The following is a 115,007-nucleotide window of genomic DNA, read 5'->3' on the forward strand; positions in this document are numbered from 1 at the left end:
GAACAGGTGCAGACCCCCACGGGCGCCAGCGAGCACCTGCACTACAACGACGGCGGCCACGTGTTCCCGACGGCCAGCGGCCGTGCCGCGCTGCCGCGGGTGACCCGGCACCTGACCTACCCAGGCCTTGGCCAGCCCGTCATGGACGTACGCTACACCTACCCGGATGCCAGAAACTTCCTGGGCAATACGTTGCCGATCCAGTGGGACGATGACGGCCTGGACAACCTGTACAAGTACATTGGCGACTATCGCTACGGCTCGGTGGAAAGCCTGTGGGTCACCGAACGCATCGACGGTACGGACAAGGAACGTGAGGTGCGCCGCATCGAGCGAAGCTTCAACCAGTTCCACCTGCTGACCGAGGAAAAGACCACCCAGGGCAATAACGTCCAGACCATCACCACCGGCTATCACCTCACCCCGGCCGTGCCCTTCGAGCAGCAGGTCAGCTACTGCCAACTGCCCGCCACGGTCACCACCCGCTGGGCATTGCTCGACGATGCTACCCAGAGCCGGGTCGAAACCGTTGCCAGCACCTACGACACCCACGGCAACCTGCTGACCCAGACCCAGGCCAACGGTGTGGTCGAAACCAGCACCTGGTACCCGGCCAGCGGTGCCGACGGCTGCCCGCCCGACCCGGAAGGCTTTGTCCGCCACCTCAAGGACAAGACCGTCACGCCATCGCCGGCGGGCAAGGGCGCCGCGCCTGTCCTCGTCCAGCGCTATCGCTACGTCAGCCTGCCTGCGCTGAGCGGCAGCGGCGTGTATGACTGGCCTGCAGTTGAATCCGAGACCCTGCTCGACATCAGCAGTACCGGTCAGCCGGGCCAAAGCCAGGCCGGACAACCCTTGCAACTCACTGAATATCACTACACCAATGCCCCGGACATTCCATTCAGCCATGGACGTGTGGCCAGCCGCTGCGTCACGCTCAACGGTCATCTCACCCAGATCTGCTATGACTACGGCAAGGGGCAGGGCACCCATGCCGCAGAGAACGTACTGACCACGACTGAAGTCCTCACGGGTTTCGACGGCGAAGTAAAAACCCTGGAGCTGGAGCATTCGCTGCTCACGGGCGAGCCCCTGCTCAACCGAGACGAGAACGATGTCGTGATCCGCTACGAATACGACGTGCTGCGGCGGGTGGTCAGCGAGATCGTGGCGCCGGGTACCGAGTATATGGCCGCTCGTCGCTACGAATACGACCTCTGCGCGGGTGACAATGATCAGGCCGAGCAGCGCAGGTTCGACGTCAAGAGCGTCATGACAGTCAGCCGATTCGACGGCCTTAATCGGGTCATCCACGAAGATCGCGTGGACGTCGATACTGCCACCCCAACTCTGGCCGGTACGCTGCGCTCGATCTACAAGGCTCGCTACGATGCGTTGGGAAACCTGGTCGAGGAAACCGAGTACGACTGGCTTGACGATGATCTGCTCGAATTGACCAGCCGCTTCGAGTACGACGACTGGGGGCAGTGCGCCTGCACTGTGAGTCCTGACGGTGTGAGCACATACGAGGTATCGGACCCGATCGGCAATGCCAGTCACCGCGGCCCCATCCAGCGCAGCTGGCAGCAGGCACCCGCGCAGGAAGGTGACGATAGCGCTGCGCCGTTGGTCTCGGGAGTGACCGAAACCTGGCTCGACCTGTTCGACAAACCTGTACGCATCGAACGCTTCGACCGGGAAAACAAGGCCGTCAGCCTGCAGGTCAATGAATATGATGGGCTGGGGCGCACCAGCAAGGAAACCGTCAGCTTCGGTTTGGTGAGCCGGATCAATCGCTATGCATACGACGCCTTCGACCGGCTGCTGCAGCACACACTGCCATCGAATCATGTGGTCCACCGCACCTATGCCCAACATAGCTGCGAAGACTTGCCGGTCAGCATCAAGGTCGGCGAGAAGACACTCGGCGAGCAGAGTTTCGATGGCCTGGACCGGCTCAAGACCGCCACTACGGGTGGCCGAGTGCAGCACTACAGGTATGACCCGGGTATGCGCCAACCCAGCAGCGTCGTCGCGCCGAGTCTGGAGGTTATCACCTACACATACCAGCCCGCACTGGGCCAGGGGCCGGTGTACAGGGGGCTGGCGCGAACACCGGCCAACTACCACTACGATCCTGAGAACGCGAACCTGCTCAGTTGCGACGTACCTGACCAGTCCCTGAGACGTACGTATTTCAGCACCGGCCAGGTCAAGACAGAAACTCGCTCGCAAGGCGGCATCGACTACGACATGGCGTACGACTACAGCTACCGTGGCCGGTTGTTGTCCTATACCGACGTACTGGGGCAGATACAGACAAATACCTACGATGTGCATGGCAGGCTCGAACATACAGAGCTGGGCAGTCTGACCTCGGAGTTCACATACGACGCATTCGGCCGTACTGCCAGCTACACCACACGGGAAGGCGCTCGGTCTCTGAGAACCTGCCTCGAGTACGATGCATTTGATCGTGAGGTTCTGCGCACCTTTGACCTGAGTGGCGCGCTCCAGACATTGGCCCAGGTCTACAACGACGTCGACGCACTGACGAAGCGCACCTTATGCGAAGGCACTGACCTGCTGCGCGAGGAAAACTATCGCTACGATACCCGCGGCCGCCTGACCAACTACGATTGCACGGGACCGCAGTGCCCTGTCGATCCGTACGGCAAGACGATCGTGAGCCAGACGTTCCGCTTCGATGAGATCGATAACATCACCTTGGTACACACCACGTTCGCGGGCGGCTCTAACCGTGCCACCTACAAGTTCGACAACGACGACCCGGCCCAGTTGAGCAGCATCATCAATACGCACGCCGACTATCCTGCGCTCATTACCCTGGAATACGACGCCAATGGCAACCTGATCAAGGATGAATCGGGCCGTACGCTTGAGTACGATGCGTTGAACCGCCTGCTCGGTGTCTACGACGGCGAGGAGCTCGTAAGCACCTACGCCTACGATGCGCAAGATGTTCTGACCGGCCAGCGCAGCTGAATCATCTGTACCGAAGTGTGAAGCTCAGCGCCCCTTTCGCCACCCCCGGCCGTACCTCGCGGCTAGGTTCAGTCTGGTAGAAGCGGGCGGCGAACTTCAACATGGTTGTGCCGTTGGCCACGGGGACCAGCGGCACTTCCGCTTCCAGGGCGAGCGGCGAGCCATCCTCACGCAGCACCTGGATGCCCACGCCTTTGGCGGTCGAATCGCCGGTCAGGCTGAATACCCCTGACGTGGTCGGACCGATCGGCAGGGAACCATTTACCCCATTCAGTTCGATGCTTACCCGGGTCATGCCGCCCGGGTCGGTCAGACAGGTACTCAAGGTAATATGAAAGGGGACTGCCTTGGTGCCGAAGCCTGCGCCGGTGAAGTCAGCGACCTCCCAGTCGCCGAGCAGTACCGGATTGGCGCTCACCGGGTCGCCGATGATGCTGCATTGGGTCTGGATGACGGTGCCTTGCAGTACATATCGAAGCACCAACCCGATACGGTCATAGTCAAGGGTGCCCTGGAACAGCGGCAGGTCGATCGAGTGCATACCTGGGGCAATGTCTCCGATTTTTATCAGCGTCGCGTAGTTGTGCAAGCCCCCCACCTTGATGTCCAGTTGAGTCTTGTCCGGCTTGTGGGCCTTGAAGGGCACCAGCGGCCGGGTGGTGCCGTCGACTGGCTTGAATTCGTTTCTCGGTACGCCAGTGAAGGGGGACGCCACTCGCAGCATCACGCCGACGCCGGGCACGTTGGTGAGCAGCACATGTTCGTTGGGGTCATCCGGACCGATCATCGGCAATTTTCCCGGATAGAGTGCCGTAAGGCGGGACATCTCGAAATTCATCGTCACGTCGCCCTCGTTCCGGCACTCCACGGTGGCAAAGGTAGGCGAAGTGTTCCACGCGTAGGCGTCGGCGCTTCCGAGGATGGTGCCTACTGGCGCATTGGCGGGCACGTAGACGGTTGGAAGGATACGGGTCATGGTGAAGGGGCCGACGGGGCGCGTGGACTCCCAGCGGCAATACGAGGCGGCAGACGCCTCGGTGGCAGCCGCAGTGGTTGCCACGGCCAGCAGCAGTGCATTGATGATGCCTTTCATGGTGTACCTGCTCGATGGCGCCGCACGGGGAGGCCCTGCGCGGCGCATTGAAGGGAAAAACTGGGGTGCTGCGGTCAGCTGCAAGCCAGCGACTGCAGTCGATATCCCTCTGCCTGCGTCATGTGCTGTGGATCGATGTCCACCTTGCAGCTCGACTCGTGGTCATCGCCCCAGCGCACCTCCAGGGTCTGCGGCTGTTGCCCTGTCGCCAGCAGCACCTGGCCTGCCTGGCCGACGACCCCGAGCGCGGTGGCCTTGGCGTCTCGTACCTGAGCGCCGAAGGGCAGGGGATTGCCCTCGACCGTACGCAGTGTCAGCACCAGGCGCGTCACCTGACGCGCCCTGAAGCGGCTCTTGACCACCGCCCCACGGCGGGGTACCACTTGGGCGGTGCCATTGTCGATCTCGACCTCAGGGCCGAGTTGGTCAGTCTTCAGCACCAACTGGTTGGACCGGTAAGGGCGCAGGTGAGGCACCATGGCAAAGCCCCTCGCATTGCTCAGCACACCCGGGGCGTTCTGCACGCCTACACCCGCGATACCGGGTACCTCGATCAGCGCCGCGGTATCGCCCAGGTAAGGTCCCGCCTCCAGGCCATCGGCGTGCAAGAGCAGCGCGCCGCTGGCGTTGAGCGAGAGGTTGCGGTAGTCGCTTGACTGGGTCAGGCCTGCACCAAAGTTGGCGTACTGGCTCTGATAGCCTGCCGACAGCGCGACTGACTGGCGCCTGAGATCATCCTGCGCCACGCTGGCGCTGTAATTGACATGCTCCATGGTTGAGCCGCTCATGGCCGCGCGGTGGTTATAGCCGTTGGCGGAGCGTTGCACGTCGTAGCTCAAGGTTCCGGAGCGCGTCCAGGTCAGCGGCATCGACAGGCTGAGGCCAATCAGGCGGTCACTGCCGGGTGTGTCGGTCAGCGACTGCGAGGCGAACAGGTTGTAGGTGATGCCGCGCTGGTGCGTGCTGAAATTGAGTTGGAACTGTCGCTGCGTATCACTGCGCTGCCAGTAATCCTGCTGCGAGAGTGTCAGGCTCAGCGAACTCCTTTGCCCGAGGTTCTGGTACACCGAGGCTTCCAGGCGACTGCGGCGGCTGCCGCGAAAGTCCGACTCCCGGCTCCGCTGCTGCACGGCCTCATCGAAGTCGCGGTAGCCTTCGGTGGAGTAGCGGTAGCCAGCGAAACGCAAGGTCGTGTCTGTTTCGAAGGCCTTGCCGTACTTCAAGGCATAGCTGAGGCCCTGGACCTTGCGCTCCCGTGCAGTATTGAGCGCGCTGCTGGCGTGGGTCATGTCAAATGCCAACGCGCCAAGCATGCCCAGGTCACGTGCCAGGCCCAGGTTACCGGCGCGGTAATACTCCCCGGCCAGCAGGCCACCGTACACGGTGGCGTTCCAGCCGGTGCCCGCCGCCAGGGTGCCTTGCCAGAGCAGCGGCGAATCCAGCCCATCGACCGGGTTGTAGCGGCCCAGCGCTGTGCTATAGCGCCACACGCCTGCCCGAAGCAGATTGCCCAGCGTTGCATAGGGTTGGGTAAAGCGCCGGATCTGACCATCTGACTCGGTCAGCACGACCTCCAGCTCCCCGCTGCCGGCGGTGCTCAAGTCATCGATGGCATAAGGGCCTGGACTGACGTAGGTGGAATAGATGGGATAGCCGTTTTGCCAGACCTCGATCTTCGCCCTGCTCTGCGCCACGCCGCGAATGACCGGGGCATATCCCTGTTGTGAGTCGGGCAGCATATTCTGGTCCGATGCTACCCGCACACCTTGGATCGCCAGACTGCGAAACATGTCGCCGTCGGTGAAGGTCTCGCCAAGGGTAAGGTTGGCCCGTGTTCCAGGCAGGTCTCGCTGGACGTAGGTATGGGCCCGGGTCCAGGCCCGCTCGCCCTGGCTGTCCTGGCGCCATGACTGATTGCTGCGCAGCCGCCACTCCCCAAGGTTCACACCACTGTTGAGAAACAGATCATGGTTGGCGTAGCTACCTCGATAACGGCTGGAGCCTTGCATCGAGGACACCTGGTAGTTGATGAAGGCGGCGCTGATCCCGCTGTCCCACTGCTGCGGATCGACATAGCCAGCAATGTCGCGGCGCATCGCCACCTGCGGGATGGAAATAGAGAGCAGCAGCCGGGTGCTGTCGAAGTCGATCTGGCTGCCCGGCAAGGCATGCACCAGATCCACACACGCATGCTCCAGCGCCGTAGGATCGGCGAGCGCTTCGCGCCGCAGCCCGAAAGCCTCCAGTGAAGCGGCCGACAGGCACGGGCGCAGCAGCCCGTCTGGAGCGAGCGCGAACTCGACCTGGCGCTGGCCGGCAGGCTGCAGGTTGATCTGCAGGTCGACACTATAGCGACCGGGCGGCAGCGCAAGGGAGCCGCCCAGGCTCCTCAAAGCCAGAGTGCCCGCACTTGCCGGTTGGTTATCGTCCTGGCGCAGAAAGCCTGCTTGGAACTGCGCTCCGCCAGCGGCCAGGGCCGGCATCGACAACGGGCCGACTGCGATGAGGTAAAACGAAACGACACGCACGCAGCGGCACGCACGCCTGCGATGCAGGAATGGGGTCATTGTGGTGAATCCTTTCAGATGGCGCGATGCCGTCCCCTCAAGGGGTCAGCGCGATCGGTAGCGTCAGAGGTTCGCTGTAGCCGCCATAGTCATTGATGACCGAGAAATGCGCCTGCAGGCCGGAGGATCGCTCCACCTCGCTCAGCGGATACAGGTGCTCGCCGAAGGGCGAGAGCATGGCGCCGTCCTTGATCGTGTGATGCTGGCCGCCGCCCTTGATCTCAAGGCGAATGAATGTCACGTGATAGGGCGTAGGGTTATGTACTCGCAGCTGTGCCTGGCCACGTTCGCTGCCGAGGCTGAACTGCAGGTCCTTGAGCCGTGCCAAGGGATTGCCTCTGAGTCGAGCCGGACGGTAGAACAGTTTGATACGCGTGCGCATGGCGATGTTCAGCACATTGCCCGTTTCACTGTGCACTTGCGGAATTTCCTGCACGTTGAAGAAGAACAATGATTCGCGGTCTTCGGGCAGGTCGTTGGGAAGGCCATTGATTTGCACCAGTTGCTCCTTGCCAGGTTCCAGGCGGAACAACGGCGGGGAGGAGATCAAGGGGACTACGCTGGTGGTGTCATCGGCCAAAGTGTTGACCCACGTCTGCACCGCGTACGGTTTGCCGCTCGGATTGTTGACGACCACCGAGGTACTGCGCTTGTCGCTGTCGAACACCACGCGGGTATTGTTCAGTGACAAGGCCGCCGTGCCGGAAGAGGGCATCGCAAACATGAAAAGGCTGATGCAGGCCGCGAGTGTGACGCATGGACGGGGAGAAGGTTTTGTCTGTCCTGGCATGGCTTGGGTTACCTCCGACCCAGGCGCGCAGATGCGCCTGGGTCATTTGGACTTTCCCGGAGAAAGTAGCCTTGGGCTACGCGCTCGAACGGTGGGTCAGATGATGTCGACCGTGAATTGCACATCGGCTGACGCGGCACCTGCCGTTACGGCTGTGGCGGTAGAGCGGTAATATGCGTTGAAGGCCATGTCGGTAGCACCGGTGTCGTTGAGTGTGTACTCGCTGGACGCCGTGCCTGGTTTGATAACGGCGCCGCTGTGGTCGCGCAAGACGATGGCGATGCCTTTGGCACCGTCGGCGGTCGGAGTCACGGCGAAATAGTCACCGCTTGCGTCTGCCGTGCCGTTGAAGGTCACCGTGGCTTTGTTACTGGCCAGTGAGCAGGCTGCGCCATCGCTCACCCGCAAGACGAAAGACTTGCCGCTGAGTTCCTGGCCTGTGCCTTTGAACTGGCTGGCTGGAAGGGTCCCCATCTTGACCAGGTTGCCGAGACTGCCGTCACCTGGGTTTATCACTTCGATGGGGCAAGTGTTCGCGGTGATACGGCCCTCAAAGTTGATAGTTCCTGTGTGCGCGAACGCGGAAGTTGCGCAGATGCCGGAAATCAGGCCAAGCGAAAGTGCAAGAAATGACTTTTTCAAGTGTATGTCCTTATAAGAAAGTGCAGTGGACCTTTATAAACACGGCCGCGGCCGCTGCAAGATATTGACCCCGTATTCGGTTGTCATGCGGTCAGTGGGGATTTTAGATAAAAGAGGTTTTATTGTGCAACTGCTGGTGATCAATTAACCGGTAGTTGATTGAATGTTTTTTTGAGCTATCAGGTCTGGTTATTTTGAGTGTGGGGATAGTGCGACTGGGTTGTGGGAATTTTTTACTGGGTTGAAATGTCCAGTGGTTGCAATTTAATTTTAATAAAACTGTCTGTAGGGGTATTCTTCTTTTGCCTTGCGGCAAAGAAATTATTGTACGGCCCGTTATTACGATGACGCACGCCTCGGATTATGCTCCGAGGCGTGTGAAGAAAGTCAGTGCTTGCTGTCTTGTCCGGGCAGGCTCAGCAGCTGCTTTTCCTGATGCCAGTCGAACGGCTCGCCATTTTGCTCAGCTTCATGGCGGCGCTCTTCCAGGGCCTGGTAGAGATCGAGCTCGTCATCGGGCATGAAATGCAGCCAGTCCCCGCCGAAGAGCCACAAGAGGTCGCGCGGCACAAGGTGGGCGATCTGAGGGTAGCGCTGGATCACCTGGCAGAGCAGGTCCTGGCCCAGGTATTGGCTTTCGAGCGGGTCTTGCGGCAGCAGGGTCAGCAGTTCGTCGAAGCGCTCCAGGAACAGGAAGTGGCTTTCTTCGGGCACCTGCTCGGCCTCGCCCAAGGCCACCAGGATGGTGCGCAGGTGCTGCAGGAGTTGGAGGTGGTACTCCAGGTGTGGATTGGCCATGGGAAGGTCCTCGGTCAGCGGAAAAACGGGGGCGGAGTATACGCGGTTTTGGTGGTCCTACATTCGCTGGAGAATAATGCTACAGCCCTCACCGCACCTTCCCTTCGCTCGCCAACAACTCTTCCTTGCTGAACGCATCCACATCGATCACCTTGCGCCGCGCCTGTTCAGCCGCCCTCAGGCGCTCGGCTTCCTCGGGCTGCACCACGCCAGCCCGCAACGCCGCATCAATCGCCGATTCCCCCGGCACCGTACCCAGCTTGCCGGCCTTCAAGGCCTGGTGCAGGGTTTTCTGTAGCGGCGCGCTGTCGTCGAGCAGGTCGCTGGCTCGCTGCAGCGCACCCACCGGGTCATCCGCCGACTGCGGACGGTAGCAACCGGCGAGCAGCTCCTCGAGCGCCGGATCGCCCTTGCGCCGGCCAATCAGCTCGGCTACCTCGGCATCCAGCTCATCGCTGGGACCGGTGTGCCGGCGACCGAACGGGAACACGATCACCCGCAGCGCACAGCCCATGAAGCGGTTGGGGAAGTTGTCGAGCAGGCGGTCCAGGGCTTTCTCGGCCTGGCCCAGGCTTTCCTCCATGGCCCAGCGCAACAGCGGCCGCATATGCTCGGGCGAACCCAGGTCGTGATAGCGCTTGAGCGCGGCGGAAGACAGGTACAGGTAGCTCAGTACATCTCCCAGGCGCGCCGAGAGCCGCTCGCGGCGCTTCAGCGCTCCGCCGAGCAGCATCATGCTCAGGTCCGCCAGCAGCGCGAAGGCCGCGGCCTGGCGGTTCAGCGCGTGGAAATAGCCTTGGCTCAGCGCATCGCCGGGCACCTTCTCCAGGCGCCCCAGGCCCAGGCCGAGCACCAGGGTGCTGGCGGCGTTGCCGACCGCAAAGCCGATGTGCTTGAGCAGCAGCTGGTCGAATTCCACCAGTGCCTGGTCTCGGTCCTCACGCCCGGCCAGGGCCATTTCCCTGAGCACGAACGGGTGGCAGCGGATGGCGCCCTGGCCAAAGATCATCAGGTTGCGCGAGAGAATATTGGCGCCCTCGACCGTGATGAAGATCGGCGCGCCTTGCCAGTTGCGGCCAAGATAATTGTTGGGACCCATGATGATGCCCTTGCCGCCATGCACGTCCATGGCGTGCTGGATGCATTCGCGGCCACGTTCGGTGAGGTGGTACTTGAGGATCGCCGACAGCACCGAGGGCTTCTCGCCCAGGTCCACTGCCTTGGCAGTGAGCAGGCGCGCGCTGTCCATCAGCCAGGCGTTGCCACCAATTCGCGCCAGCGACTCCTGGATACCTTCGAATGCCGCCAGCGGCACGTTGAACTGTTCGCGGACGCGCGCGTACTGGCCGGTGACCAGGCTGGTGTACTTGGCAGCGCCGGTACCCACCGCAGGCAGCGATATCGAGCGGCCCACCGACAGGCAGTTCATCAGCATCATCCAGCCTTTGCCGAGCATGGCCTGGCCGCCGATGAGCATGTCCAGTGGCACGAACACGTCCGTTCCGCTGTTGGGGCCATTCATGAAGGCCGCGCCCAGGGGCAGGTGGCGCTTGCCGATTTCCACGCCAGGGGTATCGGTGGGGATGAGGGCCAGGCTGATGCCCAGTTCTTCCTGCTCGCCCAGCAGGTGGTCGGGGTCGTAGGCCTTGAAGGCAAGGCCCAGGAGCGTGGCCACGGGCCCCAGGGTGATGTAGCGCTTCTCCCAGTTCAGGCGCAGGCCGATGACCTCCTCGCCCTTCCACTGGCCTTTGCAGATGACACCGGTATCGGGCATGGCGCCGGCATCGGAGCCTGCCAGCGGACCGGTGAGGGCGAAGCAGGGGATCTCGTCGCCGCGGGCCAGGCGCGGCAGGTAGTGGTTGCGTTGCTCGTCCGTGCCGTAGTGCAGCAGCAGTTCGGCAGGGCCCAGGGAGTTGGGGACCATCACCGTCGAGGCCAGGTCGCCGCTGCGGGTCGCCAGCTTCATCGCCACCTGGGAGTGGGCGTAGGCGGAGAAGCCCTTGCCACCGTATTCCCTGGGGATGATCAGCGCGAAGAAGCCATGCTGCTTGATGTGTTCCCAGGCCGCTGGCGGCAGGTCCAGGTCCTGGCCGATCTGCCAGTCGCTGACCAGCGCGCACAGCTCTTCGGTCGGGCCATCGATGAAGGCCTGCTCTTCCTCGGTCAGCCTGGCCGCCGGGTAGCCGAGCAGGGTGTTCCAGTCCGGGCGGCCGCTGAACAGTTCGCCGTCCCACCACACGGTGCCCGCGTCGATCGCCTCGCGTTCGGTCTGCGACATGGGCGGCAGGGTGCGCTGGAACCAGCCGAACATCGGCGCGCTGAAACGCTTGATGCGCAGGTCGGGCAGCAGCACGAACGCGGCGCTGGCGGCCAGCAGCAGCCAGAACATGATCAGCAGCCAGCCTGGCGCGTGGCTGAAGACACCCATCAGCACCAGGTAGGCCGCCACCGCGGCTAGCGCGGGCAAGGGCGAAATGCGCCGGTGGGCGAGATACGCCACCCCCAGCACCAGGACCACCAACCACAACAGCAACATAATCCGTCCTCCGTGGAATCATCGTGTCAGCGTGCCAGCAGAGCTTAGACGGCATCCGCGCGGCAGCATCGTCTGTTCAGTGACAGGGTGTGGCGGCAGGAGTTCGTGGGGGATTGGCAGCGGATGTTTCCCACGGCGCGATCCGCTGTGTACACGGCCGAGCGCGGGGCGGGGAATAGAGTAGACTTGATCTTTCCGCATTCGATCAGGACATCACCATGCTGAAGATCTGGGGCCGCAAGAATTCGACCAACGTGCGCAAGGTATTGTGGTGCGCCCAGGAACTGGGCCTGGATTTCGAATCGGTCGACGCCGGCGGGGCCTTTGGCCTGGTCAACGAGCCCGACTACCGCAGCCGCAATCCCAACGGCCTGGTGCCGACCCTCGAAGATGGAAACCTGGTGCTGTGGGAGTCCAATGCCATCGTGCGCTACCTGTGCGCCGAGTACGGTGACGAGTCCGGCTGGTACATCGGCGGCCCGCGCGAGCGCGCCGAGGCAGACAAATGGATGGACTGGGCCACCTCGTCCCTGGCCACGCCTTTCCGCCCGCTGTTCTGGGGCCTGCTGCGCACGCCGCCAGACCAACAGGACTGGGTCGCGATCAACGCCGCGCACAAGACCTGCGCGCACCTGCTGTCCATCGCCGACCAGGCCCTGGCCCATCAGCCGTACCTCAGCGGCGATGAAATAGGCATGGGTGACATACCGCTGGGCTGCTTCGTCTACGCCTGGTTCGAGATGCCCATCGAGCGGCCGGACATGCATCACCTGCGAGCCTGGTACGAGCGCCTCAAGGCGCGCCCGGCCTATCAGGCGGCGGTCATGACCGCGCTGACCTGAGCCCGCCGGCCTGAACGACACGCCTCACTCGATAGTCACTATCAATATGCATGACTGTACTTGCGCGGCCTGGCCTTGCACCATGGCCGCACTCACTGCGCCAGTGACCTGATCTGGCGTGTCCTGAACCTTCTTTACCCGGTACGTGACCCGCTATGAGTTCTGCCCTGTCCATCCGACAGCTTACCAAGACCTACGGCAACGGCTTCCAGGCCCTCAACGGCATCGACCTGGACGTCGCCGAAGGCGATTTCTTCGCCTTGCTCGGCCCCAATGGCGCCGGCAAGTCCACCACCATCGGCATCCTCTCGACCCTGGTCAACAAGACCAGCGGCACGGTGAATGTGTTCGGCCATGACCTGGACCGCCAGCCCGCAGCGCTCAAGCGCAGCATTGGCGTAGTGCCCCAGGAGTTCAACTTCAACCAGTTCGAGAAGACCTTCGACATCGTCGTGACCCAGGCGGGCTACTACGGCATCCCGCCCAGGCTTGCCAAGGAGCGCGCCGAGCAGTACCTGACGCAACTGGGCCTGTGGGACAAGCGCGACGTGCCCTCGCGTTCGCTTTCCGGAGGCATGAAGCGGCGGCTGATGATTGCCCGCGCGCTCATCCACGAGCCGCGCCTGCTGATTCTCGACGAGCCCACCGCGGGCGTCGATATCGAACTGCGCCGCTCGATGTGGAGTTTTCTCACCGAGCTGAACCAGAAAGGCATCACCATCATCCTGACCACCCACTATCTCGAAGAGGCCGAGCAGTTGTGCCGCCACATCGGCATCATCGACCACGGCACCATCGTCGAGAACACCAGCATGCGCAAGCTGCTGGGCAAGCTGCACGTTGAAACCTTCGTGCTCGACATCAGGCAGGAGCTGGCCCAGGCGCCGGTGCTGGCCGGCTACCCGTGCAGGCTGATCAACCCGCACAGCCTGGAAGTGCAGGTGGACAAGGACGTGGGCATCACCGCGCTGTTCGGCCAGCTGGCGCTGCAGAACATCGAGGTGCAAAGCCTGCGCAACAAGACCAACCGTCTCGAGGAGCTGTTTGTGTCACTGGTGGAAAAGAACCTGGCGAAGGTGGCGGTATGAATGTCGAGCTGCAGACCAACTGGGTCGCCCTGAACACCATCGTCTACCGTGAAGTGAGACGCTTCCTGCGGATCTGGCCCCAGACCCTGCTGCCGCCGGCGATCACCATGGTCTTGTACTTCGTGATCTTCGGTAACCTGATCGGCCGGCAGATCGGCGACATGGGCGGCTTTACCTACATGGAGTACATCGTGCCGGGATTGATCATGATGTCGGTGATCACCAACTCCTACGGCAACGTGGTGTCGAGCTTCTTCGGCAGCAAGTTCCAGCGGTCCATCGAAGAGCTGATGGTCTCGCCGGTTTCTCCGCACATCATTCTGGTCGGCTATGCAATGGGAGGCATGCTGCGCGGACTGGCGGTAGGCGTGATCGTGACCCTGCTGTCGCTGTTCTTCACCGATCTGCAGGTGCATCACCTGGGCATCACTGTGCTGGTGGTGGTACTGACCGCAACCATCTTCTCGCTGCTGGGCTTCGTCAACGCGGTGTTTGCGCGCAACTTCGACGACATTTCGATCATACCGACCTTTGTACTGACGCCGCTGACGTACCTGGGCGGGGTGTTCTATTCGATCAGCCTGCTGCCGCCGTTCTGGCAGACCGTGTCGCTGGCCAACCCGGTGCTGCACATGGTCAACTCGTTCCGCTACGGCATCCTAGGGGTTTCGGATATTCGTATCGGTACGGCCATCACCTTCATGCTGGTCGCCACCGCGGTGCTCTACACCCTCTGCGTTCGCCTGCTGGTGAGCGGCCGCGGCATGCGCACCTGATCGAGCCGTCTTGCGCCGGCGCCACTGCCGGCCTACCCACCACCGCCAGTAGAACATGGTAAGGCAGTAGGCCAGGGCGCCGAGCAGCACGCCGCACACCACCGAGCCGAGCAGGAAGGGCTGCCACAGGGTGGAAAGCTGATCGGTGATCCACTCGAAGGTCAGTTCGTCGGGCAGGGTCCGTGGCGGTATCTGCATCAGCCAGGCGCCCATCATGTACGTGCAGAAGAACACCGGCGGCATGGTGATCGGATTGGTCAGCCAGACCAGGCTGACCGCGATGGGCATGTTGCCGCGCACGCCGATCGCCAGGCAGGCGGCCAGCAGCATCTGCATGGGTATCGGGATGAATGCTGCGAACAGGCCCACGCCCATGGCGCGCGCGACCGAGTGGCGGTTCAGGTGCCAGAGGTTGGGGTCGTGCAACAGCCGGCCCAGAAAGCGCAGGGATTTGTGCTCTCGGATAGTGGTCGGATCCGGCATGTAGCGTTTGAAAATTCTGCGCGGCATGTAGGGTCTCGGCTGAGTGAGTGGGCCAGTATGCACCCGATTGCCTGAATGCCTTGTTCAGACTTTGTGACAAATATTAAGCAGGCACGCCTTCACCCTTGGTCTATTCCTCTCCGGGCGTTTTTCGTTTTGGAGCAGTATTCATGCGCACAGGGATGTTTGCGCTTGCGGCGGGAATGTTGTGCCTGGGTTTGCTGCCGGTATTGCCATCTGTCGGATGGCTCTGCGCGCTGGTGGTACTGGGGTTGGGCTGCCTGTGCACGCGGGGCTGGCCACTGGGCGTAGGCGTGCTTGGCTTTTGCTGGGCCTGCTGGTCGGCGCAGGCAGCGCTGGATGGGCGGCTTGACCCGGCGCTGGATGGCCGCACCCTGTGGCTTGAAGGGCGGGTGGTGGGCCTGCCCGAGCGGGGCGAGCGTGTGGTGCGCTTCGAGCTTGGGGAGGCCAAGTCGCGCCGCGCCAAGCTGCCAAGCCGCCTGCAGTTGAACTGGTTCGATGGCCCGCCGGTGCGCAGCGGCGAGCACTGGCGCCTTGCCGTCTCGCTCAAGCGACCCTATGGCATGCTCAATCCCCATGGCCCTGACCGGGAAGCGCGACTGTTGGCCAGGCGCATCGGCGCTACAGGCACGGTCAAGGCCGGAACCCTGCTGCAGCCGGCCGCCGCCAGCTGGCGGGACGACCTGCGCCAGCGCTTGTTGAAAGTGGATGCGCAGGGCCAGGAGTCCACACTTGTGGCATTGGTGCTGGGCGATGGCACAGGTCTGGCACGCGAAGACTGGCAGATATTGCGCGATACCGGCACGGTCCACTTGATGGTGATTTCGGGTCAGCATATCGGCTTGCTGGCAGGGTTGGTCTATGCCCTGGTTGCCGGGTTGGCAAGGTTGGGCTGGTGGCCATCGCGTCTGCCCTGGCTGCCGTGGGCCTGCACCCTGTCCATGCTGGCCGCGCTGGGCTACGGCGGACTCGCCGGCTTTCAGGTGCCGGTGCAGCGCGCCTGTCTGATGCTGGCAGTGGTGCTGCTGTGGCGCTTGCGCTATCGGCAATCGGGGGTGTTCCTGCCGCTGCTGCTGGCGCTCGATGCGGTGCTGCTCTTCGAGCCGTTGGCGAGCCTGTTGCCGGGATTCTGGTTGTCGTTCAGCGCAGTGGGCGTGCTGATATTCACTTTTGCCGGGCGCCTTGGCAGCTGGCGTCCATGGCAGGCCTGGACGCGCGCCCAGTGCGTGATTGCCGTCGGTTTGTTGCCGGCCTTGTTGGCGCTGAACTTGCCGGTAAGCCTCAGTGGTCCGCTGGCCAACCTGGTGGCGGTCCCCTGGATCAGCCTGGCGGTGTTGCCGATGGCGTTGCTGGGTACCGTGCTGCTGCCCATTGCCGGCCTGGGTGAAGGGTTGTTGTGGGTAGCCGGCGGCTTGCTCGATGTGCTGTTCAAGCTCTTGGGGACGGTGGCGCAGTGGCGTCCAGCATGGCTGCCCGAGCCGTTGCCGTGGTGGGCGTGGGCGCTGGTCTGCACGGGTGCGGTGCTGGTGTTGCTGCCGCGCGGGATGCCCATGCGCGTTCCCGGGGTGGTGATGCTGCTGGCGCTCTGGGTGCCCCGGGAGCAGATACCCGAAGGGCAGGTTGAAGTCTGGCAGCTGGATGTGGGCCAGGGATTGGCGATTGTGCTGCGTACCCGCCATCACACGTTGCTCTATGACGCCGGCCCGGCCATGGGCGAGGCCGACCTCGGCGAACGGGTAGTGCTGCCGACCCTGCGCAAGCTGGGGGTGAGCCAGCTCGACCTGATGCTCATCAGTCATGCCCATGCCGACCACGCCGGGGGGGCGGGAGCCATCGCCCGTGGGGTGCCGGTCACCCGGGTGCTCAGCGGCGAGGCTGCGGAGTTGCCTGCGGCCCTGCAGGCCGGGCCATGCATCAGCGGCGAGCGCTGGGAATGGGATGGCGTGTGGTTTTCGCTCTGGCGCTGGGCGGAGGGGCCGGACAGCAACCAGCGCTCGTGCGTACTGCTGGTCGAGGCGCAGGGCGAGCGGCTGCTGCTGGCGGGCGACATAGAGGCAACGGCCGAGCGTGCCTGGCTGGCAGCCACGCCGGTCCCGCGAGTCGACTGGTTGCAGTCCCCGCATCACGGTAGCCGCAGCTCATCCACCGAAGCGTTCATCAAGGCTGCCGCGCCCCGTGGCGTATTGATCTCGCGGGGCCTTCACAACGGCTTTGGCCATCCCCATGCAGAGGTCATGGCGCGCTATCGGCGGCACGGCCTGCAGATCCATGACACCTCGCTGCACGGTGCCTTGCGCCTGCGCCTGGGCAGCCATGGCGAGGTGCAGGAACTGCGCAGCCAGCGGCGCTTCTGGCGCTAGCGCTGCAACGTCCGGCGACCTTCGGCAGATGAGCCCCTCTCGGTCCTATGGTAGAGTGGCGGACTTTTTCAGGGGGATGCTCAACGTGTGGGAATTGGTCAAGTCCGGTGGTTGGATGATGGTGCCGATCATTCTGAGTTCCATCGCTGCCATGGCTATTGTTGCTGAACGTCTGTGGACCCTGCGCGCCAGCCGCGTGACGCCGCCCCATCTGCTTGGCCAGGTATGGATCTGGATCAAGGACAAGCAGCTCACCGGCGAAAAGCTCAAGGCGCTGCGTGCCGATTCGCCACTGGGCGAGATCCTCGCCGCGGGGCTGGCCAACTCCCGGCACGGCCGCGAGATCATGAAGGAATGCATCGAGGAGGCCGCCTCCCGGGTCATCCACGACATGGAGCGCTACATCAGCGCTCTGGGCACCATCGCCGCGATGGCGCCGTTGCTCGGCCTGCTCGGTACGGTGCTGGGCATGATCGATATCTTCAGTGCCTTCATGGGCTCGCAGATGACGGCCAATGCCGCAGTACTGGCCGGGGGTATCTCCAAGGCCCTGGTCACGACTGCGGCCGGCCTGATGGTGGGCATCCCGGCGGTGTTCTTCCACCGTTTCCTGCTGCGCCGCATCGATGAGCTGGTGGTGGGCATGGAGCAAGAAGCGATCAAGCTGGTCGAGGTGATTCAAGGCGATCGTGAAGTCGAAGTGGCCGGAGGCAAGGCGTGAAGTTCCGGCGCAACCGACAGCGCGAGAATGTGGATATCAACCTGGCGTCGTTGATCGACGTGGTCTTCGTCCTGCTGCTGTTCTTCGTGGTCACCACCACCTTCACCCGCGAGACGCAGCTGCGCGTCGAACTGCCCGAGGCCGCCAGCGCCACGGCAGCGACGGACGAGCAGGGCAAGCAGGTCGAAATCACCATCAGCGCCGAGGGCGTCTACTCGGTGAACAACAACCTGCTGCCCAAGAGCGACCTGGCGACCCTGAGCGAGGCGATCGAGCAGGCGTCCGCTGGGGATCACCAGTTGCCGCTGTCGATCAGCGCTGACGGCAAGACGCCGCACCAGGCCGTGGTCACTGCTATGGATGCCGCCGGCAAGCTCGGCTTCAGCCAACTGCGCATGACCACCGTCGAGGCGGCCCAGGGGACGCCTTGATGGCCTTCGCCGACCGCCTGCTCGCCGCCTGGTACACCGGACACCCCGCGCTGGCGCTGCTGCGTCCTCTGGAATCGCTGTACCGCAAGGTCGTCCAGCGCAAGCGCGCACGTTTTCTCAACGGCGAGAGTCCAAGCTACCGCGCCCCGGTCCCGGTGGTGGTGGTGGGCAATATCACTGTCGGGGGGACCGGCAAGACGCCGATGATCCTCTGGCTGATCGAGCATTGCCGAGCCCGGGGGCTGCGCGTTGGCGTGGTCAGCCGGGGCTATGGCGCCAAGCCGCCGGAGCTGCCCTGGCGGGTCAGGGCCGAGCAGCCTGCCGAGCAGGCAGGCGATGAGCCATTGCTGATTGTCCAGCGCACCCAAGTGCCGCTGATGATCGATCCGGACCGCTCGCGGGCCGTGCAGGCGCTGCTGGAATGCGAGCCCCTCGACCTGATCCTGTGTGACGATGGCATGCAGCATTACCGCCTCGCCCGTGACCTTGAGCTGGTGCTGATCGACGCCGCCCGCGGGCTTGGCAATGGCCGCTGCCTGCCGGCCGGGCCGTTGCGCGAACCGGTGGAGCGCCTGGCCGAAGCCGACGCGGTACTATTCAACGGCGCATCGGCCGACCGCGACCAGGGCTTCGCATTCAGCCTCCGCCCCGTGGCCTTAGTCAATGTACGCACCGGCGAGCGCCGCGGCCTTGACCTCTTTCCCGCGGGCCAGGCGCTGCACGCCGTGGCCGGCATCGGCAATCCCCAGCGTTTCTTCGATACCCTGCAAGGGCTAGACTGGCAGCCGATACCGCATCCTTTCGCGGACCATGCGCAGTTCAGCGCGGAGAGCCTGGCGTTCAACCCGGCGCTGCCGCTGGTCATGACTGAAAAGGACGCGGTGAAATGCCGGGTCTTCGCGGCCGACGACTGGTGGTACCTGGCAGTGGACGCTGTGCCTTCCCCGGCCTTTGTCGGCTGGTTTGACGCGCAGCTCAAGCGCTTGCTTCCCTGACTTTTCATTTTCCGGCCGATGGCCTCAAGGACTTTCCATGGACACCAAACTGCTCGATATCCTTGCCTGCCCGATCACCAAGGGTCCGCTCAAGCTCAGCGCCGACAAGACCGAGCTGATCAGCAAGGGCGCAGGCCTTGCCTACCCGATCCGTGACGGCATCCCGGTGATGCTCGAAAGCGAAGCACGTACCCTGACCGACGACGAGCGCCTGGACAAATGAGCCTGGATTTCACCGTGGTGATTCCTGCCCGCCTGCGCTCGACGCGCCTGCCGGGCAAGCCGCTGCTGCTGATCGCCGGCAAGCCCATGATCCAGCATGTCTGGGAGCAGGCCTGCAAAAGCGCGGCCAGCCGCGTGGTCATCGCCACCGATGACGCCGGCATCCTCGAAGCCTGCAAGGCTTTCGGCGCCGAAGCGTTGATGACCCGCAGCGATCACGAGTCGGGCACTGACCGCCTGGCAGAGGTTGCCGCGCAGCTGGGTCTTGCAGCAGATGCCATCGTGGTCAACGTGCAGGGCGACGAGCCGCTCATTCCAGCCGTGATCATCGACCAGGTGGCGGCCAACCTGGCGGCGCACCCAGAAGCTGGAATCGCCACGCTGGCGGAGCCGATCGATGAGCCTGAGGTGGTCTTCAACCCCAATGCCGTCAAGGTGGTCAGCGACCGTAATGGCCTGGCCCTGACCTTCAGCCGTGCGCCCTTGCCGTGGGCCCGGGACGTCTTCGCCAAAGAACGTGACGTGCTGCCAGAGGGCGTGCCTTATCGTCGGCACATTGGCATGTACGCTTATCGCGCCGGTTTTCTGCATGACTTCGTCAGCTGGGGTCCATGCTGGCTCGAGCAGACCGAGTCGCTGGAGCAGCTCCGGGCCCTGTGGCATGGCGTGCGGATCCACGTCGCCGATGCCATCGAGGCCCCGCCAGTAGGCGTGGACACCCCCGAAGACCTGGAGCGCGTGCGGCGCTTGCTGGAGGCCTGAGGTGACTGCGCAGTGGCAGGAACAAGTGTCCCTCAAGCCTTACAACAGTTTCGGCATCGACGTGAAGGCGCGGTACTTCACCCAGGTGCGCGACGACGTAGAGGTCCGCCAGGCCCTGGCGGGCGCCGCTGCGGAGGATGTCCCCGTGCTGGTGATCGGCGGGGGCAGCAACCTGCTGCTCACCGGTGACGTTCAGGCATTGGTCATGCACATGGCCAGCCGCGGGCTTCGTGTGCTTGAAGACGATGGCGAGCGGGTAGTGGTGGAGGCCGAGGCCGGTGAGCCTTGGCATCCCTTCGTGCAGTGGGCTTTGCGCCAGGGCCTTGCCGGCCTGGAAAACCTCAGCCTGATCCCTGGCACCGTCGGCGCGGCGCCAATGCAGAACATCGGTGCCTACGGCGTGGAGATCAAGGATGTGTTCGCCGGGCTGACCGCGCTGGACCGCCATAGCGGCGAGATCCGTGAATTCACCCTGGAAGAATGTGCATTCGCCTACCGCGACAGTATGTTCAAGCGCAATCCAGGCCGCTGGCTGATCCTGCGCGTGCGCTTTGCCTTGCACCGCACTCTGCAGGCGCATCTGGAATACGGCCCGGTGCGCCAGCGCTTGCGCGAGCAGGGCATCAAGCAGCCGACGGCGCAGGCCATCAGCGACTCGATCTGTGCCATTCGCCGGGAAAAACTGCCTGATCCGGCCGAGCTGGGGAATGCGGGCAGCTTCTTCAAGAATCCAGTGGTATCGGTGGCGTTGGCGGAGCGGATTCGCGAGAAGCATCCGGGCGTGGTGGCTTATCCCCAGGGAGATGACCAGGTCAAGCTTGCGGCCGGCTGGCTGATCGAGCAGGCTGGATGGAAGGGTTACCGTGAGGGTGATGCCGGTGTGCACCGCTTGCAGGCGCTGGTGCTCGTCAATCATGGCCAGGCCACGGGTGAGCAGTTGCATGGGCTGGCGTGCAAGATCCAGGCGGATATCCACGAGCGCTTTGGCGTGGAGCTGGAGATGGAGCCGAATCTGTACTGAGCACCATCATTCCAGGAATGCGGTGACAGATATGAAAAAGCCCCGCCAGTGCGAACTGGCGGGGCTTTTTATTCAGCGTGGGGCATCAACCGTGTGGTTTGTGCTCTTCGGCCGAGGCCATTGCAGCAGCCTCGGCTTCACGCTTGCGGCGACGCACTTCACGCGGGTCGTTGGGTGCACGGCCATTCGGCAGGAAGCCGGTAGCAGCTTCCTGGGCCGCAGGCTCTTCAACAGGTGCAGGCTCGACAGCTACCGGCGCCTCTTCGACCGCTTCTGGTTGTACTTCGACAACCGGAGTTGGCGTTTCAACGGTTTCAACGACAGGGGCTTGGTCGACTGGCGCTTCAGCAGTCTCGGCCTGGAAAGCCTCAGCCTGGGCCACTGCTGGTTCGGCGGCAGGGGCTTCTTCGGCCGGGGCCTCGAACACCGGTGCTTCCACAACTGGCTCTGGCACCACTTCGACTACTGGCTCGGCGCTCGGCTCGATCACGACAACCGGCTCGCTGACAGGCTGCTCGACCACTGGGGTGGCGGCAACTTCATCTGCGGCAGTCACGGCTTCGGCCGGAACGATTTCGACAGCAGGTTCAGCGCGCTCGGTTTCAACAGCTTGGGCTTCAGCAGGTTCAGCCTGGCCGGTCGCCTCGGTGGCGCGCTCGGCTTGCTGGTGAGCTTGGGCTTCGGCATTGGCGCTGATGTTGCTGGTGGCAACGGCAGCGGTCACCGCCAGGCCTGCAGCCAGTTCGGCACCCAGGTCGGCAGGCTTGGGCTGCTCGTTCTGGCCTTCGTCGGTGCCTTCAGCATTGCCTTCTGCTTCACCGCCTTCGATCAGGTCACCGTTGGCATCGCGTTGACGCTCGCGGCGGTTGCTGCGGCGACGCTGGCCGCGGGAGCGACGGCGTGGGCGTTCGCCCTCGGCACCTTCCTGCTGGTCGTCCTGCAACAGCTCTTCGTTCGGCAGTTGCTCTTCGGCAGCCTCTTCAACCAGTTCGGCGGATTGTGGCTGCTGCTCTTCACGCGGTGGACGCGGCTGGCGCTCTTCGCGAGGAGCACGTTCTTCACGGGCAGGTCGCTCTTCACGGGCAGCACGTTCTTCGCGAGGTACACGTTCCTCACGCGGGGCACGCTCTTCACGAGGTGCGCGTTCTTCACGCGGGGCGCGCTCTTCGCGGGCTACACGCTCTTCACGCGGGGCACGCTCCTCACGAGGTTGACGCTCTTCGCGGGCAGCGGGGGTGGCGTCCAGCGGTTCGCGCAGTTCGCGCACACGTTCTTCACGGTTACCGCGACGCTCGTCACGCGCCTGGCGTGGCTGGCGTTCTTCGCGCGGAGCGCGCTCTTCACGAGGTGCACGTTCCTCTCGAGGGGCACGCTCTTCGCGGGCTGCGCGTTCTTCACGCGGGGCACGCTCCTCGCGCGGCTGACGCTCTTCACGCGGGGCACGCTCGGCACGCTCTTCGCGCGGCTTGCGCTCGTCGTCGCGGCGGCCACCGCGGTTGCGGCTCTGCTGGCGGCCGTTGCGGCGCTCTTCGTTGCGCTGCGGACGCTCGGCGGCAGGCTTCTCGGCGACGGCAGGGGCGGCGACAGGCTCTTCCTTGGCAGCGAACAGGCTGACCAGCGACTTCACCAGGCCTTTGAACAGGCTTGGCTCAGGGAGGGCTGCCGGGGCAGGCGCCACAGGAGCGGCAGGCTGCGGCTCGGGGGTGGCAGGCATCGGGGCGTTGGCGCGGGCCGGGGCGGTCTTGACCGCGGCTTCCTGGCGAACCAGGGTGCGGGTGGCGGCGGTCTGTGGAACCTCTTCGACCTCCGCTGCGGCAATCTCGTAGCTCGATTGGGCGTTCAGCGCTTCGGGATTGTCGTCGCGCAGGCGCTGGACTTCGAAGTGCGGGGTTTCGAGGTGGTCGTTCGGCAGGATGATGATCCGCGCACGGGTGCGCAGTTCGATCTTGGTGATCGAGTTGCGCTTTTCGTTGAGCAGGAAGGCGGCTACCGGGATCGGCACCAGGGCGCGAACCTCGGCGGTGCGGTCCTTCAGGGCTTCTTCTTCGATCAGGCGCAGGATCGCCAGCGACAGGGACTCGACGTCACGGATGATGCCGGTGCCGCTGCAGCGCGGGCAGACGATGCCGCTGCTTTCGCCGAGGGAAGGGCGCAGGCGCTGGCGAGACATTTCCAGCAGGCCGAAGCGCGAAATGCGGCCGACCTGGACGCGGGCGCGGTCGGCCTCGAGGCACTCGCGCACCTTTTCTTCGACGGCGCGCTGGTTCTTGGCCGGGGTCATGTCGATGAAGTCGATGACGATCAGGCCGCCGATGTCACGCAGGCGCAGCTGGCGGGCAATTTCTTCAGCCGCTTCCAGGTTGGTCTGCAGGGCGGTCTCCTCGATGTCGCTGCCTTTGGTGGCGCGCGCCGAGTTGATGTCGATCGAGACAAGGGCTTCGGTCGGGTCGATGACGATCGAGCCGCCCGACGGCAGGTCGACCACGCGCTGGAAGGCGGTCTCGATCTGGCTTTCGATCTGGAAGCGGTTGAACAGCGGGACGCTGTCTTCGTACAGCTTGACCTTGCTGGCGTACTGCGGCATCACCTGGCGGATGAAGGTCAGGGCTTCTTCCTGGGCGTCGATGCTGTCGATCAGCACTTCGCCGATGTCCTGGCGCAGGTAGTCGCGGATGGCGCGGATGATGACGTTGCTTTCCTGGTAGATCAGGAACGGCGCGGCGCGGTCGAGGGAGGCTTCCTTGATGGCGGTCCACAGTTGCAGCAGGTAGTCCAGGTCCCACTGCATCTCTTCGCTGCTGCGGCCCAGGCCTGCAGTGCGGACGATCAGGCCCATGTCGGCAGGGGCAACCAGGCCATTGAGGGCTTCGCGCAGTTCGTTGCGCTCTTCGCCTTCGATGCGGCGGGAGATGCCACCGGCGCGCGGGTTGTTCGGCATCAGCACCAGGTAACGGCCAGCCAGGCTGATGAAGGTGGTCAGGGCCGCGCCCTTGTTGCCACGCTCTTCTTTCTCGACCTGGACAATGACTTCCTGGCCTTCGCTCAGGACTTCCTTGATGTTGACGCGGCCCTCGGGGGCTTTCTTGAAGTACTCGCGGGAGATTTCCTTCAGCGGCAGGAAGCCGTGACGCTCGGAGCCGAAGTCGACGAAGGCGGCTTCGAGGCTGGGTTCGATGCGAGTGATCTTGCCCTTGTAGATGTTGGCTTTTTTCTGCTCACGCGCGCCAGACTCGATGTCCAGGTCGTACAGACGTTGACCGTCCACCAGAGCTACACGCAACTCTTCGGGTTGAGTTGCGTTAATCAGCATTCTTTTCATGTAGTACCGTCGGTTTCCGGGCTGCCGGAAACGGCGTTCGGCACACACGACTTCTCATGGTCGGTGTCAGGGTGCGCAAAGGGTGGCGAGCCACCCCCGTGTCCAGCAACGTTCAGTACCGACTGGTTGCCCAGTGCTGCCGAAGTCGCGACGACGCGTCCTGCTTGCTGTTGTGCCAGATGCACTCAGTCAGGAGGAGGAATCAGCCTTCGGCCGTGGACACCCTTGGGGCATCTTGATCAAGACCGGGTCCGCTCGCCGGGCCAAACAGTGGCCGGTGGCCGGACGCGGTACTACACGGTCCGATGGTTGTGCATCTCCACCCTACACGTATCCCTGATAATCGGGTGCTGCCGCGCGCTGAATCCGCAACGGGTTGCATTTATCGCCATCTCCTACAGGGAGCTGGCGCATTCATGTCCAAGGCAGGTATTTCCGAAGCATTCGCCTGGGCTGCGTGGAAACGACGGTGCTGGCTGAGTACAGCGAAAAAGAACAGGTAAGGGGGTGAAACACCGCTCTTGTCGTTTTTTTTCGGTCTTCCGAACTCGGCGCTGGTGGCGATTCCAGGCATTCCGTAAACTGGCAAAAACCCCGTCGGACGGCCTCGCGTCCTGGTGAATTGCGTTGGCCAGGGCCGGCGCTGTGCCATGTGCCGCTGACCTACCGCTTTTGGCGGCGTTCGCGACTATAGCAGCAATCATTAAGTGCTTCAAATCCATCAAAAATTGTTATGATTCCCAAATGACGACCAATACCCCTCCGACCTCCGGCGTGAAGCTGATCGAGGTCGCGCCGGAACTTGCCGGCCAGCGCATCGACAATTTTCTCATTACCGCGCTCAAGGGCGTGCCCAAGACCTTGATCTACCGCATATTGCGCAAGGGCGAGGTGCGGGTGAACAAAGGCCGCATCAAGCCTGAGTACAAGTTGCAGGCGGGTGACATCGTGCGCGTGCCGCCGGTGCGCCTGCCCGAGCGCGACGAGCCGGCGCCCGTGGCCCAGGGCCTGTTGCAGCGCCTGGAGGCCGCCATTGTCTATGAAGACAAGGCGCTCATCGTGCTCAACAAGCCAGCGGGTATCGCCGTGCATGGCGGCAGTGGCTTGAGCTTCGGCGTGATCGAGGCGTTGCGCCAGATGCGTCCGGACGCCAAGGAGCTGGAGCTGGTGCATCGCCTCGACCGCGACACGTCCGGCCTGCTCATGATCGCCAAGAAACGCAGCATGCTGCGCCACTTGCACGCTGCCCTGCGGGGTGATGGCGTCGACAAGCGCTACATGGCCCTGGTCCGTGGGCACTGGGCGAGCGCCAAGAAGCAGGTGAACGCGCCGCTGCAGAAGAGCAATCTTCGCTCGGGCGAGCGCATGGTCGAGATCAACGACGAGGGCAAGGAGGCCCTGACGCTGTTCCGCGTGCTCCGCCGTTTTGGTGAGTTCGCGACCCTGGTCGAGGCGCGCCCCATCACCGGCCGTACCCACCAGATTCGCGTGCATGCCTTGCATGCCGGGCACTGCATCGCCGGTGACAGCAAGTACGGCGACGAAGATTTCAGCCGTGAGATCCGCGAGCTCGGTGGCAAGCGCCTGTTCCTGCATGCCTATGCGCTGACCGTGCCGCTGCCTGACGGCGGGCAATTGAAGGTCGAGGCGCCGGTGGATGAAATGTGGGCCAAGACTGTGGAGCGGCTGAGTGCATCCTGATTACGACCTTCTGATTTTCGACTGGGACGGCACGCTCGCCGACTCCATCGGCCGTATTGTCCTGGCGATGAACACGGCGGCCGAGCGCGCTGGAGAGGCGCCGAGTGCCGAAGAAGCGGTGAAGGGCATCATCGGCCTGGCGCTGGCCGAAGCGATCAGCGTGCTTTATCCGCATCTTGATGCGGATCAGGTCGCGAGCTTCCGCCAGCACTATGCCGACATCTATATGGCCCTGGACGTGCAGCCTTCGCCACTGTTCGAGGGTGTGACCGAGGCGCTCGAAACGTTTCGCACCGAGGGTTACCGACTGGCGGTAGCCACCGGCAAGGCCCGTCGCGGACTTGACCGTGTGCTGCGCGCCAACGGCTGGGAAGGTTATTTCGATATCACCCGCGCCGCCGACGAAAGCCGCGGCAAGCCTCACCCGCAGATGCTCGAGGAGATCCTGGCCCACTGCCAGGTAGAACCGGGGCGGGCGCTGATGGTCGGAGATTCATCGTTCGACCTGTTGATGGCCCGCAACGCGGGCATGCATTGTGTCGCGGTCGGCTACGGTGCGATGTCGCTGCAGGCTCTGAGCGAGTTCGGCCCTCAGCTGTGCATCGATCATTTTTCGCAATTGCGCGACTGGCTGGGCCAGCATCGCGCACGCTAACGTCCAAGGTAGGTGAGCATGACCGACGAATGGAAGGCACCCGAATCCGAACCCGGGGAGCGGGAAGAGCGCAAGAGCTGGATACTGCTGGAGAAAACCCTGCTGGCTGGTGTGCAGGAGCAGCGCCGCGCTCGGCGCTGGGGCATCTTCTTCAAGCTGCTCACCTTCGTCTACCTGATCGGCGTCCTGGCGCTGTTCTCGCCCCTGATGAGCTTCGACAAGGCTGCATCGCGAAGCGCCAGTCATACCGCCTTGGTCGAAGTGCGCGGGATGATCGCCGATCAGGAGCCGGCCAGCGCCGACAACATCATTTCCGGCCTGCGTGATGCCTTCAAGGACGAGAAGACCAAGGCGGTGATCCTGCGGATCAACAGTCCGGGAGGCAGTCCGGTGCAGTCAGGCTATATCTATGACGAAATTCGCCGCCTGCGCGCCGAGTATCCTGGCATCAAGCTGTATGCGGTGATCAGCGACCTGGGTGCGTCCGGTGCCTATTACATTGCCAGTGCGGCCGATGAGATCTACGCCGACAAGGCCAGCCTGGTGGGCTCCATTGGTGTCACGGCGGCCGGCTACGGGTTCGTTGGTACCATGGAGAAGCTGGGCGTCGAGCGGCGCACCTACACCGCGGGTGAGCACAAGGCGTTCCTCGATCCCTTCCAGCCGCAGAAGCCGGAAGAGACTGCCTTCTGGCAGCAAGTGCTGGAAACCACCCATCGCCAGTTCATCGCCAGCGTCAAGCAGGGCCGTGGCGAGCGCTTGAAGGACAAGGAAAATCCCGAGCTGTTCAGTGGCCTGATCTGGTCGGGCGAGCAAGCCAAGGGCCTGGGCCTGGTAGACGGCCTGGGCAGCGCCAGTTACGTGGCCCGCGACGTGATCGGGGAGAAGACCATTGTCGACTTCACCGTTCAGGAGTCGCCGCTGGACCGCTTCTCCAAGCGCCTTGGCGCCAGCGTGGCCGAGCGCCTGGCCATGTGGATGGGCTTCCAGGGGCCGTCGCTGCGCTAGTTTTCCGCGAGAGGGAGGGGTGGGCTACGGTACCTGAACCCCCTCCTTGATCAACATGTCCACCAGCCTGATCAGCGGCAGCCCTACCAGGCTCGTTGCATCTGGCCCGTGGGTGCTCTGGAACAGGCTTACGCCCAATCCCTCCGCCTTGAAGCTGCCTGCGCAGTCATAGGGCTGCTCGGCCGCCAGGTAGCGTTCGATGCGCGGCAGGTCCAGCTCGCGCAGGTTGACGGTAAAAGGCACGCAGTCGACCTGGCATTGGCCGGTGGCACTGTTGAGCAGGGCAAGGCCGGTCAGGAAGGTGACGTGCTGCCCGCTGGCTGCCAGCAGCTGCTCGCACGCCCGGTCGTGATCATGTGGCTTGCCGAGGATCTGTTCGCCAAGGACCGCTACCTGGTCGGAGCCAATGATCAGGTGCCCGGGATGGCTCCCGGCCAGCGCCTCGGCCTTCTGCCGCGACAGGCGCCGGACCAGCTCGATGGCCGGTTCGTCGGGCAGCCGCTGTTCGTCTATGTCGGGGCTTGCCCAGCTGAAGGGCAGGCGCAGGCGCTGCAGCAGTTCGCGCCGGTAGGGAGAGCTGGACGCCAGTAACAAGGGAAGCATGATGGACTCCTGGTCAGTTATCCGATTCTAACATGGCTAATGTTGCCGAATTTCCTTTGACAGGGGCGGGGGGCATCCCTAGAATGCTGCGCCTATGTTGAATGACCCGATTCCACCTCACGTTGACCCGCGCAAATTGGCTGATCGCGGCGTAACCCTTCAGGGTTCGCTTCCGCTCGCCGATTTGAAAAGACTCTGCGACCCGCTTTCCGACACTGTCGGTACGGTGCAGGCGAAGTTCGATTTTGAACGAGATGAACAGAAGACTGTGGTGTTCCACAGTGAGCTGGACGTCGAGGTCAAAATGGTTTGCCAGCGTTGTCTTGAGCTGGTCACCCTGCCGATCCACAGCGAAAGTACTTACGCTGTGGTGAAGGAGGGTGCGAATACCCAGTCGTTGCCGAAAGGCTATGACGTGCTGGAACTGGGCGAAGATCCTTTGGATCTGCAGGCCCTGATCGAGGAAGAGCTGCTACTTGCCCTCCCGATCGTGCCTGCTCATCATCCGGAAGAATGCCAGCAGCCGGCGGGCGCCGATGAGCCCGAACCGAGCAAGGACGAGGTATCGCGGTCCAACCCGTTCAGTGTTTTGGCGCAGTTAAAGCGTGACCCAAACGTTTAGGAGTTAATCAATTATGGCTGTTCAGCAGAACAAAAAATCCCGCTCTGCCCGTGACATGCGCCGTTCGCACGACGCCCTGTCGGAAAACGCGCTGTCGGTAGAGAAAAGCACCGGTGAAGTTCACCTGCGTCACCACGTATCGCCAGAAGGCGTATACCGTGGCCGTAAAGTGATCGACAAGGGCGCTGACGAGTAATCCTTGTCCGCTCAGATCATCGCGATCGACGCAATGGGCGGGGACTTCGGTCCCCGCAGCATTGTCCAGGCGAGTATCGCCTGCCTCTCGGCTACACCCTCGCTTCACCTGGTCCTCGTCGGCCAACCTTCCCTGCTTGAATCTCTTGTCGCTGGCCAATCGGCAGCCGACCGCGCACGCCTGCAAATCGTTGCAGCCAGTGAAGTCATCGGCATGGACGAGCGCCCCTCCCAGGCATTGCGTGGCAAGCCCGACTCCTCGATGCGCGTGGCCCTTGAGCTGGTACGTGACGGCAAGGCCCAGGCCTGCGTGAGTGCAGGCAATACCGGTGCCCTGATGGCCCTGTCGCGCTTCGTGCTCAAGACCTTGCCAGGGATTGACCGGCCGGCGATGGTCGCCGCCATCCCGACCCAGTCCGGGTATTGTCAACTGCTGGATCTGGGCGCGAACGTCGACTGTACTGCCGAAAACCTCTACCAGTTCGCCGTCATGGGCTCGGTGGCTGCCCAGGCGCTGGGGATCAGCCGGCCACGGGTGGCATTGCTCAATGTGGGCATCGAAGACATAAAGGGCAACCAGCAGGTCAAGCTCGCGGCGAGCCTGCTGCAAAACGCCCGTGGGCTGAACTACACTGGCTTCGTCGAGGGCGACGGGCTGTACCGGGGCGAGGCCGATGTGGTGGTGTGCGACGGTTTTGTCGGCAATATCCTGCTCAAGTCCAGCGAAGGCCTTGCGACCATGATCGCTGCGCGCATCGAGGCCTTGTTCAAGGGTGGGCTGATGGCCCGTGCCGCAGGGGCCATGGCCATGCCGCTGCTCAAGCGGCTGCGGGCCGACCTGGCGCCCGCGCGGCATAATGGAGCGAGCTTCCTGGGTTTGCAGGGGATTGTCATCAAGAGTCATGGCTCAGCCGGCGTCCAAGGCTTGCAGAGCGCCATCCAGCGCGCCCTGATCGAGATTCAGGAAAACCTGCCACAGCGCCTGCATGGGCGCCTCGAAGACCTTTTGCTTTAGGTCTGGCGGCGGGGAATGGTTAAATGTGACCCGTTGGTCTGCGTTCTCATCAAAGTTTTCAGATTTCGCGTCCCGCCGTTGGCTGGGCGTGCCGTATTTCGAACCAAAGATCATTAGGGGCTTGTTCAATGTCTGCATCCCTCGCATTCGTCTTTCCTGGTCAAGGTTCCCAGTCGCTGGGCATGCTCGCAGAGCTGGGTGACCAGTACCCGCTGGTCATCGAGACCTTCAAGGAAGCTTCCGAGGCCCTGGGCTACGACCTGTGGGCACTGATCCAGAACGGCCCGGAAGCGCAACTCAATCAAACCGACAAGACCCAGCCGGCCATCCTGACCGCTTCGATCGCCCTGTGGCGCCTGTGGCAGTCTCAGGGCGGCGCGCAGCCGGCGTTCGTTTCGGGTCACAGTCTGGGCGAATACAGCGCCCTGGTTGCGGCGGGCAGCCTGACGCTCAAGGACGCCGTTCGCCTGGTCGAGCGCCGTGGCCAGCTGATGCAAGAAGCTGTGCCGGCCGGGCAGGGCGCCATGGCGGCGATCCTGGGCCTGGACGACGCCGACGTCGTCGCCATTTGCGCGCAAGCGGCGGAGGGTGAGGTGGTCAGCGCAGTCAACTTCAACTCCCCTGGTCAAGTGGTCATTGCTGGTGCCAAGGCTGCTGTCGAGCGTGCCATGGAGGCTTGCAAGGCCAAGGGCGCCAAGCGTGCCCTGCCATTGCCGGTGAGCGTACCCTCGCACTGCGAACTGATGCGCCCGGCGGCGGAGCGCTTCGCCGACTCGGTCAATGCGATCGACTGGAAGGCGCCACAGATTCCAGTGGTGCAGAATGTCAGCGCCGCGGTCGCAACCGACCTGGATACCCTCAAGCGCGACCTGCTGGAACAGCTGTACAAGCCAGTACGCTGGGTCGAGTGTGTGCAGACCCTGGCGGCGCAAGGCGCTGTTCAACTGGTCGAGTGCGGTCCTGGCAAGGTTCTTGCTGGCCTTAACAAGCGTTGCGCAGACGGTGTCACCACCTACAACCTCAATACCCCTGACGCCTTCGCCGCCACTGTCGCGGCGCTGGCTTGAACTTGGAGACACTTGCATGAGCCTGCAAGGTAAAGTTGCACTGGTCACCGGCGCAAGCCGTGGCATTGGCCAGGCCATCGCCCTGGAATTGGGCCGCCTGGGTGCTACCGTCATCGGTACCGCCACCTCCGCCTCCGGGGCCGAGCGCATTGCCGCCACCCTGAAGGAGCACGGCATCGCCGGTACGGGCCTTGAGCTGAACGTGACCAGCGCCGAATCTGTCGCAGCGACCTTGGCGACTATCCAGGAGCAGTTCGGAGCGCCAGCGATTCTGGTCAACAACGCCGGCATCACCCGCGACAACCTCATGCTGCGCATGAAGGACGACGAGTGGTTCGACGTGGTCGATACCAACCTCAACAGCCTGTACCGCCTGTCCAAGGCCGTCTTGCGCGGCATGACCAAGGCCCGCTGGGGCCGGATCATCAGCATCGGTTCGGTGGTAGGTGCCATGGGCAATGTCGGCCAGGTCAACTATGCTGCTGCCAAGGCAGGCCTGGAAGGCTTCAGCCGCGCCCTGGCGCGTGAAGTCGGTTCGCGTGGCATCACCGTGAACTCGGTGACCCCTGGCTTCATCGACACTGACATGACCCGCGAGCTGCCCGAAGCGCAGCGCGAGGGTCTGCTGACCCAGGTTCCTCTGGGCCGCCTGGGTCAGGCAGATGAAATCGCCAAGGTGGTCGCCTTCCTGGCTTCCGATGGCGCAGCCTACGTTACCGGCGCGACAGTGCCGGTCAATGGCGGGATGTACATGTAACCTTGCAACTGAATGTGACGGATTGCTTCAAAAAAGAGTCATACTCGGAGCTTAAAATCCGTTATAAAGCTGCAACCAGATTCCCGGCAGAGGGTGAGTGTCAGGTTCGAGGCGCGTTATGCTTGAAAAGCAGGCGTCTTTCTATAAACTTGCACACCGGCCAGCTGCCTGACATATGTCCTTTAGGAGTGAAAACTAGGTATGAGCACCATCGAAGAACGCGTCAAGAAAATCGTTGCCGAGCAACTGGGCGTCAAAGAAGACGAAGTCAAGAACAGCTCTTCCTTCGTAGAAGACCTGGGTGCTGACTCGCTTGACACCGTTGAGCTGGTGATGGCTCTGGAAGAGGAATTCGAAACCGAGATTCCTGACGAAGAAGCCGAGAAGATCACTACCGTTCAAGCGGCTATCGACTACGTCACCGCCCACCAGGCTTAAGACGTTTGTAGTCGTCGTTTCTTGACGGGAAAAACCGCACTGCCTTTGTTGGCGTGCGGTTTTTTCTTTGCAAGAGCCGGCGTCAATGGAATAAGGAGAGAGCTGTGTCGCGTAGACGCGTCGTGGTCACCGGTATGGGTATGCTGTCGCCACTGGGTACGGACGTACCGAGCAGTTGGCAGGGCATTCTGGCTGGCCGCAGTGGCATTGGTCTGATCGAACATACGGACCTTTCTGCCTACTCCACCCGTTTTGGCGGCTCGGTGAAAGGCTTTGACGTCGAGCAGTACCTGTCGGCGAAGGAAGCTCGCAAGCTTGACCTCTTCATCCAGTACGGCCTGGCGGCCGGTTTCCAGGCGGTGCGCAATGCCGGACTGGAAGTCACCGACGCCAACCGCGAGCGCATCGGCGTGGCCATGGGCTCGGGCATCGGTGGCCTGACCAACATCGAAGAAACCAGCCGGACCTTGCATGACCAGGGCCCGCGGCGGATTTCGCCATTTTTCGTGCCGGGTTCGATCATCAACATGATTTCCGGCTTCCTGTCGATCCATCTGGGCGTACAGGGGCCGAACTACGCTATTGCAACTGCGTGCACAACCGGTACCCATTGCATCGGCACCGCTGCGCGCAACATCGCCTACGGTGAAGCGGACGTGATGATCGCCGGTGGCGCCGAAATGGCGGCCTGTGGCCTGGGCATGGGCGGCTTTGGCGCATCCCGCGCGCTGTCCACGCGCAACGATGAGCCAACCCGTGCGAGCCGTCCCTGGGACAAGGGCCGTGACGGTTTCGTGCTCTCCGATGGTGCTGGCGCCCTCGTGCTCGAAGAGCTCGAGCATGCCAAGGCCCGCGGCGCCACCATCCACGCCGAGCTGGTTGGTTTCGGCATGAGCGGTGATGCCTTCCACATGACCTCGCCGCCCGAAGACGGCTCAGGCGCTGCGCGTTGCATGGTCAATGCCCTGCGCGATGCCGGCCTGAATCCTGAGCAGGTCAGCTACATCAACGCCCATGGCACGTCGACGCCGGCGGGCGACCTGGCCGAGGCTTCGGCGATCAAGCGGGTATTTGGCGATCACGCCTTCAAGCTGGCGATCAGCTCCACCAAGTCGATGACGGGCCACCTGCTGGGTGCCGCTGGCGCGGTCGAGGCAATCTTCAGCGTGCTGTCGATCAACAGCCAGGTGGCACCTGCGACCATCAACCTGGATGAGCCAGACGAAGGCTGCGACCTGGACTTCGTGCCTCATGAGGCGCGTAACATGCCGATCGACGTGGTGCTGTCGAACTCCTTCGGCTTTGGTGGTACCAACGGTTCGCTGGTGTTCCGCCGGTTCGCTGGCTGATGCTCAGCTGGATCGATGGCCAGCCCGCGACCGCAGTCAACCTGCAGAATCGCGGACTGGCCTACGGCGATGGTCTGTTCGAGACCATTGCCGTGCGGGCCGGTCGTCCCGCCTTGCTGGAACATCACCTCGCTCGCCTGACGCTGGGTTGCCAGCGCCTGGGTATCGAGGTCGATGCCGCACTCGTGCGTGACGAAATCTGCCGCTACGCAAGCCAACTGGGCGAAGGCGTGGCCAAGCTGATCCTCACCCGTGGCGACAGCCAGCGCGGCTATGCGCCAGCCGCCGCAGCCGCGCCGCGGCGCATTCTCCAGGGTGGCCCACCACCTGCCTATCCCGTGCATCACGCCGCGCAAGGCATTCGTCTGTTTGCCTGCCGCACCCGGCTCGCGGAACAACCGCTGCTGGCAGGGCTCAAACACCTCAATCGCCTGGAGCAGGTGCTGGCCCGCGCCGAATGGCAGGACAGCGAACATGCCGAAGGGCTGATGTGCGATACCGCCGGGCGGGTAGTCGAGGGGGTCTACAGCAATCTGTTCATCGTTGCTGGCGGACAGCTGCTGACCGCCGACCTGAGCCGCTGCGGTGTGGCCGGGGTGATGCGCGCTGCCTTGATCGAGCACGCGGCCGCCGCCGGTATCGTGGTGCGGATTCGAGACCTGGCACTGGCCGACCTTGAACAGGCGGACGAAGTTTTTGTCTGCAACAGCGTCTATGGGATATGGCCGGTTACAGGTTTCGCGTCACTGAACTGGCCCGCAGGGACGCTCACCCGTAAACTGCAGGCCGTTGCCCGTACGCTACTGGATGCCTGATTCGTGAGACGTAAATTCTTGCTGCTGCTGGAGATGGGTTTGATTCTGGCTGGGCTGGCGTTTGGATGGTCAGCCTGGAAATTGAACTCGACCCTCGAGCAGCCGCTGCAGGTGACCCAAGAGCGCCTGCTGGATGTGCCTACCGGCACCAATCCGAACCGCATGTTCTACCGCATGGAAGGGGAGGGTCTGCTCAAGGACGCCTTCTGGCTGCGCCTGTACTGGCGGTTCAACATGATCAACGTGCCCCTGCATACTGGTGAATACCGGCTGACGCCCGGCATGACCGTCGAAGACCTGTTCGATGTCTGGCGGCGTGGAGAGGTTGTGCAGTACAGCATGACCCTGGTCGAGGGCTGGACCTTCCGTCAGGTACGCAACGCCCTGGCCAAGCACGAGAAGGTCAAGCAGACACTCGAAGGCTTGAGCGATACCGAAGTCATGGAGCGTCTTGGCCATACCGGCGTATTCCCCGAGGGCCGCTTCTTCCCGGATACCTACCGTTTCGTGCGCGGCATGAGCGATGTCGAACTCTTGCAGCAGGCCTACATGCGCCTGGACGAAGTCCTGGCCCAGGAGTGGGCCCAGCGCACCGCCGAGCTGCCGTACCGGGACCCCTATCAGGCGCTGATCATGGCCTCGCTCGTGGAGAAAGAGACGGGTGTGCCGCAGGAGCGCGGGGAGATTGCCGGCGTGTTCATCCGCCGCCTGCGCCTGGGCATGATGCTGCAGACCGACCCGACGGTCATCTACGGCATGGGCGAGCGCTACAACGGCCGTATCACCCGTGCCGACCTGCGCGAGCCGACTCCCTACAATACCTACACCAATGCCGGCCTGCCGCCGACACCGATTGCCATGGTAGGCCGCGAGGCCATTCATGCGGCGCTGAACCCGGCGGCGGGCTCCAGTCTGTACTTTGTCGCGAAGGGCGATGGCAGCCACATTTTCTCGGACGATCTGGATACGCACAATTCGGCGGTGCGCGAGTACCAGCTCAAGCGCCGCGCCGGTTATCGTTCCAGTCCCGCGCCCCTGACGCAGCCAGGCGCCGGCGAAGAGGCGGCACCCGCCGACGAGCCTGTACCCGCCGACGAGCCTGCCGAGGACGCCGAGCCGCTGCCCGAGGCAAGCCCGGCACCCGAGACTGGAGAGGCGCCCCAGCCTGTAGACCCGGCGCCGAGCCCTGAAACGGCGCCGCAATGATCCCACTGCAAGGAATACCTGTGAGCGGCTTGTTCATCACCCTGGAAGGCCCCGAAGGCGCGGGCAAGAGCACCAACCGCGATTACCTGGCGGCGCGCCTGCGTGAGCAGGGCGTTGACGTTGTTCTTACCCGCGAGCCTGGCGGCACGCCGCTGGCCGAGCGAATCCGCGAACTGCTCCTGGCGCCCAGCGACGAGACGATGCACGCCGATACCGAGCTGTTGCTCATGTTCGCTGCCCGCGCGCAGCACCTGGCGGGAGTCATACGTCCAGCCCTGGCGCGTGGCGCCGTGGTGCTGTGTGACCGCTTCACGGATGCCACGTACGCGTACCAAGGTGGCGGCAGGGGCTTGTCAGTGGAGCGCATCGCCACGCTGGAGACCTTTGTCCAGGGCGACCTGCGTCCCGACCTTACCCTGGTATTCGACCTGCCAGTAGAAATTGGCCTGGCCCGTGCCGCGGCCCGCGGCCGTCTGGACCGCTTCGAACAGGAAGGCCTGGCCTTCTTCGAAGCTGTGCGTCAGGCGTATCTGCAGCGTGCTGGCCGCGAACCGCAGCGTTACCATCTGCTGGACGCTGCGCAAACCCTTGAAGAAGTGCAAGCCGCCATCGACGGTCTGCTCCCGGCAATCGTGGAACGTTGCCGTGGCTGAGGTCTTTCCTTGGCAGCACGCGCTCTGGCAGCAACTGGCCGGACGCAGCCAGCATGCCCATGCCTATCTCCTGCACGGTCCGCAGGGGACGGGCAAGCGCGCCTTGGCCGAGCGCCTCATGGCGCGTCTCTTGTGCAAGCAGGCACAGGGCGCGGATGCCTGCGGCGAGTGCAAGTCCTGCCTGCTGCTCAAGGCGGGCAGTCACCCGGACAATTTCGTCCTGGAGCCGGAGGAGGCCGACAAGCCGATCAAGGTCGACCAGGTCAGGGAACTGGTGTCATTCGTGGTGCAGACCGCGCAGATGGGTGGCCGCAAGGTGGTGCTGATCGAGCCTGCCGAGGCGATGAACATCAATGCTTCCAATGCGTTGCTCAAGAGCCTGGAAGAGCCCTCGGGCGATACCGTGCTGCTGCTGGTCAGCCATCAGTCGAGCCGTCTGCTGCCGACTATCAGGAGCCGCTGCCAACAGGTGGCCTGCCCGCAGCCCAGCCTTGCCCAGAGCCAGGCCTGGCTGGCACAGGCCCTGCCTTCATCCGGCGAGGAGGAGCGCGGCGAGCTGCTCAGCCTGGCCGCGGGCTCGCCACTGCTGGCCGTGAAGCTGCAGGAGCAGGGTGTCCGCGAACAACGCGCGCTGGTTACCGAAGGGGTCAAGAAGCTGCTCAAGCAGCAGCAGTCCCCCAGCCAACTGGCCGAAGCGTGGAGCAGTGTCCCGCTGTTGCTGCTGTTCGACTGGTTCTGCGATTGGTCACACCTGATTCTGCGTTACCAGTTGACCCAGGACGAGCAAGGGTTAGGCTTGACCGATATGCGCAAGGTGGTCCAGTACCTGGCCCAGAAAAGCCGTCAGGACAAGGTCCTGGCTATTCAGGAGTGGGTGTTGGCCCAGCGCCAGAAAGTGCTCGGCAAGGCCAACCTGAACCGCGTTCTGCTGCTCGAAGCCTTGCTGGCTTCCTGGGCTCAATTGCCGGGTTCGCGCTGAACCCGGTCATTCTCCATTTTCAACACGTGCCGTAAGCCCATGCTTGTAGATTCCCATTGCCACCTTGACCGTCTTGACCTGACCGCCCACCAGGGATCCCTCGATGCTGCCCTGCAGGCGGCCCGTGCGCGTGGTGTCGGGCATTTCCTGTGCATAGGCGTCAGCGCCGAGAATGCCGGCGCGGTCAAGGCCTTGAGCGACCGCTACGTCGATGTCGACTGCTCGGTGGGCGTGCATCCGTTGGACCTTGCGCCGGGGGAGGCCCCAGCGCTGGAGTGGCTATTGCAGGAGTTGTCCCATCCACATGTGGTGGCGATTGGCGAAACCGGCCTGGACTACCACTACGAGCCCGAGGCTGCCGCGCTGCAACAGGCATCCTTCCGACTGCACCTGGAAGCTTCGCGCATTACCGGCAAGCCAGTGATCGTGCATACCCGTGCAGCGCGGGCGGATACCCTGGCCTTGCTGCGTGAGGCAAACCTGCCCCAGGCCGGCGTCCTGCATTGTTTCACTGAGGACTGGGACATGGCCAAAGCCGCGCTGGACCTGGGCTACTACATCTCCCTGTCGGGCATCGTGACCTTCCGTAACGCAGAGGCGCTGCGTGACGTGGCGCGTCAGGTACCGGCGGACCGCTTGCTGGTTGAAACGGATTCGCCTTACCTGGCGCCTATTCCGTACCGGGGCAAGCCCAACCTGCCCGAATATGTCCGCGAAGTGGCGGAGTTCGTAGCCTTGGTCCGCGGCGAGCGCTACGAGCAGTTGGCCGAGCAGACCACGGCCAACTTCAAGCGCCTGTTCCCGTTGGCACGAGTGAACACTCCAGTTTCTCGGTAGCTCGCACCAGGGCCGCCAGCGACTGCACTTGCATCTTGCGCATGGCATGGCCCCGGCGCACCTTCACGGTGATTTCGCTCAGGTTCAGCAGCGCGGCGACCTGCTTGTTCAGCAAGCCCTGCACCACGAGTCGTACCACGTCCCGTTCCCCTTCGGTCAACGACATCCAGCGGCCTCGCAGCAACGCGGCGGCCGCATTGCACTCGCGGCGCTCGCGGTCCTGTTCAAGTCCCTGATGGATGGCATCGAGCAGATCCTGATCACGAAACGGCTTGGTCAGGAACTCGACGGCGCCGCGCTTGATAGCGGTCACGCCCATGGCGATATCACCATGCCCGGTGATGAAGACTACCGGCAGTTCAATGCCCATCCCGAGCATCTGGCGGTGAAAATCCATGCCGCTTTGCTCAGGCATGCGCACATCCAGTATCAGGCAACCCGGCGCCTGCTCGATCGGCCTGGCAAGAAACGCCCTCGTGGAGGCGAATGCACGTACCGTCAGGCCGACCGAAGCCAGCAGGTCTTCCAGCGCCGCGCGCATGGAGCTGTCGTCATCGATCACGTAGACAACAGGCTGTGCGGGGATGGTGGGAGGGGTTGTCATGCAGGCTCCTCGTCCAGAGTCGGCACGCTGAACCAGAAAAGCGCGCCCGCGCTTTCATTCGGCCTTGCCGAGATATGACCGCCGTTGGCTTCGACGATCGTTCGGCTGATGCTCAGCCCAACGCCGATACCTTGCGCCTTGGTCGTCCAGAAGGCCTCGAACAGACGATCACGGTCAGCCTCGGCGAGTCCTGTGCCCGAGTCGCAGACGCTGAATACGATCATGGCCTGTTCGCGGGCCGAGGCAAGCTTGATGGTACGGCTGCCAGCTGGAACCGGCGCCGTGGCTTCGATCGCATTGAGCAGCAGATTGCCGATCACTTGCTGCACCTGTATCCGGTCGGCCAGCGCAAGCGGTAGCTCAGGACCAAGCTCGGCCTCAAGCACAATTCCAGCCCGTGCCAGTTCATTTCTCGACAAGGCGACGACCTCCCTGGCCGCCTCGTTGAAATCAAATGCCAGACGCTGTGGTGGTTCGCCCTGGGTCAGGCTGCGAACCCGGGCAATGATATTGCTGGCACGGGTCGCATCGCCGAGGATACGGTGCAGGGCCAGGCGCGCCTTGTCGAGGTTGGGAGGATCTTGATCCAGCCAGCGCTGGCACGCATTGCCGCTGGTCACGATTGCGGCGAGCGGCTGGTTGACCTCGTGAGCGATCGAAGTGGTCAGGCCTTCGAGACTCTTGACCCTGGAGATGCGCAATAGGTGTGCTTGGGCATCATGGGCGGCGGCGCGGGCCGCTTCCATCTTCAGCACAAGATGGGCGGTGATGAGGATCGAGACAATGCTGATGGTCATGTTGACCAGGCCGGCGCGATAGTCGCCCCGCACGGTGATGGCAAAGCTGAGCAGCGTAATGAAGATGCAGGCGGCGCTCAAAGTCATCACGGACTTGCGGCTGAGGATAGGCACGGCGGTTAGGATCACACCGGCGTAGAACACCGACACTGCGATTTCGTAGCTCGTGGTGCTGTCGATGTAGAAGATCGCGGCCATCACTCCCACCATGAGCGCGAGCCGAAGCGCCTGGCTGTAGGCTGATGTCGTGGGCATGCGTTGCGTTTTCATCAGTTCATCAGGTATCTGGGAGATCCGCAGGCTGGCCCCGGCTCAGGCCGGGGCCGGCCCTGTAAGCGCGAGGCTACCATGGGGTGGGCGCGCTGAAGTGCGCCACACACACCTTGAAAAACCTCTGCGGTCCGAGGCGATGAGCAGCAGGCCATGGGCGTGTCACCGCAAGGCCCCGGAATGCTTGACCATCAGCACCGGCACTGCGGTCAGCACCAGCACCGCGAACAGTTGTGTCCACAGTGAGCCCTCCCAGGACAGCTCTGGCATCACCTGGAAATTTTGCCCATACCAGTTGATCAGCGCGGTACCGGGGATGAACGCGGCCCACAGCACACTGAATACCTTCGTGACATTCAAGTCGCTCATCGCTACCGTCTCGCCAGCGGCCCGCCAATGAAACCTTTGCCGTTCAAGCATGAAGCGTGCACGGCGCTGCACCCCCTCGATATGTGCGACCAGGTCGTCGAGGTCCTGCATGCTTGCTCCTGAGGACTGGGACACCTGCCGCCGTAGTCTCAGCGCAGCGCGTTCGATATCGTCGAGCGACTGCAGGACAAAGGATAGTGGCTGGTCGAACGCCGACATCTGGCCATCGACATCCACCAGGTCCTCAGTGCCTCGCGTCCGCTCGGTGCCCACATTCAGTTGGAAGGCCCGAATGAAGGACATGGAGATGGACAGGCCCTGGTCGATACGTTCCAGCACCATGCCGGTCTGGCCGAGCAATTGCTGCAACAGGACCAGCGCGATCGACTGGGAGCTGGAAGGTGACAACCCCTGGGCCTGGACTCGCTCGAATGCCTGGCCGGGGCGTAACACCCGGTGTCCGGTCTCGACCGTGAACAGCGGATCGGCGTCGCCTCCCTGATGCCACAATAGGTCGGTCACCAATACCTGGTCGTCCTTGAGCCGTGCGCAGCGTATACGCAGGGTCGTGCCTGTCCGCGCGATACGCTCGGGGATCAGGTCAACGCCGTGGAGCAGGCCCAGGTCTTCGAGCGCCTGGGGATCAGCAACGTGCAGCCGCTGCCATGCGGGCAACTGGTTTATCGTGTTCATCGCATCCACCCCTTGCGTTTGATGTAGGCCAGCGGCAACAGCGCGAACATCCCCGTCAGGCCCATTACCATCCATTCCCCCCAGGGCAGTTCCAGTTCAGGCATGTGCGCGAAGTTCTGACCGTAGAAGGACGCTACCAGGGTGGGTGGCGTAAACACGGCGGTAATCACCGTGAAGACCTTGACGACCTGATTCTGCTTGATGTCCATGGTGGTCATCAGCGATTGTTGGAGGTTGCGAATCTTGTCGTGTTGAAAGCGTGCGTACCGCCTCAGGCTCTGGATGTCAGACAGCAGCATGGGCACGCTCTGCTCGAAACGGTCGTCATTGACGACGCGGCGTAACCACCGTCCAGCCCTCGCAAGCATCAACTGCCCCTCCACGGCCTTGGCAACCAGCTCTTCGGCTTCACCCAGTGCGATGGCGGTTCCGGCGATATCGGCAACGCCAGCCTGGCGCCTGGATGTCTCGAAACCACCGCTGGCAATGACCACCGCTTCGCTGCGCTCGTCCAGGCGCGCGGCAATATCGCGGATCACCGCATGGGCGGTGTCGTTCAGTGATTCGATAAGGCTGAACAAGATCTGGGCAGGGTCGAGTGCACGGCCGGCCGTCAGGTCATCGAGCAGCTGTTGGCCGGCATGATCCAGCGCATTGATGCACACGTCTCGCTCAAGGCTGATCAGTACGTCCTGGCTCAGCGCGAACAGTACGCTGGTCTCCAGATACTGCTGCTCCTGCTGGATGATCAGCTCAATCGGGATGACAATGAAGTCGCCTTCTTCGGCGGCGGCGCGGCCACGTGGAAGCGAGAGGTCGAGTCCATGCTGGCGATGCACCGCATCCATCTGTTCGCGCCGGTCTGCATGCACGCGCACCCAGCCGGCTTGTTGCAGCGCAATTGGATGCTCGTGGCCAGGCACCGGCGAGTTCTGAAGGTCTGTCATGGCTCTAGCCCTTCGCTGAAGATTTCGGTCGAGGCAGCGTGGGGCGGGAGCGCGTATTCGCCATACACATGCAAGCCGGCGAAACTGCCCAGGATCAGGGCGTACAGCAGGACGACCGCGGTCATGATCTCGCGCTCGATCTGGGCCGTGCGAGGGCGGCTCGCACGGGCCTGGTCGATGGCCTTGCGACGTTGTTGTGCGGCCTGGTTGGCGTCGTCTCGCAGGGTAAGGTCGAGGTTCCAGACCAGGCCTTGCAGCTTCTGGGACGAGGTAGTGGCGTCTGCTGTCGAGCAGTTGGAATTGGTGTGCATGTCGATTTCTCCAAAAGGATGCGGCTGAGCGCCGGGGTCGGGCTGTCGGCGGGCTGCCGGCTACCGCAACCAACCACGGTGCTTCACGTAGAGCAGTGGCAACACCGCCAGTACGGCCGTGAGCCCGATGATCATGGGTTCGCCATACCGCCACTGGAGAATGGGCATGTTGGCAATATTCATGCTGTAGTACGTCGAGATGAGCAGCGCCGGCAGGAACACTGCGGTAATCACCGAGAACACCTTGACGATCTGGTTCTGCTTGACGTTCAGGGCCATGTTGTTGGTGGTCTGCAACAGCCGGACACGGTCGTGGACGAAGCTCACGTGCTCTTCGACGGCCTCGATATCGGCGATGAGCGTCTGATACCGCGGTTTGAGATTCGCTTCGTCGCATGCGAGGCGCGACAGCACATGCCGAGCGGCGAGGGCCAATTGAAGCTGGCTTTCGATGCAGTCTGACAACAACTCCTCCACCTCCCCCAGGCTGAGCTGGGCCGCGACCACATCGCTCACCCCGAAGTCCCGGTCACGTGCCTCCAGGCTGTTGAGCACTGAGTTTGTCTGTACCAGAACCTTGCCCAGATCTTCGTTCAGCGAGTCGAGCAGCTCGTCGGTGGCGTCATTCAGCGCCTGCAGGATGACTGCAAAACTCGCCAGCGCTGTGCCCTCGCGGGCGTCGTGGTCAAGCCGGCCCTGGGCTAGCGTGATTGCCTGTGGGGCAGGGTTGGGCTCCAGCGAAACAAGTTGCTGCCGGCCGAGCACGAAGATGATCCTGCTGGCTTGCCTGCGGCCGTTTTCGAGGCCCAGGAAAGTGATCGGAAAATAGCTGTAGGTTCCATCCTGGCCAAGGAGCTGCTCTTCGGTTCGAAGGATGTCGAAGCCCAGGGCCTGCCGGATCTCGTTCAGGTGCGCGGCGGCGCTGTTGATGCGTAGCCAGCCATGGGCGTTCGCCGAGGACAGAGTCATGGCTGGTTTCCTTCTGGAATTGGCGCTCGTGGGGGCAGGGTGTCGGGCTTCATCCCGCGGGCAGTCTCGTAAAAGGCGGAATGCGAGCCGGAGGTGGAGGAGGTGCGGGTATCCAGGTCGTAGTTGCCCAGATGCAAGGCGCTGACGGCGAGGATGAGAATTCCCCAGGTGCAGCCCAGCATCGAGAAGGACAGGCGTTCGTAGCGAGACCATGGCCTCGGCGTATTGAAGGGAGCGGTGCGGGCTTTGCGTGCAGGCCGCGTCCAGACCATGGCCTGGAGACTGCGCATTGAGGCGCGTGCGCTGGCGGCAGGAGTGGGATGAGCGTTGGATGTCAACATGAGGTTTGCCTCAGGGCAGCGGCCGCCGACGCCCCTCATGTCTTCAGGTAGGGGGGAGTCTCGAGGCCGGTGCCCGATACGATGGAACCAAGGTGAATGACTGGTGTGATTCAGGCGCGCTCTGGCGCCAATGGGGATCGGGGTCCATGGGACTGTCCTCCGTGCCGAGGGGTTGCGAAGCTCTGATGGAAGCGGGGGAAAGTCTTGCATCCGCGCTTGCGGGATGCCAGCAAGCATTGAGATAACACGGCTATACCAAGGTATAGAGCCTGCGGGGAAGCATAAACGCCGGGCAAAAAAAACCCGGGTTCTGGGGGGTGAATCCGGGTCAAGACCATTAGGAGTAAAACAAAGGTACTCGGTCCCTGGCACCTTCATCAGCGCGCTGCATGGGGGGATGCGCGGCGCTGACATGTGAAGTATCGGCCATGATCGGCATGACGCCACCGATGGCTGGTCGTTTTTTAAACAGATTTGGAATACGCAGCCGGTTGCTGGAACGCTCAGCGCATGACGCTCCCTTCCATCCGATTGAATATCTCGCCGACAATCGGCCTGGATGGGTGGAAATCAGCCCCTGGGGTCGAGGCAAACGTTCTCGCGGTCGAAACGTGCCACCGCGTCGCGCAAGCGCCGGGGCCACGCACATTGGCTGGGTGGTACGCGTGAACACCGGCGCGAAAACAGCTCGAACTCATCATGAAACATAGCCATGATCGGAAGATCCGTGCAATTTCCCGCAAGTTAGGCATAATAATCCGCTTCGATTTTCATCCAGTCCTTCTTATGCAGAAAGAACCTCGTAAGGTCCGTGAGTTTCGCCGTCGCGAGCAAGAAATCCTCGATACGGCCCTCAAGCTGTTTCTCGAACAGGGTGAAGACAGCGTCACCGTCGAGATGATCGCTGATGCCGTGGGCATCGGCAAAGGCACGATCTACAAGCACTTCAAGTCCAAGGCGGAGATCTACCTGCGCCTTATGCTCGACTACGAGCGCGACCTGAACGAGCTGCTGCACTCCGCCGATGTCGATCGCGACAAGGAAGCCCTGTCGCGCGCCTATTTCGAGTTCCGCATGCGCGATCCGCAGCGCTACCGGCTCTTCGACCGCCTTGAAGAAAAGGTCGTCAAGGGTAACCAGGTGCCCGAGTTGGTCGAAGAGCTGCACCGCATCCGTGCCTCCAACTTCGACCGCCTGACGTTGCTGATCAAGGGACGGATCAGTGAGGGCAAGCTCGAGGACGTGCCTCCGTACTTCCATTACTGCGCCGCATGGGCGCTGGTACATGGCGCCGTGGCCCTGTATCACTCGCCATTCTGGAGCAATGTACTGGAGGACCAGGAAGGGTTCTTCCAGTTCCTGATGGACATCGGCGTGCGCATGGGCAACAAGCGCAAGCGTGATCCAGAACCCACGAACTGACGATGGACGAGCGCTCCATGAGCTGAGTTGGCGTAAAAGCTGCATCAGCGGGCTGTTCGCCGGTTTTCCGTCGCCGGCTTGTGGAGGAAGAATGCGTAGTCTGGTCTTGCTGCTGGCGCTGGTGTCGCTCGGTGGCTGCATGAATGTCAGCGATATGGGGGAAGGGGTCCGTTATCACATGAGCGACGCCGGTCTGCTCGATCATAGCGATACCCGCCGGACCCTGTCGGTGCGCCTGCAACCCGATTCATTCATCTTCATTGGCCAAGGCAGCTTCGTGCCACCTGGCAAGGGAGCCTATCCGCGGCCCAATGTGGTCGCCGAAGAAGCCTACAACGGTTTCGTCGAGTACTTCCCGCTGGTACGCCGTGCGCAAGGGCCGCTGGGTCTTGAAGAGGCGCTTGCGCAAGCCCGTTCGCTGGGCGCCCACTATGTGTTGTATACCCGATACGCACGCACCGACGACCGTATCGGCACGGGTGACGAGTGGTATGACGAACAGGCTGTCGATCGCCTGGGCCTTGATTCGGGTGTCGTCCAGATGATGCTCATCGAGACCAGTACGCGCTACCTGATCGACTCCTCGCGAATCAAGAGCCGCGGCGGTTTGCTGACATTCCATGGTAACCGGCCGGAAGATTTGCTAGGCCCACCCATGCGCGATTACGCTCGTAGCCTTTTGGGCATGAGCCGCTGACAGGAGAGGGTGATGACGGATACCGGAAAGGCGAATGATCTTCTGGGGCAGATTCCCAAGGCCGGCAAGGGCTTGCCACCGGTGCATCTTTGGAACCCCGAGTTCTGTGGCGACATCGACATGCGTATCGCCCGAGACGGCACCTGGTATTACCAAGGTACGCCGATCGGCCGCAAGCCGATGGTCCGGCTGTTCTCCACCATCATCCGCCGCGACGGCGATGACTACTTTCTGGTTACGCCGGTCGAGAAGGTCGGGATCAAGGTCGATGACGCGCCTTTCATCGCGGTAGCCCTCGAGGTGCTTGGCAGTGGGGAGCAGCAGGTCCTTCGCTTCACCAGCAATGTCGAGGACCAGGTCGAAGCCGGGGCTGCATTTCCGCTGCGTGTCGAAACCGATCCGCGTACCCAGGAGCCTGCGCCCTATGTGCGCATGCGTGGCAACCTGGAGGCCTTGATTCACCGCAATGTCTTCTACCAGCTCGTCGAGCTGGCGGTGCTGCGGCAGATCGACGGCGAGCAGTGGCTTGGCGTGTGGAGTGGCGGGGAATTCTATCCCCTTGGGCGTCCCTGACAGTCGGACGCTGCCCTTTGAAACGAAAAAACCCCCAGTGCTTGCGCAACTGGGGGTTTTCAATGTTTGGCTCCGCGACCTGGACTCGAACCAGGGACCCAATGATTAACAGTCATTTGCTCTACCGACTGAGCTATCGCGGAATCTGTGTCGTATCTTACTGATTGCTAAGGGGAAGTCAAGCCTCCCCTTGGCTGGATCAAGTTACAGAACTTCGACGATGGCCTTGGTAACACCGTGGATATTGCTCTGGTTGAGGGTGGCGACGCAGATGCGGCCGGTGTCCAGGGCATAGATACCAAACTCGTTTTTCAGACGGGCGACCTGTTCGATGCTGAGTCCCGAGTAGGAGAACATCCCCCGCTGACGGCCAACGAAGCCAAAGTCACGCTTGACGCCATACTCGGCCAGCAGCTCGACCATCTGCTTGCGCATGCCGTGGATACGGCCTCGCATCTCGCCCAGCTCGACTTCCCACATCTGGCGCAGCTCTTCGCTGTTGAGCACGGCGGCGACAATGCTGGCGCCATGGGTTGGCGGGTTGGAGTAGGTGGTGCGGATGACGCGCTTGACCTGGGACAGCACGCGGGCGCTTTCGTCCTTGGACTGGGTAACGATCGACAATGCGCCGACGCGCTCGCCGTACAGAGAGAACGACTTGGAGAACGAGCTGGAGACGAAGAAGCTCAGGCCGGATTCCGCGAACAGGCGCACGGCGAAGGCATCTTCGGCGATACCGTCACCAAAGCCCTGGTAGGCCATGTCGAGGAACGGCACATGGCCCTTGGCCTTGACCACTTCAAGCACGTTATTCCAATCGGCCAGGCTCAGGTCGACACCGGTCGGGTTGTGGCAGCAGGCGTGCAGGACGATGATCGAGCCCGCAGGCAGCGCCTCGAGGTCTTCGAGCATGCCCGCGCGATTCACATCGTTGGTCGGCGCGTCGTAGTAGCGGTAGTTCTGCACAGGGAAGCCGGCCGTCTCGAACAGCGCGCGGTGGTTTTCCCAGCTCGGGTCGCTGATGGCGACTACGGCGTCCGGCGAGAGCTGCTTGAGGAAGTCGGCACCGATCTTCAAGGCGCCGGTGCCGCCCACCGCCTGGGTGGTGACCACGCGGCCTGCGGCCAGCAATGGCGACTCGGCGCCGAACAGCAGTTTCTGCACGGCCTGGTCGTAGGCAGCGATGCCGTCGATCGGCAGGTAGCCACGGGAAGCGTGCTGGGCAGCGCGCTGGGTTTCGGCTTCGATCACTGCGCGCAGCAGTGGGATACGCCCTTCCTCATTGCAGTAGACGCCAACGCCCAGGTTCACCTTGTCGGTTCGGGGATCGGCGTTGAATGCTTCGTTGAGGCCCAGGATAGGGTCGCGGGGTGCCAGCTCGACAGCGGAAAACAGGCTCATTGTTACCTTGGCTCTGATTGGAGTGTGATAGGAATTGCACGCTCCAGCCGAATGCACTGAAGCGGTGCACAAACGGGGAGTCAGTATAGTGATCCCCGCCGGGGACTGCGACAGTCTGGCGCAGGTTTTACTGCCGTTCGAGGGAATATTTTTCGAGCATTAGTCCAATTGACCGGTCCATACCTAGGAATGCCCGGGCCCGGACCTTGAAACTGGCGCCGGATAGCCATGATCGGGTATAAACTACTGGCTAAATTTACAGTGCCTCGATTTATCGTGGCACAGCACCGAGGTCCGTCATGTCCGAGTTCCAGCTCGTCACCCGTTTCCAGCCGGCCGGCGACCAGCCGGAGGCGATCCGCCAGATGGTCGAAGGCATCGAGGCGGGCCTTTCGCACCAGACGCTGCTGGGGGTGACCGGTTCGGGCAAGACGTTCAGCATCGCCAACGTGATAGCCCAGGTGCAGCGGCCCACCTTGGTGCTGGCGCCCAACAAGACCCTCGCTGCGCAGCTCTACGGGGAGTTCAAGGCGTTTTTCCCGAACAATGCCGTCGAGTATTTCGTTTCCTATTACGACTACTACCAGCCCGAAGCCTACGTGCCATCGTCCGATACCTTCATCGAGAAGGATGCCTCGATCAACGATCATATCGAGCAGATGCGCTTGTCGGCGACCAAGGCGCTGCTCGAGCGGCGCGATGCGATCATCGTCACCACGGTATCGTGCATCTACGGCCTGGGTAGCCCCGAGACTTACCTGAAGATGGTCCTGCACGTGGACCGTGGCGACAAGCTCGACCAGCGGGCCCTGCTGCGCCGCCTGGCCGACCTGCAGTACACCCGCAACGAAATGGACTTTGCCCGGGCTACCTTCCGCGTGCGTGGCGATGTGATCGACGTGTTTCCGGCCGAGTCGGACCTCGAAGCCATCCGCATCGAGCTGTTCGATGACGAAGTGGAAAACATAGCTGCCTTCGACCCGCTGACCGGCGAGGTGATCCGCAAGCTGCCGCGCTTCACCTTCTATCCCAAGAGCCACTACGTCACCCCGCGCGAAACCCTGCTGGACGCGGTCGAAGGCATCAAGGTCGAGCTCAAGGACCGGCTCGAGTATCTGCACCAGGGCAACAAGCTGGTGGAAGCCCAGCGGCTGGAGCAGCGGACCCGCTTTGACCTCGAGATGATCCTTGAACTGGGCTATTGCAATGGCATCGAGAACTACTCGCGCTATCTGTCCGGCCGCCCGTCGGGTGCGGCGCCGCCAACCCTTTATGACTACCTGCCGGCCGATGCGCTGCTGGTGATCGACGAGTCCCACGTCAGCGTTCCGCAGGTCGGGGCAATGTACAAGGGCGACCGCTCGCGCAAGGAAACCCTGGTCGAGTATGGTTTTCGCCTGCCTTCGGCGCTGGACAACCGGCCCATGCGCTTCGACGAATGGGAAGGCGTCAGCCCGCAGACGATCTTTGTTTCAGCAACGCCTGGGCCATACGAGGCCGAGCATGCCGGTAGGGTGGTCGAGCAGGTGGTGCGGCCCACCGGCCTGGTCGACCCGCAGATCGAGATCCGCCCGGCGCTGACCCAGGTCGATGACCTGCTGTCCGAGATCCGCAAGCGCGTGGCGTTGGAGGAGCGTGTCCTGGTCACCACGCTGACCAAGCGCATGTCGGAAGACCTCACCGACTACCTGGCAGACCACGATGTACGGGTTCGCTACCTGCACTCGGACATCGACACCGTGGAGCGGGTCGAGATCATCCGCGACCTGCGCCTGGGCACCTTCGATGTGCTGGTGGGCATCAACCTGCTGCGCGAGGGCCTGGACATGCCCGAGGTGTCGCTGGTGGCGATCCTCGACGCCGACAAGGAAGGCTTCCTGCGCTCCGAGCGTTCGCTGATCCAGACCATTGGCCGCGCGGCGCGTAACCTCAATGGCCGGGCGATCCTGTACGGTGACCACATCACCGGCTCCATGCAGCGTGCCATCGACGAGACCGAGCGACGCCGCGAGAAGCAGATCGCGTTCAACGAAGCCAATGGCATCGTGCCCAGGGGCGTGGTCAAGGACATCACCGATATTCTGGAAGGCGCCTCGGTGCCGGGCTCGCGCAGCAAGAAGCGCAAGGGCATGGCCAAGGCGGCCGAGGAAGCCGCTGCCTACGAAGCCGAGCTGCGCTCGCCGGGTGAGATCACCAAGCGCATCAAGCAGCTCGAGGACAAGATGTTCCAGTTCGCCCGCGATCTGGAGTTCGAGGCCGCGGCGCAGCTGCGCGACGAGATTGGCAAGCTGCGCGAGCGCTTGATTGCAGGGTAGGGGGCAAGTGGGAGGGTATGGCTGGCCGTTCCCTCCTTGGCACCCGCTCGCCATTGCTGGAGCCCGGCGCCCGCTCCCTGTTAACATCGCGCCTTTGTTTCAGCCCTAGTTCGAGACCGTCCATGACCACCGTTCGCACGCGCATCGCGCCATCGCCAACCGGCGACCCCCATGTTGGCACCGCCTACATCGCCCTGTTCAACTACTGCTTCGCCAGGCAGCACGGCGGTGAGTTCATCCTGCGTATCGAGGATACCGATCAGCTGCGCTCGACCCGCGAGTCGGAACAGCAGATCTTCGACGCCTTGCGCTGGCTCGGCATCGAGTGGAGCGAAGGTCCTGACGTGGGCGGCCCGCACGGCCCGTACCGGCAGAGCGAGCGGGGCGATATCTACGCCCGGTACGCCAAGGAGCTGGTCGAGGCAGGCCACGCCTTCTACTGCTTCTGCACCGCAGAAGAGCTGGACCAGATGCGCGCCGAGCAGACCGCTCGTGGCGAGACCCCGCGCTATGACGGCCGTGCACTGCTGCTGAGCGACGAAGAAGTCCAGCGCCGCCTGGCCGCTGGTGAGCCTCACGTGATCCGCATGAAGGTGCCGAGCGAGGGCGTCTGCGTGGTGCCGGACATGCTGCGCGGTGACGTCGAGATCCCGTGGGACCGCATGGACATGCAGGTGCTGATGAAGACCGACGGCCTGCCAACCTACTTCCTGGCCAACGTGGTCGACGACCACCTGATGGGCATCACCCATGTGCTGCGTGGCGAAGAGTGGCTGCCGTCGGCGCCCAAGCTGATCAAGCTCTACGAGTACTTTGGCTGGGAGCAGCCCAAGCTGTGCTACATGCCGCTGCTGCGCAACCCCGACAAGAGCAAGCTGTCCAAGCGCAAGAACCCCACCTCGGTGACCTTCTACGAGCGCATGGGCTTCATGCCCGAAGCCATGCTCAACTACCTGGGCCGCATGGGCTGGTCGATGCCGGACGAGCGCGAGAAGTTCTCCCTGGACGAGATGGTCGAGCACTTCGATCTGTCGCGCGTCTCCCTGGGCGGGCCGATCTTCGACATCGAGAAGCTATCCTGGCTCAATGGCCAGTGGCTGCGTGACCTCCCGGTGGAAGAGTTCGCCACCCGCCTGCAGACCTGGGCGTTCAACCGCGACTACATGATGAAGATCGCCCCGCATGTGCAGGGCAGGGTAGAGACCTTCAGCCAGGTCGCACCGCTGGGCGGCTTCTTCTTCGAAGGCGGGTTGAAGCTCGATGCCAAGCTGTTCGAACACAAGAAGCTTTCCCCCGACCAGGTCCGCCAGGTGCTGCAGCTGATCCTCTGGAAGCTCGAAAGTCTGCGCCAATGGGAAAAGGACCGTATCACGGGCACCATCCAGGCCGTGGTCGAGGCGCTGGAGCTGAAGCTGCGCGATGCCATGCCGCTGATGTTCGCCGCCATTACCGGGCAGGCGAGCTCGGTGTCGGTGCTCGACGCCATGGAAATCCTTGGCCCTGACCTGACCCGCTTCCGCCTGCGCCAGGCATTGGACCTGCTCGGCGGCGTGTCGAAGAAAGAAACCAAGGAGTGGGAAAAGCTGCTGGTCACCATCGCCTGACAGTAACCTCCTCTGGGAGCAACGCCCCTCTGGGATGGGGAAAAGCCCGATAAACACGGCCTTTCCTCGTCCTGTCCCGGTAAGTGTTTGTTATCTGGGAAAAATTTTTCGAATAATTTCGAAAATATGTTTGACAGGTCCGCAATCCGATCTTAATATGCGCCCCGTCCACAGCGATGAACGAAACGAAACGCGAAGCACCCAGCCAAGCGAATCAGTTCAAAGCGACATTGTGGGGCTATAGCTCAGCTGGGAGAGCGCCTGCATGGCATGCAGGAGGTCAGCGGTTCGATCCCGCTTAGCTCCACCAAATTCCGCTTCGCAGTCAGTGATTTGACTACGAAGAAGACCGGGTCCAGCAACCGGGTCTTGAGGTAGAAGGTTCGTCCCCTTCGTCTAGTGGCCTAGGACACCGCCCTTTCACGGCGGTAACAGGGGTTCGAGTCCCCTAGGGGACGCCAGTTTTACACAAGCGATGTCAACGATGTCGCTGGGCCGCGAGGCTAGAAATCTGGGGCTATAGCTCAGCTGGGAGAGCGCCTGCATGGCATGCAGGAGGTCAGCGGTTCGATCCCGCTTAGCTCCACCAATTCCGCCAAGATTCGTGAAAACGGATCTGCACGAAGGTTAAAGTCCCCTTCGTCTAGTGGCCTAGGACACCGCCCTTTCACGGCGGTAACAGGGGTTCGAGTCCCCTAGGGGACGCCAATTTTTTACCCGCATTTGCGGGACTTTGAAGGCTCATTCGATTATTGAATGGGCCTTTTGTTTTTTCCCCTCAAACGTTCTTACTGACCGGATCAATGGTCGGGTTTCCTGCTTGCCGAAAAATATTACAAGCATAATATTGCCTGCACTCTATTTGTGAGGTCGGCCATGAGCGACAGGAAGAGCAAGACCCGTGAACGGATTCTCCAAGCCGCGTGCAATGCACTGGTGCAGCAGGGGCCTGTAGAGCCCAGCGTAAGCGATGTGATGAGCGCAGCCGGCCTGACAGTAGGCGGCTTCTACGCACACTTCGAGAGCAAGGACGCCCTCATGCTTGAAGCTTTTCGCCATTTGCTGGCTGAGCGCCGGGCGAAGATTGCCGAGGTGGATCCCAGTCTCGACGGCTCGTCGCGGCGAGCCTTGATAGCCGCCTTCTACCTCTCGCGCAAGCACCGCGATGCCACCCAGGACCTGGGTTGCCCGATGCCTAATGCCATCAGCGAGATGCAGCGCCTGCCAGAGGCGTTTCGGGAGGTTCTGGCCGAACATATCGACCTGATGACTGCACAGCTGGCCGAGCACTCCGACGACATCGACAAGGTTCTTGCGGACCTGGCGCTGATGGTCGGTGGTCTTGCCTTGGCGCGGGCCTTGGGTGGCACCGAATTGTCTGACCGTATCCTGCGTGCCGCCAAGTTGGCGGTGATCTGAGTTCCCTCACTCTGGAGTAAGGCAATGACTACCCTGAGCTGGATTCGTGGCGTCAATGGCACCCTCGGGCACCTAGCTCCCGAGCACGTCGCAGGCAAGATGCGCAAAGCCTTCATGACCCCGCGAAACCTGCCGCCCAAGTCCTGGGAGTTGCCGTTGCTGGCGCGTGCCGAGCGCATCACCCTGCGCTTCGGGCTATCAGCGTTGCGCTGGGGCCAGGGCCCGACCGTGCTGCTGATGCACGGTTGGGAAGGCCGCCCGACCCAGTTCGCTACGCTGATCGAGACGCTGGTCGCCGCCGGGCACACGGTGGTCTCGCTGGAAGGGCCTGCCCATGGGCGCTCGCCGGGCCAGCAGGCTCATGTGGTGCTGTTTGCCCGTGCGCTGCTCGAAGCCGCGGCGGAGCTGCCCTCCCTGCGCGCGGTGATTGGTCACTCGATGGGCGGCGCCAGCGTACTGCTGGCCCTGCAGTGGGGGCTACGCACTGACGCCGCCGTCAGCATCGCGGCACCTGCGCAGTTGCTGGGCGTGCTGCGTGGCTTCGCCCGTCGCCTGGGACTGCCTGCGCGGGCACGCGCAGCGTTCATCCGGCAGATCGAGCGGGACGTCGGGGTGCAGGTCGCGCGGCTGGATGTTAACGGCTATCAGCTCGACCTCCCCGGTCTGGTGGTGCACGCCAGCGACGATCCCCTGGTGCCGGCCAGCGAGGCGCCGATCATTCACAAGGCCTGGTTCGACAGCCGCCTCATCGTGCTCGAGGAAGGCGGTCACCAGCGGCTGCTGTGCGACCCGCGCCTGCGCGACGCCGTGCTCGACCTGCTTGCCCGAACTGCCGTGCAGGCCCGGCAATCGGCCTGAGTCTGGGTTACACTCGGCCCGTTCATCACTCAAGGGAGCGGGCATGAGCTGGGACCTGGCAACGCCATTCATCATCGACCTTCGTGTCGGCGCCAAAGACATCGACGGCCTCGGCCACGCCAACAATGCCGTCTACGTCACCTGGCTGGAACGCTGCGCCTGGCGTCACTCCCAGCGCCTGGGCCTGGACCTGGCCGAATACCGCCGCCTCGACCGCGCCATGGCCGTCGTGCGCCACGAGATCGACTACCTCGCCGCCGGTTATGAGGAAGATGAACTGCAGCTCGCCACCTGGATCGTCGATTGGGACCAGCGCCTGCGCATGACCCGCCGCTTCCAGCTCAAGCGCCCCAGCGACGGAGTGACCTTGCTGCGTGCGCAGACCACCTTTGTGTGCATCGAGCTCTCCACCGGCAAGCCCAAGCGGATGCCGGCGGAATTTGTCGAAGGGTATGGCCAGGCGCTCTTGCAGGCGGTTTGAGTTCGGCGTGTTGGTTTGTCGGGCATTTCGCTTTCTCATCTGAATGCTTGGCCCGCCTTTCCGCGCTTCTGGTAGCATTCGCCTCTTTTCCAAGCGGTTCTCCTGCCATGCAAATTGCCCTGGCCCCCATGGAGGGGCTGGTCGACAACATCCTGCGCGACGTGCTGACCCGGGTGGGCGGTATCGACTGGTGCGTTACCGAGTTCATCCGGGTCTGTGACCGCCTGTTGCCCGAGTCGCAGTTCGACAAGCTGGCGCCCGAACTGCGCCACGGCGCGCGGACTGCTGCCGGGGTGCCGATGCGGGTGCAGCTGCTGGGCTCGGATCCGGCCTGCCTGGCGGACAACGCGGTGCTGGCATGCCAGCTCGGTGCACCGGTGATCGACCTGAACTTCGGCTGCCCGGCCAAGACGGTGAACAAGTCGCGGGGCGGGGCGGTGCTGCTCAAGGAGCCCGAGCTGCTGCACACGATCGTGCGCGAGGTGCGCCGTGCCGTGCCGGCGCATATCCCGGTGACCGCCAAGATGCGCCTGGGCTTCGACAGCCCGGACGGCGCGCTGGAGTGCGCCACGGCGCTGGCCGAGGGCGGGGCGGATCACCTGGTGGTGCATGCGCGGACCAAAGTCGACGGCTACAAACCGCCCGCGCACTGGGAGTGGGTGGCGCGGGTACAGGACGTGGTCAAGGTGCCGGTGTTTGCCAACGGCGAGATCTGGACCGTTGACGATTGGCAGCGCTGCCGGTCGGTGAGCGGTGCCGAGCACATCATGCTGGGTCGCGGGCTGGTGTCGCGGCCTGACCTGGCCCTGCAGATCGCAGCGGCTCGTGAAGGACGTGATTATCAACCACTGGAGTGGGCTGCCTTGCTGCCGCTGCTGCAGGAATTCTGGCGCCAGGCACTGGACAAGCTGTCGCCGCGCTACGCACCGGGCCGGATGAAGCAGTGGCTGGGCATGCTTACCCGCGGTTATCCCGAGGCGGTTGCACTGTTCGCCGAGGTGCGGCGCGAGAGCGACTGCGCGCGGATCAGCGGGTTGTTGGGAATGGCGCATGCAGCGAAAGAAAAAATTTCTGCAGCCCCGCTTGAAAACCGGTTGATGGGACATATCTGTTGAGTACGCGATGCCGAATTCGGGTCGCGGAATCAACCACTCGCTGAATCCCAGGAGATGTACCATGACCACCGCTTTTTCCCTCGCACCCCTGTTCCGTCACTCCGTTGGCTTCGACCGCTTCAATGATCTGTTCGAGTCTGCGGCGCGCAACGATGCGGGTAGCAGCTACCCTCCCTACAACGTCGAGAAGCATGGCGATGACCATTACCGGATCGTCGTTGCGGCAGCCGGCTTCCAGGAACAGGACCTGGACCTGCAAGTCGAGAAGGGCGTCCTGACTGTCACCGGCGGCAAGCGCGATACCAGCGCCGAGAGCGTGACCTATCTGCACCAGGGCATCGCCCAACGGGCGTTCAAGCTGTCGTTCCGCCTGGCCGACCACATCGAGGTCAAGGCCGCGGGCCTGTCCAACGGCCTGCTCAGCATCGATCTGCTGCGCATCGTGCCGGAAGAGGCCAAGGCCAAGCGCATTCCGATCGCTTCGGACAAACCAGCGCTGAGCTGAGACTGGCTGTAGGAAGAAGGGCGCCTCCGGGCGCCCTTTTTCGTGGGCTACTAGTAGTCCGCCGGCGCCTCGAGCAGCATTTGCCGGAACTCCTTGAGCGGCAGGGGCCTGCTGTGCAGGTAACCCTGGTACAGGTAGCATCCCTGACGCTCCAGGAACTCCAGCTGCTCGGTCAATTCCACCCCTTCGGCAATCACTGTCAGGTCAAGGCTGCGGGCCATGGCGACAATGGCGCGGACGATCTCGGCATCGTTAGGGTCCACCGGAGCGTCGCGTACGAACGACTGGTCTATCTTCAATGCATCCACCGGCAGACGCTTGAGGTAGGTCAGCGATGAATACCCCGTGCCGAAATCATCCATGGCGAAACTCACGCCGTAGCGCTTGAGTTCGCGCATCTTGCTGATGGTGTCCTCCAGGTTCTGGATGACAATGCCTTCGGTGATCTCCAGCTTGAGCATGTGGCGGGGGAGGCGGAAGTCGTCGAGGCTGCGCAGCACCCGTTCGACAAAGTCATTCTGGCGAAACTGGCGTGGGCTGATGTTGACGCACAGGCTGAATTCCTCAGCATTGATCAGCCCATCCTGGAGCATGCCCGCGCAGGCATCGCAGGCCTCGTCGAGAATCCAGGTGCCCACTTCGAGAATCACGCCGCTTTCCTCCAGTACCTGAATGAACTGCGCAGGTGGCTGTTGCCCGAGTTGAGGGTGGTGCCAGCGCAACAGCACCTCGGCGCCGATGATGCGATTGTCACGGGAATCGACCTGGGGCTGGAAGTGCAAGGCCAGTTCGCCGCGGGCAAGTGCAAGGCGCAAGTCGTTTTCCATGCGCAGGCGCTCGCTGGCGGCCCTTTGCATGGTGGTATGGAACAGTTGCGTGGTATTGCGCCCCGAGTCCTTGGCCCGGTAAAGGGCGATGTCGGCGCGCTTGAGGAGGTCGGCCGGTGTCGAGCCGTGATCGGGGATCAGTGCCACGCCGATGCTGGGCGTTACCTGCAGGCGCTGGCCATCCAGCGACATGGGCTCGGCCAGCAGTTGGCGGAGGGTGTCGGCCAGTTCGCGAACCTGTGTCTCGACGGCCTCGCGACTGCCCTCAAGGCCCCCGAGCAACACCACGAATTCATCACCCCCCAGGCGGGCCACTGTGTCCTCCAGGCGTACGCTGGCTTCGAGGCGCGCCGTGATGATCTTCAACACGGTGTCGCCGACCGGGTGCCCGAGCGAATCATTGATGTGCTTGAAGTGATCAAGGTCAAGGAAGAGCAGGGCGCCACGCATGTTCTGGCGTTTGAGCAGGGCGATCTGCTGGCTCAGGCGGTCCATCAGCAGGGCGCGGTTGGGCAGGTTGGTCAGAGGGTCGTGGTAGGCCAGGTGGCGGATTTGGGCCTGGGCGTTCTTCAATTGGCTGACATCGCGGGCGGTCAGCAGCAGGCAGTCGATCTCATTGAGGCAAATCGGCTCGACCGAGACCTCGACGGTCAGGATATCGCCGCGCTTGTTGCGCCCGAGCATTTCCCGGTGGTGCACGCGGCCCCGGTCCAACAGCTCGTTGAGCAGGGCCGCGCGCTGCTTTTCATCGGCCCAGATGCCCAGTTCATGAACGGTACGCCCGACCACTTCGCCTGCGCTGTAGCCGGTCAGGCGGCAGAAACCGTCGTTGACCTCAAGGTACCGCCCGCTCTGGCGTTCGGTGATGGTGATGGCGTCGGGGCTGGAGTGGAACGCCTTGGCGAACTTTTCCTCGCTGGCCTTGAGCGCGGCCTCCGCGCGTTGCTGCTGGGTGATGTCGCGCAGGGTGGTCACGCTGCAGGGTTGGCTGTCGACGCTGATCAGGCGACTGGAGATCACACAGGTCAAGGGCGTGCCATTGCTGTGATTGACCACCACCGCCACGTTGCTCAGTGCCTGGTCGCGGATGACCTGCTCGATACGCTGGGCACGCTCCGCCGATTCCGCCCACAGGCCGATTTCCTCGGCGGTGCGGCCGATCACATGAAGGGCGGTCCAGCCAAAGGTCTGGCTGAAGGCCGGATTGACCTCGATGAACTGGCCCGTGTCCTGGCGCGTCACGCAGATCGGGTCGGGGCTGGCCTGGAACAGGCTGGCAAACTTCTCTTCCGAAGCGCTCAGGCGTTGCTCGCGCTCCACCTGGTCGGTGATGTCCAGCAGGGTGCCGGCCATGCGCAGCGGGTTGCCTGCTTCGTCACGGTACAGCCGCGCGCGGCTTTCGATGTAGCGGGACGTGCCGCCTTCAAGCTGGATGCGGTAGGTGATCTGGTAATTGCCTGCCGGGCCCTCGCGCAGGCTGCGGTAGGTCTGGCGCATGCTCTCGCGCTCTTGCTCCGGCACACCTTCGAAAAAGGCTTCGAACGATTCATGGAAGGGCACCGGTTGCAGGCCGTGCAATTGAGCGGCTCGGGCCGAACCGTAGAGCATGCCGCTGGGGATGTGCCAGTCCCAGGTACCCATCTGCGCCGAGTCCAGGGCCAGGTCGAGCCGCTCCTGGCTCTCCTTGAGGGCCTTTTCGGAGTTGATCAACGCGGCTTCCCGCTCGCGCTGGCGGGTGATCTCGCGGATCACCCCGATCATCATCTGCGGCCGTCCGAGGTTGTCGCGGGTGAGGCTGCCGTTGATCTCCAGCCAGTGCAGGCTGCCGTCCGGCCAGCGGATCCGGTGGCGCATGGCGCGCTCCACGGGTTCGCCATTTATCACCGCATCGAAGGCCATGCGCGTGCGTGCTCGGTCCCCCTCAGGCAGCAGGTCGAGGTAGTCGATATCTTCGGCCAGGGGCTGATTCGGATCGAGGCCGAACAGCGCCTGGGTGCCCCTCGACCAGCTGATTCGGCCGCTTTCGATATCCCACAGCCAAGCCCCCAGCCGCGCGCCGTTGAGCGCTACCAGCAGTTGTGGTGCGTTTTGCCAGGTCTGCTCCGACTCCTGGGGATCGGCTGCATGGATGCGCGGCAGTCGCGGAAAACGATGTGCTGAGTTGGACATCAATACCAGACCTTTGGCGGATGACGCTTCCTTGCGCGTGATGCCGGAGCCGCCGGCCTGTCAGGCAGGCCTGACATGACTGTCGAGCAGGGCCATGAATGCTTTGGCGGCGTTCGATAGCGTTCGTTCCGTGTGCAGGATGTAGCCTAGCTTGCGCGACAGCTGTATGCCGGGCAAAGCGATGGATGCGACTTGCTCATCGAGCATGGTCCGGGGGAGTACGCTCCAGGCAAGGCCGATGGACACCATCATCTTGATCGTCTCCAGGTAATTGGTACTCATGGCGATGTTAGGGGTCAGTCCCTGGCTTTCGAACAAGCGCTGGACAATGTGGTGGGTAAAAGTGTTTCCACCGGGAAACACGGCGGGGTGATGGGCCACGTCGGCCAGGCTGACCGCGTTGTTGTTGGCCAGCGGATGCTCGGGCGCCGCGACGAAATCGAGGGCGTCCTCCCAGACCGGGACCGCGCGTACCAGGTGGTGGGGCTCGGGGGCCAGGGTGATTACAGCGATCTCCGCGCGCCCATGGAGGATTTCGTCGTAGGCCGCTTCCGAATCCATGAACTGAATATCCAGCGCCACCTCCGGATACTCACGGGTGAAGGCCCTGAGGAGCGGGGGAAGCCGGTGCAGGCCGATATGATGGCTGGTGGCCAGGGTCAGCCGACCCGTCACTTCGCCGGTCAGATTGGTCAGGGCGCGGCGGGTATCATCGAGTACATTGAGGATCTGATAGGCACGTGGCAACAGTGCCCGCCCGGCCTCGGTCAGCGTGACCTCGCGGCCCAGGCGGTCGAACAGGCGCACGTCCAGCTGCTGTTCAAGTCCGGCGATGCGCTTGCTGATCGCGGGTTGTGTGAGATGCAGGCGTTCGCCGGCTCCCGAGAAGCTGCCTACTTCGGCGATGGCAATAAAGGCACTGAGATTCGCCAGGTCCACTGCTCGAATTCCTTTTGGTTATCCAAAGTATAAAAAATATGAATTTGAGTTATTCAATCTAACCCCATAGCATCGTCCGTACAAGCCAAGGGGTTAATTGGCGCAGAAACTGATGAGGAACCGTCTGATGGCCGGCAGAACGCTGTACGACAAACTCTGGGATTCGCATGTGGTCAAGCAGCGCGACGATGGCTCGTCGCTGATCTACATCGATCGCCACATCATCCACGAAGTGACCTCGCCACAGGCGTTCGAAGGCCTGCGCCTGGCTGCACGCAAACCTTGGCGCATCGACGCCAACATCGCCACCCCCGACCACAACGTGCCGACCACCCCGGAACGCAAGGGCGGCATCGAGGCCATCGCCGACCAGGTTTCGCGCCTTCAGGTGCAGACCCTCGATGAGAACTGTGACGAATACGGCATCAACGAATTCAAGATGAATGACGTGCGCCAGGGCATCGTCCACGTCATCAGCCCGGAGCAGGGCGCTACCTTGCCGGGCATGACGGTGGTCTGCGGCGACTCGCACACCTCCACCCACGGCGCCTTTGGTGCGCTGGCCCATGGCATCGGCACGTCCGAGGTCGAGCATGTGCTCGCCACCCAGTGCCTGGTCGCCAAGAAGATGAAGAACATGCTGGTGCGCGTCGAAGGCGAGTTGCCGTTCGGCGTCACCGCCAAGGACATCGTCCTTGCGATCATCGGCAGGATCGGTACCGCTGGCGGCAACGGCCATGCCATGGAGTTCGCCGGCAGCGCGATTCGCGAACTGTCGATGGAAGGCCGCATGACCATCTGCAACATGTCGATCGAGGCCGGTGCCCGCGTTGGCCTGGTTGCCACCGACGCCACCACCATCGCCTACGTCAAGGGCCGTCCCTACGCGCCGACCGACGCGCAGTGGGACGCCGCGGTCGCGGCCTGGGAAGAGCTGGTATCCGACGAGGATGCCGTGTTCGATACCGTGATCGAAGTGGACGCCACGCAGATCAAGCCCCAGGTAAGCTGGGGTACTTCCCCCGAGATGGTCCTTGCCGTCGACCAGCGCGTGCCGGATCCTGCCGCCGAGCCTGACCTGGTCAAGCGCGGCTCGATCGAGCGCGCCTTGAAGTACATGGGCCTGAACGCCAACCAGGCGATCACCGATATCCGCCTGGACCGTGTGTTCATAGGCTCATGCACCAACTCGCGCATCGAAGACCTGCGCGCCGCCGCCGAAATCGCCAAGGGCCGCAAGGTTGCCTCCTCCATCAAGCAGGCCATCGTCGTGCCGGGCTCCGGCCTGGTCAAGGCGCAGGCCGAGCGCGAGGGGTTGGACAAGGTGTTCATCGAGGCCGGCTTCGAATGGCGTGAGCCCGGCTGCTCCATGTGCCTGGCCATGAACCCCGACCGGCTTGAAAGCGGCGAGCACTGCGCTTCGACCTCGAACCGCAATTTCGAAGGCCGCCAGGGCGCCGGTGGCCGTACCCACCTGGTAAGCCCGGCCATGGCCGCGGCCGCCGCCGTGACTGGCCACTTCGTGGATGTCCGCGAGTTGATCCAAGGGAGCGCAGCATGAAAGCCTTTACCCAGCACACCGGCCTTGTCGCGCCATTGGACCGAGCCAACGTCGACACCGACCAGATCATTCCCAAGCAGTTCCTGAAGTCGATCAAGCGCACCGGCTTCGGCCCGAACCTGTTCGACGAGTGGCGTTACCTGGATGTGGGCCAGCCTTATCAGGACAACAGCAAGCGGCCGCTGAACACCGAGTTCGTGCTCAACCACCCTCGTTACCAAGGCGCCAGCGTGCTGCTGGCGCGCGAGAACTTCGGCTGCGGCTCGAGCCGCGAGCATGCGCCGTGGGCCCTGGATGAATACGGCTTCCGCAGCGTCATTGCGCCAAGCTTCGCCGATATCTTCTTCAACAACAGCTTCAAGAACGGCCTGCTGCCGATCATCCTCAGCGATGAAGAGGTCGACGAGCTGTTCAAGCAGGTCGAGGCGAACCCGGGCTATCAGTTGACCGTCGACCTGCAGGCCCAGGCAGTGACCCGCCCGGACGGCAAGGTGCTGCACTTCGAGATCGATGCCTTCCGCAAGCACTGCCTGCTCAACGGCCTCGACGACATCGGCCTGACGCTGCAGGACGCCGACGCCATCAAGGCGTTCGAAGGCAAGCACCGCACCGGCCAGCCGTGGTTGTTCCGCGACGCGTGACCCACTGATCGAGGAAATCGTGATGACCAGCACCACTCACAAGGATGTCGTACAGCGCCAGTTCGGCGAACAGGCCAGCGCCTACCTGAGCAGCACCGTGCATGCACAGGGCGCGGAATTCGCCCTGCTGCGGGCCGAGCTCGCTGGGAAGGGTGACGCGCGCCTGCTTGACCTGGGCTGTGGTGCCGGTCATGTCAGCTTCAATGTGGCACCCCTGGTGCGCGAAGTGGTGGCCTACGACCTCTCGCAGCAGATGCTCGACGTGGTGGCATCCGCCGCCGCCGAGCGTGGCATGGAAAACATCCGTACCGAATGTGGCGCCGCCGAGCGGCTGCCGTTCGCCGACGCCTCGTTCGACTTCGTCTTCAGCCGCTATTCTGCGCACCATTGGAGCGACCTGGGCCTGGCCCTGCGCGAAGTGCGCCGGGTGCTCAAACCGGGCGGTGTGGCGGCCTTCGTGGATGTGATGTCGCCGGGCAGCCCACTGCTCGACACATACCTGCAAAGCGTGGAAGTACTGCGCGATACCAGTCATGTGCGCGATTATTCGGCCAGCGAGTGGCTGCAGCAGGTCAGCGAGGCCGGCCTCTTCACCCGCGGTCACAGCCGCCAGCGCCTGCGTCTGGAATACAGCTCGTGGGTCGAGCGCATGCGCACCCCGGGCGCCATGCGCGAGGCCATCCTCCAATTGCAGCAGGCGATGGGCGAGGAAGTGCGGCAGTATTACCAGATCGAGGCCGATGGTTCCTTCAGCACCGACGTGCTGGTGCTGTGGGCCGAACGCTAGTTTTTTCCGGCGCGCCGGTCAGGCTCGCCGCTTGAATGGATAGAGGAACGCATGAGCAAGCAGATTCTGATTCTCCCAGGTGACGGCATTGGTCCGGAAATCATGGCCGAGGCGGTCAAGGTGCTGGAGCTGGCGAACGACAGGTTCGAGCTCGGACTTGCGCTGGCGCACGACGTCATCGGTGGCGCGGCCATCGACAAGCATGGCGTGCCGCTGGCCGACGAGACCCTGGAACGTGCACGCCAGGCCGATGCCGTGCTGCTTGGCGCGGTCGGCGGGCCGAAGTGGGACAAGATCGAACGCGACATCCGTCCGGAACGCGGCCTGCTGAAGATCCGCTCGCAACTGGGCCTGTTCGCCAACCTGCGTCCCGCGATCCTCTACCCGCAACTGGCCGATGCGTCGTCGCTCAAGCCCGAAATCGTCGCTGGCCTGGACATCCTCATCGTGCGTGAGCTGACCGGCGGCATCTACTTCGGCGCTCCACGTGGCACCCGCGAGCTCGAAGGCGGCGAACGCCAGGCTTACGACACCCTGCCGTACAGCGAGAGCGAGATCCGCCGCATCGCCCGCGTCGGCTTCGACATGGCCCGCGTGCGCGGCAAGAAACTGTGCTCGGTGGACAAGGCCAACGTCCTGGCCTCCAGCCAGCTGTGGCGCGAAGTGGTCGAAGAGGTCGCCAAGGACTATCCGGACGTCGAGCTGAGCCACATGTACGTCGATAACGCCGCCATGCAACTGGTGCGCGCGCCCAAGCAGTTCGATGTGGTAGTGACCGACAACCTGTTCGGTGACATTCTGTCGGATGAGGCTTCCATGCTGACCGGTTCCATCGGCATGCTGCCTTCTGCGTCCCTCGATGCCGACAACAAGGGCATGTACGAGCCCTGCCATGGCTCGGCCCCGGACATCGCCGGCCAAGGCATCGCCAACCCGCTGGCGACCATTCTTTCGGTCTCGATGATGCTGCGCTACAGCTTCAACCAGCACGCCGCCGCGGACGCGATCGAGAAGGCTGTCAGCCTGGTGCTCGACCAGGGTCTGCGCACCGGTGACATCCACTCGGCCGGTTGCATCAAGGTCGGTACGCAGGAAATGGGCGATGCAGTAGTCGCAGCCCTGCGGAATCTGTAATCTCTCTGGCCCGCTGCCGCCTTTCCCAAGGCAGCGGCCCACTTTTTAGCAAAGGTGTTGTTGCGATGAAACGTGTAGGTCTGATCGGTTGGCGCGGTATGGTCGGTTCCGTGCTCATGCAGCGGATGCTGGAAGAGCAGGATTTCGACCTTATCGAGCCGGTGTTCTTCACTACCTCCAATGTGGGAGGCCAGGGTCCGGCGGTGGGCAAGGATATTGCTCCGCTCAAGGATGCTTACAGCATTGAAGAGCTCAAGACCCTCGATGTGATCCTGACCTGCCAGGGCGGCGACTACACCAACGAAGTCTTCCCCAAGCTGCGCGAAGCCGGCTGGCAGGGCTACTGGATCGATGCCGCCTCCAGCCTGCGCATGCAGGATGACGCGGTGATCGTGCTCGATCCGGTCAACCGCAAGGTGATCGACCAGCAGCTCGATGCCGGTACCAAGAACTACATCGGCGGCAACTGCACTGTCAGCCTGATGCTGATGGGCCTTGGCGGGTTGTTCGAAGCTGGCCTGGTCGAGTGGATGAGCGCCATGACCTACCAGGCGGCCTCCGGTGCCGGCGCGCAGAACATGCGCGAGCTGATCCGCCAGATGGGCGCTACCCACGCCGCTGTTGCCGATGACCTGGCCAACCCGGCCAGCGCCATCCTCGATATCGACCGCAAGGTCGCCGAGGCCATGCGCGGCGAAGCCTACCCGACCGAGAACTTCGGCGTGCCACTGGCGGGCAGCCTGATCCCCTGGATCGACAAGGAACTGCCGAACGGCCAGAGCCGCGAGGAATGGAAAGCCCAGGCCGAGACCAACAAGATTCTTGGCCGCTTCAAGAGCCCGGTTCCGGTCGACGGTATCTGCGTGCGCATCGGTGCCATGCGTTGCCACAGCCAGGCGCTGACCATCAAGCTGAACAAGGACGTGCCGCTGGCCGACATCGAAGGCATGATCAGCCAGCACAACCCCTGGGTGAAGCTGGTGCCGAACCATCGCGATATCAGCATGCAGGAGCTGAGCCCGACCAACGTCACCGGCACGCTGAACATCCCGGTGGGCCGTCTGCGCAAGCTGAACATGGGCTCGCAGTACCTGGGCGCCTTCACCGTCGGTGACCAGCTGCTGTGGGGCGCCGCCGAGCCGCTGCGCCGTATGCTGCGGATCCTGCTGGAGCGGTAACCGCGTCTTGGCTGCACAAGAAACCCGTGCTGGAAACAGCGCGGGTTTTTTTGTGGGGGTTGGAGGTGCCTGTCCTGGGCTTTGTAGTGCCCATGAGATCGAGCGCCGTGCGCTTGGGGCCTTGTGGCGCTGCGCAGATCGAGCGCCGCCCGCGCGGCGCATCGCGGGACAAGCCCGCTCCCACATTTGTTGCAACGTGCCATGGCCTGACAGTTTGGAGTCTTAGCCTTGTTTGTCCGGCTCAGGTTTTGAGGGGAGCACACCGGCCTCCCACCACTCTTCTGCCATGCACCAAGGCTGACAACCCAAATCCCACAGGCCATGGCACGTTGCAACAAATGTGGGAGCGGGCTTGTCCCGCGATGCGCCGCGCGGGCGGCGCTCGATCTGCGCAGCGCCACAAGGCCCCAAGCGCACGGCGCTCGATCTCACGGGTGCCACAAGGCCCCAAGCGCACGCCCCGCTCGATCTGATGGGCGCCACAAAACCTATGGCGTACTCTCACCAATCAAGTAAAGTGCCGCTCCCGCCGTTTCAGCAGAGGATTTTCCCATGACCCAGCCCATTGATATTGCCGTAGTCGGTGCCACCGGCAGCGTTGGCGAAACCCTTGTGCAGATCCTCGAAGAACTGGATTTTCCAGTGGCGACGCTGCACCTGCTGGCCAGCAATGAGTCGGCTGGCAGCGCGATCATGTTCCGCAACAAGAGCCTGCGCGTACGTGAAGTCGACCGCTTCGACTTCAGCCAGGTCAAGCTGGCATTCTTCGCGGCCGGCGCCGCAGTCAGCCGCAGCTTCGCACCCAAGGCCCAGGCTGCCGGCTGCTCGGTCATCGATCTCTCGGGGGCGCTGGAACAGGCACCAGCCCTGGTCCCGGAGGCCAACTCCGCGAAACTCGAACAGCTGCCGTTGCCCGCATTGATCTGCAGTCCGAGCGCTGCCGCCGTGGCCCTGGCCGTGGCGCTGGCGCCGCTCAAGGACTTGCTCGATATCGAGCGCGTCCAGCTCACCGCCTGCGTGGCCATCTCGGCCCAAGGGCGCGAAGCGGTCACCGAGCTGGCGCGCCAGACAGCCGAGCTGCTCAATGCCCGTCCACTGGAACCGCGCTTTTTCGACCGCCAGGTAGCGTTCAACGTGCTGGCTCAGGTCGGCCCCAGCGATGAACAAGGCCATGGCGCGCTGGAGCGTCGCCTGGTGAGCGAGTTGCGCGAGGTGCTGGACTTGCCTTTACTCAAGATTTCCGTGACCTGCGTTCAAGTCCCGGTGTTTTTTGGCGATAGCTACAGTGTGTCGGTACAAAGCCGCCGTGCGGTCGACCTGACCGCAGTCAATGCCGCGCTAGAGGCCGCCGAAGGTGTAGAGCTGGTGGAACTCGACGACTATCCGACCCCGGTCGGTGACGCAGTGGGGCAGGACGTGGTCTATGTTGGTCGTGTACGTCTGGGCATCGATGAGCCAGAACAGCTCAACCTGTGGCTGACAACCGACAACGTGCGCAAGGGCGCTGCCCTGAATGCCGTGCAATTGGCGCAATTGTTGATTAAAGACATGGCGTAAAAGATACTGGACGGCAATTTTGTCCTGCACCGTCACCGGGTTTCGGGGCGATCAATACAAGGGAAGAGGTCATGCTTCGAATTCGCAAACTGGTCCTGGCCATCGCCGCAGCCTCCGCGCTGTCGTCTGGCATGGCGAATGCCCTGGGGTTGGGTGAGCTGACCCTCAGGTCGGCACAGAACCAGCCGCTGGATGCCGAGATCGAGCTGCTCGATGTGCGCGACCTCACCGCCCCTGAAGTGGTGCCCAGCCTTGCCCCGCCAGAAGAATTCTCCAAGGCGGGAGTGGAGTATGCCCCGTATCTGGAGGACCTGACCTTCACCTCGGTGATCATACCCAACGGCAAGAGCATGCTCCGTGTGACTTCCAGCCAGCCGTTGCCAGCGCCGGTGGTCAAGTTCCTGGTGCAGGTCTTGTGGCCCCAGGGCCGGCTGGTGCGCGACTACAGCATGCTGCTCGACCAGGCGCAGGCCCAGGGCAGACAGGCACAGGCGGGCGTTGCGCCTGCGGTGAGCTATACCACCAAGCCCCGCGATACCCTCTGGCAGATTGCCGCCCGCAACACCCAGGGCGCTTCGGTGCAGCAGACCATGATCGCCATCCAGGCACTGAACCCGGATGCGTTCATCAACAACAACATCAACCTGCTCAAGGCCGGCCAGGTCTTGCGCATGCCTGACCAGCAGCAGGCCCAGTCCACGCCCCAGGGCGAGGCCGTTCGGGATGTTGCCGAGCAGTACGCTGCCTGGCGTGAAGGCCGTCGCCTGGGGCCACGTGCACGTCAGCTGGATGCCACTCGACGTGGAAGTGCTGAAGACGCGCCTTCGCGCATCGCCCAGCAGGACAATCTGCGCCTGGTTGCCCCAAGCAGCGAAGCCGCGGCCGGCGACAGCAAGACCCTTGGCGATCAGTTGGCGCTGGCCGAGGAAAGCCTGGACACCAGTCGCCGCGACAACGAAGAGTTGAAAAGCCGCGTCGTCGATCTGCAGAGCCAGCTCGACAAGCTGCAGCGCCTGATCGCCTTGAAAAATGACCAGTTGGCCCGTCTGGAAGCCCAGAGCGGCGCGGCACAACCGCCTGCGTCCCTGCCAAGCGAAGCGCCTGCGGCACTCCCGGGTGAAGCGCCTGCGGCACTTCCAGGTGAGGTGCCCGTTGGACAACCCGCGGTCACCCCCCCGGTCACCCCCCCGGTCACGCCAGGGGAGCCGGTGGTCGATCCGGCGCCCGCGGCCGTCGACACCGCGCCAGTGCCTGCACCCGATGCCGAGGCCGTACCGGCCGAGGGCGAAAAAGGTGCCTCGGACGACGTGTTGAGCAGCCCGCTATGGCTGTCCCTGATCGCGGCTTCCGCACTCCTGGCCTTGCTGCTGTTGCTGTTGCTTCTGGCACGCAAGCGCAAAGCCGACCAGGAAGCCGAAAAGCACCTGCGCATGGCTCGGGCGCTGGCTGAAGAGGGCGAGCGTGGGCCCGACCCCGACCTTGCGCTTTCCAGCTTCGACGAACTCGAGGTGCCGGCGGCCAGCGTCAAACTGTCGCCCGGCATGGTTGCCGCCTCGGCCGCCGCCGCGACCGCTGCAGAGCATCCGCACGAGTCGGCCCCGTCCCCCGCGCCGGTGCCTGAGCCGGATTCCGCCCCGGTAGTAGCCAACGTGCTGGCCACGCCCGCCGCGATCGACAAGGTGCTCGAAGAGGCTGAGCAAAGCATTGCCAAAGGCCGCCTCAATCACGCGGCGGATCTGCTGGAGCCGGCGGTCGCCGCCCAGCCGGACCGCAGCGAGCTTCGACTCAAACTGATGGAGGTCTATGCCCGGCAGGGTGACAGGGACGCCTTCGTCGGCCAGGAGCGCCAGCTGGTGGCTACCGGCCAGAACCACGCCGATGCCGAAGCGCTGAAGCAGCAGTTCCCGGCGATGCTTGGCGTGGCTGCGACTGGCATCGGTGCAGCCGCGCTGGCGGCCGAGCTCGATGCGCAGTATGTGCAGGAGCTGCTCCAGGAACAGGACGAGTCCCCAGAGCCGATCGCAGCGGATCCCGCGCAGGACCCTGAGGCGCTGGCCGCCGGGGAAGATACGCTCGATGGCGCTTTCGACCTTGACCTGGAAGATGAACTCCTGCTCGACGAGCAGCTTCAAGCCCAACTGGATGAAGAAGCTGCATCCTCGGCGTTGGCGCAGACTGCTGCCGTCCAACCGGTGCCAGAACAGCCTGACGCTGATGCCGATTTCGAAGCGTTGCTCGCCCAGGCCCAGGCCGATGCCGGTGGCAGCCCGGAAGACGACCTGGCCGACTTCGACCTGGATGTCGGCGAGCCGGAGCCCTTGACGCCCACCGAGCCCGCGACCGATGCCCCGGTGGATGTCGCTGCGGAGCTGGCGGCATTCGACGCCATGACCGACTTCGAACCGGTTTCCGAGCTCGAAATGCCGGAAGACTTCGACCTCTCACTCTCGCTGGATGATGAATCGCCCGCGGACGAGCGCTTCGCCTCCGAGCTGGACGACGTCAACGCCGAACTCGACAAGCTGCCGCCGAGCGTCGACACCCCGCCGGTCGAGCCGCGCTTCACGGCAGAGGACGCAGCCCAGGATCCGGGCGACGACCTGGACTTCGATTTCTTCTCCGAGACCGATGAGGTCTCCACCAAGCTCGACCTGGCCCGCGCCTACATCGACATGGGCGACCACGACGGGGCGCGCGATATCCTCGACGAAGTGGTCAAGGACGGCGACGACACCCAGCGTCAGGAAGCCCAGGACATGCTGTCGCGGCTGGTCTGATCCACGGCGGCAGAAGACAGCGGCAGCCCGGGTGGCTGCCGTTGTCGCTATAATGCCCGCCATCCGTTCAATCCACAGGCTTTGGTTTTTTCTTGGACATCATCATCAACGACGCGGCCGAATTGGCGGCCGAGGGTTTTTTCCGCATCGCCCTGGGTGTCGAGTACAAGGGTGCCCGTTATCATGGCTGGCAGCGTCAGAGTACCGGCGTGCCCAGTGTGCAGCTCGCCCTGGAAGAGGCCTTGTCGCGGGTTGCCGATGAGCCTGTGACGATTTCCTGCGCCGGGCGTACCGATGCCGCCGTGCATGCGTGCGGCCAGGTCGTGCACTTCGACACCCGCGCGGTGCGCAACGAGCGCGCCTGGACCATGGGCACCAATCTCAACCTGCCCCATGACATCAGCGTGACCTGGGCGAAGCAGATGCCGGCGCACTTCCATGCCCGCTTCAAGGCCAAGGCCCGGCGCTATCGCTACGTGATCTACAACGACCCGATCCGCCCAGCGCACCTGGCCGAGGAAGTCACCTGGAACCACCGGCCGCTGGATATCGAGCGCATGGCCCAGGCAGCCGAATACCTGCTCGGTACCCACGACTTCAGCTCGTTCCGTGCCGGCCAATGCCAGGCAAAGTCACCGGTCAAGCACATCCACCACCTGCGTGTGACCCGCCACGGCCAGATGATTGTGCTGGACATCCGTGCCACCGCCTTCCTCCATCACATGGTGCGCAACATCGCCGGCGTGCTGATGGCCATCGGGGCCGGCCAGCGCCCCGTTGCCTGGGCCCGCGAGGTGCTCGAAAGCCGTGACCGGCGCAGCGCGGGCGTCACCGCGCACCCGTACGGGCTCTACCTGGTGCATGTCGAATATCCCGAGGAGTACGCCGTGCCGCAGCGTTACATCGGCCCACACTTTCTCACCGGCTTCGAGGCGTTGTCGGCTGACGCCCCCAGCGTCATTTGCTAACATCCGGGGCTTTACCGATCAGCCGAGGTTCGTGCCCCATGAGCACCGTTCGCAGCAAGATCTGTGGGATAACCCGTATCGAAGACGCCCTGGCCGCAGCCGAGGCGGGCGCCGATGCCATCGGCTTCGTGTTCTACGCGAAGAGCCCACGGGCCGTGGACGTGCGCCAGGCGCGCGAAATCATCCAGGCCTTGCCGCCGTTCGTCACCACGGTGGGGCTGTTCGTCAACGCCAGCCGCTGCGAGCTGAACGAGATCCTCGAGGTGGTGCCGCTGGACCTCCTGCAGTTCCACGGCGATGAAACCCCTGCCGAGTGCGAAGGCTATCATCGTCCCTGGATCAAGGCGTTGCGCGTGCGTCCCGGCGACGATCTCCAGGCCGCCTGCCAACACTATGACAAGGCCAGCGGTATCCTGCTGGACACCTACGTGGCCGGAGTGCCCGGTGGCACCGGCGAGGCGTTCGACTGGTCGCTGGTGCCTGAGCGCCTGAGCAAGCCTGTCATCCTCGCGGGCGGGTTGTCGCCCGACAATGTCGCCGAGGCCATCGCCAGGGTGCGCCCGTATGCGGTGGATGTCAGCGGCGGGGTAGAGCAGGCCAAGGGCATCAAGGACGCGGCAATGATCGAGGCTTTCCTGCGTGCGGTGAAGCAGGCGTGAGCGCGGATGTGACGGCTGGCTGCGCGCCATCGTCCATAGCTTTCGCAGCGGTTGCTGCCGACCGGGCCAAGGGCCGGTCAAGACAGGGCGGCAGCGTCGAGGCGCTGCCCCACGGTTGAAGGTGGTGCGGTTACCAGGCAGATCCCACGCTACGGGCGCCGGGGCCGGACCATCATCGTTACACAGAAGAATTTGAGCTCAAGGGCAGGGGTGTGGCCGGGAAGCCCGGATCCGCCACTTGCCGTCACTGGAGAAAGAAAGCATGAGCAACTGGTTAGTAGACAAACTGATCCCTTCGATCATGCGTTCCGAGGTCAAGAAGAGCTCGGTGCCCGAGGGGCTGTGGCACAAGTGCCCGGCCTGCGAGGCTGTGCTGTACCGCCCGGAGCTGGAAAAGACCCTCGACGTCTGCCCCAAGTGCAACCACCACATGCGTATCGGCGCACGTGCGCGCATCGACATCTTCCTCGATGCCGAAGGCCGCGCCGAGCTGGGTGCCGACCTGGAACCGGTCGACCGCCTGAAGTTCCGCGACGGCAAGAAGTACAAGGACCGCCTGAGCGGCGCCCAGAAGCAGACCGGCGAGAAAGACGCGCTGATCTCCATGAGCGGCAGCCTGATGGGCATGCCGATCGTGGTCAGTGCCTTCGAGTTCTCCTTCATGGGTGGCTCCATGGGCGCCATCGTCGGCGAGCGCTTCGTGCGTGCCGCCAACTACGCCCTGGAAAATCGCTGCCCGATGATCTGCTTCTCCGCCTCCGGCGGCGCGCGCATGCAGGAAGCGCTGATCTCGCTGATGCAGATGGCCAAGACCTCGGCGGTGCTGGCACGCCTGCGCGAAGAAGGCATTCCGTTCATCTCGGTACTGACCGACCCGGTCTACGGCGGCGTGTCCGCAAGCCTGGCAATGCTCGGTGACGTGATTGTCGGCGAACCCAAGGCGCTGATCGGTTTCGCCGGCCCGCGCGTGATCGAGCAGACCGTGCGCGAGAAACTGCCGGAAGGCTTCCAGCGCAGCGAGTTCCTGCTTGAGCATGGCGCCATCGACCTGATCATCTCGCGCAGCGAATTGCGTCCGCGTCTGGCGCGCCTGCTGGCGCAGATGACTGGCCAGCCAACGCCGGTCGAGGCTCAAGAGCCGGTCACGGAGGCGGCAGTCGTCGCATCATGAACCCACGTTCCCTGGGCGACTGGCTCGCCTATCTCGAGCAGTTGCACCCTTCGGCCATCGACATGGGCCTGGAGCGTTCACGGCAGGTGGCCGAGCGGCTCGGGCTGGGCAAGCTCGCGCCCCGGGTGGTGACCGTCACGGGAACCAACGGCAAGGGCTCGACTTGCGCGTTCATCGCCAGCCTGCTGCAAGCCCAGGGTCTCAAGGTCGGCGTCTACAGCTCGCCGCATCTGCTGCACTACAACGAACGGGTGCGCATCGACGGCAGCGATGCCAGCGATGAGCGCCTGTGCGAGGCCTTCGCCGCCGTCGAGGCAGTGCGTGGGGATATTTCCCTGACCTATTTCGAGATGGGCACTCTCGCGGCCTTCTGGCTGTTCAAGCACTCCGCACTCGACGCGGTGGTGCTCGAAGTCGGCCTGGGTGGCCGCCTGGACACGGTCAACCTGATCGACGCCGACCTGTCGCTGGTCACCAGCATCGGTGTCGATCATGCCGATTACCTCGGGGATACCCGGGAGTCGGTGGCGTACGAAAAGGCGGGGATCTTCCGTCAGGGCAAACCCGCCCTGTGCGGCGACCTGGATCCGCCTCGGCCCTTGCTCGACAAGGTGCGCGAGCTGGCCTGCCCGTTCTTCCTGCGTGGCCGGGATTTCGACCTCGCCAGCAGTACGGAGCACTGGCATTGGCGTGGAGCCGCTGCCGATGGCGCGGTTGTCGAGCTCGATCAGCTGCCACTGCTCGATCTGCCGATGGAAAACGCCGCGCTGGCGCTACAGGCCTACCTGTTGATGGGGTTGCCGTGGGATGCGGGACAGATTCGCCAGGCGCTGGTCGATACCCGCATCACTGGGCGGCTGGATCGTCGTGCCCTGAGCTGGCAGGGCAAGCCGCTGGAACTGCTGATGGATGTGGGGCACAACCCGCATGCCTCGGAATACCTGGCGGCGCGGCTGGCCTCGCGGCCGCGTCCCGGGCGTCGCCTGGCGGTCTTCGGACTGCTTGCCGACAAGGACCTGGGCGGCGTGATCGGGCCATTGCAAGGGCTTGTGGACAGCTGGGCGGTTGCGCCGCTGGAAACCCCTCGCACGCGTCCGGCGGCAGAACTTGAGTCTGCCCTGACGAACCTCGGCGCAGCGGTGAAGTCCTATGCAAGTGTCGATGCTGCTCTTGAAGGGCAGTGCGCGCAGGCAGCGGCAGGCGATCAGATCCTGCTGTTCGGTTCGTTTTTCTGCGTCGGCCAGGCGTTACAGTGGCTGGAACGGCAGGCCGGGGAGGGTGGAATAGATGGCAGTGCTGGATAAAGGGGTCAAGCAGCGCATGATCGGTGCGCTGGTGCTGGTGGCGCTGGCAGTGATCTTCCTGCCGATGCTGTTCACCCGTGAGGATGAGACGCGCCAGGTCCAGGTGGAAGCGCCACAGGCGCCGGGCATGCCAAGCCCGCCACAGGTTCAGGTTGAGCCCGTGCCTGTGCCCGAGCCTCAGGCATTGCCTGAGGAAGCGCCGGTGGTTGTGGATGAGTCCACGGCCCCGGTCGCGCCGCCGAGCACGCCGATTGCCCCGTCGCCTTCGGCAGCGCCCGCTCCCCAGGCGTCCGCCGCTCCAGCACCAAAGGTCGAGAAACCTGCCGCACCTGCTGCCAAGCCTTCTCCAGCGAACAAGGTCGACGGTAATGGCCTCCCGGTCAGTTGGTCTATCCAGTTGGCCAGCCTGTCCAACCGTGCCGGTGCCGACAATCTGCAAAAAACCTTGCGCAGCCAGGGCTACAATGCCTACATCCGTGCGGCGGGAGGAATGAACCGGGTGTTTGTCGGCCCATTGATCGATCGCGCCGAGGCCGAGCGCCTTCGCGACGTGATCAATCGCCAGCAAAAGCTCAAGGGCTTCGTCGTCCGCTTCCAGCCCGAGCGCGGCTGACGCGGTCCAGCGTCCCGGCACCAGGCCGCTCCTACACACGAGCCCCGTGCTCTGGTAAAATGCGCCGCCTCATATCCTTGCAGGCGGCACCGTGGCATTTACTTGGGTCGATTGGGCGATTATCGCGATCATCGCCGTTTCCGCACTGATCAGTCTCAAGCGCGGTTTCGTCAAGGAAGCCTTGTCGCTGCTTATCTGGATCGTTGCCGGGGCTGTTGCCTGGATGTTCGGCGGTTCGCTGTCGCAGTACCTGGAGTCCTATATCCAGACGCCTTCGGCGCGGGTTATCGCAGGTTGCACCATTCTTTTCGTCGCCACCCTGCTGGTGGGCGCCATGATCAATTTCCTCGTTGGCGAGCTGATCCGCGTGACCGGGCTCTCCGGCACCGATCGATTCCTGGGCATGGCCTTTGGTGCCGCGCGCGGGGCCTTGCTGGTGGTGGTGGGCGTCGGGCTGCTGAGCCTTGGGCCCGTACAACAAGATCCTTGGTGGCAGGAGTCTCGCCTGTTGCCGCAATTTCTTTTGGTCGCGGACTGGTCGAAAAACTTCATCTTGGGGTTCACCAGTCAGTGGTTGTCCAGTGGGATCAGCGTACCTGTTGATCTCCCGTTCAAGGAACAGCTGCCAGGGCTCAAGACGCCCTGAGCGCGTTTCATTCAAGATTCATCAAAGTAGGGGTTGCGTCGCATGTGTGGCATCGTCGGTATCGTCGGTAAGTCGAACGTCAATCAGGCGCTGTATGACGCGCTAACCGTCCTCCAGCACCGCGGCCAGGACGCTGCCGGTATTGTGACCAGCCATGATGGCCGGTTATTCCTGCGCAAGGACAACGGGCTGGTGCGTGATGTGTTCCAGCAGCGGCATATGCAGCGCCTGGTCGGCAGCATGGGCATCGGTCACGTACGCTACCCGACTGCGGGCAGCTCGACCTCCGCCGAGGCCCAGCCGTTCTACGTCAACTCGCCGTATGGCATCACCCTCGCGCACAACGGCAACCTGACCAACGTCGAACAGTTGGCCAAGGAGATCTACGAGTCCGACCTGCGTCACGTCAATACCAACTCTGACTCCGAGGTGCTGCTCAACGTCTTCGCCCATGAGCTGGCGGTGCGTGGCAAGCTGCAGCCGACCGAGGAAGATGTCTTCGCCGCGGTCACCGACGTGCACAACCGCTGCGTCGGCGGCTATGCCGTGGTGGCGATGATCACCGGCTACGGTATCGTCGGCTTCCGCGACCCGCACGGCATCCGTCCGATCGTCTTCGGCCAGCGTCACACCGATGAAGGTGTCGAGTACATGATCGCCTCCGAGAGTGTCTCCCTGGACGTACTGGGCTTCACCCTGATTCGCGACCTCGCGCCAGGCGAAGCGGTGTACATCACCGAGGAAGGCCAGCTGCACACCCGTCAGTGCGCCAAGGCCCCGAACCTCAGCCCATGCATCTTCGAGCACGTCTACCTGGCCCGCCCCGATTCGATCATCGACGGTGTATCGGTGTACAAGGCGCGCCTGCGCATGGGCGAGAAGCTGGCCGAGAAGATCCAGCGCGAGCGTCCCGAGCATGACATCGACGTGGTCATCCCGATCCCGGACACCAGCCGCACCGCCGCGCTGGAGCTGGCCAACCACCTTGGCGTGAAGTTCCGCGAAGGCTTCGTGAAAAACCGCTACATCGGCCGTACCTTCATCATGCCCGGCCAGGCCGCGCGCAAGAAGTCGGTACGCCAGAAGCTCAACGCCATCGAGCTGGAGTTCCGCGGCAAGAACGTCATGCTGGTGGACGATTCCATCGTACGCGGCACCACATGCAAGCAGATCATCCAGATGGCCCGTGAAGCCGGCGCCAAGAACGTCTACTTCTGCTCGGCCGCGCCGGCAGTGCGCTACCCCAACGTCTACGGCATCGACATGCCGAGCGCCCACGAGCTGATCGCCCACAACCGCACCACCGAACAGGTCGCCGAGCTGATCGGCGCCGACTGGCTGATCTACCAGGACCTGCCGGACCTGATCGAAGCGGTCGGCGGTGGCAAGATCAAGATCGAGCATTTCGATTGCGCGGTATTTGACGGCCAGTACGTCACCGGCGACATCGACGAGGCCTACCTGGACCGCATCGAGCAGTCGCGCAACGACGTCGCGAAGGTAAAGAACCAGGCGGTCAGCGCGATCATCGACCTGTACAACAACTGATTTGGGGAGCAACGGCATGACTGATCAATGGGATGCCGGGCGACTGGACAGTGACCTCGAGGGTGTCGGCTTCGACACCCTGGCGGTGCGCGCCGGTCAGCACCGCACACCGGAGGCCGAGCACAGCGATGCGCTGTTCTTCACCTCCAGCTACGTGTTCCGCACCGCCGCGGACGCTGCCGCGCGCTTTGCCGGCGAAACGCCGGGCAACGTCTACTCGCGCTATACCAACCCTACCGTGCGTGCGTTCGAAGAGCGCCTGGCGGCACTGGAAGGCGCCGAGCAGGCAGTGGGCACCTCCACCGGCATGGCAGCGATCCTGGCCACGGTAATGGCACTGTGCAGCGCTGGCGACCATGTGCTTGTATCGCAAAGCGTGTTTGGTTCGACCATCAGTCTGTTCGAGAAGTACTTCAAGCGCTTTGGTGTCGAAGTCGACTACGTGCCACTCGCCGACCTGGCGGGTTGGGAGCAGGGGATCAAGGCCAACACCAAGCTGCTGTTCGTCGAGTCGCCGTCCAATCCTCTGGCCGAGCTGGTCGATATCGCTGCGCTTGCCGAGATCGCCCACGCCCGTGGCGCCATGCTGGTGGTGGACAATTGCTTCAGCACCCCTGCGTTGCAGCAGCCGCTGAAGCTGGGTGCCGACATCGTCGTGCACTCGGCGACCAAGTTCATCGACGGCCAGGGCCGTTGCATGGGCGGGGCGGTGGCCGGACGCAGCGAGCAGATGAAAGAAGTCGTCGGCTTCCTGCGCACCGCCGGGCCTACCCTGAGCCCCTTCAACGCCTGGGTGTTCCTCAAGGGCCTGGAGACGCTCAAGCTGCGCATGCGCGCCCACTGCGAAAGCGCCCAGGCACTGGCTGAGTGGCTGGAGCAGCAGGACGGGATCGAGAAGGTCCATTTCGCCGGCTTGCAGAGTCACCCCCAGCACGAACTGGCCAAGCGCCAGATGAGTGGCTTCGGTGCGGTGGTGAGTTTCGAGGTCAAGGGTGGCAAGGAAGGAGCATGGCGCTTCATCGACGCCACGCGGCTGATTTCCATCACCGCCAACCTGGGCGACAGCAAGACCACCATCACCCATCCGGGCACTACCTCCCACGGGCGCCTGTCGCCACAGGAGCGTGAAGCCGCAGGCATTCGCGACAGTCTGATTCGCGTCGCCGTGGGCCTGGAAGACGTGGCCGACCTCCAGGCCGACCTCGCACGCGGGTTGGCTGCGCTGTGATGGACTGGCCAGGCAGTGAGCCTAGCCATAACGGCCGGGTTGCCCTGGTGACCGGCGCTGCGCGCGGTATTGGCCTGGGTATCGCGGCCTGGCTGATCAGCGAAGGCTGGCAAGTGGTCTTGACCGACCTGGACCGTGCGCGCGGTACCAAGGTCGCCAAGGCGCTGGGCGACAACGCCTGGTTTGTCGGCATGGATGTCGCCGAAGAGTCCCAGGTGATCAATGCAGTAGCCCAGGTGCTCGGACAGTTCGGGCGCCTGGACGCATTGGTGTGCAACGCGGCGGTTGCCAACCCGCACAACGGGACGCTGGAAAGCCTCAGCCTTGCGCACTGGAACCGTGTGCTGGCAGTCAACCTGAGCGGCCCCATGCTGCTGGCCAAGCATTGCGCGCCCTACCTGCGCGCGCATTGCGGGGCCATCGTCAACCTGACCTCCACCCGCGCCCGGCAATCCGAACCGGACACCGAGGCCTATGCCGCGAGCAAGGGCGGCCTGCTGGCCCTGACCCATGCGTTGGCTATAAGCCTGGGCCCGGAAATCCGGGTCAATGCTGTCAGCCCCGGCTGGATCGATGCCCGTGATCCGGGTGAGCGGCGTGCCGAGCCGCTGAGCGACGAGGATCACGCCCAGCATCCGGCTGGACGGGTAGGGACCGTAGAGGATGTCGCAGCAATGGTCGCGTGGCTGTTGTCGAGGCAGGCGGGCTTTGTCACTGGCCAGGAGTTCGTGGTCGACGGCGGCATGACCCGCAAGATGATCTACACCTGAGGTTTTGCTCTTTTTGAAAAAAAATTCAATGGGGGTATTGACTTAGGTTCGATAGGTGCGTAAATTTCGCGGCCTCAGAGAAGCAAACGCAACACGGCGACAAGGCAGCAAGCAACGTGTGATGCAGAGGGTGATTAGCTCAGCCGGGAGAGCATCTGCCTTACAAGCAGAGGGTCGGCGGTTCGATCCCGTCATCACCCACCACTTCCTGAGATTGTTCCTGACCTGGGAAACTTCGAAAGAAGCTTTCCGAACGAGAGGAACTGGACGCAAGTCCATATGCGCAGCGGTAGTTCAGTCGGTTAGAATACCGGCCTGTCACGCCGGGGGTCGCGGGTTCGAGTCCCGTCCGCTGCGCCACTTTTTCTCCAGATGGGTGCTTGTCACCGGTCTGAGGTCCGAAGCCTAGGTCTTAACTGACCGAAGTCAAAAGACCAGATCCCAGTTTCAAACAGGTGAAAGCCTGTGCGATACGCAGCGGTAGTTCAGTCGGTTAGAATACCGGCCTGTCACGCCGGGGGTCGCGGGTTCGAGTCCCGTCCGCTGCGCCATCTTCGCCTCGAGGCCCTTGAACTCCTCGAAGCAACAAAAAGAGCGACCTTAGGGTCGCTTTTTTTGTGTCTGTCATTTGCCTGGTCGTGTGACACCGCTTCATCGCCTCGGCGATGTGTTGCACAATAGGTGCCGATTGTTTTTCACGAGATTTGCAATGTCCAAGCCATTCCTCGCCGGTACGCTCGGGCTGGCCCTTGTGCTGGCAGGTGTGTCTGGCTGCTCCTCGAAAAAGGCTGCCATCTACGAGCATGAAAACTTCGATGAGTCGGGCACTTTCTCGCGCAGCTTCTCGGTGAGCGAAGCGGGGTCGTGCGAAGCGGCTCGGCGTGCCTTGCTAAGCCAGGGCTACATCATCACCAGCAGCAATGCGGGACAGGTAAACGGCAACAAGAGCTTCCAGCAGAGCAGCGAAAGCCACCTGCAGATCAGCTTCAACGTCACCTGCGCGCCCGACAGCAGTGACGATCAGCGCTCGATCATGTTTGCCAATGCCTTGCAGGACCGCTATGCGCTGAAGAAATCGAACACCTCCGCCAGCGTGGGGGTGGGTGTACTGGGCTCGCTGTCGATGCCGATCGGCTCCTCCGACGACTCGATGGTCAAGGTGGCCAGCGAGACGGTGACCTCTGCGCAGTTCTACGATCGCTACTTCGCGCTGGTAGAGGGTTTTCTGCCCAGGCAGAAGAAGACGGCGACAGCACCTGCCGCTGATATCGGCGTCCCGGAGCCTGCTGCAGCCGCGCTGGCGCCCGTTGCATCCCAGGCGCCCGTCACCACTCCCATCGAGCCTGTAGCATCGCCAGCGGTGCCAGCTGCATCCCTAGTCCCCGAAGCGCCAGCGGCACCTGTGGTGGATGATAGCCAAGGCTCGCAACCCGTGGCGCCTCCAGCCGAAGCGGAACCGCTCCAGGTGCAGCCGGATGTGCCTGCGGCCGTGCCCGCTCCCACGGACGACGCTGGGACACACACGGCAACACCCACGCCAGGATAATTTCCAAACCTGCTGCTACGTTTATTTCACAACGCTGTTGTCATCATCGGGTCACACCAGCGCTTTAGCGTGGTCACATGATCCAACGACTGAAATGAACGAATGAGGAAGCAGGCCGATGGACGACTACCAGGAAGAACTTCTCGAATACCAAGCCTACGAGCTCGACACCCCGGAGCCGGCTGACGACGCCACCGAGCTCTGATCCGGCCTAGGCGTGCGGCACCGCGGACGTGTCGGTGCTGCCCGCATACCGCGTCTTCAGGTGCCCCTGCTCATCCAGCAGGTACGCATCCATCACCTCCCGCACCACAGGCCCGGCCACGCGGCCTCCCGCTTCACCGTTCTCGATCATCACCGCTACCACGATGCTGGGGTGATCGGCTGGGGCAAAGCCAACGAACAGCGCGTTGTCACGATGCCGTTCAAGGGTCTTCTCGCGGTTGTAGCGCTCGCCTTGCTTGATCGCCACCATCTGCGCGGTACCACTCTTGCCGGCGATGCGGTATTGCGCCCCGGCTGCGGCGGCGCGGGCAATGCCCCTGGGTGCGTGCATGACCATCTGCATGCCTTCGTTCACCTGGTCCCAGGCGCGGCTGTCATGCAGGACGATATTGGGCATGGGGTTGTCATCCACCGGCGGTGTGTCGCCAACGGTCATCGCCAGGTGCGGGCGGTGCCATACGCCCTTGCTGGCCAGCAGGCTGGTAGCCTGGGCGAGCTGCAGCGGCGTCACCTGCATGTAGCCCTGGCCGATACCTAGAATCAGGGTTTCGCCCGGGTACCAGGCCTGGCGGCGATTGGCCCGTTTCCAGGCCGGCGAAGGCATCAGCCCGGCGGATTCCTCGAACATGTCCAGCGAGACCTTCTGGCCGAGGCCAAACTCGCTCAGGTAGTCGTGGAGGCGATCGATGCCCAGCTTGTGCGCCAGATCATAGAAGTAGGTGTCGTTGGAGCGCATGATCGCGCTGTACATGTCCACCCAACCGTCGCCGTTTCGGTTCCAGTTGCGATACTTGTGGTCGTAGTTGGGCAGCTCGTAGTAGCCAGGGTCGAAGACCCGGCTGCCCGGCGTGATCACGCCGCTGTCCAGGCCGGCGATGGCCACTTCGGGCTTGACGGTCGAACCCGGTGCATAGAGCCCGCGCAGCACGCGGTTGAACAGCGGGCGGTCGATGGACTCGCGCAACTCGGCGTACTGCTTGAAGCTGATGCCCTTGACGAACAGGTTGGGGTCGAAGCTTGGGTTGCTGACCATCGCCAGTACTTCGCCGCTCGCCGGATCCAGCGCGACCACCGAGCCCCGGCGATCGCCCAGGGCTTTTTCAGCTGCCAGCTGCAGGTTGGAGTCCAGGCTCAGGACGATATCCTGCCCAGGGATCGGGTCCTGATGCCGGAGCACCCGCATGACGCGGCCCTGCGCATTGGTCTCGACTTCCTCGTAGCCCACGTGGCCGTGCAACTGTGCCTCGTAGAAGTGCTCTACGCCGGTCTTGCCGATGGACTGGGTACCTCGGTATTCGGTGGAATCGAGCGTCTTGGCTTCTTTTTCGTTGATGCGCCCGACATAGCCCACCGAATGGGCAAAGTGAGCGCCCATGGGGTATTCACGGATGAATTGCGCTTCGACGTCCAGTCCCGGCAGGCGGAACTGGTTGACCGCGATCAAGGCGATCTGCTCTTCGGTCAGGCCGAACATCAGGGTCACAGGCTCGAACGGCTTGCGGCCACGGCGCAGGTCCTTGTCGAAGCCTGCGCGTTCTTCGTCGCCGAGGCCCAGCACCTGCACCAGGAGGTCCAGCACCTGGGCCGTGCCGCCGGTGCGTTCGCGGGTCAGGGTCAGGTTGAAGCTCGGTTTGTTGTCGGCCAGGACCACGCCATTGCGGTCGTAGATCAGGCCGCGGCCTGGGGCGATGGGCAGCACGTGAACCCGGTTGTTTTCGGAAACCGCCGAGTGATAGTCGTGCTGCACCACCTGCAGCACGTACAGCCGGCACACCAGGATCGCCACCACCACCAGCACGAAGAGGGCGCAGGCGACCAGCCGGCGATTCACCATGTGTGTTTCCTTGGCGTGGTCTTTCAGGGGGATCGGTTGCGGCATGGGCTGACTCTTGCGGAAAACGGCTTCGCCAGGCCGCCATTGGGGGCAGGACGAAGAAGAGGGGGCGTGCGGGCGATGCGCGATCCTACGCAAGCGATCCCCGCGCCTCAAGGCTGCAGCGGTCGGCGGTACGCCAGGCAGGCCCCGGGCCCCTTGATGGCAGCGCTATTGAGCCCAGTGTGAAGATTTGTTCATGTTGGCCGGTGGGTCAGCCTGCCAGGCGTTGCTGGCGACGAAACTCACCGGGGGTCATCTGCGTCCAGCGCTTGAAGGCGCGCTGAAAGGCTTCCGCCGAGGCGAACCCAAGCAGATAGGCGATTTCGCCGAACGCCAGCCCGGTGTCCCGTATATACGTCTCGGCGAGGTCGCGGCGGGTGTCATTGAGCAGGTTGCGAAACCCGGTGCCTTCCTCGGCCAACTTGCGCCGCAGCGTCCAGGCAGGCAATTGCAGATGATGGGCGACTTCATCCAGGTCAGGCTCGCGTCCGCCGTTGAGCAGCGGGCCGAGCAGGTGAGTGATACGTTCGCCAAGGCTGCGGATGCGGGTGCGCTGGGCCAGCTCCGCCTCGCACAGTTGCAGCAGGTGCTGCCACGTGCTCGGGCAATGCTGCGGGTTGCGCAGGGCGAGACTGGCACGGCTCAGGCGCAGTTGGTTGGAGGAGGCGGCAAAGTGTACCGGCGTGCTGCAGAGCGCCTGGTACTGCGCGGCGTACGCGGGAGGGTCGAACTCGATCTCGATGCGCTCGGCCTGCAGCGGCTGGCCCGCCAGGCTCGACAGCTGCGCCAGCCATCCGGCCAGCAGGGAATCGACCACGAAGCGGTTGTAGGTGTTGTATGGGCTGATGGAATAGAAGCGCAGCCAGGCCCCTTGGCGGTCTTCGATAAAGCTCGACTGGCCCCGGTAGTTGGCGGCGTATAGCGGCTCGAAGCGCAGCAGCGTACGCGCGGCATCGCCAACCGTCGGTGCCTGCGCTGCGGTCACGCCGGCAAGCCCCGCCTGCGCCAGACGGCTGAAGTGGCCCATGTGCAGCCCCAGCGCGGGCTTACCGGTCAGTTCGATGGCGGCGTGTCCCAGGTGCATGTAGCGCGGGATCGACAGCCGCGCACCCGGCTCGGCCAGGCGCGTGGCGTCCAGCCCATAGCGCAGCAGCAGCGGCTCGGGATCGTGGCCATGGCGGCGCAAGGCCTCACCCAGAGGCTGGACGAATCCTACCGACAGCTCGCCCAGACGCACCCGTGGCCTTGGCATAGCGTTACAACCAGAGGTTGAGCAGGCGCGCGCCATGACTGGCGCTGCCGGCAAGATGCTCGCCGGCACGGTTGGCGAAGCCTTGCCCGTCGCCGCCCAGCTCCCAGAACTGCCCACGCAGGAACACGCTCATGCTGGTGGCGTAGTGGCCGCTCGCGGCGAGGGTCAGCCGCTGCCAGGCAGTACGCTCGCTGGCCTGGCCCTGGCGCAACGCCAGCCTGGCGGCGAGCGGTTGATGCCGGTTGCCGCGCCAGGGCATCTCCCAGCTGTCCTTGCCACTGAGAAACACCGGGTTGGCGATCAATTGCGCCGACTGCGCAGCCAGGGTGCGGTAGTTTTCAGGGTACCAGCTGTCGCTCCCGACCAGCACGCCCAGGCGCCCGGCTGGAGTCTGCACGGTCTGCAGGGGTTGTTCGTGTCCGCCCTGGATGTACCTGCGCACTTCGCTGTCCGGATACTGTTGGCGCTGGGGCTGCCCGAGCGGGGCGCCGTCGCGGCCGAACACCAGGCTGCTGTTGAACAGCGGGCCCGCGCCGGTGCGCAGCACGCCCGCTTCGACGTAGGGGGCGGGCAACACGATGGACCCGGCTACCAGGGTCACGCCAAACTCCTTCGCCAGGCCGCCGAACAGCCGTTGGTAGTCGGCGGCCATCTGCGCAGCCTTCATGCGCAGGTGCGCATCGGCGCGCCGATCATCCCCCGTGGCCGCGAGCATGGCCAGCCCGTAGCGCAGTGGATTGCTCAACTCGAGCCATTGCCAGGCCTCACGGCGGTGTGTGACCTGATACAGCTCGTTCTTTTCGCCGCGCGCCCACAGCCAGGTGCCGATATGTTCGGGGAGGATGACCACGGTGCGGGCGTTGACCAGGCCCTGGTCGCGGGCCTGCTCGAGGTAGGCCGAGAGCTTGCGGTGCAGGCGCTCGAGGTTCTGGTAGTCACTGGGAAACAGCTGCGGCTCGATGCCCAGCAGGTTGCCCCGTTCGCCGGGCTCGCCGTCATTGAGTGCCAGTTCGATCCGCAGGTCGGAAAGGTAGTGGCCCTCGGGGCGCTCTTGGGTCCAGAGGCCATAGCCACAGAGAACGGCGATGGCCACCAGCGCGAAAGCGCCTGAAAGAAGTTTACGCATGACAGGATCTTACCGCCCACAGGTGAATCCCGCCGCTTTTATCACCAAAAACCGAAAGGGGTCAATCTTGCCTCCCTCTCGACACCCAGGCCTGCGGATTGACCAGGTTGGACGGCCGCTTGCCTTCCAGTGCCTCGATCAGGTTGTCGACCGCGCAGCGGGCCATGGCTTCGCGGGTCTCCACGGTGGCCGAGCCGATATGTGGCGTAGCCACCACGTTATCCAGCCGCAGCAACGCTGAATCGGGCGACAGCGGCTCCTTTTCGAAGACATCCAGGCCTGCGGCGTGCAACTGGCCGTTTTGCAGGGCGGCGGTCAGCGCCGCCTCATCGACCACTTTCCCCCGCGCAATATTGATGAAGATGGCGCTTGGCTTCATCAGCGTGAACTCGCGTGCGCCGATCATGCGCTCGGTCGCCGCCGTCAGCGGCAGCGTCATGCAGACGAAGTCCGACTGTTCCAGCAACTGCGCAAGACTGACGTGACGGGCGTTGAAGCGGGCATCGACCTCGGGCTTTGGACTGCGGCTGTGGTAGACCACCGGCATGCCGAAGCCGAAATGCCCGCGCTGCGCCAGTGCCTCGCCAATCCTGCCCATGCCGATGATACCCAGCGTCTTGCCATGTACATCGGTGCCAAACTGCGCGGGGCCGATATTGCGCGTCCACTGGCCTGCGCGCACCACGTTGGCCAGTTCGACCACCCGCCGGGCCGTGGCGAGGATCAGCGCGAAGCCGGTGTCGGCGGTGGTCTCGGTCAGCACATCGGGGGTGTTGCTTAGCAGGATCGCGCGGCTGTTCAGGTACTCGAGGTCGTAATTGTCGATGCCCACCGACACGCTGGCCACCGCTTCCAGCCGGGGTGCCAGGTCCAGCAGCCCGGCATCCAGCTTGAGGCTGGCGCCGAGCAGGCCGTGGGCCTGGGGCAGGGCGTCGCGCAGGCGCGCCAGGCCGTCGCTGCCCAGTTGCGTGATCTCGGTGATGTCGGCGTGCTCGCTCAGGCGTTCTCGCAGCTCTGGGGATAGGCTCTTGTACAGGACAACGTGCTTTTTCATACAGAATCTCGCTTCAAGGGTGAGCCGGTTGCGGGCGGGCTAGCGGTGCTTTGCGCCGGTCGGTGTCGCCTGGAGTCAGGCACAGGGTGAGCACGGCGGACACCAGCAGGGACCCGCTCATCAGCAGGAAGGACGCATCCGGTGTGCCCGTGGCGCTGTTCAGGTAGCCGACCAGGTAGGAGCCGATGAACGAGCCCAGTGCGCCCATGCTGTTGATCATTGCCATGGCGCCGCCCGCGACGTTGGCCGGCAGGATCTCGGGGATGATCGCGAAGAAGGGGCCGTACGGGGCGTACATGCAGCCTCCTGCCAGCACCAGCAGGGCATAGGACAACCAGAAGTGCTCGCCGCCCAGCGCATAGGAGCCATAGAAGGCCAGTGAACCCAGGAGCAGCGCGGGCCAGACGAAGCGCTTGCGCCGCTGTATGCGGTCCGAGCCCCAGGACACTGCGAGCATCGCCAGCACGGCCGCAAGGTAGGGCAGCGCCGACAGCCAGCCGGCCTCGACCATGTTCATCTGCAGGCCTTGCTTGAGGATCGAGGGCAGCCACAGCACGAACCCATAGACGCCGATGCTCCAGCAGAAGAACTGCGCCGAAAGGATCAGCACCTTGCCCGAGCGGAAGGCGTCGGCGTAGTTTTTCACCGGCTTGATGCCGACCTGCTCGGCGTCCAGCGCCTCTTGCAAGTCCTGTTTTTCCTGTGTGCTGAGCCACTTGGCATCGGCTGGACGATCGTCGGCCAGGCGCCACCAGATAAACGCCCAGAGCACGGCGGGCAGCCCTTCGACGATGAACATCCAGCGCCAGCTGTAGTGCTCGACCAAGTAGCCTGACACCACCGACATCCACAGCATGGTCACGGGGTTGCCGAGGATCAGGAAGGTGTTGGCGCGTGAGCGTTCGGCACGGGTGAACCAGTGGCAGAGGTACACCAGCATCGCTGGCATCACTGCCGCCTCGACCACCCCGAGCATGAAGCGGATAGCGATCAGCCAGTAAGCATTGGAAACGACTCCGGTCAACGTGGCCAGGCTGCCCCAGAGGATCAGGCTGACGAAGATCAGCTTCTTCACGCTCTGGCGTTGGGCATAGATCGCACCTGGCACCTGGAAAAAGAAGTAGCCGAGGAAGAACAGCGCACCAAGCAGCGACGAAAGGCCCGGGGTAATGGCAAGGTCGGCGGCCATGCCGGAGGCCGCGGCGAAGCCATAGTTGGCCCGGTCCAGATACGCCAGGCTATAGGTGATGAAGACGATAGGCATGATGTACCACCAGCGGCGGGTGGCGAGTTTGACTGTTTGCATGGTCTTGCTCCTGGCATCTTGTTGTTGTCGCGACAGGTAACATCAGCAATAGGGTGTTCAGGCGGTCACGGCCAATTCGCTGCGTCGTGGCAGGCCTTCCATGTCGCCCCGGCTCTGCACCGCGCGGCTGCCGATCCAGTTGCCGCGTTTCACGGCCTCAAGCAGCGACTGCTGTTCGAGCAGCGCGCTGATCAGGCCCACGGCGAAACCATCGCCGGCGCCGACGGTGTCGATTACCTTGGCCACCGGTTGAGCGGCAACAAAGGATTGGTCTTCGGCGGTGCGGTAGTAGGCACCTGCGGCGCCGAGCTTGATCGCGACCGCCTTGGCACCGAGGTCGAGGTAGAAGGCAGCGATGTCCTGCGGCGTCTCGAAGCCGGTCAGCAGGCTGCCCTCCGCCAATCCCGGCAGCACCCAGTCGGCGCGGCTGGCCAGGTGATTGAGGGTCTCGATCATCTGCCGCTCGCTGGTCCATAGCCGCGGGCGCAGGTTGGGGTCGAACGAGCTGCTGCCACCTGCCTGGCGCTGGCGCACCAGCAGGTGGTCGGCCAGCTCGCAGGTGGCGGCCGACAGCGCTGGTGGGATGCCCGTGACGTGCAGGTGGCGCGGCAGCGGCTGGCGCTCTGGCAGGTCGGCGATGCTCAATTGGCTGGCCGCCGAGCCCCGGCGGTAATACTCCACTTCCGGATCGCTGCCGTCATCGGTACGGCCCTTGAACTGGAAGCCGGTCGGTCGCAATGGGTCGACCGCCACATGCCGGCAGTCCAGGCCTTCGCCACGCAGGCTTTGCAGCACGAAGCGGCCCAGCGAGTCATTGCCGACCCGGCTCAGCCAGGTGACGTCGAACCCCAGGCGGGCAAGGCCGATGGCGACGTTGCTGTCGGCACCGGCAATGCGCCGGTGAAAGTGTGTTACCTGGTCGAGATCGCCGCATTGCTCGGCGACCAGCATGGCCATGGTTTCGCCAAAACACAGGATGTCAGCCATGGGCCACCTCCTGCTCTGCCACGTCCAGCTGCGCGAGTTTCAGCACTTCGGCGCGGGTGATGGCGAGCAGGTCGTCGCCTTGCAGAGGGTATTCGACAGCCCTGGCCAGGCCCCGGGGGAAGCAGGCGAGCAGAGTCTGCCAGGCTTCCAGGTCGCTGGCAGAAGGGGTAACGGCAACCAGCTTGCCGCTGGCACTGCGCGCGACGGCCTTGCAGTGCAGGTATTCGACGAAGCGGCCGAGACGCTGAGCGGCCTCGAAGGCCGATTGCGCCTGCCATTGCCAGTTACCGATATCGAAGGTCATGCCTACCGGTATCCCCTGTTGCCGAGCCAAGGTCAGGAATTGCTCGAGGGCATCGATCTTGCCACCCTGGACGGTCTGGTCGTTTTCCACCAGCACGCGCACGGGCTGATTATCCAGCGCGTCGGCCAGCGACTGCAGGTCACAGCCTGGATGGAAGAACCCGAGGGAAACTTTCAGCCATTTGGCACCGCAGGTGCTGGCGCGCTGCAGGGCAATGGCCAGGTGCGCGCTGGGCTCGGCATGGCCGGCTTGCCACAATTCCAGCGGCGAGGAGTACACGCATTCGAGGCCGTGGTCAGTGATTTCCGGCTGCAGACCAAGGTACTCATGTTCGGCCATGAGCTCCTCTCGCAGCTCGATCAGGCGGGCGCCAGCCTGCGCAAGCACTGGGATAAAGGCCGCCTGGCCACGTTCACGGACGAGCTGGGCGCCGTAGCTGGAGAGGCTGATCGAGACGGGGTGTAGAGTCATTGTTGTTATCCTCTGAAACCGGTTTCAAAACAGGTCGAATGCCATCGAAGCGGGTTCGATGCCGACAGGTCATGGGGTGGGTGGGGTAGAGCCGCGTACGATCAACTGACAGGGGAAATCGAATACCTTGGGTGGGCCATCATTGCCCCGCAGGCGCTCGAGCAGGCACTCGAACGCGGTGACGCCGATCTGTTCGGTAGGCTGGGCCAGGGCAGTGACCCCGCTGCCCACCAGGGGCAGCCAGTCGAGGTCGTCCAAGGCAATCAGCCCGACATCGGTATCCAGGTCGCGCATGGCCCTGACGCACTTGAGCGTCGCGGTGCCGTTGGCGCAGAACAGCGCCTTGGGGCCAGGACCAGGCTGGGCCAGAAAGTGCAGCAGATCATTGGCGAACGAGTCGCCCGTGCGCAGGATGCGTCCCGCGATCGCCGGCCGGTCCGCTGTCAAGGCAGTGAACGCGTCGCAGCGCTCCTGGCGTGAACTGTTGCCATCCTGTGGCTCGCTGACCAGCGCCAGGTCGCGGTAACCCTGCTGCTGCAGGTGTTCCAGGGCCAGCGAAACCGCGCCGCTGTTGTCCAGGCCGACGAGATCACTTGGGAGGTGAGGCACCTTGCGGTCGATCAGCACCAGCGGCAGCTCCTGCTGCAGCGCCTGAAGTTCGTCCGGATGATGCCCCAGGGTGTTCAAGATCAGGCCTTCGACATTGTACGAGCGCAGGGCCGCCAGGTGCTGGCGCTCCTGCTCGTCATCCTGGCCGGTGTTGCAGACCACCAGGCTGTAGCCATGACGCCGGCAGGCGGTTTCCACCCCGTGCATCACGGCGACCGAGTACGGGTTGCGGATATCGGCCACCAGCATGCCGATCAACCGCGTACGGCCACGCTTGAGGCCGCGGGCCATCTGGTTGGGGCGATAGCCCAGGTCGTCGATGGCCTTCTCGATCCGCCCCGCGATCAGTTCGGACAGAAGGCCCCGATCCTCGCCAATGAAGCGCGAGACGCTGGCCTTGGAGACGCCGGCGTGCTTGGCGACATCCTGGATGGTGACCCGGGGGAGGGCGGCTTGAATGGAAGACGACACGGCCTGAACCTTTGTTGGAATTATTGGCTAGGTTTTCTCTGAAACCGGTTTCAGGTAATACCATGTAGGAAGATTCGTCAAGTGGCAAGTGACTGGGCGTCTGCTCACCATGATCAATAATCTGTCACTTTCAGTCATTGAGCGCTTGCGAACACCCGTCTAATGTCACTCCCATATGAACGACGGGCACCCGCTGAGGCAGCCCGCACCACCGTGATCACGCCTGCCCTGGAGACCCTATGGCCGCCGCCCCTTACCCACACCTGCTGGCCCCGCTCGACCTGGGTTTCACCATTTTGCGCAACCGCACACTGATGGGCTCGATGCACACAGGCTTGGAGGAACGCCCCGGCGGCTTCGAGCGCATGGCGATCTACTTCGCCGAGCGCGCGCGTGGCGGGGTAGGGCTGATGGTGACCGGCGGCATCGCGCCCAACGATGAGGGCGGTGTGTACTCAGGCGCCGCAAAGCTGACGACGATGGAGGAAGCCGATAAACACCGTATCGTCACCGAGGCGGTACACGCCGCGGGCGGCAAGATCTGCCTGCAGATCCTCCACGCTGGCCGCTACGCCTACAGTCCTCGCCAGGTTGCGCCGAGCGCGATCCAGGCGCCGATCAACCCGTTCAAGCCCAAGGAACTGGACGAAGCAGGCATCGAGAAGCAGATCGCCGACTTCGTCACCTGCGCGCGGCTCGCCCAGCAGGCTGGCTACGATGGCGTGGAAATCATGGGGTCGGAAGGCTATTTCATCAATCAGTTCCTGGCCGCCCATACCAACCACCGCACCGACCGCTGGGGCGGCAGCTTCGAGAACCGCATGCGCCTGGCGGTGGATATCGTCACTCGGGTGCGTGAGGCGGTTGGCCGGGACTTCATCATCATCTTCCGCCTGTCCATGCTCGACCTGATCGAGGGTGGCAGCATCTGGGAAGAGATCGTGCAACTGGCCCAGGCCATCGAGCGGGCCGGCGCCACCCTGATCAACACCGGCATCGGCTGGCACGAGGCGCGTATCCCGACCATCGCCACCAAGGTGCCGCGTGCGGCGTTCACCAAAGTCACGGCCAAGCTGCGGGGCTCGGTGGGTATCCCGTTGATCACCACCAACCGCATCAACACCCCCGAGGTGGCCGAGGCCGTGCTGGCCGAGGGCGACGCCGACATGGTGTCGATGGCCCGGCCGTTCCTGGCCGATGCCGATTTCGTCATCAAGGCCGCCGCAGGCCAGTCGGACCTGATCAATACCTGCATCGGCTGCAACCAGGCATGCCTGGACCATACCTTCGGCGGCAAGCTGACCAGCTGCCTGGTCAACCCGCGTGCTTGCCACGAGACCGAACTCAATTACCTGCCGGTCACCCAGGCCAGGCGCATCGCCGTAGTGGGCGCAGGGCCTGCCGGCCTGGCCGCGGCCAGTGTCGCCGCCCAGCGCGGGCATCAGGTGACGCTGTTCGACAGCGCCAGCGAAATCGGCGGCCAGTTCAACGTGGCCAAGCGCGTGCCGGGCAAAGAGGAATTCTACGAAACCCTGCGCTACTTCAAGCGCAAGCTGCAGGTGACCGGTGTCGAGCTTTGCCTGGACACCCGGGTGAGCGTCGAGCAGCTGGTCGAGGGGCGCTTTGACGAAATCATCCTGGCGACCGGCATCAGCCCTCGCACTCCGCCCATCCCGGGGATCGAGCACCCCAAGGTGCTCAGCTACCTGGATGTGCTGCTCGAGCGCAAACCGGTTGGCAAGACAGTCGCAGTGATCGGCGCGGGCGGCATCGGCTTCGATGTATCCGAGTACCTGGTGCACCAGGGCGTCGCCACCAGCCTGGACCGAGAGGCCTTCTGGAAAGAATGGGGCATCGACTCACGGCTCGAGGCGCGCGGCGGTGTCGCTGGCATGCACGCCGAGCCCCATGCCCCGGCTCGCCAGGTGTTCTTGCTGCAGCGCAAGGCCTCCAAGGTCGGCGACGGACTGGGCAAGACCACCGGCTGGATCCACCGCACGGGTTTGAAGAACAAGCAGGTGCAGATGCTCAACAGCGTCGAGTACCTGCGCATCGATGACGATGGTTTGCATATCCGTATTGCCGAGGGTGAACCGCAACTGCTGCCGGTGGACAACGTAGTCATCTGCGCCGGGCAGGATCCTTTGCGGGAGCTGCATGAAGGCCTGCTCGCCGCCGGGCAGTCGGTGCACCTGATCGGCGGCGCCGATGTGGCCGCGGAGCTGGATGCGAAGAGAGCGATCAACCAAGGCTCACGGTTGGCGGCCGAGCTCTGATGTCCCACGCTTTTCTCGACCTGCCCCAGGCACCCTTGCACAAGATGACCGTGCCCTGGCTGGAAACGGCTGGGGTCGAGGCGGGCGTGTTGCGCCTGGACCTGATCGACCCGCTGATCACCGGAAACAAATGGTTCAAGTTGCGCGAACACCTGCGCCAGGCGGTTGATGCCGGCGCGCCGGGGCTGATCAGCCTGGGCGGCAATCATTCCAATCACCTGCATGCCCTGGCGGCGGCGGGCAAACGCTTCGGCTTTGCCACCGCCGGGCTGCTGCGCGGGCAGGAACAGGACACGCCGACCGTGCGGGACTTGCGCGCCTTGGGCATGCAACTGCACTGGCTGGGCTATGGCGGCTACCGGGCGCGGCATCAGCCGGATTTCTGGGTGCCTTGGCAGAACCGCTACCCGGGATGGCACTGCATTCCCGAGGGCGGCGGCGGGGCGGCGGGGATGCAGGGGTGTGCACTGATCGTCGAACAGGCGCGTGCGCAACTGGCGGCGCTGGGTTGGGCGGATTATGACGCCTGGTGGCTCGCCGCCGGTACCGGCACCACGCTGGCGGGGCTGGTCCAGGCAGAAGCGGGCGCCCATGAAGTGCACGGCGCTTGCGCGGTGCCGCCCGGGCATGGCGTCGAGGAGAGCGTCCGCGCGCTGGCAGGGGAGAGCGGCTACCGCCTGCATGACGCCAGCCTGGGCGCTTTCGCCAAGGCCGATGCCCGCTTGCTGGCGTTCATCGAGCAGAGCGAGTCGCTCACGGGCGTGCCGCTGGAGCCGGTGTATACCGGCAAGGCCTTGCTGGCCCTGCGGGACCAGGTCGAGGCGGGCGCGTTCCGCCCAGGCACGCGGCTGATCTTTGTGCACACCGGCGGTCTGCAAGGGCGAAGGGGGTACCCGGCGCCGCGTTGACTACGGCGTTGGCCAGCTGTCGGCGACCAGAAACATCCGCTCCGCTTCCTGCCAGTCACCGTCGGGCTGCTCCTCCAGGCGCACCAGCAACTGCGCCCTGAAGTCCTCTGGCAGTGCCTGGATGTGTTCATCGAGCTGCGCCCCCGACCACCGGTCCGCGGCGCAAACCCGCGCCGGCGCAAGCCAGGCGTGGCGGGGCAGGGGCTCCCAGTGAGCGGACCTGGCCCGGGCGCGGCAGGCCTCCCAGTCACGACGGTGCAGCCAGCGTCCGCGCAAATGCTCCGGGCTGGCGCCCGTGGGCGGTTGCGCTGGCCCGGCCCAGGGATAGAACAGGTATCCGCCCAGCCACAGGTGCGCGTGGGCTGCGTCGATATTCAGTCCCGCCAGGGCCTGCCGGCCCTCGAGGCGCGCCGAGATCGGCAGCTGGTGTCCGGCAAGGTGCGCCAGCTTCAGCCCCAGCCGGTCGTGGCAGCCTGGGCCGAGCCAGTTGCCGGCGTCCATGCCATCGCCAGCGGACGGGCCCAGGTAGAATTTCACCGCTAGCTCAAGGTGATGCACGCCCTCGCCATCGCGCATCAGGATATCGAGCTCGCCCAGGGTGTGCCCGCCGTTGCGGATCGGCAGGTTGGCGGCCAGCAGCTGGACGCCCGGCGCCTGTTGCAGGGCGAACTGCCACAGCCGCTCGTAGTACAGCCCCAGGCGGTGGCTGGTGATGCCGGCCAGCCACTGGCGCAGGGCCTCGCTATCGCGGTCCAGTGCTTGCAGCCAGTCACGCAGGCGTCCAGGGTCGGTCACCCAGTCACTGCCCGCCAAGGGGTGACGTTGCGGCCAGGGCGTCTGCTGCAGCATCGGCGGCGCCAGTATCACCCAGGCGAGGTCGCGCACCGGCGCCTGGCGCAGCAGGCGCGGCAGCTGGGAAAGTTCGGCAAAGGGGCTCATGCAGCGAGCATAGCCGTTGTCGGCACGGCCTTCAGCGCTTTCGCCGGTTTGCCGCTAACCGGCCCTTTCGCCCATAATCTGGTTCTCTGGGCGCCACGCGCCTTTTTCACCCGTCGCAAAGGCTTGCAGGAGTCCCATGGAGCAATTTCGCAATATCGGTATCATCGGACGCCTAGGCAGCTCCCAGGTGCTCGACACCATTCGCCGGCTGAAGAAGTTCCTCCTGCAGCGCCACCTGCACGTGATTCTCGAGGACACCATCGCCGAAGTCCTGCCTGGCCACGGCCTGCAGACATCGACGCGCAAGCTGCTGGGCGAGGTGTGCGACCTGGTGATCGTGGTCGGCGGCGACGGCAGCCTGCTCGGCGCCGCCCGCGCGCTGGCGCGGCACAATACGCCGGTGCTGGGCATCAACCGCGGCAGCCTGGGCTTTCTCACCGACATCCGTCCTGACGAGCTCGAGGTCAAGGTCGCCGAAGTGCTCGATGGCCACTACCTGGTCGAGAACCGCTTCCTGCTCCAGGCCGAGGTGCGCCGCCATGGCGAGGCGATCGGCCAGGGCGATGCGCTCAACGACGTGGTGCTGCACCCTGGCAAGTCGACGCGCATGATCGAGTTCGAGATCTACATCGACGGCCAGTTCGTCTGCAGCCAGAAGGCCGACGGCCTGATCGTCGCCACCCCGACCGGTTCCACCGCCTACGCGCTGTCGGCCGGCGGCCCGATCATGCACCCCAAGCTCGATGCCATCGTTATCGTGCCCATGTACCCGCACACACTGTCGGGCCGGCCGATCGTGGTGGATGGCAACAGCGAGCTGAAGATCGTCGTGTCCCAGGACTTGCAGATCTACCCGCAGGTGTCGTGTGACGGCCAGAACCACTTCACCTGCGCGCCGGGCGACACCATCACGGTGAACAAGAAGCCGCAGAAGTTGCGCCTGATCCACCCGCTGGACCACAACTACTACGAAGTCTGCCGCACCAAGCTCGGCTGGGGCAGTCGTCTGGGCGGTGGAGGCGACTGATGATCGATCCGGCGCGCAGTTTCGACATCATCGGTGACGTACATGGCTGTGCCCTGACCCTCGAACGCCTGCTCGACGCCCTGGGCTACAAGCGCCAGGCCGGCGTCTGGCGTCACCCGCGGCGCCAGGCGCTGTTCCTGGGCGACATCATCGACCGCGGCCCGCGCATTCGCGAGGCGCTGCACATCGTTCACGACATGGTCGAGGCCGGGCAGGCCCACTGCATCATGGGCAACCACGAATACAACGCGCTGGCCTGGACCACCCCCGCGCTGCCCGGCAGCGGCAAGACCCATGTGCGCGAGCACACGCCGCGCCATGCCCGGCTTATCGATGAAACCCTCGAGCAGTTCGCCCAGCATCCCGCCGACTGGCACGACTTCCTGGAATGGTTCTACGAGCTGCCGCTGTTCGTCGACGCCGGGCGTTTTCGTCTGGTGCACGCCTGCTGGGACCCGGAACTGATCGGGCAGTTGCGCCAGCAGCACCCCGATGGCCGGATCGATGCGCACTTCGTCCAGGCGTCGTCGGTGTCCGGCAGCTTTGCGTCCACCGTGTGCAACCGCCTGTTGCGCGGCACCGACATGCGCCTGCCCGATGGACTGACCCTGACCGGCGGCGATGGCCTGACCCGCGCGTTCTTCCGCACCAAGTTCTGGGAGGAAGACCCGCAGACCTACGGCGACATTGTCTTCCAGCCCGACGCTCTGCCGGACACGGTCGCCAGCACGCTGCTCAGTCATACCGAGAAAAACGCCTTGCTGCGCTACGCAGAGGGCGAACCGCTGCTGTTTGTAGGCCATTACTGGCGCAGCGGGCGGCCGACGCCGATTCGCACCAACCTGGCCTGCCTGGACTACAGTGCGGTGCTGTATGGAAAACTGGTCGCCTATCGACTGGATGATGAAACCCGCATCGACCCGCACAAGTTCGTCTGGGTCGATGTCGAACGCCCGCAGGTCAGCCAATGAACGTGATTGAAGTGATGCGACTGCCACTGGCGGTCGACCTGAGCGGTTTCGTCGGCCTGCTGCGCCGCCTGCAGGTGCCGCACCGGGTCAGCGAGGAAGGCGAGGAGCAAGTGCTCTGGGTCGCCGAGGGCCTGGCCGACGACGTCCTGCAGCTGTACCAGCGTTTTCCCGAGGGCAACGCCGAGCTGGAGTTGCCCGCCGAGGATGCGTCCGTCATCCCGGCCAGGCCCTCGTTCGGCGAGCAGCTGCGCTCGGGCAAGGTGACCGCGGCGGTGTTGCTGGCGTGCCTGGTGGTAGCCGCCGTGACGGGCCTGGGTGAAAACCTCGCGAGCCTGAGCTGGCTGACCTTTCTCGACTTTCGCGTGCAGGGCGACTACCTGTACTTCACTCCGCTGGCCGACAGCCTGGCCCAGGGCCAATGGTGGCGGCTGGTGTCGCCCATGCTGGTGCACTTCGGCGTGCTCCACCTGGCCATGAACGGGCTCTGGTATTGGGAGCTCGGGCGGCGCATCGAGCAGCGCCAGGGCCCGTGGGTGCTGGCGTCGCTGACCTTGCTGTTCAGCCTCGTATCGAACGTGGCGCAGGACCTTGCAGGCGGTCCGAGCCTGTTCGGCGGCCTGTCGGGCGTGCTCTACGGTCTGCTCGGGCACGTCTGGCTCTACCAGTGGCTGGCACCGCATCCGTTGTTCCGCCTGCCGCGCGGGGTACTGGTGATGATGCTCGTCTGGCTGGTGGTGTGCATGTCTGGTTTGATCAGCCTGCTCGGTTTTGGCCAGATCGCCAATGCCGCGCATGTCGGCGGGTTGTTGATCGGATGCCTCAGCGGGCTCTTGGGCGGGGCGCTGGCCCGGCGTAAACTGTCGGCTTGAATTCTGGAGACACTATGTCCACTTTTGCGCAAATGATCGAAAACATTACCCCGGAGATCTACCAGAGCCTGAAAACGGCGGTGGAGCTCGGCAAATGGTCCGACGGCCGCAGGCTGACCACCGAGCAGAAAGAGCTCTCGCTGCAGGCCGTGATCGCCTGGGAGATGCAGAACCTGCCCGAAGACCAGCGCACCGGCTACATGAATGCCCAGGAATGTGCGTCCAAGTCGACGCCCATCGAGAACATCCTGTTCAAGTCGGACTCAGTGCATTGATCGAACTCGCTCGTGGCTCTCTGAGCAAGATGTCGGTGCGTCTTGAAGCACCGTTCGTGCAGTACAGTTTTCGCCTGGGCGATGAACAGGTGCCGGTCAATCCGTTGATCGGCAAGTCGCTGCGCCTCGAGTACCTCGGTGCCATTCACTGCACTCATTGCGGCAAGCGCACCAAGACCAGTTTCAGCCAGGGCTATTGCTACCCGTGCATGACCAAGCTGGCCCAGTGCGATCTCTGCATCATGGCGCCGGAGCGCTGCCACTATGAGCACGGCACCTGCCGTGACCCGTCGTGGGGCGAGCAGTTCTGCATGACCGACCATGTGGTGTACCTGGCCAACTCGTCCGGGATCAAGGTAGGCATCACCCGCGCCACCCAGCTGCCCACCCGCTGGCTCGACCAGGGCGCCAGCCAGGCCTTGCCGATCATGCGCGTCGCCACCCGGCAGCAGTCGGGCCTGGTCGAAGACGTGCTGCGCAGCCAGGTGCCCGACCGCACCAACTGGCGCACGCTGCTCAAGGGCGATGCCGAAGTGCTCGACCTGGTAGCAGTGCGCGAGCAGATCTTCGATGCCTGCGCCGAAGGCATCCGTGCCTTGCAGGAGCGCTTTGGTCTGCAGGCCATCCAGCCGCTGCCTGACGCCGAGGTGGTCGAGATGCGCTACCCGGTCGAGGCCTATCCGACCAAGATCGTCAGCCTCAACCTGGACAAGACCCCCGTGGTCGAAGGCACGCTGCTGGGCATCAAGGGCCAATACCTGATCTTCGACACCGGCGTGATCAACATTCGCAAGTACACGGCCTACCAGTTGGCCGTGCATCAGTAAAAGGACCGCCACATGCGCACCGAACAACCGCAAGTGATCTACCTCAAGGACTACCAGGCGCCCGAGTACCTGATCGACGAGACGCACCTGACCTTCGAATTGTTCGAGGACCACAGCCTGGTCCATGCGCAACTGGTCATGCGCCGCAACCCTGCACGTGGCGCTGGCTTGCCGCCGCTGGTGCTCGACGGCCAGCAGCTGGAGCTGGTCAGCGTGCAGCTCGACGACCAGTCCCTGGCGGCCACCGACTACCAGCTCGACGATGACAGCCTGACCTTGCAGCCCAAGGCCGAGCGCTTCACCCTCGACACCACCGTGAAGATCCACCCCGAGACCAACACTGCCCTGGAGGGCTTGTACAAGTCCGGCAGCATGTACTGCACCCAGTGCGAGGCCGAGGGCTTCCGCAAGATCACCTACTACCTCGACCGCCCGGACGTGATGAGCACCTTCACCACCACGGTGATCGCTGAACAGCATCGCTACCCGGTGCTGCTGTCCAACGGCAACCCGATCGGCAGCGGTCCCCAGGAAGACGGCCGTCACTGGGCCACCTGGGAAGACCCGTTCGTGAAGCCCGCCTACCTGTTCGCCCTGGTGGCCGGCGACCTCTGGTGCGTCGAAGACACCTTCACCCGCCAGTCTGGCCGCGACGTGACCCTGCGCATCTACGTCGAGCCCGAGAACATCGACAAGTGCGCCCACGCCATGGTCAGCCTGAAGAAGTCCATGCGCTGGGACGAGGAAGTCTACGGCCGTGAGTACGACCTCGACATCTTCATGATCGTCGCGGTCAACGACTTCAACATGGGCGCCATGGAAAACAAGGGCCTGAACATCTTCAACTCCAGCTGTGTGCTGGCCCGCGCCGAAACCGCCACCGATGCCGCACACCAGCGCGTCGAAGCCGTGGTCGCCCACGAATACTTCCACAACTGGTCGGGCAATCGCGTGACCTGCCGCGACTGGTTCCAGCTGTCGCTCAAGGAAGGCTTCACGGTGTTCCGCGACGCCGAGTTCAGCGCCGACATGAACTCGCGCACGGTCAAGCGCATCGAGGATGTCGCGTACCTGCGCACCCATCAGTTCGCCGAGGACGCCGGTCCCATGGCCCACGCCGTGCGTCCGGACAGCTTTATCGAGATCTCCAACTTCTACACCCTGACCGTGTACGAAAAAGGCTCTGAAGTAGTCCGCATGGTGCGCACCCTGTTGGGCGAGGAGGGCTTCCGCAAGGGCAGTGACCTCTACTTCGAGCGCCACGACGGCCAGGCCGTGACCTGCGACGACTTCATCAAGGCGATGGAAGACGCCAACGGTGTCGACCTGACCCAGTTCAAGCGCTGGTACAGCCAGGCTGGCACGCCGCGCCTCGACGTCAGCGAGTCCTACGACAGCGCCGCGCAGCGCTACAGCCTGACCTTCCGCCAGAGCTGCCCGCCGACGCCCGACAAGGTCGAGAAGCTCCCGTTCGTGATCCCGGTCGAGCTGGGCCTGCTCGACGCCCAGGGCAACGATCTGCCGCTGCGCCTTTCAGGCGAATCCGCCGCAGATGGCACCACCCGCGTGTTGTCAGTGACCGAGGCCGAGCAGACCTTCATCTTCGAAGGCATCGCCGCCAAGCCGCTGCCTTCGCTGCTGCGTGGCTTCAGCGCGCCGGTCAAGCTGGCATTCCCCTATGACCGCGACCAGCTGATGTTCCTCATGCAGCATGACAGCGACGGCTTCAATCGCTGGGAAGCGGGCCAGCAATTGTCTGTGCAAGTGTTGCAGGAGCTGATCGGCCAGTACCAGCAAGGTGCCGAGCTGGTGCTCGACCCACGCCTGGTCCAGGCCCTGGGCACCGTGCTGGGTGACGAGTCGCTCGACCAGGCCATGGTCGCCGAGATGCTTTCGCTGCCGGGCGAGGCCTACCTCACCGAAATCAGCCAGGTTGCCGACGTCGACGCCATCCACGCCGCCCGCGAGTTCGCCCGCAAGCAGATCGCCGAACAGCTGTTCGAGGCCCTGTGGACCCGTTACCAGGCCAACCGCGAGCAGTCGCGCGCCACCGCCTACGTCGCCGCGGCCGAGCATTTCGCCCGCCGCAGCCTGCAGAACATCGCCCTGTCGTACCTCATGCTCAGCGCCAAGCCGCAGGTACTGGCCGCGACCCTGGAGCAGTTCGAACACTGCGACAACATGACCGAACGCCTGACTGCCCTCGCGGTGCTGGTGAATTCGCCGTTCGAGGCCGAGCGTGCCACGGCCCTCGAGAGCTTTGCCGAGCACTTCAAGGACAACCCGCTGGTCATGGACCAGTGGTTCAGCGTGCAGGCCGCAAGCTCCCTGCCGGGTGGTCTGGCACGGGTCAAGGCATTGATGCAGCATCCCGCCTTCACCCTGAAGAACCCCAACAAGGTGCGCGCGCTGGTGGGTGCGTTCGCCGGGCAGAACCTGGTCAACTTCCATGCAGCGGATGGCTCGGGCTATCGCTTCCTGGCCGACCTGGTGATCGAGCTCAATGCATTGAACCCGCAGATCGCTTCGCGCCAACTGGCGCCGTTGACGCGCTGGCGCAAGTATGACGACGCGCGTCAGGCCTTGATGAAAGGCGAGCTGGAGCGGATTCTGGCGTCAGGGGCGTTGTCGAGTGATGTGTACGAGGTGGTGAGCAAGAGCCTGGCTTGAGGTTGGCGGGTGTCCCTGCAATTGCCAAAAAGCCGCCTTTATTGGCGGTTTCCGAGGGCACACCGCCTTTTCCAAGTTGATCAGTTCGCCCGGCGCGCCGCCTGGCACACTGTAATCAGAGGATATCTGTGGAGATTCAGCACACGCACCGTTAAAGTGAAGTAGCCAACGCGGGGTGCGGCTGCCGAAGCGAACTTTCAAGTATTTTAGAGCAATAGGCCTTATGAGCGCTCAAACGAATCGAAATGACGAAAATGAATACCTACGCCTACTTTTTCAGCAGACGCCTGGGTTCATTTGTGTACTGCGTGGCCCGCAGCACATCTTTGAGTTGGCTAACGACGCTTACTACCAGCTTATTGGTCACCGTGAGATTCTGGGCAGCGTGCTATCTGACGTTCTCCCTGAAATCGTCGAGCAGGGCTATCTGGACAAGCTCGACCAAGTTTTTGTTACGGGCGAAATCTTCATAGGGCGTGCTTTGCCTATTCAATTACAATGCGTAGTGGGCGGGCCACTAGAGCAGTGCTATATCGACCTGATTTATCAACCTATTCGAGATGCTCACGACCAGATTTCAGGCATTTTCGTTCAAGGCCATGATGTCACTGAAGCCTATGAACTTGCGCAGGAAGTTTCTTACCAAGCCGCTCACGACTCATTAACGGGATTGTACAACCGCCGAGAGTTTGCTAACAAAAGCCATGAACTGGAAGGGCTTTCTGGCCCCCATGCCTTGCTGTACATGGACCTTGACCATTTCAAGATCATAAATGATCGCGGTGGCCATACCGCGGGTGATGCCTTGTTGCGGCAAGTGGCTGGAATTTTGAAGCATCATGTCAGGAACCTTGACCTACTGGCGCGCTTGGGAGGCGACGAGTTCGCTCTGATCTTGCGTGACTGCTCTGAGAAGGATGCTCTAGAGGTGGCGCAAGCGCTGTGCCGAAAAATTGCCGAGATCCCTTTTTTCTGGAACGAGCGCCGCCATAATGTGACCTTGAGCATCGGTCTTGTGGAGTTTGGTAATCACCAGGCGCTTCCATTTGGTCAGGCATTGAATCTAGCCGATCTCGCTTGCTTTCTAGCCAAGGAAAAGGGTCGCAATCGTGTCCAGATCAGCCACGCTAGCGATGTGGAAATCACTGAACGGCAGCGTGACATGGACTGGGTCGGCCATATCAAGGATTGCATCAGGGAGGATCGAGTCGTACTGCATGGGCAGAAAATCATTCCAATGATGGCTCTGCAGGAGGGTGTCGAGTGTCGCGAAGTTCTAGCCCGCCTCGTAGATACCCAAGGTAATTTAATCTATCCTGGATCGTTTATTCCCCCAGCCGAGCGCTTTGGGCTCATCGACGAACTGGATCGTCATATTATTCGAAAAGCTTTCTCGAAGCTTCAGAGCATGTCGGCACACCAACGGGCCAGAAATCGCTATTTCATTAATGTGTCGGGCGTTACCTTAAGTGCTCCAGGCTTCTGTGAATACATCAGCGGCATGCTAACGGCCCATGGTGACGTGCATCCTGGCCAAGTGTGCTTCGAAGTGACAGAAACAGCGGCCATATGGAGCCTGGCACACACGGCCCAAGTCATCCGACAGTTAGTCGAGCAGGGGTTCAGCTTTGCGTTGGACGACTTTGGCAGTGGAATGTCTTCCTTTTCCTATCTTCAACAACTTCCCGTCCAGTACATAAAAATAGACGGCGAGTTCATCAAAGGAATTCTGTCCCACCCGGCAGGCGCCGTCATTGTTGAAGCCGTTGTGAAAGTCGCGCGTGCGATGAATATCCTCACGGTGGCCGAGTCGGTCGAGTTTCCAGAGTTACTGCCCATCCTGCGAGAAATAGGCGTTGATTACGGCCAGGGATTCGCGCTGCATCGACCAGAGCCACTATAACCGGCTACGCACTTGATCAGCTTGAGCGCTGGTGATGGAGGTGTAGGGCAGGGCGCGACTTCTACCCATGGACTCGATCAACGCCGCTTAACAAAACGTAACGTCCCTGCGATTGTCCCCCCGCCAACATCCCCGATACGATCCCCGCAACAGACCGACCCACGACAAAAATACAAACGGGGACCGAATTCATGAGTGAGCCTGCGATGGCGAGCACCCGGCACTGCGCCTGGGCTCTGGCGGCAAGTGTCCTGTTGGCATTGTCATTGGGAGCATGGACGTCCGCGGTCCGCGCCGCTGTCGCCGCCGACCAGTATTCGGTCGAGTCGGCCAAGGCCAGCCAGACCCTGATGCTCGATGTCGTCCATGCCGGTTCCCGCCTGGTTGTCGTGGGCGACCGCGGCCACATTCTCTTCTCCGACGATCAGGGCAAGACCTGGACCCAGGCGCGGGTACCGACCCGGCAACTGCTCACCGCAGTGTTCTTCATCGATGACAAGCGCGGCTGGGCCGCCGGTCATGATGCCCAGATCCTCGCCACTGTCGATGGTGGCGCCACCTGGACCCAGCAGTTCGAAGACCTTTCCCGTGAAGCCCCTCTGCTCGATATCGCGTTTCTCGATCCCCAGCATGGGTTCGCCGTGGGGGCCTACGGCGCCTTGCTCGAAACCCTCGACGGCGGCCAGCACTGGCAGGATGTGGCCGAACGTCTGGACAACGAGGAACAACTCCACCTGAACGCCATCGCTTTGGTAAAGGACGCCGGGCTGTTCATCGTTGGTGAGCAGGGCAGCATGCATCGCTCCAGTGACAACGGTCAGACCTGGTCGAGGGTGCAAGGCCCTTACGAGGGCTCGCTGTTCGGTGTGATCGGCACCGCGCAACCGAAAACCCTGCTGGCCTTCGGTCTGCGCGGCAATCTGTTCCGCTCCACCGACTTTGGCGACAGCTGGCAACCGATCAAGCTCAAGGCCACGCGCGGCCAGCTCGAATTCGGCCTGGCAAGCGCTACGCTTCTCGATGATGGCAGCCTGATATTGGTCGGCAATGGCGGCAGCGTGCTGCGCAGCCACGACGACGGCCAGACGTTCTCGGTCTTCAACCGCGCCGACCGCATCGCCCTTGCCGGGGTCAGCGGGCTGGCCAACGGCGGCTTGCTGCTGGTGGGCCAGGGGGGCGTGCATATCGCCTCGGCCAAAGGCGCAGACGAGGTGCAGCCATGACCGGCCGGGAGAGTTTCGACATGAACCAGCAGCAGCACCACCACCAGGGCAAGGCTACATTGCTTGAACGGCTGATCTTCAACAACCGCCCGGCAGTCATCGCGATTTGCATCCTGGTCAGCATCTTCCTGTTCTGGCAAGCCACGCAGATCCGTCCGTCCACCAGCTTCGAAAAGATGATCCCGCTGGAGCATCCGTTCATCGAGAAGATGCTCGAGCACCGCAATGACCTGGCCAACCTGGGCAACACCGTCCGAATCTCGGTCGAGGCGGTGAACGGCGACATCTTCGACAAGGACTACATGGAGACCCTGCGCCAGATCCATGACGAGGTGTTCTACATTCCGGGCGTCGACCGTGCCGGGCTCAAGTCCTTGTGGAGCCCCAGCGTGCGCTGGACCGAGGTGACCGAAGAGGGCTTCGCCGGCGGCGAGGTGATCCCGCAGACCTACAACGGCATGGACGACAGCCTCGATGAGCTGCGCGACAACGTGCTCAAGTCTGGTCAGGTCGGGCGCCTGGTCGCCAACAACTTCAGGTCCAGTATCGTCGACGTGCCCTTGCTCGAGTCCTACCCCGACCCCCAGGACCAGGGCAAGCAGATCAAGCTCGACTACCAGCAGTTCTCGCACCAGCTGGAAGAAAAGATCCGCGACAAGTTCCAGGCTCAGAACCCCAATGTGAAGGTACACATCGTTGGCTTCGCGAAGAAGGTCGGGGACCTGATCGACGGGCTGATGATGGTCGCGCTGTTCTTCGGCGTCGCCCTGGTCATCACCTGGATCCTGCTCTACTGGTTTACCTGGTGCCTGCGCAGCACCATCGCGGTGCTCATTACCACCCTGGTGGCGGTGGTCTGGCAACTGGGGCTGATGCACGCGGTCGGCTTCGGGCTGGATCCCTACTCGATGCTGGTGCCGTTTCTGATCTTCGCAATCGGCATTTCCCACGGGGTACAGAAGATCAACGGGATCGCCTTGCAGTCCAGTGACGCCGACAACGCCCTGACGGCCGCGCGCCGTACCTTCCGGCAGCTGTTCCTGCCGGGGATGATCGCCATCCTGGCCGATGCCGTGGGCTTTATCACGCTGCTGATCATCGACATCGGGGTGATCCGCGAGCTGGCCATCGGAGCCTCCATCGGTGTGGCAGTGATCGTCTTCACCAACCTGATTCTCCTGCCTGTAGCCATTTCCTACGTTGGCATCAGCAAGAAAGCCATCGAGCGCAGCAAGCGCGACGCCAACCGCGAGCATCCGTTCTGGCGCCTCCTGTCCGGCTTCGCCAGTCCCAGGGTCGCGCCGGTATCGATCGCGCTGGCGCTCCTGGCGTTCGGCGGCGGCCTCTGGTACAGCCAGAACCTCAAGATTGGTGACCTCGACCAGGGCGCGCCCGAACTGCGTCCCGATTCGCGCTACAACCAGGACAACAACTTCATCATCAGCAACTACTCGACCAGCTCCGACGTGCTGGTGGTGATGGTGAAGACCCCGGCGGAGAGCTGCTCGATCCACTCGACCCTGGCGCCGATCGACGAGCTGATGTGGACCATGGAAAACACCCCCGGCGTGCAGTCGGCGATTTCCTTGGTGACTGTTTCCAAGCAAGTGATCAAGGGCATGAACGAGGGCAACCTGAAATGGGAAACCCTCTCGCGCAACCCGGACGTGCTCAACAACTCCATCGCCCGCGCAGACGGCCTGTACAACGCCGACTGCTCATTGGCCCCTGTGCTGGTGTTCCTCAACGACCACAAGGCCGAGACCCTCGAACGTGTCGTCGCCGCCGCACAGGGCTTTGCCGACACCCATAACAAGGAAGGCCTCGAGTTCATCATGGCGGCAGGCAACGCCGGCATCGAGGCCGCCACCAACGAGGTGATCAAGTCGGCCGAGCTGACCATCCTCATCCTGGTCTACCTCTGCGTCGCCGTGATGTGCATGATCACCTTCCGCTCCTTCGCCGCGACTCTTTGCATCGTCCTGCCCCTGGTGCTCACCTCGGTCCTCGGCAACGCCCTGATGGCCTTCATGGGCATCGGCGTCAAGGTTGCCACCTTGCCCGTGGTGGCGCTGGGGGTCGGTATCGGCGTTGACTACGGCATCTACATCTACAGTCGACTCGAAAGTTTCCTGCGTGCGGGTCTGCCCCTCCAGGAAGCCTACTACCAGACCCTGCGCTCCACGGGCAAAGCCGTGCTGTTCACCGGACTGTGCCTGGCGATCGGCGTATGCACCTGGATCTTCTCGGCCATCAAGTTCCAGGCCGACATGGGCCTGATGCTCACCTTCATGCTCCTGTGGAACATGTTCGGCGCACTGTGGCTGCTGCCCGCGCTTGCGCGGTTCCTGATCAAGCCGGAGAAGCTGGCGGGCAAGGAGGGCGGGTCGATTTTCGCGCATTGATCTTGCGCTGTTGCTGACGCTCTAACGGGGACGGTAATCGGATCGCACCATCGCGGTCCGAGACGTTCCTACAGGTATACTGCCGCCCCTTTTCACGATGGTATGCCTTGATGACGCTCCTTTCTCAAACCCTGCAATCCTGCGACATGCTCCTCATCGACGGCCTGCACGCCTTCGACTTCACCTTTGACGACACCGGCCTTGTGATCGAGTGCATGGACGGGCGGGCGCTCAAGCGCTGGCAGTTCAGCGCTGCGCAGGTGGATGCGGCGGTGGCGCAGGGCGATGAGTGGCTGTTGGGCAATGAGGCCGGTGAGCATCGGCTAGTCTGTGTGAGTGCCTTGCGCGCCTGCGAAGAGGATGACGATGAAACGCCTGACGACACTGCTGAGCGCTAGCCTCATGACCCTGACGATGACCGCATACGCCGAGACCCTGCTGGTGGGTAGCTACACCGATGGCGAAAGCCTGGGTATCTACAGCTACCGCTTCGATACGGAGCACGGGCGCATCGACGAGACTCCCTTGCAGGTGATCAGGAGCGTCAATCCTTCATGGCTGGTGTTCTCGGCCGACCAGCGCTTGCTGTTCGCGGTCAACGAGAGCGGGGAGGGACAGGGCAAGGCGAGCGCCTTCAAGCTGGACGACAAGGGTGTGATCACACCGCTCAACCAGACCCCGAGCCGCGGGGACGAGCCGACCCACGCGAGCCTGAGCCATGACCAGCGTTATCTGTTCGTGGCCAACTACGCGGTAAAGCCGCAGCCGGGCGGCAGCCTGGTGGCAATCCCGGTCGGACGCGATGGCCAGCTCAAGGATGTGGTCCAGCAGGAGCGTCATGCGCCGAGCAAGGTCAACCCTGAGCGCCAGGCCGGTGCCCATGTGCACTCGCTGGTATTCTCGCCGGACGGCCGTCACCTGTACGCGAGCGACCTGGGGGCGGACAAGGTGTTCATCTACCGGTACGACGGCGCCAGCCCCGAGCATCCGCTGAGTCCGGCCAGCCCGGCGGCGGTCAGTCTGCCGCCCGGCAGCGGGCCGCGGCACCTGCTGTTCGACGCTGAAGGGGAGCATGCTTACCTGACGTTGGAAATGAGCGCAGAGGTGGTGGTGTTCGATGTGCGTGATGGCGCCTTGGCCGAGCGTCAGCGCGTGGCACTGACCGAGCGCAAGGAAGCTGCGGCCAAGTCTGCCGGGGGGCTGCACCTGTCTGCCGATGGGCGGTTCCTGTATGTCAGCAACCGGGGCACGGCCAGTGAACTGGTGGTGTATGCGGTCGATGAGGACAGCGGGCAGTTGCGCCTGATCCAGCGGCGTTCGGTGGAAGGCAACGAGCCGCGTGAATTCAGTCTCGATCCGAGCGGCAAGTTCATGCTGGTGGCGAACCAGAAGAGCAACGAGATCCGTGTAATGCGCCGGGATCCTCGCAGCGGGGAGCTCGGGGAGACGGTGCAGGTGTTCAGCCAGGGCTCGCCGTCGGACCTGAAGTTCGTGAAATGAGTGTCCACGGCTTGATGCCGTGGCTAACGGGCCATGATCGCCTTGAACAACGGTGAATCCAGCCACCCTTGCAACCACTCCCGCAGCTGCGGGTAAGGCGCTTTGGCGAACCACTGCGGTTCCACTCCCGCGAACTGCCGCATCAGCGGCAGCAGCGCGGCATCGGCCAGGCTGGGGTGCGTGGCCAGCAGACAGGGGCGGTCAGCCAGCAAGCCCTCCAGCTCCGCGAGCCACGGCTCGGCCTGGCGCCGGTAATGCGCGCGGTCGAACTGCGGATACCGCTCGGCATACTTGTACAGGTTGACCTGCGCCTTGAACGTGCTGTCATTGCGTGCGATCAACTCATCCGCCAGCTCGGCATTCGCAGGATCAGCCGCCAACCGCCAGTCCTGCGGATCATTGAATGCCAGCGCCCAGCGCATGATGTCCAGGCTTTCCTCCAGTACCCCAGCGCCGGTATCGAGCACCGGCACGGTTCCCTTGGGTGACAAGGACAGCAACTCGGGCGGCTTGTCCTTGAGGCTGACTTCGCGCACCTCTACCGGGCACCCGGCATAGCGCAGCGCCAGGCGTGCACGCATGGCCCAGGGGCAGCGGCGGAAGGAGTAGAGGATCACCCGCACACTTCCACTTCGCTCAATCCATTACCCTGCCTGCGCACCTGGATCTGCACCGGGATGCGCTCATGCATCTCCTGCACGTGGGAGATCACCGCCACCTTGCGTCCCTGGGCCTGCAGGCCGTCAAGCGCGTCCATGGCCAGTTGCAGCGAGTCCGGGTCGAGGCTGCCGAAACCTTCGTCGATGAACAGCGACTCGATGCGCATGGTGCTCGAGGCCATGGACGCCAGGCCCAGCGCAAGCGCAAGCGATACGAGGAAAGTCTCCCCACCGGACAGCGAGTGAACCGAGCGCAGCTCGTCGCCCATTTCGGTGTCGAGCACCAGCAGCCCAAGCGAGCTGCCGCCGCGCTTGAGGCGATAGCGCCGCGCCAGTTGGCTCAGCTGGGTGTTGGCGTGGTGGAGCAACAGGTCGAGGTTGTAGCCCTGGGCGATCTTGCGGAAAGTGTCGCCGCTGGCGGAGCCGATCAATGCGCTCAGCCGCGCCCAGCGCTGCCACTCTTGATAAGCCTGGGCAATCTGCTCGGACAGCGCCTGGTGCGCCTGCTGGCGACGCTGGTCATCAGCCTGCTCGGCGCGCAATTCGGCGCACTGCTGTTCGTGGCCGGCCAGCAGCTTTTGCAGCTCGGCCAGGGTCTGTTCGAGCTGTTCGGCAGGCAGCTCGCCGTTGCCATGGGCCAGGTGCTGGGCCAGGCGCTGCTCGCGCTCCTGCAAGAGCACGCGTGCCTGTTCGACGGCTTTTTCCGCGGCTTGCAGCGTCTGGCGCAATTGCCCCAATTGGCTGTCGTCGATGGCCAGCAAGCGCGTCAGGCCGTTGTCATCCAGCTCGGGGTGTTGCGCCCGCCATTGGCTGATCTGGCCTTGCAGCTGCCGGTGCTCCTGCTCCAGCGCGTGGTGGCGTTGTTCGTCCGCCTTGAGCTGACTGCCCAGCTGTACGGCCCGGGTGCGCGCATCTTGCAATTGCTGTGCGGTGCTCGCTTCACCCTGGCGTGCCTGCTCGACCTGCTGTTCCAGGTGAGCCTGCCACTGCTCGGCGCTGCTGTGCTCGCCGAGCAGTCCGCCCAAGGTATCGCGGGCTTGCCGCTGCTGGTCGGCCAAACCGGTGATCTGCTGGCGCAGCTCGTCCTGGCGTTGCAGACGGGTCTGCTGCTGCGTTTGCAACCGGTCGAGTTGCTGTTGGCGCTGGGTCTGCTCGTGCTGTTCGTCCTTTTGCTGCTCGAGCTGCTGCTGGCGCTGGCTGATCTGCTGGTCGAGCGCCAGGAAGGCATTGGCCGGCTCGCAGCGCAGGGCCTGGAGGATGTCCTCGGGCAGCAGGGTGGCGAAGCCGGCGAGCGCCTGCTCCAGGCGCTCTTCGTCGTCAGTGAGCGCCTGGTGTTGCTGATCGACACGCTGACTGGCCTGTTGCTGGCGCTCGACCGCGGCCTGCAGCTGCTGTTGCAGGCGGGCGGCATCCTTTTGCAGGGTCAGCAAGGTTGCCTGGCGCTGTTCGTCGCGCTCGATCTCCTGGCCGAGGCGGCCGAGCTGGGCCTCGAGCCAGGCGCTGCGATTGTCCTGGACAGAAAGCGCGGCCCACAGCGCATGGCCGCCCAGCTGCTCGCTCAGCGGTTGCTGCTGCTCGCCCAGTTGCGCTTGCTGGTGCTGGAACTCCTTGATCTGGCCGTTGAGGATGCCGACCTGGGCACGCAGCTCTTCCAGGCGCGTCTTGAGCGCGTCGACCTGGGCCACGGCCATGGTCTCCTCGACCTGATCGTGACGGCCCAGGCTGTCGAGCAGCGCCTCGGGCTGGTGCCAGGGATGCTCGGCGCTGCCACACACCGGGCAAGGCTCGCCATCCTGCAACTGGGCGCGCAGCTCCTCGACACTGGCGTTGCGCGCCAGCCGCTGGCGTTCGAGCAGCTGGCGGGTCAGGGTCAGGGCCTGTTCAGCGGCCTCGAGCTCGGTCTTGGCTTGCTGGCCTTCGCCGATCAGCTTCTGGCGTTGAGTCATGGCCGCCTGCTGACGGCCCCGCAGGGACTGCAGGCTTTGCTCCAGCTCCTGTTCGCGGCTGTGCAGGCGCGACATCGATTCGACGACGCGCTGCTGCTTGCGGTTGTCCTGCAGCATGGCGCCAAGCAGGTCGATCTGTTCGGCCAGGGCGTGGGGCTCGGCGCCCACTTCGCGATAGAGCAGCCCAAGGGCGTCGCGCTGGGTCTGCAGCTCGGCATTGGCCTGGCTTGCCTGAGCCTGCAGCCCCGGCAGTTCTTCTCGGCCCTTGTTCAAGCGGTTGCCGATCAGCAACAGTTGCTGCAGCTGGTTGCGATAGGCCTGCCAGGCACTGGTGAGGTCGGCGAGGTGGGCGCTGAGTGCCAGCGCGTCGGCGATCTGCGACAGCTGCTGCTGGCTGCGCTGCTGATGCGCGTCCATCTGCTGCAGTTGCTGCAGGCCTTCGGCGACTGCCTGATCGGCCTGTTCACCCAAGGCCTGCATCTTGCCCAGCTCTTGTTCGAGGCGGCCCAGGGTGTGCTGTTCGGTAAAGGCCTGGCGCAGCTGTGGCGCGCTTTGCGCCTGGCTGGCCTGAACCTCGGCAAGCGTCTGGCGGGCGGTTTCCAGGTCCCGTTCGAGCTGCGTGGCCTGGCGCTGCAGTTCGCTCTGCTGGCGAGCCTGCTCGGCGATGGCCATGGCCAGCGGGGAGAGTTGGCTGGCCAAGGCCTGCTGGCGGCCGAACTGGTGGCGTTGTGGCGACAACTGCTCCAACCGCAGGGCGTCCTGGCGCTGATCGGCCAGCCCGAGCCAACGCTGCTCGCAGGCTTGCAGGGCTTCGCCGGCGGCGGCCTGCTGGTCTTGCAACTGGCGTTGCTCGCTGTGCCACTGGCGCTGCTGCTCAAGCTGGCGCACGCGGCCCTGATCGCCCTTGAATGCCTGTTGCGCCTGCTCCAGGCGCAGGTCGAGCGCGATGCGGGCCTCGGCGTTCATCGGCAGCAGGTAGCTGGCACGTTCTTCGAGGGCGCGGTGTACGTCCGAGGCCTCCTTGCTCTTGCTGAACGCGCGCTGGCCCAAGCGGGTGTAGATGGAGGTGTTGGTGAGCTTTTCGAGCAGCTCGCTGCGTTCTTTGTCACTGGCCTTGAGAAAGGCGCTGAACTCGCTCTGGGCAAGCATCACCGCGCGGGTGAACTGCATGTAGTTCAGGCCCAGGCGCGCTTCGATCAGCTGCTTGTACTCGCTCTTGCTCTGGTTGCTCAGCAGTTGCTCGCTGTCGAGGTCGAACAGGCTCTGGCGGCTGAGCTGCAGCTTGCCATTGGCTTTGTCGCGGGCGCGGTTGGCCTCCCAGCGCGCCCGGTAGCGGCGCGCATCGACGCCGACGAAATCCACCTCGGCATAACCACTGCCGCTGCCGCGGCGCAACAGGGTGCGGGCGTCGTCGCTGGACAGGTCGCTGTCGGCGTCCGGGACCTTGGCTTCCTTGGACACATTGCTCAAGCGCGGCACGTCGCCGAACAACGCCAGGCACAGGGCGTCAAGCAGGGTGCTCTTGCCGGCGCCGGTGGGGCCGGTGATGGCGAACAAGCCAGCACTGGCCAGGGGCTCGGCAGTGAAGTCGATGTCGACAGGACCGGCCAGCGAGGCCAGGTTCTTCAAGCGGATGGCCAGGATCTTCATGGCTGCTCCTCTTCGTTCTGCACGTCCTGCAGCAGCAGGGCGAAATCGGCCAGCACCTGCTCGTCCACGGCGCTGCCGTAGGCCTGTTCCCAGGCGCGGCTGAACAGGTCCTGCGGGCTCAGCTGGCCGAGCTCGATCAGGGCGGTGCCGTTATCGTCGGAGCCGTTGCGCCCGGCGTATTCGGCGCTGATCCGCACCAGGCGCACGGCCTTGCCCTGCAGCGCCGATTCCAGTTGCTGGCGCAGGTCTGGCTGAGGTTCGTCCAGCAGTACCCGGACCTCCAGCCATGGCTGTCGCTGCGGGTCTTCGAGCAAGTCCAGCTCCGGCAGCCCGGCCAGTTCCGCCAGCAGCTCGGCCAGTGGCGCCGGACCGAAGCGCTGCAGGGCCACGGCACGGGGCACCAGGCGCGGCTCGATGCTGGTCAGTTCGGCGCCGTCCAGTTCGATCTCCAGCACCTGGTGCGGGTAGCTGATCTCGGCGAACGACAGCGGTATCGGTGAGCCGCTGTAACGGATGCGGTCCTCGCGGTTGACCCGCTGCGGCTTGTGCAGGTGGCCCAGGGCAACGTAGCTGATGGCGCGGTCGAACAGCTTGGCCGGCAGCGCCTCGGCGTTGCCGATGATCAGGCTGCGCTCGGAGTCTTCCGACACCGCACCGCCAGCCATATGGGCATGGCTGATGGCGACCAGCGCCTGGCCGGCCTTGCGCTTTTTCACGGCAGCGGCGATCAGTTGCTGGTGGACCTGGCCGATACCCTTGAGGTAGTCGTCACCGAGCAGCGGCCCGGTGACTTCGGCCGGACGCAGGAAGGGCAGGGCCAGGCACCAGGCGCTTACCTTGCCGCGGGCATTGGTCAGGGGGATCAGCAGGCGCTCGCTGTCGAGCTGGCCTTCGTCGAGCCAGTGCACCCGGCCCAGGGCATGGGTACGCAGGCGGCGCATCAGCGCGGCGGGCAGCTCGATGCGTGAGCCGGAATCGTGGTTGCCGGCGATCATCACGATGTCCAGCTTGGGCTGTTGCTCGTGGGCCTGGACGATGAAATCGTACAGCCGCTCCTGGGCCTTGACCGGTGGGTTGACCGTGTCGAAGACATCGCCCGCGATCAGCAGCGCATCGGGCTGGCGCAGCTGCAGCTGGCCGAGCAGCCACTCAAGAAAGCAGGCGTGTTCGAAGTCGCGTTCCTGGCCGTGGAGGCTCTGGCCCAGGTGCCAGTCAGAGGTGTGAAACAGTCGCATTGGGCATTCCAGATCATTTGGGGTACAGCGGCGGCAGGCTGCCAGGCTCGCTGGGCAGCGCCTCGGCCAGTTCGGCCGGGGGGATGGTGCCGATGGCGCGCCACAGCTCGTCGCCTTGCCAGTACTGCCCGCTTTCGCTGTACAGCGCGCCATTGAGGGCATCCAGCGCATCGGACAAGGGTACGAAACGTGCGGCCATGTCGGCCAGGGTTTCCGGTTGCTGGCGGGCCCAGGCATCCAGGGCCTGGCGCGTCGCCTGCGGATCGTTCGCCTGGCAGGCGCGCTTGAGATCGTCCAGCAGGGTGCGCGGGCTCGGGCCGCTCTGCGCGGCACGCAGTACTGCCGGCCGGGTCCGCGCGCGCCACCACAGGCCAAAGCCCAGGGCAGTGGTCAATGCCAGTACCAGAGTACTCAGTTGCCACGGCCAGAGCGGGCCCGTGCGCCCGGTGGTGTCGCCGATCGGCGCTTCGGCCGCCAGCGCCGGGTTGTCCAGCACGTTGAGGCTCCGGGCAGGCAGGCTGCTGTGCTCCAGATGGTCCTCCCGGGTGTTCCACCAGGTGACTTCCTGGGCGGGCAACTCCAGGCTGCCGCTGTGAGTCGGTACCAGGGCCTCGCGCTCTTCTCGGTTGGCGGTCATGCCGCGGTCGTTGACCTCGTTGCGCAGCTGCGGCTGGTCAGGGTAACGACGCAGGCCCTTGACCTCGGTGGCCGGCAGCGGTGGCAACTGGGTGCTGGACAGGCCGTCGGCGCGCAGCGTGATGCTGCGGGTCAGCGAGTCGCCGATCTGCGTGGGTTGGGTAACCGGGTCGGGGTTCCAGCGTTCCTCGAGCGTCAGGCTGCGCGCGGGAAGCCAGGGCGCGCCAGGCGGATATTCGGCGGGAATCGGACGGACCTCGAGGCGCAGCGGCAGCGAACTGACCTGCACCTGCTTGCCGACCCGCGCCATGCCGTTCTGCTGCTCGCCGCCGTCGGCGGCGGTGGCGGTGAAGGTCAGCGGCGGCATGGCGAGCGGGCCGCTCTGCTGCGGGTACACCACGTAGCGGGTCTCGATCACCCCGTGGCGCACGCCGTTGATGTCCTTCTCATAGGTCCGCGACTCGCCCAGCGGTTCGACCTTGGCGTTGTCCAGCTGCAGCGGGCTCAGGCTGCTGTCGTTGTACAGCGGCACCGAGTGATAGATGCGCACGGTCAGCATGGCCTGCGCCTGGACGTAGACGCTTGGGCTGTCCAGGGTGGCCTCGATGAACACCTGCGCGGCGCTGTCCGGGCGGCTGGCGTCACTGGCCTGGACCTGCAGCTCGATGGCCTGGCTGAGCGTCTGTCCGAGCTGCAACACCGGGATCCGCAGGCTGCCGCTGCGCCGTGGCAGCAGGGTGATGATCCAGCGGGTGCTGGCGCGGGTCTCGCCGTCCAGGGTGTGCAGGCTGTTGAGCTGGCGCGTGCCGCGCACCTCGAAATCGGCCTCGAGGGCGCTGAGGTCGGGCTTGCCGAACTGGGTCACGTCCTGGCTTTCGAGGGTCAGCTCAAGGGTTTCACCGGCCTCCAGGCGTGTGCGGTCGACGCTGGCCTGCAGCGCCGCCTGGGCCTGCAGGGCAAACAGCAGGCTGAGAAGAAGGACGCCGAGGCGACTCATCGTGGGGTTTCCTGATGCAATTGCTGTTCATACCAGAATTTGCGCCGCAAGAGGTCCGCGGGGTTGTCCGGGATCTCGCGCAGCCATTGTTCCAGGGCTTGGCGCTGTTCGGCGTCGAGGCTTGTGGAGGTCGGCCGCTTTGGCGGGTGGATGACCTCATCGTCGCCACCTGCCTGGTTGCCGGCCTGGGCCTGTGAATTGCCGTTGGCGTTGCCGGATGCCTGGGGCGCTGCCTCGTTCGGGTTGCCCTGGCCACCTTCGGCCTGGCTGCTGGCCGAGCTGCTGTTGCCTTCGGTCTCGCTGCCCGGGCTGCCCTCGGCGTC

General features: G+C 63.7%; 99 protein-coding genes and 8 tRNA genes (1 of these 107 running past the window's edge). 73 read left to right on the forward strand and 34 right to left on the reverse strand.

Annotation, left to right across the window (positions count from 1 at the left end):
* The coding region (locus tag AC0ZZU_RS12580; RefSeq protein WP_476341078.1) for an RHS repeat domain-containing protein at positions 1-3,006 on the forward strand (3,006 nt) is incomplete at its 5' end.
* 1 nt (position 3,007) lies between these two features.
* Here the strand turns inward: AC0ZZU_RS12580 and AC0ZZU_RS12585 are convergent.
* The 6 genes from AC0ZZU_RS12585 to AC0ZZU_RS12610 form a co-directional block, all read right to left on the reverse strand.
* Positions 3,008-4,099, reverse strand: coding sequence for a fimbrial protein (locus tag AC0ZZU_RS12585; protein ID WP_476341079.1), 1,092 nt, complete (start codon positions 4,097-4,099; stop codon positions 3,008-3,010).
* A gap of 74 nt (positions 4,100-4,173) precedes the next feature.
* Entirely contained in the window at positions 4,174-6,666 is a 2,493-nt protein-coding gene (locus AC0ZZU_RS12590; RefSeq protein WP_476341080.1) for a fimbria/pilus outer membrane usher protein, read from the reverse strand.
* 37 nt (positions 6,667-6,703) lie between these two features.
* Positions 6,704-7,390: a fimbrial biogenesis chaperone gene (locus AC0ZZU_RS12595; RefSeq protein WP_476341081.1), complete on the reverse strand. Its 687-nt coding sequence runs from the start codon at positions 7,388-7,390 to the stop codon at positions 6,704-6,706.
* A 162-nt stretch (positions 7,391-7,552) separates the two neighbouring features.
* Positions 7,553-8,098, reverse strand: coding sequence for a fimbrial protein (locus AC0ZZU_RS12600; protein WP_476341082.1), 546 nt, complete (start codon positions 8,096-8,098; stop codon positions 7,553-7,555).
* Positions 8,099-8,485: 387 nt separating this feature from the next.
* Positions 8,486-8,896 carry a PA2817 family protein gene (locus AC0ZZU_RS12605; RefSeq protein WP_476341083.1) on the reverse strand — a complete coding sequence of 137 codons (411 nt, stop codon included), beginning with the start codon at positions 8,894-8,896 and terminating at the stop codon, positions 8,486-8,488.
* 88 nt (positions 8,897-8,984) lie between these two features.
* The gene (locus AC0ZZU_RS12610; protein ID WP_476341084.1) at positions 8,985-11,432 is read right to left on the reverse strand and encodes an acyl-CoA dehydrogenase; all 2,448 of its coding nucleotides are present in this window, start codon (positions 11,430-11,432) and stop codon (positions 8,985-8,987) included.
* Positions 11,433-11,650: 218 nt separating this feature from the next.
* Between AC0ZZU_RS12610 and AC0ZZU_RS12615 the strand changes: the two genes are divergently transcribed.
* The 3 genes from AC0ZZU_RS12615 (at position 11,651) to AC0ZZU_RS12625 (ending at position 14,138) form a co-directional block, all read left to right on the forward strand.
* Positions 11,651-12,274 (forward strand): glutathione S-transferase family protein, encoded by a 624-nt coding sequence (locus tag AC0ZZU_RS12615; RefSeq protein WP_476341085.1) that lies wholly within the window; start codon positions 11,651-11,653, stop codon positions 12,272-12,274.
* A gap of 155 nt (positions 12,275-12,429) precedes the next feature.
* Positions 12,430-13,362, forward strand: coding sequence for an ABC transporter ATP-binding protein (locus tag AC0ZZU_RS12620; RefSeq protein ID WP_476341086.1), 933 nt, complete (start codon positions 12,430-12,432; stop codon positions 13,360-13,362).
* On the forward strand, positions 13,359-14,138 hold the full coding sequence (locus tag AC0ZZU_RS12625) for an ABC transporter permease (RefSeq protein ID WP_476341087.1): 780 nt from the start codon (positions 13,359-13,361) through the stop codon (positions 14,136-14,138). The genes AC0ZZU_RS12620 and AC0ZZU_RS12625 overlap by 4 nt, the downstream gene beginning before the upstream one ends.
* Here the strand turns inward: AC0ZZU_RS12625 and AC0ZZU_RS12630 are convergent.
* Positions 14,022-14,648: a DUF2062 domain-containing protein gene (locus tag AC0ZZU_RS12630; protein ID WP_476341088.1), complete on the reverse strand. Its 627-nt coding sequence runs from the start codon at positions 14,646-14,648 to the stop codon at positions 14,022-14,024. The genes AC0ZZU_RS12625 and AC0ZZU_RS12630 overlap by 117 nt on opposite strands.
* A 143-nt stretch (positions 14,649-14,791) precedes the next feature.
* Between AC0ZZU_RS12630 and AC0ZZU_RS12635 the strand changes: the two genes are divergently transcribed.
* The 7 genes from AC0ZZU_RS12635 (at position 14,792) to murB (ending at position 21,154) form a co-directional block, all read left to right on the forward strand.
* Positions 14,792-17,002, forward strand: coding sequence for a DNA internalization-related competence protein ComEC/Rec2 (locus AC0ZZU_RS12635; protein WP_476341089.1), 2,211 nt, complete (start codon positions 14,792-14,794; stop codon positions 17,000-17,002).
* A gap of 85 nt (positions 17,003-17,087) precedes the next feature.
* Positions 17,088-17,723, forward strand: coding sequence for a MotA/TolQ/ExbB proton channel family protein (locus AC0ZZU_RS12640; protein ID WP_476341090.1), 636 nt, complete (start codon positions 17,088-17,090; stop codon positions 17,721-17,723).
* Positions 17,720-18,154, forward strand: a complete 435-nt coding sequence (locus AC0ZZU_RS12645; RefSeq protein WP_476341091.1) for an ExbD/TolR family protein — start codon at positions 17,720-17,722, stop codon at positions 18,152-18,154. Before AC0ZZU_RS12640 ends, AC0ZZU_RS12645 begins: the two co-directional genes overlap by 4 nt.
* Positions 18,154-19,149: a tetraacyldisaccharide 4'-kinase gene (lpxK, locus tag AC0ZZU_RS12650; RefSeq protein ID WP_476341092.1), complete on the forward strand. Its 996-nt coding sequence runs from the start codon at positions 18,154-18,156 to the stop codon at positions 19,147-19,149. The genes AC0ZZU_RS12645 and lpxK overlap by 1 nt, the downstream gene beginning before the upstream one ends.
* 37 nt (positions 19,150-19,186) lie before the next feature.
* Positions 19,187-19,372 carry a Trm112 family protein gene (locus AC0ZZU_RS12655; protein WP_003247142.1) on the forward strand — a complete coding sequence of 62 codons (186 nt, stop codon included), beginning with the start codon at positions 19,187-19,189 and terminating at the stop codon, positions 19,370-19,372.
* The gene (gene kdsB / locus AC0ZZU_RS12660; protein WP_476341093.1) at positions 19,369-20,133 is read left to right on the forward strand and encodes a 3-deoxy-manno-octulosonate cytidylyltransferase; all 765 of its coding nucleotides are present in this window, start codon (positions 19,369-19,371) and stop codon (positions 20,131-20,133) included. Before AC0ZZU_RS12655 ends, kdsB begins: the two co-directional genes overlap by 4 nt.
* A gap of 1 nt (position 20,134) precedes the next feature.
* Positions 20,135-21,154, forward strand: coding sequence for a UDP-N-acetylmuramate dehydrogenase (gene murB, locus AC0ZZU_RS12665; RefSeq protein ID WP_476341095.1), 1,020 nt, complete (start codon positions 20,135-20,137; stop codon positions 21,152-21,154).
* An 85-nt stretch (positions 21,155-21,239) separates the two neighbouring features.
* On the opposite strand, the gene rne is transcribed toward murB, so the two are convergent.
* Positions 21,240-24,473 (reverse strand): ribonuclease E, encoded by a 3,234-nt coding sequence (rne, locus tag AC0ZZU_RS12670; protein WP_476341097.1) that lies wholly within the window; start codon positions 24,471-24,473, stop codon positions 21,240-21,242.
* 744 nt (positions 24,474-25,217) lie between these two features.
* On the opposite strand from rne, the gene rluC reads away from it, so the two are divergent.
* From rluC to AC0ZZU_RS12685, 3 genes are read left to right on the forward strand one after another with little or no spacing between them, the layout of a single operon-like run.
* On the forward strand, positions 25,218-26,174 hold the full coding sequence (rluC, locus tag AC0ZZU_RS12675) for a 23S rRNA pseudouridine(955/2504/2580) synthase RluC (protein ID WP_476341099.1): 957 nt from the start codon (positions 25,218-25,220) through the stop codon (positions 26,172-26,174).
* A complete protein-coding gene (locus AC0ZZU_RS12680) occupies positions 26,164-26,829 on the forward strand; it encodes an HAD family hydrolase (protein ID WP_476341101.1) in 666 nt (221 codons plus the stop codon). The genes rluC and AC0ZZU_RS12680 overlap by 11 nt, the downstream gene beginning before the upstream one ends.
* Before the next feature lie 18 nt (positions 26,830-26,847).
* The gene (locus AC0ZZU_RS12685; protein ID WP_476341102.1) at positions 26,848-27,837 is read left to right on the forward strand and encodes a S49 family peptidase; all 990 of its coding nucleotides are present in this window, start codon (positions 26,848-26,850) and stop codon (positions 27,835-27,837) included.
* A gap of 24 nt (positions 27,838-27,861) precedes the next feature.
* Here AC0ZZU_RS12685 and AC0ZZU_RS12690 read toward each other — a convergent pair whose 3' ends face one another.
* On the reverse strand, positions 27,862-28,440 hold the full coding sequence (locus AC0ZZU_RS12690) for a Maf family protein (protein ID WP_476341104.1): 579 nt from the start codon (positions 28,438-28,440) through the stop codon (positions 27,862-27,864).
* Positions 28,441-28,534: 94 nt separating this feature from the next.
* Between AC0ZZU_RS12690 and AC0ZZU_RS12695 the strand changes: the two genes are divergently transcribed.
* The 12 genes from AC0ZZU_RS12695 (at position 28,535) to AC0ZZU_RS12750 (ending at position 38,373) form a co-directional block, all read left to right on the forward strand.
* The gene (locus AC0ZZU_RS12695; protein WP_158458956.1) at positions 28,535-29,062 is read left to right on the forward strand and encodes a YceD family protein; all 528 of its coding nucleotides are present in this window, start codon (positions 28,535-28,537) and stop codon (positions 29,060-29,062) included.
* A gap of 13 nt (positions 29,063-29,075) precedes the next feature.
* On the forward strand, positions 29,076-29,258 hold the full coding sequence (gene rpmF / locus AC0ZZU_RS12700; protein WP_008096416.1) for a 50S ribosomal protein L32: 183 nt from the start codon (positions 29,076-29,078) through the stop codon (positions 29,256-29,258).
* Between the two features lie 3 nt (positions 29,259-29,261).
* The gene (gene plsX, locus AC0ZZU_RS12705; protein WP_476341106.1) at positions 29,262-30,272 is read left to right on the forward strand and encodes a phosphate acyltransferase PlsX; all 1,011 of its coding nucleotides are present in this window, start codon (positions 29,262-29,264) and stop codon (positions 30,270-30,272) included.
* Positions 30,273-30,400: 128 nt separating this feature from the next.
* Positions 30,401-31,339 (forward strand): ACP S-malonyltransferase, encoded by a 939-nt coding sequence (gene fabD / locus AC0ZZU_RS12710; protein WP_476341107.1) that lies wholly within the window; start codon positions 30,401-30,403, stop codon positions 31,337-31,339.
* 16 nt (positions 31,340-31,355) lie between these two features.
* Positions 31,356-32,096 (forward strand): 3-oxoacyl-ACP reductase FabG, encoded by a 741-nt coding sequence (fabG, locus tag AC0ZZU_RS12715; RefSeq protein ID WP_476341109.1) that lies wholly within the window; start codon positions 31,356-31,358, stop codon positions 32,094-32,096.
* Between the two features lie 201 nt (positions 32,097-32,297).
* Positions 32,298-32,534: an acyl carrier protein gene (acpP, locus tag AC0ZZU_RS12720; protein WP_476341111.1), complete on the forward strand. Its 237-nt coding sequence runs from the start codon at positions 32,298-32,300 to the stop codon at positions 32,532-32,534.
* 104 nt (positions 32,535-32,638) lie between these two features.
* The gene (gene fabF / locus AC0ZZU_RS12725; RefSeq protein WP_476341113.1) at positions 32,639-33,883 is read left to right on the forward strand and encodes a beta-ketoacyl-ACP synthase II; all 1,245 of its coding nucleotides are present in this window, start codon (positions 32,639-32,641) and stop codon (positions 33,881-33,883) included.
* On the forward strand, positions 33,883-34,698 hold the full coding sequence (gene pabC / locus AC0ZZU_RS12730) for an aminodeoxychorismate lyase (protein ID WP_476341114.1): 816 nt from the start codon (positions 33,883-33,885) through the stop codon (positions 34,696-34,698). Before fabF ends, pabC begins: the two co-directional genes overlap by 1 nt.
* A 3-nt stretch (positions 34,699-34,701) precedes the next feature.
* Positions 34,702-35,904 carry an endolytic transglycosylase MltG gene (mltG, locus tag AC0ZZU_RS12735; protein ID WP_476341116.1) on the forward strand — a complete coding sequence of 401 codons (1,203 nt, stop codon included), beginning with the start codon at positions 34,702-34,704 and terminating at the stop codon, positions 35,902-35,904.
* A 20-nt stretch (positions 35,905-35,924) separates the two neighbouring features.
* Positions 35,925-36,557 carry a dTMP kinase gene (gene tmk, locus AC0ZZU_RS12740; protein WP_476341117.1) on the forward strand — a complete coding sequence of 211 codons (633 nt, stop codon included), beginning with the start codon at positions 35,925-35,927 and terminating at the stop codon, positions 36,555-36,557.
* A complete protein-coding gene (locus tag AC0ZZU_RS12745) occupies positions 36,550-37,536 on the forward strand; it encodes a DNA polymerase III subunit delta' (RefSeq protein WP_476341119.1) in 987 nt (328 codons plus the stop codon). Before tmk ends, AC0ZZU_RS12745 begins: the two co-directional genes overlap by 8 nt.
* Before the next feature lie 39 nt (positions 37,537-37,575).
* Positions 37,576-38,373, forward strand: coding sequence for a TatD family hydrolase (locus AC0ZZU_RS12750; RefSeq protein ID WP_476341120.1), 798 nt, complete (start codon positions 37,576-37,578; stop codon positions 38,371-38,373).
* On the opposite strand, the gene AC0ZZU_RS12755 is transcribed toward AC0ZZU_RS12750, so the two are convergent.
* The 7 genes from AC0ZZU_RS12755 to AC0ZZU_RS12785 form a co-directional block, all read right to left on the reverse strand.
* Positions 38,324-38,977, reverse strand: coding sequence for a response regulator transcription factor (locus AC0ZZU_RS12755; RefSeq protein ID WP_476341121.1), 654 nt, complete (start codon positions 38,975-38,977; stop codon positions 38,324-38,326). The two genes, AC0ZZU_RS12750 and AC0ZZU_RS12755, sit on opposite strands and share 50 nt — an antisense overlap.
* Complete coding sequence (locus AC0ZZU_RS12760) at positions 38,974-40,029, reverse strand: sensor histidine kinase (RefSeq protein ID WP_476341123.1); 1,056 nt, start codon at positions 40,027-40,029, stop codon at positions 38,974-38,976. The genes AC0ZZU_RS12755 and AC0ZZU_RS12760 overlap by 4 nt, the downstream gene beginning before the upstream one ends.
* A 177-nt stretch (positions 40,030-40,206) precedes the next feature.
* The gene (locus AC0ZZU_RS12765) at positions 40,207-41,106 is read right to left on the reverse strand and encodes a CorA family divalent cation transporter (protein ID WP_476341124.1); all 900 of its coding nucleotides are present in this window, start codon (positions 41,104-41,106) and stop codon (positions 40,207-40,209) included.
* Complete coding sequence (locus AC0ZZU_RS12770; protein ID WP_476341126.1) at positions 41,103-42,053, reverse strand: CorA family divalent cation transporter; 951 nt, start codon at positions 42,051-42,053, stop codon at positions 41,103-41,105. The genes AC0ZZU_RS12765 and AC0ZZU_RS12770 overlap by 4 nt, the downstream gene beginning before the upstream one ends.
* Positions 42,050-42,364 carry a hypothetical protein gene (locus AC0ZZU_RS12775; protein ID WP_476341127.1) on the reverse strand — a complete coding sequence of 105 codons (315 nt, stop codon included), beginning with the start codon at positions 42,362-42,364 and terminating at the stop codon, positions 42,050-42,052. Before AC0ZZU_RS12775 ends, AC0ZZU_RS12770 begins: the two co-directional genes overlap by 4 nt.
* A gap of 60 nt (positions 42,365-42,424) precedes the next feature.
* Positions 42,425-43,333 (reverse strand): CorA family divalent cation transporter, encoded by a 909-nt coding sequence (locus AC0ZZU_RS12780; RefSeq protein WP_476341129.1) that lies wholly within the window; start codon positions 43,331-43,333, stop codon positions 42,425-42,427.
* Positions 43,330-43,674 carry a hypothetical protein gene (locus AC0ZZU_RS12785; RefSeq protein WP_476341131.1) on the reverse strand — a complete coding sequence of 115 codons (345 nt, stop codon included), beginning with the start codon at positions 43,672-43,674 and terminating at the stop codon, positions 43,330-43,332. The genes AC0ZZU_RS12780 and AC0ZZU_RS12785 overlap by 4 nt, the downstream gene beginning before the upstream one ends.
* 786 nt (positions 43,675-44,460) lie before the next feature.
* Here AC0ZZU_RS12785 and AC0ZZU_RS12790 point away from each other — a divergent pair.
* The 3 genes from AC0ZZU_RS12790 (at position 44,461) to AC0ZZU_RS12800 (ending at position 46,366) form a co-directional block, all read left to right on the forward strand.
* A complete protein-coding gene (locus AC0ZZU_RS12790; RefSeq protein WP_476341133.1) occupies positions 44,461-45,096 on the forward strand; it encodes a TetR/AcrR family transcriptional regulator in 636 nt (211 codons plus the stop codon).
* Positions 45,097-45,187: 91 nt separating this feature from the next.
* On the forward strand, positions 45,188-45,793 hold the full coding sequence (locus tag AC0ZZU_RS12795) for a DUF4823 domain-containing protein (RefSeq protein WP_476341135.1): 606 nt from the start codon (positions 45,188-45,190) through the stop codon (positions 45,791-45,793).
* Positions 45,794-45,805: 12 nt separating this feature from the next.
* Entirely contained in the window at positions 45,806-46,366 is a 561-nt protein-coding gene (locus tag AC0ZZU_RS12800; RefSeq protein WP_476341137.1) for a DUF1285 domain-containing protein, read from the forward strand.
* A 67-nt stretch (positions 46,367-46,433) separates the two neighbouring features.
* Here the strand turns inward: AC0ZZU_RS12800 and AC0ZZU_RS12805 are convergent.
* Positions 46,434-46,509, reverse strand: a tRNA-Asn gene (locus AC0ZZU_RS12805).
* Between the two features lie 61 nt (positions 46,510-46,570).
* A complete protein-coding gene (locus AC0ZZU_RS12810; RefSeq protein WP_476341139.1) occupies positions 46,571-47,767 on the reverse strand; it encodes an amino acid aminotransferase in 1,197 nt (398 codons plus the stop codon).
* Positions 47,768-48,066: 299 nt separating this feature from the next.
* Here AC0ZZU_RS12810 and uvrB point away from each other — a divergent pair, with 299 nt between their 5' ends.
* The 11 genes from uvrB to AC0ZZU_RS12865 all read left to right on the forward strand — a co-directional run bounded on the left by uvrB (position 48,067) and on the right by AC0ZZU_RS12865 (position 56,064).
* A complete protein-coding gene (uvrB, locus tag AC0ZZU_RS12815) occupies positions 48,067-50,082 on the forward strand; it encodes an excinuclease ABC subunit UvrB (RefSeq protein ID WP_476341141.1) in 2,016 nt (671 codons plus the stop codon).
* Between the two features lie 122 nt (positions 50,083-50,204).
* Entirely contained in the window at positions 50,205-51,686 is a 1,482-nt protein-coding gene (gene gltX, locus AC0ZZU_RS12820) for a glutamate--tRNA ligase (protein WP_476341143.1), read from the forward strand.
* Positions 51,687-51,920: 234 nt separating this feature from the next.
* Positions 51,921-51,996 (forward strand) — tRNA-Ala (locus AC0ZZU_RS12825).
* A 75-nt stretch (positions 51,997-52,071) separates the two neighbouring features.
* Positions 52,072-52,147, forward strand: a tRNA-Glu gene (locus AC0ZZU_RS12830).
* Positions 52,148-52,199: 52 nt separating this feature from the next.
* Positions 52,200-52,275, forward strand: a tRNA-Ala gene (locus AC0ZZU_RS12835).
* 43 nt (positions 52,276-52,318) lie between these two features.
* Positions 52,319-52,394, forward strand: a tRNA-Glu gene (locus tag AC0ZZU_RS12840).
* 168 nt (positions 52,395-52,562) lie between these two features.
* Positions 52,563-53,105 carry a TetR/AcrR family transcriptional regulator gene (locus AC0ZZU_RS12845; protein WP_476341144.1) on the forward strand — a complete coding sequence of 181 codons (543 nt, stop codon included), beginning with the start codon at positions 52,563-52,565 and terminating at the stop codon, positions 53,103-53,105.
* Positions 53,106-53,129: 24 nt separating this feature from the next.
* Positions 53,130-53,963, forward strand: a complete 834-nt coding sequence (locus AC0ZZU_RS12850) for an alpha/beta hydrolase (protein ID WP_476341146.1) — start codon at positions 53,130-53,132, stop codon at positions 53,961-53,963.
* A 43-nt stretch (positions 53,964-54,006) separates the two neighbouring features.
* A complete protein-coding gene (locus AC0ZZU_RS12855) occupies positions 54,007-54,444 on the forward strand; it encodes an acyl-CoA thioesterase (RefSeq protein ID WP_476341148.1) in 438 nt (145 codons plus the stop codon).
* 107 nt (positions 54,445-54,551) lie between these two features.
* Positions 54,552-55,559: a tRNA dihydrouridine synthase gene (locus AC0ZZU_RS12860; protein ID WP_476341150.1), complete on the forward strand. Its 1,008-nt coding sequence runs from the start codon at positions 54,552-54,554 to the stop codon at positions 55,557-55,559.
* A gap of 61 nt (positions 55,560-55,620) precedes the next feature.
* Positions 55,621-56,064 (forward strand): Hsp20 family protein, encoded by a 444-nt coding sequence (locus AC0ZZU_RS12865; protein WP_476341152.1) that lies wholly within the window; start codon positions 55,621-55,623, stop codon positions 56,062-56,064.
* 50 nt (positions 56,065-56,114) lie between these two features.
* Here AC0ZZU_RS12865 and AC0ZZU_RS12870 read toward each other — a convergent pair whose 3' ends face one another.
* Together AC0ZZU_RS12870 and AC0ZZU_RS12875 are read right to left on the reverse strand one after the other, a co-directional pair.
* Positions 56,115-59,060 (reverse strand): EAL domain-containing protein, encoded by a 2,946-nt coding sequence (locus AC0ZZU_RS12870; protein WP_476341154.1) that lies wholly within the window; start codon positions 59,058-59,060, stop codon positions 56,115-56,117.
* Positions 59,061-59,120: 60 nt separating this feature from the next.
* Positions 59,121-59,999 (reverse strand): LysR family transcriptional regulator, encoded by an 879-nt coding sequence (locus tag AC0ZZU_RS12875; RefSeq protein WP_476341156.1) that lies wholly within the window; start codon positions 59,997-59,999, stop codon positions 59,121-59,123.
* 127 nt (positions 60,000-60,126) lie between these two features.
* Between AC0ZZU_RS12875 and leuC the strand changes: the two genes are divergently transcribed.
* The 20 genes from leuC to AC0ZZU_RS12975 all read left to right on the forward strand — a co-directional run bounded on the left by leuC (position 60,127) and on the right by AC0ZZU_RS12975 (position 80,087).
* Positions 60,127-61,560 (forward strand): 3-isopropylmalate dehydratase large subunit, encoded by a 1,434-nt coding sequence (gene leuC / locus AC0ZZU_RS12880; protein WP_476341158.1) that lies wholly within the window; start codon positions 60,127-60,129, stop codon positions 61,558-61,560.
* Positions 61,557-62,201 (forward strand): 3-isopropylmalate dehydratase small subunit, encoded by a 645-nt coding sequence (gene leuD, locus AC0ZZU_RS12885; protein ID WP_476341159.1) that lies wholly within the window; start codon positions 61,557-61,559, stop codon positions 62,199-62,201. Before leuC ends, leuD begins: the two co-directional genes overlap by 4 nt.
* A gap of 22 nt (positions 62,202-62,223) precedes the next feature.
* Positions 62,224-62,988 (forward strand): class I SAM-dependent methyltransferase, encoded by a 765-nt coding sequence (locus tag AC0ZZU_RS12890; protein WP_476341161.1) that lies wholly within the window; start codon positions 62,224-62,226, stop codon positions 62,986-62,988.
* 51 nt (positions 62,989-63,039) lie between these two features.
* The gene (gene leuB, locus AC0ZZU_RS12895; RefSeq protein WP_476341162.1) at positions 63,040-64,122 is read left to right on the forward strand and encodes a 3-isopropylmalate dehydrogenase; all 1,083 of its coding nucleotides are present in this window, start codon (positions 63,040-63,042) and stop codon (positions 64,120-64,122) included.
* A gap of 65 nt (positions 64,123-64,187) precedes the next feature.
* Complete coding sequence (asd, locus tag AC0ZZU_RS12900) at positions 64,188-65,300, forward strand: aspartate-semialdehyde dehydrogenase (protein WP_476341163.1); 1,113 nt, start codon at positions 64,188-64,190, stop codon at positions 65,298-65,300.
* Positions 65,301-65,852: 552 nt separating this feature from the next.
* Positions 65,853-66,857, forward strand: a complete 1,005-nt coding sequence (locus AC0ZZU_RS12905; RefSeq protein WP_476341165.1) for an aspartate-semialdehyde dehydrogenase — start codon at positions 65,853-65,855, stop codon at positions 66,855-66,857.
* A gap of 71 nt (positions 66,858-66,928) precedes the next feature.
* Positions 66,929-69,634 (forward strand): motility hub landmark protein FimV, encoded by a 2,706-nt coding sequence (locus AC0ZZU_RS12910; protein WP_476341167.1) that lies wholly within the window; start codon positions 66,929-66,931, stop codon positions 69,632-69,634.
* Positions 69,635-69,726: 92 nt separating this feature from the next.
* Positions 69,727-70,602, forward strand: a complete 876-nt coding sequence (gene truA / locus AC0ZZU_RS12915; protein WP_476341169.1) for a tRNA pseudouridine(38-40) synthase TruA — start codon at positions 69,727-69,729, stop codon at positions 70,600-70,602.
* A gap of 38 nt (positions 70,603-70,640) precedes the next feature.
* Complete coding sequence (locus AC0ZZU_RS12920) at positions 70,641-71,261, forward strand: phosphoribosylanthranilate isomerase (protein WP_476341170.1); 621 nt, start codon at positions 70,641-70,643, stop codon at positions 71,259-71,261.
* Positions 71,262-71,523: 262 nt separating this feature from the next.
* The gene (gene accD / locus AC0ZZU_RS12925) at positions 71,524-72,432 is read left to right on the forward strand and encodes an acetyl-CoA carboxylase, carboxyltransferase subunit beta (RefSeq protein WP_158458994.1); all 909 of its coding nucleotides are present in this window, start codon (positions 71,524-71,526) and stop codon (positions 72,430-72,432) included.
* Positions 72,429-73,736, forward strand: a complete 1,308-nt coding sequence (gene folC / locus AC0ZZU_RS12930) for a bifunctional tetrahydrofolate synthase/dihydrofolate synthase (protein WP_476341172.1) — start codon at positions 72,429-72,431, stop codon at positions 73,734-73,736. Before accD ends, folC begins: the two co-directional genes overlap by 4 nt.
* Positions 73,720-74,349 carry an SPOR domain-containing protein gene (locus AC0ZZU_RS12935; RefSeq protein WP_476341174.1) on the forward strand — a complete coding sequence of 210 codons (630 nt, stop codon included), beginning with the start codon at positions 73,720-73,722 and terminating at the stop codon, positions 74,347-74,349. Before folC ends, AC0ZZU_RS12935 begins: the two co-directional genes overlap by 17 nt.
* A 91-nt stretch (positions 74,350-74,440) precedes the next feature.
* Positions 74,441-74,995 (forward strand): CvpA family protein, encoded by a 555-nt coding sequence (locus AC0ZZU_RS12940; protein WP_158458997.1) that lies wholly within the window; start codon positions 74,441-74,443, stop codon positions 74,993-74,995.
* Positions 74,996-75,037: 42 nt separating this feature from the next.
* Positions 75,038-76,543, forward strand: a complete 1,506-nt coding sequence (gene purF / locus AC0ZZU_RS12945; RefSeq protein ID WP_476341175.1) for an amidophosphoribosyltransferase — start codon at positions 75,038-75,040, stop codon at positions 76,541-76,543.
* A gap of 16 nt (positions 76,544-76,559) precedes the next feature.
* Complete coding sequence (locus AC0ZZU_RS12950; RefSeq protein ID WP_476341176.1) at positions 76,560-77,771, forward strand: O-succinylhomoserine sulfhydrylase; 1,212 nt, start codon at positions 76,560-76,562, stop codon at positions 77,769-77,771.
* On the forward strand, positions 77,771-78,541 hold the full coding sequence (locus AC0ZZU_RS12955; RefSeq protein WP_476341448.1) for an SDR family oxidoreductase: 771 nt from the start codon (positions 77,771-77,773) through the stop codon (positions 78,539-78,541). Before AC0ZZU_RS12950 ends, AC0ZZU_RS12955 begins: the two co-directional genes overlap by 1 nt.
* Positions 78,542-78,669: 128 nt before the next feature.
* Positions 78,670-78,745 (forward strand) — tRNA-Val (locus tag AC0ZZU_RS12960).
* 79 nt (positions 78,746-78,824) lie between these two features.
* Positions 78,825-78,901 (forward strand) — tRNA-Asp (locus AC0ZZU_RS12965).
* A 114-nt stretch (positions 78,902-79,015) separates the two neighbouring features.
* A tRNA-Asp gene (locus AC0ZZU_RS12970) sits at positions 79,016-79,092 on the forward strand.
* Between the two features lie 158 nt (positions 79,093-79,250).
* Positions 79,251-80,087 (forward strand): DUF2242 domain-containing protein, encoded by an 837-nt coding sequence (locus tag AC0ZZU_RS12975; RefSeq protein ID WP_476341177.1) that lies wholly within the window; start codon positions 79,251-79,253, stop codon positions 80,085-80,087.
* 211 nt (positions 80,088-80,298) lie between these two features.
* Here AC0ZZU_RS12975 and mrdA read toward each other — a convergent pair whose 3' ends face one another.
* The 8 genes from mrdA to AC0ZZU_RS13015 all read right to left on the reverse strand — a co-directional run bounded on the left by mrdA (position 80,299) and on the right by AC0ZZU_RS13015 (position 89,768).
* Complete coding sequence (mrdA, locus tag AC0ZZU_RS12980) at positions 80,299-82,191, reverse strand: penicillin-binding protein 2 (protein ID WP_476341178.1); 1,893 nt, start codon at positions 82,189-82,191, stop codon at positions 80,299-80,301.
* A 208-nt stretch (positions 82,192-82,399) separates the two neighbouring features.
* Complete coding sequence (locus AC0ZZU_RS12985; RefSeq protein WP_476341179.1) at positions 82,400-83,440, reverse strand: AraC family transcriptional regulator; 1,041 nt, start codon at positions 83,438-83,440, stop codon at positions 82,400-82,402.
* A 4-nt stretch (positions 83,441-83,444) separates the two neighbouring features.
* The gene (locus AC0ZZU_RS12990; protein WP_476341180.1) at positions 83,445-84,566 is read right to left on the reverse strand and encodes a nitrilase-related carbon-nitrogen hydrolase; all 1,122 of its coding nucleotides are present in this window, start codon (positions 84,564-84,566) and stop codon (positions 83,445-83,447) included.
* 61 nt (positions 84,567-84,627) lie between these two features.
* The gene (locus AC0ZZU_RS12995) at positions 84,628-85,620 is read right to left on the reverse strand and encodes an NAD(P)-dependent oxidoreductase (protein ID WP_476341182.1); all 993 of its coding nucleotides are present in this window, start codon (positions 85,618-85,620) and stop codon (positions 84,628-84,630) included.
* Between the two features lie 13 nt (positions 85,621-85,633).
* Positions 85,634-86,926, reverse strand: a complete 1,293-nt coding sequence (locus AC0ZZU_RS13000) for an MFS transporter (protein WP_476341183.1) — start codon at positions 86,924-86,926, stop codon at positions 85,634-85,636.
* A 57-nt stretch (positions 86,927-86,983) separates the two neighbouring features.
* Complete coding sequence (locus tag AC0ZZU_RS13005; protein ID WP_476341185.1) at positions 86,984-87,913, reverse strand: sugar kinase; 930 nt, start codon at positions 87,911-87,913, stop codon at positions 86,984-86,986.
* Positions 87,906-88,688 (reverse strand): sugar phosphate isomerase/epimerase family protein, encoded by a 783-nt coding sequence (locus AC0ZZU_RS13010; RefSeq protein ID WP_476341186.1) that lies wholly within the window; start codon positions 88,686-88,688, stop codon positions 87,906-87,908. The genes AC0ZZU_RS13005 and AC0ZZU_RS13010 overlap by 8 nt, the downstream gene beginning before the upstream one ends.
* 69 nt (positions 88,689-88,757) lie before the next feature.
* Positions 88,758-89,768 carry a LacI family DNA-binding transcriptional regulator gene (locus AC0ZZU_RS13015; RefSeq protein WP_476341187.1) on the reverse strand — a complete coding sequence of 337 codons (1,011 nt, stop codon included), beginning with the start codon at positions 89,766-89,768 and terminating at the stop codon, positions 88,758-88,760.
* A gap of 239 nt (positions 89,769-90,007) precedes the next feature.
* On the opposite strand from AC0ZZU_RS13015, the gene AC0ZZU_RS13020 reads away from it, so the two are divergent.
* Both AC0ZZU_RS13020 and AC0ZZU_RS13025 read left to right on the forward strand, forming a co-directional pair.
* Positions 90,008-92,044, forward strand: a complete 2,037-nt coding sequence (locus AC0ZZU_RS13020) for an oxidoreductase (RefSeq protein WP_476341189.1) — start codon at positions 90,008-90,010, stop codon at positions 92,042-92,044.
* Positions 92,044-92,952: a 1-aminocyclopropane-1-carboxylate deaminase/D-cysteine desulfhydrase gene (locus AC0ZZU_RS13025; protein ID WP_476341191.1), complete on the forward strand. Its 909-nt coding sequence runs from the start codon at positions 92,044-92,046 to the stop codon at positions 92,950-92,952. Before AC0ZZU_RS13020 ends, AC0ZZU_RS13025 begins: the two co-directional genes overlap by 1 nt.
* Here AC0ZZU_RS13025 and AC0ZZU_RS13030 read toward each other — a convergent pair whose 3' ends face one another.
* The gene (locus AC0ZZU_RS13030) at positions 92,953-93,891 is read right to left on the reverse strand and encodes a DUF1853 family protein (protein WP_476341193.1); all 939 of its coding nucleotides are present in this window, start codon (positions 93,889-93,891) and stop codon (positions 92,953-92,955) included.
* 136 nt (positions 93,892-94,027) lie between these two features.
* Here AC0ZZU_RS13030 and AC0ZZU_RS13035 point away from each other — a divergent pair, with 136 nt between their 5' ends.
* From AC0ZZU_RS13035 to AC0ZZU_RS13085, 11 genes are all read left to right on the forward strand, one after another.
* Positions 94,028-94,918, forward strand: a complete 891-nt coding sequence (locus AC0ZZU_RS13035; protein ID WP_158459013.1) for an NAD(+) kinase — start codon at positions 94,028-94,030, stop codon at positions 94,916-94,918.
* Positions 94,918-95,889 carry a metallophosphoesterase gene (locus AC0ZZU_RS13040; protein WP_476341195.1) on the forward strand — a complete coding sequence of 324 codons (972 nt, stop codon included), beginning with the start codon at positions 94,918-94,920 and terminating at the stop codon, positions 95,887-95,889. Before AC0ZZU_RS13035 ends, AC0ZZU_RS13040 begins: the two co-directional genes overlap by 1 nt.
* Positions 95,886-96,758 (forward strand): rhomboid family intramembrane serine protease, encoded by an 873-nt coding sequence (locus AC0ZZU_RS13045; protein WP_476341196.1) that lies wholly within the window; start codon positions 95,886-95,888, stop codon positions 96,756-96,758. The genes AC0ZZU_RS13040 and AC0ZZU_RS13045 overlap by 4 nt, the downstream gene beginning before the upstream one ends.
* A gap of 14 nt (positions 96,759-96,772) precedes the next feature.
* On the forward strand, positions 96,773-97,033 hold the full coding sequence (locus AC0ZZU_RS13050; RefSeq protein ID WP_158459016.1) for a YeaC family protein: 261 nt from the start codon (positions 96,773-96,775) through the stop codon (positions 97,031-97,033).
* Entirely contained in the window at positions 97,030-97,860 is an 831-nt protein-coding gene (locus tag AC0ZZU_RS13055; RefSeq protein WP_476341198.1) for a DUF2797 domain-containing protein, read from the forward strand. The genes AC0ZZU_RS13050 and AC0ZZU_RS13055 overlap by 4 nt, the downstream gene beginning before the upstream one ends.
* A 12-nt stretch (positions 97,861-97,872) precedes the next feature.
* The gene (gene pepN, locus AC0ZZU_RS13060; RefSeq protein WP_476341200.1) at positions 97,873-100,530 is read left to right on the forward strand and encodes an aminopeptidase N; all 2,658 of its coding nucleotides are present in this window, start codon (positions 97,873-97,875) and stop codon (positions 100,528-100,530) included.
* Positions 100,531-100,753: 223 nt separating this feature from the next.
* Entirely contained in the window at positions 100,754-102,433 is a 1,680-nt protein-coding gene (locus AC0ZZU_RS13065; protein ID WP_476341202.1) for an EAL domain-containing protein, read from the forward strand.
* Between the two features lie 191 nt (positions 102,434-102,624).
* The gene (locus tag AC0ZZU_RS13070) at positions 102,625-103,656 is read left to right on the forward strand and encodes a WD40/YVTN/BNR-like repeat-containing protein (RefSeq protein ID WP_476341204.1); all 1,032 of its coding nucleotides are present in this window, start codon (positions 102,625-102,627) and stop codon (positions 103,654-103,656) included.
* Positions 103,657-103,676: 20 nt separating this feature from the next.
* On the forward strand, positions 103,677-106,061 hold the full coding sequence (locus tag AC0ZZU_RS13075; RefSeq protein ID WP_476341450.1) for an efflux RND transporter permease subunit: 2,385 nt from the start codon (positions 103,677-103,679) through the stop codon (positions 106,059-106,061).
* 110 nt (positions 106,062-106,171) lie between these two features.
* The gene (locus AC0ZZU_RS13080) at positions 106,172-106,459 is read left to right on the forward strand and encodes a DUF5629 family protein (protein WP_476341205.1); all 288 of its coding nucleotides are present in this window, start codon (positions 106,172-106,174) and stop codon (positions 106,457-106,459) included.
* On the forward strand, positions 106,422-107,561 hold the full coding sequence (locus AC0ZZU_RS13085; RefSeq protein ID WP_476341207.1) for a lactonase family protein: 1,140 nt from the start codon (positions 106,422-106,424) through the stop codon (positions 107,559-107,561). The genes AC0ZZU_RS13080 and AC0ZZU_RS13085 overlap by 38 nt, the downstream gene beginning before the upstream one ends.
* Before the next feature lie 23 nt (positions 107,562-107,584).
* Here the strand turns inward: AC0ZZU_RS13085 and AC0ZZU_RS13090 are convergent, their stop codons facing one another.
* The 5 genes in view from AC0ZZU_RS13090 to AC0ZZU_RS13110 are tightly spaced (at most 13 nt apart) and all read right to left on the reverse strand, a layout consistent with a single transcriptional unit that may run on beyond the window.
* Positions 107,585-108,178 (reverse strand): glutathione S-transferase, encoded by a 594-nt coding sequence (locus AC0ZZU_RS13090; RefSeq protein WP_476341208.1) that lies wholly within the window; start codon positions 108,176-108,178, stop codon positions 107,585-107,587.
* Positions 108,175-111,816, reverse strand: a complete 3,642-nt coding sequence (locus tag AC0ZZU_RS13095) for an AAA family ATPase (protein ID WP_476341209.1) — start codon at positions 111,814-111,816, stop codon at positions 108,175-108,177. Before AC0ZZU_RS13095 ends, AC0ZZU_RS13090 begins: the two co-directional genes overlap by 4 nt.
* Positions 111,813-113,051: an exonuclease SbcCD subunit D C-terminal domain-containing protein gene (locus AC0ZZU_RS13100; RefSeq protein WP_476341210.1), complete on the reverse strand. Its 1,239-nt coding sequence runs from the start codon at positions 113,049-113,051 to the stop codon at positions 111,813-111,815. Before AC0ZZU_RS13100 ends, AC0ZZU_RS13095 begins: the two co-directional genes overlap by 4 nt.
* A gap of 13 nt (positions 113,052-113,064) precedes the next feature.
* Entirely contained in the window at positions 113,065-114,684 is a 1,620-nt protein-coding gene (locus AC0ZZU_RS13105; protein ID WP_476341212.1) for a BatD family protein, read from the reverse strand.
* Positions 114,681-115,007, reverse strand: the final stretch of a protein-coding gene (locus tag AC0ZZU_RS13110; protein ID WP_476341214.1) for a vWA domain-containing protein. Its footprint extends 1,392 nt past the window's final position; the window shows 327 of its 1,719 coding nt (coding positions 1,393-1,719); its start codon lies off the right edge, out of view; its stop codon occupies positions 114,681-114,683. Before AC0ZZU_RS13110 ends, AC0ZZU_RS13105 begins: the two co-directional genes overlap by 4 nt.

Source organism: Pseudomonas sp. JE3303, from assembly GCF_056312565.1.

Coding starts and splice junctions, on each gene's coding strand:
- AC0ZZU_RS12795 (WP_476341135.1), top strand. CDS start 45,188: ATGCGTAGTCTGGTCTTGCTGCTGGCGCTGGTGTCGCTCGGTGGCTGC.
- AC0ZZU_RS12655 (WP_003247142.1), top strand. CDS start 19,187: ATGGACACCAAACTGCTCGATATCCTTGCCTGCCCGATCACCAAGGGT.
- AC0ZZU_RS13095 (WP_476341209.1), bottom strand. CDS start 111,816: ATGAAGATCCTGGCCATCCGCTTGAAGAACCTGGCCTCGCTGGCCGGT.
- AC0ZZU_RS13035 (WP_158459013.1), top strand. CDS start 94,028: ATGGAGCAATTTCGCAATATCGGTATCATCGGACGCCTAGGCAGCTCC.
- AC0ZZU_RS12595 (WP_476341081.1), bottom strand. CDS start 7,390: ATGTTTGCGATGCCCTCTTCCGGCACGGCGGCCTTGTCACTGAACAAT.
- AC0ZZU_RS12975 (WP_476341177.1), top strand. CDS start 79,251: ATGTCCAAGCCATTCCTCGCCGGTACGCTCGGGCTGGCCCTTGTGCTG.
- AC0ZZU_RS12935 (WP_476341174.1), top strand. CDS start 73,720: ATGGCAGTGCTGGATAAAGGGGTCAAGCAGCGCATGATCGGTGCGCTG.
- AC0ZZU_RS13080 (WP_476341205.1), top strand. CDS start 106,172: ATGACGCTCCTTTCTCAAACCCTGCAATCCTGCGACATGCTCCTCATC.
- rne (WP_476341097.1), bottom strand. CDS start 24,473: ATGAAAAGAATGCTGATTAACGCAACTCAACCCGAAGAGTTGCGTGTA.
- AC0ZZU_RS12755 (WP_476341121.1), bottom strand. CDS start 38,977: ATGACAACCCCTCCCACCATCCCCGCACAGCCTGTTGTCTACGTGATC.
- fabD (WP_476341107.1), top strand. CDS start 30,401: ATGTCTGCATCCCTCGCATTCGTCTTTCCTGGTCAAGGTTCCCAGTCG.
- AC0ZZU_RS12635 (WP_476341089.1), top strand. CDS start 14,792: ATGCGCACAGGGATGTTTGCGCTTGCGGCGGGAATGTTGTGCCTGGGT.
- AC0ZZU_RS12590 (WP_476341080.1), bottom strand. CDS start 6,666: ATGACCCCATTCCTGCATCGCAGGCGTGCGTGCCGCTGCGTGCGTGTC.
- AC0ZZU_RS12630 (WP_476341088.1), bottom strand. CDS start 14,648: ATGCCGCGCAGAATTTTCAAACGCTACATGCCGGATCCGACCACTATC.
- AC0ZZU_RS12865 (WP_476341152.1), top strand. CDS start 55,621: ATGACCACCGCTTTTTCCCTCGCACCCCTGTTCCGTCACTCCGTTGGC.
- AC0ZZU_RS13045 (WP_476341196.1), top strand. CDS start 95,886: ATGAACGTGATTGAAGTGATGCGACTGCCACTGGCGGTCGACCTGAGC.
- AC0ZZU_RS13070 (WP_476341204.1), top strand. CDS start 102,625: ATGAGTGAGCCTGCGATGGCGAGCACCCGGCACTGCGCCTGGGCTCTG.
- AC0ZZU_RS12610 (WP_476341084.1), bottom strand. CDS start 11,432: ATGTTGCTGTTGTGGTTGGTGGTCCTGGTGCTGGGGGTGGCGTATCTC.
- AC0ZZU_RS13000 (WP_476341183.1), bottom strand. CDS start 86,926: ATGCAAACAGTCAAACTCGCCACCCGCCGCTGGTGGTACATCATGCCT.
- AC0ZZU_RS13105 (WP_476341212.1), bottom strand. CDS start 114,684: ATGAGTCGCCTCGGCGTCCTTCTTCTCAGCCTGCTGTTTGCCCTGCAG.
- AC0ZZU_RS12850 (WP_476341146.1), top strand. CDS start 53,130: ATGACTACCCTGAGCTGGATTCGTGGCGTCAATGGCACCCTCGGGCAC.
- lpxK (WP_476341092.1), top strand. CDS start 18,154: ATGGCCTTCGCCGACCGCCTGCTCGCCGCCTGGTACACCGGACACCCC.
- mrdA (WP_476341178.1), bottom strand. CDS start 82,191: ATGCCGCAACCGATCCCCCTGAAAGACCACGCCAAGGAAACACACATG.
- AC0ZZU_RS12685 (WP_476341102.1), top strand. CDS start 26,848: ATGACCGACGAATGGAAGGCACCCGAATCCGAACCCGGGGAGCGGGAA.
- AC0ZZU_RS13010 (WP_476341186.1), bottom strand. CDS start 88,688: ATGACTCTACACCCCGTCTCGATCAGCCTCTCCAGCTACGGCGCCCAG.
- folC (WP_476341172.1), top strand. CDS start 72,429: ATGAACCCACGTTCCCTGGGCGACTGGCTCGCCTATCTCGAGCAGTTG.
- AC0ZZU_RS12985 (WP_476341179.1), bottom strand. CDS start 83,440: ATGCCAAGGCCACGGGTGCGTCTGGGCGAGCTGTCGGTAGGATTCGTC.
- gltX (WP_476341143.1), top strand. CDS start 50,205: ATGACCACCGTTCGCACGCGCATCGCGCCATCGCCAACCGGCGACCCC.
- AC0ZZU_RS12770 (WP_476341126.1), bottom strand. CDS start 42,053: ATGACAGACCTTCAGAACTCGCCGGTGCCTGGCCACGAGCATCCAATT.
- AC0ZZU_RS13005 (WP_476341185.1), bottom strand. CDS start 87,913: ATGGCTGACATCCTGTGTTTTGGCGAAACCATGGCCATGCTGGTCGCC.
- AC0ZZU_RS12785 (WP_476341131.1), bottom strand. CDS start 43,674: ATGTTGACATCCAACGCTCATCCCACTCCTGCCGCCAGCGCACGCGCC.
- pepN (WP_476341200.1), top strand. CDS start 97,873: ATGCGCACCGAACAACCGCAAGTGATCTACCTCAAGGACTACCAGGCG.
- AC0ZZU_RS12780 (WP_476341129.1), bottom strand. CDS start 43,333: ATGACTCTGTCCTCGGCGAACGCCCATGGCTGGCTACGCATCAACAGC.
- AC0ZZU_RS12890 (WP_476341161.1), top strand. CDS start 62,224: ATGACCAGCACCACTCACAAGGATGTCGTACAGCGCCAGTTCGGCGAA.
- AC0ZZU_RS12860 (WP_476341150.1), top strand. CDS start 54,552: ATGCAAATTGCCCTGGCCCCCATGGAGGGGCTGGTCGACAACATCCTG.
- AC0ZZU_RS12920 (WP_476341170.1), top strand. CDS start 70,641: ATGAGCACCGTTCGCAGCAAGATCTGTGGGATAACCCGTATCGAAGAC.
- acpP (WP_476341111.1), top strand. CDS start 32,298: ATGAGCACCATCGAAGAACGCGTCAAGAAAATCGTTGCCGAGCAACTG.
- AC0ZZU_RS13025 (WP_476341191.1), top strand. CDS start 92,044: ATGTCCCACGCTTTTCTCGACCTGCCCCAGGCACCCTTGCACAAGATG.
- AC0ZZU_RS12845 (WP_476341144.1), top strand. CDS start 52,563: ATGAGCGACAGGAAGAGCAAGACCCGTGAACGGATTCTCCAAGCCGCG.
- AC0ZZU_RS13040 (WP_476341195.1), top strand. CDS start 94,918: ATGATCGATCCGGCGCGCAGTTTCGACATCATCGGTGACGTACATGGC.
- AC0ZZU_RS13050 (WP_158459016.1), top strand. CDS start 96,773: ATGTCCACTTTTGCGCAAATGATCGAAAACATTACCCCGGAGATCTAC.
- AC0ZZU_RS12810 (WP_476341139.1), bottom strand. CDS start 47,767: ATGAGCCTGTTTTCCGCTGTCGAGCTGGCACCCCGCGACCCTATCCTG.
- pabC (WP_476341114.1), top strand. CDS start 33,883: ATGCTCAGCTGGATCGATGGCCAGCCCGCGACCGCAGTCAACCTGCAG.
- rluC (WP_476341099.1), top strand. CDS start 25,218: ATGACGACCAATACCCCTCCGACCTCCGGCGTGAAGCTGATCGAGGTC.
- AC0ZZU_RS12585 (WP_476341079.1), bottom strand. CDS start 4,099: ATGAAAGGCATCATCAATGCACTGCTGCTGGCCGTGGCAACCACTGCG.
- uvrB (WP_476341141.1), top strand. CDS start 48,067: ATGTCCGAGTTCCAGCTCGTCACCCGTTTCCAGCCGGCCGGCGACCAG.
- AC0ZZU_RS13085 (WP_476341207.1), top strand. CDS start 106,422: ATGACGATGAAACGCCTGACGACACTGCTGAGCGCTAGCCTCATGACC.
- AC0ZZU_RS13030 (WP_476341193.1), bottom strand. CDS start 93,891: ATGAGCCCCTTTGCCGAACTTTCCCAGCTGCCGCGCCTGCTGCGCCAG.
- AC0ZZU_RS13075 (WP_476341450.1), top strand. CDS start 103,677: ATGAACCAGCAGCAGCACCACCACCAGGGCAAGGCTACATTGCTTGAA.
- AC0ZZU_RS12690 (WP_476341104.1), bottom strand. CDS start 28,440: ATGCTTCCCTTGTTACTGGCGTCCAGCTCTCCCTACCGGCGCGAACTG.
- accD (WP_158458994.1), top strand. CDS start 71,524: ATGAGCAACTGGTTAGTAGACAAACTGATCCCTTCGATCATGCGTTCC.
- AC0ZZU_RS12625 (WP_476341087.1), top strand. CDS start 13,359: ATGAATGTCGAGCTGCAGACCAACTGGGTCGCCCTGAACACCATCGTC.
- AC0ZZU_RS12955 (WP_476341448.1), top strand. CDS start 77,771: ATGGACTGGCCAGGCAGTGAGCCTAGCCATAACGGCCGGGTTGCCCTG.
- AC0ZZU_RS12615 (WP_476341085.1), top strand. CDS start 11,651: ATGCTGAAGATCTGGGGCCGCAAGAATTCGACCAACGTGCGCAAGGTA.
- AC0ZZU_RS12990 (WP_476341180.1), bottom strand. CDS start 84,566: ATGCGTAAACTTCTTTCAGGCGCTTTCGCGCTGGTGGCCATCGCCGTT.
- AC0ZZU_RS12605 (WP_476341083.1), bottom strand. CDS start 8,896: ATGGCCAATCCACACCTGGAGTACCACCTCCAACTCCTGCAGCACCTG.
- AC0ZZU_RS12695 (WP_158458956.1), top strand. CDS start 28,535: ATGTTGAATGACCCGATTCCACCTCACGTTGACCCGCGCAAATTGGCT.
- AC0ZZU_RS12790 (WP_476341133.1), top strand. CDS start 44,461: ATGCAGAAAGAACCTCGTAAGGTCCGTGAGTTTCGCCGTCGCGAGCAA.
- leuD (WP_476341159.1), top strand. CDS start 61,557: ATGAAAGCCTTTACCCAGCACACCGGCCTTGTCGCGCCATTGGACCGA.
- leuC (WP_476341158.1), top strand. CDS start 60,127: ATGGCCGGCAGAACGCTGTACGACAAACTCTGGGATTCGCATGTGGTC.
- asd (WP_476341163.1), top strand. CDS start 64,188: ATGAAACGTGTAGGTCTGATCGGTTGGCGCGGTATGGTCGGTTCCGTG.
- AC0ZZU_RS12870 (WP_476341154.1), bottom strand. CDS start 59,060: ATGTCCAACTCAGCACATCGTTTTCCGCGACTGCCGCGCATCCATGCA.
- AC0ZZU_RS12950 (WP_476341176.1), top strand. CDS start 76,560: ATGACTGATCAATGGGATGCCGGGCGACTGGACAGTGACCTCGAGGGT.
- AC0ZZU_RS13100 (WP_476341210.1), bottom strand. CDS start 113,051: ATGCGACTGTTTCACACCTCTGACTGGCACCTGGGCCAGAGCCTCCAC.
- AC0ZZU_RS12775 (WP_476341127.1), bottom strand. CDS start 42,364: ATGCACACCAATTCCAACTGCTCGACAGCAGACGCCACTACCTCGTCC.
- leuB (WP_476341162.1), top strand. CDS start 63,040: ATGAGCAAGCAGATTCTGATTCTCCCAGGTGACGGCATTGGTCCGGAA.
- AC0ZZU_RS12620 (WP_476341086.1), top strand. CDS start 12,430: ATGAGTTCTGCCCTGTCCATCCGACAGCTTACCAAGACCTACGGCAAC.
- fabG (WP_476341109.1), top strand. CDS start 31,356: ATGAGCCTGCAAGGTAAAGTTGCACTGGTCACCGGCGCAAGCCGTGGC.
- rpmF (WP_008096416.1), top strand. CDS start 29,076: ATGGCTGTTCAGCAGAACAAAAAATCCCGCTCTGCCCGTGACATGCGC.
- AC0ZZU_RS12800 (WP_476341137.1), top strand. CDS start 45,806: ATGACGGATACCGGAAAGGCGAATGATCTTCTGGGGCAGATTCCCAAG.
- AC0ZZU_RS13020 (WP_476341189.1), top strand. CDS start 90,008: ATGGCCGCCGCCCCTTACCCACACCTGCTGGCCCCGCTCGACCTGGGT.
- purF (WP_476341175.1), top strand. CDS start 75,038: ATGTGTGGCATCGTCGGTATCGTCGGTAAGTCGAACGTCAATCAGGCG.
- AC0ZZU_RS13065 (WP_476341202.1), top strand. CDS start 100,754: ATGAGCGCTCAAACGAATCGAAATGACGAAAATGAATACCTACGCCTA.
- AC0ZZU_RS12855 (WP_476341148.1), top strand. CDS start 54,007: ATGAGCTGGGACCTGGCAACGCCATTCATCATCGACCTTCGTGTCGGC.
- AC0ZZU_RS12995 (WP_476341182.1), bottom strand. CDS start 85,620: ATGAAAAAGCACGTTGTCCTGTACAAGAGCCTATCCCCAGAGCTGCGA.
- AC0ZZU_RS12910 (WP_476341167.1), top strand. CDS start 66,929: ATGCTTCGAATTCGCAAACTGGTCCTGGCCATCGCCGCAGCCTCCGCG.
- kdsB (WP_476341093.1), top strand. CDS start 19,369: ATGAGCCTGGATTTCACCGTGGTGATTCCTGCCCGCCTGCGCTCGACG.
- AC0ZZU_RS12905 (WP_476341165.1), top strand. CDS start 65,853: ATGACCCAGCCCATTGATATTGCCGTAGTCGGTGCCACCGGCAGCGTT.
- AC0ZZU_RS12765 (WP_476341124.1), bottom strand. CDS start 41,106: ATGAACACGATAAACCAGTTGCCCGCATGGCAGCGGCTGCACGTTGCT.
- AC0ZZU_RS12750 (WP_476341120.1), top strand. CDS start 37,576: ATGCTTGTAGATTCCCATTGCCACCTTGACCGTCTTGACCTGACCGCC.
- AC0ZZU_RS12760 (WP_476341123.1), bottom strand. CDS start 40,029: ATGCCCACGACATCAGCCTACAGCCAGGCGCTTCGGCTCGCGCTCATG.